Raw genomic sequence first — 112100 nt, 5'->3', positions numbered from 1 at the left:
GCCGCTTCGAGGACTATTCGGGCATGCCCGGCACGGAGCTTGCCGGCAGAGGCTGGCGGCGCCTGGTTCATCCCGACGACCTCGAGGTTGTGCTCGAGGAGTATGACCGCGCCGTTGCGAGCAGCGGAGCGTTCGAATGCACGATGCGGTTGCGGGCGGCTGACGGCAGCTTTCGCAGCTTCCTCGCTCGCGCCGAACCCGACCGTGATGCGTCGGGACGGGCGGTGCGCTGGTTTGGTACGAGCACTGACATATCCGGTCCGATCGCCGCCCGGGTCGATGGGGCGGGGTCGCTTCGCACGGGGGTCGCTCAAGAGGGAGAAGCCGAGGAAGCGCGCCGCGAAGCGGAAGAGCGCTTCGCCATCATCTTCAACTCGGCCGCGGTCGGCATCGGGCGCGTGTCGCCCGACGGACGGTTCCTCGAGATCAACGATCGCTATTGCGAGATTCTCGGGCGTTCACGAAACGAGCTTCTCGGGGACGCGTGGCGGAACATCACGCACCCCGACGATCTCGCCGACGATCAGGCGTTCGTCGATCAGATCATTGCCGGGGATCTTGATCATTACTCGATGGAGAAACGCTACCTCGCGCCCGACGGAAGCGACATCTGGGTCAACTTGTCGGTTTCGGCCGAGCGAAATCCGGACGGCAGCGTCAAATATCTCATCCCGGTCGTCGAGGACATCGGAGAGCGCAAGCAGGCCGAGCAGCGACTGCGGGCGAGCGAAGAGCGTTACCGCACCCTATTTACCTCGATGGAACAGGGCTTCTGCATCATCCAGGTCAGCTTCGACGACCAACAGCAGCCTTCCGATTATCGCTTTACCGAGATCAATCCAGCCTTCACGCGCCAGACGGGCCTTCCCGACACGGTGCTTCATCAGTCGGTCCGGGACGTCGTCCCCGACCTCGAGCGAAGCTGGTTCACCCGCTACGGCGAGGTTGCGCGGACTGGTAACCACATCCGCTTCATTGATCGGGCCGAGGCACTGGGCCGCTGGTTCGAAGTCTATGCCTTTCCCATCGGTGACCTCGAGGATCGGAATGTCGCGCTCCTGTTCAGCGACGTCACCGACCGGATCGAGAAGGAAGATGCGCTCCGGCTGAGCGAGCAGGACACGCGGATGCGGCTTAATGCCATTCCGCAGATGGTCTGGTCGACGCTCCCCGATGGCTACCACGACTTCTACAACGACCGCTGGTACGAGTTCACCGGAACGCCACTCGGTTCGACCGACGGTGAAGGGTGGAACGGGATGTTCCATCCGGACGATCAAGCGCGGGCGTTCGAGCATTGGCGGCAATGCCTCGAGAGCGGCGAACCCTACGAGATCGAATATCGGCTCCGCCATCATACGGGCGAATACCGCTGGGTGCTCGGACGCGCACTCCCGATCCGCGACGAAGGCGGGACGATCATCCGCTGGATGGGAACCTGCACCGACATCGACGATCGCATCGCCGCCGATCGCGCGCTTCGCGAATCCGAGGCAAGGTTGCGCGCCGTCATCGAAGGAATGCCGGTCGGTCTTGTCTTCGCCGATGCAGCGGGCCGTCTCAGTGGCAGCAATCGCATGCTTGTCGATCTCATCGCCCACGAAGTCATTCCGAGCGAACGGGTCGAGAATTATGCCGACGACTATGTCGCCTTCCACGAGGACGGGCGACAGGTCGAGAGCCACGAATATCCTCTCGCCCGTGCCCTCCGAGGCGAGAAGCGGCCAGAACTCGAATGCCTCGTCAACCGGGGCGACGGCTCGCAGCGCTGGCTGCGCTATGTCGCCTCACCCATTAGGGATGCGGATGGCGGCATCGCCGGGGCGGTCGTGGCGTCGATCGACATTGACCGCGAGAAACGGTTGACGGAGAGCCTCGAGCGCGAGGTCGAAAAGGTCGTCGCCGAGCGCGAGCTTGCGCAGGAAGCATTGCGGCAGAGCCAGAAGCTCGAATCGATGGGGCAGCTTACCGGTGGCGTCGCCCACGACTTCAACAATCTTCTGACGCCGATCATCGGAAGCCTCGACCTGCTGCAGAGAAAGCAGGTGCTCGACGCCCGAACCAGCCGCCTCGTCGAGGGAGCGCTTGCGTCGGCGGAGAAGGCACGGGTGCTTGTCCAGCGCCTGCTGGCCTTCGCGAGGAGGCAGCCGCTGCGTCCGCAGGCAGTCGACCTGTCGCGGATCGTGGCGGAGATGAGCGAACTCGTCGACTCGACCTCGGGTCCGCGCGTCCGGGTCGACGTCGACATGCCCGGCGCGCTTCCACCCGCGCTCGCTGACGGCAATCAGCTCGAGATGGCGCTCCTCAACCTCGCGGTGAACGCCCGCGACGCCATGCCCGAAGGCGGCACGCTGACGATCGCTGTCCGCTCCGAGCAGGCGGGAGCGGGTTCGCGCCTCGGTCTCGGCTCGGATCCGTTTCTGGTGCTCGGCGTGAGCGACACCGGTGTCGGGATGGACGAGGTCACCCGGCGCCGCGCGATCGAGCCGTTCTTCTCGACCAAGGGGATCGGCAAGGGCACCGGTCTTGGCCTTTCCATGGTCCACGGGCTCGCGGCGCAGCTTGGTGGCGCCCTCGACATCCGAAGCGCTCCCAATGTCGGGACCACCATCGAGCTCTGGCTCCCGGTCGCGAGCAGCAAGCTCGTCGAGGATGTCGCGCAGCGCCCCGAGGCTTCGCGCCGTGGCGCCGGATTGGCGCTGCTCGTCGACGACGAGGAATTGGTTCGCGCCTCCACTGCCTCGATGCTTGTCGATCTCGGCTACGACGTCGTCGAGGCAAGCAGTGGCGAAGAGGCCGTCGCCCGAGTGCAGGACGGTGCCGTGCCCGACATTCTGGTCACCGACCAGCTGATGCCCGGGCTCAGCGGGACCGACCTTGCCGTTCGCCTGACCAGCGCCTTCCCGAGCATGCACGTGCTCGTCGTCTCGGGCTATGCCGACCTCGACAGCCTGTCGCCAAGCTTCCCGCACCTCAGCAAGCCCTTCCGCCAGGCCGAGCTTGCGGAAGCACTTGCAGCCCTGCGGAGCCCTGCCGCCTCATAGGTCGCGCCGTTCGGGCTTGGCAGGACTGGCGACGCAGGGCCTTTGGTGAATATAGGCGAGCCATGAGCAGCAATCAGATGTGGGGCGGCCGCTTCGCCGCCGGGCCGTCCGAGATCATGCAGACGATCAACGCCTCGCTCGGGGTCGATCGCCGCATGTGGCGCGAGGATCTCGCCGGGTCGCGCGCCCATGCGACGATGCTCCGCGACCAGGGCATCCTCAGCGCGGACGACGCGGCTGCGATCCTCGACGGTCTCGACGCCGTCGCTGATGAATTCGAGCGTGACGGGCCGCCGACCGACATCGCGCTCGAGGACATTCACATGGCGGTGGAAGCGCGCCTCGCCGAGCTGATCGGGCCCGTGGCCGGGCGCCTTCACACCGCTCGCTCGCGCAACGACCAGGTCGCGACCGATTTCAAGCTGTGGACGCGGGGTGCGTGCCGCCAGGTCGCTTCGGCGATCGTCTCGCTTCAGCAGGTGCTCGTTGCCCGAGCCGAGGAGCATGCGGCGACGATCATGCCGGGCTTCACCCACCTTCAGGTCGCGCAGCCAGTGACGCTCGGCCACCACCTCCTCGCTTATGTCGAGATGCTCCAGCGCGACGTGTCGCGGCTGTTCGACGCCGACGAACGGGCAGGTGAGTGTCCGCTCGGCGCTGCGGCGCTGGCTGGGACCGGTTTCCACACCGATCGCGAGGCAACCGCCCAGGCACTCGGCTTCTCAGAGCCGACGGCGAACAGCCTCGACAGCGTGTCCGACCGCGACTTCGCGCTCGATTATCTTGCCGCCGCGTCGCAATGCGCGCTGCACCTGTCACGGCTGGCCGAGGAGCTGATCCTGTGGGCCAGCCCGCCCTTTGGCTTCGTCAAGCTGTCGGACCAGTGGTCAACCGGTAGCTCGATCATGCCGCAGAAGCGCAATCCCGACGCGGCCGAGCTGGTTCGCGGTCACTCGGGACGGATCCTTGGCCTGTTCACCGGCCTGATGATCACGATGAAGGGGCTGCCGCTCGCCTATTCCAAGGACATGCAGGACGACAAGGCCCCGACCTTCGAAGCGCATGACCTGCTGATGCTGAGCCTGGCCGCGCTTGCCGGCACGGTCGAGAGCGCGACCTTCGTCCCCGAGAAGATGCGCGCTGCCGCTGCGTCGGGCTTCTCGACCGCGACCGATCTCGCTGACTGGCTGGTGCGCGAGGCGGACGTGCCGTTCCGCGAGGCGCACCACATCACCGGTCGCGCGGTGAAGGCCGCGGAAGAGGCAGGCTGCGACCTTCCCGACCTGCCCCTCGAGCGCCTGCAAACGATCGACGGGCGGATCGACGATCGCGTCTACGACGTGCTGAGCGTCGAGGCCTCAGTCGGCAGCCGCACGAGCTACGGTGGCACCGCGCCCGTCCGGGTGCGCGAACAGGTCGCGCGGTGGAAGGAGCGGCTAGCCTAGCTGCTCCCGCCTCAGCAGCGCGACTGTCAGGTCCGGATCTTCTTGGCGCGTTGTGCCGCGATCCGCAGGCGAAGCGCGTTGAGCCGGATGAAGCCGGCCGCGTCGCGCTGATCGTAACTGCCCGAGCCTTCCTCGAAGGTCACCAGATCCTCGTCGTAAAGGCTGTGCGCGCTGTCCCGGCCAATGACGGTGGCGTTCCCCTTGTAGAGCTTCATCCGGACGGTCCCGGTGACATGCTCCTGGCTCTTGTCGATCAAGGCCTGGAGCATTTCCCGTTCAGGCGCGAACCAGAAGCCGTTGTAGATGAGGCTCGCATAGCGCGGCATCAACGCGTCCTTGAGGTGCATCGCCCCGCCATCGAGGGTGATACTTTCGATCCCGCGATGCGCCGCCAGCAGGATGGTGCCGCCGGGCGTCTCGTACACCCCACGGCTCTTCATCCCGACGAAGCGATTCTCGACCAGATCGAGGCGACCGATGCCATTGTCATGGCCAAGGCTGTTGAGGCGGGTCAGCAGCATTGCGGGGCTAAGTGCCTCGCCATCAATGGAAACCGGGTCGCCGCGCTCGAAGCCGATGGTGATCTCGGTCGGCTTGTCGGGGGCGTCTTCCGGAGAAATCGTGCGCTGGTGGACATACTCCGGTGCTTCCTGGCTCGGATCCTCCAGCACTTTCCCTTCCGAGGAGGAATGGAGCAGGTTGGCGTCGATCGAGAAGGGCGCGTCGCCCCTCTTGTCCTTGGCGATAGGGATCTGGTTCTTCTCGGCGAAGTCGAGCAGCTGCTCGCGGCTGGCGAAGTCCCACTCACGCCACGGGGCGATCACCCGGATGTCGGGTTCGAGCGCGTAATAGCCGAGTTCGAAGCGGACCTGATCGTTGCCCTTGCCGGTCGCGCCGTGACAGACCGCATCGGCGCCGACGGCCCGCGCAATCTCGATCTGGCGCTTGGCGATCAGCGGACGGGCGATCGAGGTGCCGAGCAGATACTGGCCCTCGTAGACGGTGTTGGCGCGGAACATCGGGAAGACGAAGTCGCGGACAAACTCCTCCTGCACGTCCTCGATGAAGATGTTCTCGGGCTTGACCCCGAGCATCTCGGCCTTGCGCCGTGCCGGCTCGACCTCTTCGCCCTGGCCGAGGTCGGCGGTGAAAGTGACCACCTCCGCATCATATTCGGTCTGCAGCCACTTGAGGATGATCGAGGTGTCGAGACCGCCCGAGTAAGCGAGCACGACCTTGAGCTTAGCCATGGTTCTTCAGTCCTGTTGCAAAAGCCACATCAGCGCTCCGCGCGCCGAGTGCATGCGGTTCTCGGCCTGCCGCCAGACCGCCGAGCGGGGCCCGTCGATCACGCCGGCGGTGACTTCCTCTCCGCGGCGGGCGGGAAGGCAGTGAAGGAAGTGGGCATCGGGCGCCCGGGCCATCAGCGCTTCGTTCACCTGATAGGCGGCAAGGTCGGCCTGGCGCCGCTCGGCGTCATCGTCCTGGCCCATCGAGACCCAGACGTCGGTGTAGATCACGTCCGCACCGGCCACCGCATCAAGGTTCGCCGTCTGCACGCTCCCCGCTGGCGCGTCGGAAAGCTGATAGGCGTCGGGTGCGACGATGATGAGCTGCGCACCGAGCGTGGTGCAGGCCTGTGCGAGGCTGCGCGCGACATTGTTGTCGCCATCGCCGACATAGGCGATCCGGACACCTTCGATCCGGCCACACAGCTGGCGGACGGTGAGCATGTCGGCGAGCCCCTGCAGCGGATGGTCGCTTCCCGACAGCATGTTCAGCACCGGGACCGGGCTCGCGTCGGCAAGCGCCTCCAGCAAGCGGTGGTCGAATACCCGGGCGGCGATGACGCCGTGGTAGCAGGCGAGCGTGCGGGCGATGTCCTCGACGCTTTCGCGCGTGCCGATGCCGAGCTCGGCTGGCGTCAGATAGACGGGGTGCCCGCCGAGCTGGTGCACCGCCAGTTCCATCGAGTTGCGGGTCCGGGCGCTTGGCTTCTCGAAATAAAGCGCCGCACCTTTGCCGGTAAGCAATGGCGACGGCGGGACTTCCGACAAGGCGAGGATCGTCTCGATATCGGCTCGCGAAAGGCCGTCGAGGGTGAGGAGATGCTTCACCATGTCGGTTCCGCCTTGATCATGGTGCCAATCCCGTGCCGTGTCAGAAGTTCGATGAGCAGGGCATGCGGCACTCGCCCATCGATGATGTGCGCAAAGCCGACACCCTGCTCGACCGCGTCGGCGCAGGCGGTGAGCTTCGGGATCATCCCTCCGCCCACGCTCGCATGGCTGATCCGCTCGCGAAGCTCGGGCGCGGTCAGGCGATGGACAAGGGTGTTCTCGTCCTTGGGATCGTCGAGCAGGCCGGGCGCTGCGGTGAGGTAGACGATCTTCTCGGCCTTCATCGCGACCGCGATGGCGCGCGCGGCTTCGTCGGCATTGACGTTGTAGGGCTGTCCTGCGGCATCGGCGCCGACGGTCGAGACCACGGGCATCAGCCCGTCGTCGAGCAACCGGTGCAGCAGCTCGGCGCGGACCTGCACGACGTCGCCAACGAAGCCGAGCGACAGGTCGCGCGGCTCGACCACCAGCAGCCCGGCATCCTCGCCAGATACGCCGACCGCGGTCGGTTCGTCGCCCGCCTGACCGTTGATCGTCGCGACCAGTTCGCGGTTGATCTTGCCTACCAGCACCATGCGCACGATCTCGAGCGTCTCGGCGTCGGTAACGCGAAGCCCGTCGCGGAACTCGGGTTCCTTGCCGACCCGGCGCAGCATCGCGTCGACCTGCGGTCCGCCGCCGTGAACCAGCACGCAGCGCACGCCGACCGAGCGCAGCAGGAGCACGTCCTGGGCGAGGGCCAGGTCGAGGTCGCTGTCGCTGTCGTCGAGCGCGGCGCCCCCGAGCTTCACCACGATCGACTTGCCGGCGAAGGCCCGAATGTAGGGGAGGGCCTCGACGAGGATGTTGGCGGTATCCGCCGCCGTGAGGAGAGCCGTCATGACGTCACACTATTCTCTTTGATGTAGCCGGGTCCGAGGTCGATCCCGATGACCCGCGCCGACGCGCTACCCACGCCGAGCGCTACCTCGATGCTGAACTCCTCGCCGAGCATATGCTCGGTCAGTGCCTGGGCATCGTGCGGAATGCCGACGCCACCCTCGGCAACACGGATGCCGCCATAGCTAACGGCAGTCCGCTCCACGTCCATCGCGACCCCGGCCGAGCCCGCGGCAGCCAGCAGCCGGCCCCAATAGGGGTCGCTGCCGTACCAGCTGCACTTGACGAGGTTGTTCTCGGCAATCGCCTTTGCGGCAATCCGCGCCTCGCCCTCGCTGGCCGCGCCGATGACCGTCAGGTGAGCGATCTTGGTCATGCCCTCGGCATCCTTGGCCATCAGCATGGTGAGGTCGCGGCAGACCTGCTCCAGCGCACGGCCGAAGCCGTCGAGATCGCCTGGCGCACCCTTGCGGCCGCTGGCAAAGACCATGGCAGTGTCGTTGGTGCTGGTCGCACCATCGACGTTGAGCGTGTTGAAGGTGCGATCGCTTGCCGCCTTGAGCATCGCCTGCAGCGTCTCACGGGGAACGGCGGCGTCGGTCGTTAGGAAGGCGAGCATGGTCGCCATGTTGGGCGCGATCATGCCGCAGCCCTTGGCCATGCCGCCGAGGGTCCACCCGTCGCCGCGGATTACGGCTTCCTTTGGACGGTGATCGGTCGTGAGGATGCCCTGCGCCGCCGCCGCGCCGCCATCGCGGGACCGCTGGCTGGCAAGCGTCGGGATGGCGGGAAGAATGACGTCCATGGGCAGCGGCGTGCCGATAATCCCGGTCGAGCAGACCAGCACCTTACCGGCCGCGATGCCCATCGCGGCGGCCGCAGCCGCGCCCATCGCCTTCGCGTCGGCCAGGCCGGCTGCACCGGTCCCGGCATTGGCATTGCCGCTGTTGACGATCACCGCGGACGCCGTGCCGCCGCTTGCCGCAAGCAGTTCGCGGTCGAGCTGCACGGGTGGCGCACAGAAGAGATTCTGTGTGAAGACTGCTGCGCAAGTGACTCGTGCGCCGTCGTCTGTCGCAAGCAGCGCCATGTCGGGCCGCGACTTCTTGATGCCGGCATGAAGTCCGGAGGCGACGAAGCCCTCGGCGGCGGTAACGCTCATGGAAAAACTCCCGACGCGGCTAGGCCGGAGCTCTCGTCGAGGCCGAACATGAGATTGGCACACTGGATCATCTGCCCGGCGGCCCCCTTTCCGAGATTGTCGATCGCGCCGAGCGCTACGACGCGCCTCGTGCGCGGGTCGTAGCGAGCAGTGACGACGGCACCGTTGCTTCCGGCTACCCACTTGGTCGAGGGCGGCTCGTCGCTGACCCGGACGAAGGGCTCGTCGGCATAGGCCTGGCGAAGGACACGAAGCGGCTCGTCACCGTCCATCTCGCCGGCGGCGGCGGCGGCGTAGCAGGTGGCGAGGATGCCGCGGGTCATGGGGGCAAGGTGCGGCGTGAACAGCACCGTCGCGCCAAGCTCCTGCTCCATCTCGGCCGTGTGGCGATGCGTCAGCAGGCCATAGGCCGAGTAGCTTCCATCGACCGTGTTGAAGGCGGTGCCTTCCTTGACCGCGCGGCCGGCGCCGCTGACCCCGCTCGCCGCATCGACGATCAGGCTTGCGGGATCGATCAGGCCGGCATCGATCAGTGGCTTGCAGGCCAAGATCGCGCTGGTTGGATAGCAGCCAGCCGCCGCCACTGCCTGCGCTCCACGGATCGCGTCGCGGTGAAGCTCGGGAATTCCGAAGACGAACCGATCGAGCAGGGCAGGGGCCTGATGCTCCTCGCCGTACCAACGTGCATAATCTGCTGCGTCACGCAGCCGAAAGTCGGCGCCGAGATCGACCAGCCTGCAGCCGCGGTCGAGAATTCCCGCAGCGATCTTCTGGCTCTCGCCATGCGGCAGTGCGGCGAACACGAGATCGATGCCGTCGAGCGCCTCCGGACCGAAGCGCTCGACCTCAAGCGCAGCCACGGCGCCGCCAATCTGCGGGTGCACCGAGCCGAGCTTCTGCCCGGCCTTGCTGTCGCCGAACAGGCGCGTCGGCACCAGCGCCGGGTGACGCTCGAGAAGCCGGAGCAACTCCGCGCCAACATAGCCGGAGGCACCAAGGATGGCGGTTCGAATCATGAGAGGCGGCCTATGGTCCTGTTTGCATGTATATGCAAGTTCATGCATAAACCCTTCATGACCGATGCTCGTTCCCGTCGCCAGCGCGCGCTTTCCGACCTTCTTCGACGACGACGGCTCAGCCGGCAGGACGAACTCGTTAGCGAGCTTCGGACCCTTGGCTTCGAGGTCACACAGGCGACGATCAGCCGCGACCTCGATCAGCTCGGCGCCGTCAAGATCCGCCGCGCGGGCAGTACCAGCTACGCGCTTCCGGACGACGTCGGCAGCACTCCAACGCCCGAGACCCGGTTACGGAGCCTGTTCGCCGAGTGGGTCCGCTCGGTCCAGCCGGCCTCGAGCCTGGTCGTCCTCAGGACCCCGCCCGGTTCGGCGCATCTCGTCGGGGTCGCGCTCGATGCCGCCAACCTTCCCGAGATCGCCGGCACGATCTCGGGCGACGACACGTTGTTTGTTGCCACGGCGTCGCCGGGTGCCGCTGAAGCGCTCGCCGACGGCTGGCGCAACTGGATCGGAACCTGACGCCGCGCTGGCGACTTCAGATGCGCATGGGCTCGGGCATCGGCATTCTCACTTTCCATCGCTGCATCAACTACGGGTCCTACTGGCAGGCGCGCTGCCTGGTGGAAGGCCTCTCGGAGACGGGCGCGAAGGTCGAACTGCTCGACCACGATTGCCTCGAGGTGCGGCGCGCAGAGATGAGATGCGCGCTTCAACCAACCCTGCCCGAGCCATCGTCGGGTAAGCACCGCATTGCCTACAAGGCAAAGACCCGCCGGTTTGAGCAGGCGTTCGAAGATTTTCCACAATCGCGACGCTTCTCGCTTCACGATGGCTCTGCCCTCCCACGCTATGATGCCGTGGTGGTCGGCTCGGACGAGGTCTGGAACCTCGCCCATCCCTGGTACGGCCACAAGCCGCTCTTCTATGGAGAGGGTCTCAAGGCTGACCGTCTGCTGTCCTACGCGGCAAGCTTCGGCAACTATGATGCAGAGCGCGGACTGGACGATTACTGGCGCGACAAGCTCGCCCGCTTTTCCGCCATATCCGTCCGCGACAACAATAGTCGCATGCTGGTCGCCGAAGCCCTCGGGCAGGAACCTCCTCTCGTGCTCGATCCGTGCCTTCAGTTCGCAGACCACATTCCGCGTGAGCCCTCAACGGTCGAGAAGGGCTATGCGCTCGTCTACGGTCATGGCTTCCCAGACTGGCTTGGACCGGTCGCACGCGAGTGGGCTGTCTCGCGCGGGGTGAGGCTGATCAGCGTCGGCTATGCCTGCGACTTCGCCGACGAGGAGCGGATCGATGTCGGTCCACTCGACTTCCCTGGGTTCGTCGCAGGGGCCGAGGCGGTGATCACCAATTTCTTCCACGGCTGCGTCTTCGCTCTGGCCTTCGGCAAGCCCTTTGCAGCGACCGTGACACCTTACCGGCTGAACAAGGTCCGCGACCTGACCGCCAAGCTCGGCGCCGACAAGCACCTGCTGCGCGGGCCGACCGACCTCGAGAACTTCGCCGAACTGCTGGACCGACCACCGGCGCCGCAGGTCGAGCGACGCATTGAAGAGTTGCGGGGCACCAGTCAGGCCTATCTCGATGCCGCCCTCGCCTGAGCGGGCACTCTCCCCCAACGCGCTCGCCGGGTCCGACCTCTGCATCGGTTGCGGAGCCTGCACCCTGCTCGCCGAGGACAGTGCAATGGGCTGGGACCGCGACGGCTTCCGCAAGCCCGCTGGCGACTTTGCCGACCGGTCGAGCGAGGACGTCGCGTCGCGCTGTCCGATGAGCCCGTTCGCGCGCGACGAAGATCACATCGCCGACGCCCTCTTCGATGACGTGCCGCGTCACGCTCGCCTCGGTCGCGTCCGGGCCAGCTACGTCGGCCATGTCGCGGAGGAGGAGTGGCGGTCGAACGGAAGCTCGGGCGGCCTCACGAGCTGGGTTGCGGGAGAGTTGCTCAGGACCGGCAAGGTCGACGCCGTCGCCCATGTCCGTCCCGAGGATCCCTCGGTCGGTGGCCGCTTTTTCGGCTATACCCTCTCGAGCTCGCTCGAAGAACTCGGCCGAGGTGCCAAGTCCCGCTACTATCCGGTTGATCTCGCGGACATTCTCAGGACGATCCGGAGCACGCCCGGTCTCTATGCGATCGTCGGCCTTCCCTGCTTCATCAAGGCGGTGAACCTTGCCCGCCGCGCCGATCCCCTGCTTGAGGAGCGCATCACCCATACGCTCGGCCTTTTCTGCGGCCACCAGAAGAGTGCCCATCTGGTCGACAGCTTCGCGCTCCAGCTCGACACGGACATGATGCGGGTGAGGGCCGTGGACTATCGCCTCAAGGACCCGGGCCGCCCCGCCAATTGGTACCGCGCTGACCTTACCCTCGATGATGGAAGGCATCGATCGGAGGATTGGATGCACCTTGCGGACGGAGACTGGGGCGCGGGCTTCTGGCAAAACCCGGCCTGCAACTGGTGCGACGACGTTGCGGCCGAAACCGCCGACATCGCTTTTGGCGACGCCTGGGTGGAGCCCTACAGCAGCGACGGACGCGGTACCAATGTCGCGGTCGTTCGCTCGGCCGAGATTCACGAGATGATCGAGGCGGCGAGGGATGAGGGAAGGCTCGCGCTGGCAATCGTTGCGCCCGACTTCGTCGCCGACACGCAGGCGGCCGGGTTCCGCCACCGCCGCGAGGGTCTTGCCTATCGCCTGACCTGGGCCAAGCGCGGCATCCGCCCGAGGAAGCGGGTGGCGCCGAGCGCCGCTCTGCCATGGAGGCGCAAGGCGATCTATCGGCTGCGCAACGCCATCACCCGCGGAAGCCACATCGTCTTCCGCCTTGCGAACGCCAGCGCGAAGCCCGGCCTCTACACAGGCTGGGCCCGCCCGACGCTCAAGCTCTACCAGGCCCTCGCCTGGGGCGCAGGGCCGCTCGGCAAATGGCTCGACAAACTCGCCCCGCGGGCAAAAGCCTGATTTCAGAGGAAGAAGGTGGTGGACGCACTTGGGCTCGAACCAAGGACCCGCTGATTAAGAGTCAGCTGCTCTACCAACTGAGCTATGCGTCCATGCCTTAAGGCAGTGCGCTCGGCCGCTTGAAAGCGGGGCGCGGGGGAGCCTCTAGCGGGGCTCCGGCCCCCGCGCAACCCTGTAAATCAGCTCAGCGTCGAGCGGGTCCGCTGCTGGCGCTCGAAGCTCATCAGCAGTCCGAGGCAGATCATTACCGTCATCACCGCCGAGCCGCCGTAGCTGATCAGCGGCAGCGGAATTCCGACGACCGGAGCGAGCCCCATCACCATCAGGAGGTTGATCGCGAAATAGCTGAACAGCACCGCGGTCAGCCCCGCGCAGGAGAGGCGCGCAAAGCGCGTCGGGGCGTTGGCGGCGACCTTCAGGCACCAGCGGAGGACCAGGAGGTAGGCGAGGATGACGATCGTCCCGCCGAACATCCCCCATTCCTCCGCCAAGGTCGCGAAGGCGAAGTCGGTGTGGCCCTCGGGCAGATATTGGAGGTGGCTCTGGCTGCCCTGGAGATAGCCCTTGCCGAACAGCCCGCCCGACCCGATCGCGATCTTGCTCTGGGTAATATGATAGCCGGCACCCAGCGGATCGCTCTCGGGGTCGAGGAAGATGTCGACCCGGCGGCGCTGATAGTCGTGCATCAGGAAGGCGTAGATGGCCGGCACTGCGGCGGCGAGCAGGGTTCCGGGAATGAGGAACCAGCGCAGCGGCACGCCGGCGAGGAACATGACCGTGACCCCGGCGAAGCAGACCATCAGCCCGGTTCCGAGGTCGGGCTGGAGGATGACCAGCCCCGCTGGAACGCCGATCAGGGCGGCGGCAGGCCAGATCGCGCGGAAGCTGCGCATGTCGCCGGCGGGAAGCAGGTCGTAGAAGCGCGCAAGCATCAGTGCGATGGCCGGCTTCATGAACTCGGACGGCTGGAGCCGGATGAAGCCGAGATCGAGCCAGCGCTGCGCCCCCTTGCCGACGAAGCCGAGCAGATCGACCAGCACCAGCATGACGACGATGGCGAGATAGACCGGGATGGTCAGCTGCTTGATCGTCGCCTCGCGCACGCCCGAGATGATGATCGCCATCGTCAAGAACATGGCGAAAGCCATTCCCTGACGCATCGCCCAAGGCTGGATTGAGCCGCCCGCCGCCGAATAGAGGTTGATGAGGCCGAACAGGCCGATCCCGCTGATGAGGAAGATCAGCCGCCAGGGAAGGCGGGCGAGCGGCTGGGGAATGAGGGCGCTGCTGATCATCGGTCGTCCGGCGCGGGAGGCGGCGCGTTGACGCTGCTTGGAACGGGGGCAGGGGCGGCGATCGGCGGCGACTTGGCGGAAGCCGCCTGCTGCGCCGCCAGCTCGATCGCCTGATTTCGCCGTAAGGTCCGCTCGGCAAGCGTCCCGCCCCACTCGGCCTCGAGCTCGCCAAGCCGCTTGGCCGCGGCGGCGGGATCGAACAGGTGCATAAGCACGTCCTTGGCCACCGGAGCGGCGGCGCGGGCACCGCCCATGCCGTGCTCGATCACCACCGAGCCCGCGTAGCGCGGCTTGTCGAACGGCGCGAAGAAGACGAACAGCCCGTGGTCTCGGTAGCGCCAGTCGCCGCCCTGGCCGCGACTCGCGCTCGCCGACAGGCGCCGGACCTGCGCGGTGCCGGTCTTGCCCGCCATCTCGATCCCGGGAAGGGTAATGCGCGAGGCGCCGGCGGTGCCGTCTCCATTGACCACCTCCCACATGCCGCCGCGCACGGCCTCCAGATGTTCTGGCGGCACGTCGAGCGCGGGCGCGAGTTCCTTGTGGGCGCCGAGCAGCGCCGGCTGCACCAGTCGGCCGCCGGCAATCCGGCTGGCCATTACCGCCAGCTGGAGCGGATTGACGATGACGAACCCCTGTCCGATCGCGGCATTCAGCGTGTCCGAGCGGGTCCAGTCGGGTCGCTCGACCAGCCGCTTCGAACGCTCGTAGCGTTTGCGCTTCCATTCGCTGTCGGGGATCGTGCCGTAATTCTGGCTGACCAGCGGCAGGTCGAACTTCTCTCCCAGTCCGAGATAATGCGCCATCGGTGCAATCGCGTCGTAGCCGATGCGATTGCTCATCGAGTAGAAATAGGTGTTGCAGCTCTTGGCGATGGCACGGTGCATGTTGACCGTGCCGTGCCGTCCAAGACAGCGGAAGAAGCGGTTGCCAAGCTGGTAGCCGCCGCCACAGAACACCGTCTCCTTGGGGTCGATGCCGTGCTTCTGCAGCGCCAGCGCGACCATCGGCTTAAGCGTCGAACCCGGCGGGTAGAGCGCGTTCACCGTCTTGTTGAGCAGCGGCTTGCGCGGATCCTCGGAGAGCGTCTTCCACTCGGTGCGGCCGATCCCGTCGGAGAAGCTGTTGGGATCGTAGCTCGGCATCGAGGCCATGCAGAGGATGTCGCCGGTCTGGCAGTCGATGATCGTACAGCTGCCGCTTTCCTCGCCGAGGCGGCGGGCGGCATATTCCTGTAGCCCGGAGTCGATCGACAGCTTGACCGTGTTGCCGCTGTGATCGGGCTTTGGCGTCAATTCGCGGATCAGCTTGCCGCGCGCCGAGACTTCGACTCGCTGGCCGCCAGGGATGCCGCGCAGCCGTTGCTCGAGGATCGCTTCCAGGCCTTCCTTGCCGATCTTGAACCCCGGAGTGATCAGCAGCGGATTGCGCTCCCTCTCATATTCCTTGGCATTGGCGGCGCCGACATAGCCGACCAGCTGGCCCACCGCGGCACCCGATGGATAGAAGCGGGTAAAGCCCCGCGCCGGCTCGACCCCCGGAAGCTCGGGCAAGCGCACGGTGATCGCGGCGTAGCGCTCGTAGGGCACGTTCTCCGCGACCTGGACCGGCTGAAAGCCGCGGCTGTCGCGGATCTCGCGGCGGATCCGGTCGACCTGATCGGGACCAAGGGCGAGCAGCTGGGCCAAGAGGGACAACTCACGTTCGACGTCGTTCATCCGCTCGGGAATGAGATCGACCCGAAAATCGGAGCGATTGATGGCAATCGGCTTGTTGGAGCGGTCGACAATCCAGCCACGGCGGGGCGGGACGATGATCAGCTGGACCCGATTGTCCTCGGAGAGGAGATTATACTTGTCGTTCTCCTTGATCGCGAGCCAGCCCATCCGCCCGATCAGCGCGCTCGCCACGGCAATCTGCGCGCCGCCGACCACCAGCATCCGCCGCGAGAAGAGCAGGTCGGTCTGGCCGCTGGTGATCCGGCTCATCGGCCGAGCCTCCAGCGATCGATCGCACTCGCCGACCAGGCGGCGAGCGGGAAGGTGAGGATCGCGATCAGGGTCGGAGGGATCAGCGCGGCGAGCGGGTAGGGGGACCCCATGGCGGCATCGACCTGCGCGCGGGCGATCTCTGAAAGCGCGATCAGTGCTGCGGCCAGCAGCCACTCGATCCAATAGTCCCGCCACATGGTCCGGCGATCGAGCAGGTCGAGGAGGATCATCGCCGCAGTCCAGGTCGCGACCGACAGTCCGATCGGAAGTCCGAGCACCAGGTCGTTCCAGAGCCCGAGCGGGGCCGCCCACCAGGCGGGGATCACGTCCGAGCGAAGCAGTCGCCAGGCGAGCAGCAGCAACAGGCCAGTCGGCGGCAGCCAGCCGATGTCCGCGACGATCGGCAGCAAGGGCAACAGGGAGGCGATCGCGACCGACAGCGCCGGAATGGCCATGGCAATGCGCTTGGGCCGGCGGTCGAGGGCATTGGGTCGGCCGAGGGCGGAGCGGACCATCTAGCGGGCGGCCTCCGCGTCGTCGGCGGGTGCCGCCTCGGGCAACGCCGATTCCTCATAGGGCCGCTCGACGATGGCGAAGCTTGCGTCAGACGGATCGGCCATCGGCACGGCGATCGCGCCGTCGTCATCGAGACGGACGACCTTGGCTACCGGAACGCCCGGCGGGTAAAGTCCGCCCGTTCCTGACGTGACCACGATGTCGCCTCGGCGGAAGGGATTGCGCCCGACCTCGAGCGGACGAAGGTCGATGGTGCCATCTCCGCGCCCGGTAGCGATCACCGGCTGGCCGCCCCGGAGCAGCCGCGATGGCACGATATTGGCCCGATCGGACACCAGCAGGACTCTGGCCGCGGTCGCGCCGACGTCGATGATCCGCCCGATCAGTCCGTCGGCGGCGCGGACCGGCATTCCGCCCTGCACGCCATCACCGCTCCCGGCCGAGATGACCGCAAAGCGTCGCTCGCTTTCGAGGCTCGAGCCAACGATCCGACCGGTCGCGACCGACTGCACCGTCTTCTCGCGGAGCCCGATCGCCGCCTTGAGTTGCGCATTCTCCTGGAAGATGGCGCGCGCCTGGATCGCCTGGCGGCGGAGCGCCTGGTTCTCGGCCTTGAGCCGCCCATTCTGATTGGCCGCGTCCCAGTAATCGCCCGCGCCGCTGAACAACCCGCCGACGGTGCTGGTGACCGCCTCGAGGCTCCGGCTGACCGGGGCCGTTACGTCGAGGGCAGTGCCGCGCACCGTCGCATAGGCCGAAGGCGACACCAGGCTCAGCGCGAGCAGCCCAAGGCCGATCAGCAATCCGGCGATCGCCGCCAGGAAGCTGAAGAACACGCCATATTGCGCCCGCCTCGACCAGCCCGGGCGCGCACCTGGCCCTGGCGCCACGTCGACTTCCTTTCGCCGTTAAGCGGTCTGCAAGACGCCGCGGAACTGCTCTTCCTCGAGCGCACGGCCGGTGCCGAGCGCGACGCAGGTGAGCGGATCCTCGGCGACGGTGACCGGAAGGCCGGTTTCGTCGCGAAGCACCTCGTCGAGGCCCTGGAGCAGCGCGCCGCCGCCGGTCAGGACAATGCCCTGGTCGCAGATGTCGGCGGCGAGCTCGGGCGCGGTGTTCTCGAGCGCGATGCGAACGCCTTCGACGATCGTGCCCACGGGCTCGGACAGCGCTTCGGCGATCTGGCCCTGGTTGATCGAGATTTCCTTGGGCACGCCGTTGACGAGGTCGCGTCCCTTGATGTGGACGGTCTTGCCGATCCCGTCGACCGGGGGCTTCGCGATCCCGACTTCCTGCTTGATCCGCTCGGCGGTGGCTTCGCCGATCAGCAGATTGTGGTTGCGGCGGACGTAGGAGCTGATCGCCTCGTCCATCTTGTCGCCGCCGACGCGGACCGAAGTGGTGTAGGCAAGCCCTCGGAGCGACAGCACCGCGACCTCGGTGGTGCCGCCGCCGATGTCGACGACCATAGAGCCGACCGGCTCGGTCACCGGCATGTCGGCACCGATCGCAGCCGCCATCGGCTCCTCGATCAGGTAGACGGCCGATGCGCCGGCGTTGCTGGCGGCGTCGCGGATCGCGCGGCGCTCGACACTGGTCGAACCCGATGGAACGCAGATCACGATCTCGGGGAAGCGCAGCTTGCCGCCACCATGCACCTTGTGGATGAAGTGCTTGATCATCTGCTCGGCGACGTCGATGTCGGCGATGACCCCATCGCGAAGCGGGCGAATGGCCTCGATCTGATCAGGGGTCTTGCCCATCATCAGCTTGGCGTCTTCGCCGACGGCCTTGACCTTCTTGACCCCGTTGATCGTCTCGATCGCGACCACCGACGGCTCGTTCAGGACAATCCCCCGTCCACGCACGTAGACGAGCGTGTTCGCGGTCCCGAGATCGATCGCCATGTCATGGCTCATCCACTTGAACCAGCGCGTCCAGAACATGGCTTTCCACTTCTCTTGAAAAAGGGTTCATTACCAGTGGCGTAACGACCGATTACCAGTGTCCGGAAGCAGTCCCTCGCCCGCTAAGAGCGATTGGGCTAGGACCCCTGTCATGTCAATAAGAAGGCTGCCCTCGCATCTGGTAGATCGCATCGCCGCGGGCGAGGTGGTCGAGCGTCCGGCGAGCGCGCTTAAGGAACTGGTCGAGAACAGCCTCGATGCTGGCGCAACCACGGTCGAGATTCGCCTTTCGGGCGGCGGGCTCGACCTCGTCGAGGTGAGTGACGACGGCAGCGGCATGAGCCCCGCGGACATGGCGCTGGCGATCGAGCGGCACGCCACCTCCAAGCTCCCCGACGAGCGGATCGAAGCAGTCGCGAGCTTCGGCTTTCGCGGCGAGGCGCTGCCCTCGATTGCGAGCGTGGCGCGTTTCACGCTCGACAGCCGGTGCCGGGGACAGGATGGATGGCGGCTCGAGATCGATCATGGCATCCGGATCGGGGAGGGGCCCGCCGCCCTTCCTCCCGGCACCCGCGTCCGGGTCGAGCAGTTGTTCGGCAAGGTCCCGGCCCGCCGCAAGTTCCTGCGCTCGCCGCGCGCCGAATATGCCGCCTGCCTCGACGCGGTGCGCCGACTTGCGATGGCACGGCCCGACGTTGCCTTTACCCTCGAGCACGATGGTCGGCGGACCCTGTCGGTCCGTCCGGCGGGCTTGCCCCAGCGGGTGGCCGAACTGCTCGATCCCTCGCTCGCCGACCACGGCCTGCCGATCGATCTTGACCGCAACGGCGTTCGCCTAGGCGGCGTGGTCAGCCTGCCGACCTTCACCCGCGGCGCGGCCGATCAGCAGTTCCTTTTCGTCAACCGCCGCCCGGTGAAGGACAGGCTTCTCGTCGGGGCGCTGAGAGCTGCCTACCAGGACCTGATCGCGCGCGACCGCCATCCGATCGTCGCCTTGTTCCTCGAGGTGCCGGGCGCGGAACTCGACATCAACGTTCACCCCGCCAAGACCGAGGTCCGCTTCGCCGATCCGCAGGGGATCAGGGGATTGCTGGTCGGAGGGTTGCGCTCGGCGCTCGACCAGGCCGGGCATCGAAGCGCGGCACGCGCGCAGGCCGCAGCGCCCGTGCGCTGGACAAGCGAGCTCGAAGCCTATTCTCCTCCCCCGGGTGCCGGCGCTGGCTTCCCCGTCTACGACCCTGCGGCCACCGACTACAGGGAAGGGGTGGGGGTCAATGAAGCCCGCTCCTTGTTCACGGCGCCACCCTCGGCCAGGGCGGAGCCAGCCTCCGCCCCGGTTCTTGACCATCCGCTCGGGGTCGCGCGCGGACAGGTCGCGGCCACCTATATCGTTGCCGAGGCGCAGGATGGGCTGGTCATCGTCGATCAGCATGCGGCGCACGAACGGCTGGTGCTCGAGCGCCTCAAACGGGCCGCCGGAGACGGGGAGGTCATCGCCCAGGCGCTGCTGCTGCCGCTGGTAGTGGAACTCGACGAACCCGACGCCGACCGGCTCGAGGATGCCTCGGCGGAGCTTGCCGCCTATGGCCTCGAGCTGGAGCGCTTCGGCCCGGCCGCCGTGCTGGTGCGAGCAACGCCGGCGCCGCTCGGCACCTTCGACGTCGCGGCGCTGGTTCGTGATCTCGCCGCAGAGCTGGCGGAACTTGGCGGCGCGCAGGCGCTCAAGGCACGGCTCGAACTTCTGGCGGCGACCTTCGCCTGCCACCACAGCGTGCGAGCCGGACGGATACTGTCAGTGGCCGAGATGAATGCGCTTTTGCGCGAAATGGAAGTAACCCCCCACAGTGGCCACTGCAACCATGGGCGCCCGACCTGGGTCAAGCTCGCGCATGAGGACATAGAACGACTGTTCGGCCGCCGCTGAACCCAGCGACGGCCGTAACAGGGCCTCAAGGGGCTGAGGCGTTTAGCCTCAGTTGGGGCTGATCGGCGGGTTGTTGCCGTTGTTGCTGTCGTTGTCCTTGTTGGCCAACACCAGCGCAGCAAGACCGGCGATGACGCCAAGGCCGATCAGCAGCGGGATGATGTTGAAGCCCGACGAGGCCACCGGAGCCACGACGCCGCCGACCGGAGCCTGCTCGACCGGCGGGGCGACGGGAGCGTCGACCTGCGGAAGGACACATCCCGGAGCCGCACCCTGCGCAGCCGCGACACTCGCCACGGCAGCACCGCAAAGCGCAGCGCTGCTGCTCTGCGAGGCAAAGGCGGAGAGCGAAGCCCAGGGGCTATATTGAGGAGCAGCAGCCGCGCGGGCTGCCGCCGAGGCCGGGGCGGAGACCGCCATGGTCGTGCAGCAGAAAGCCGCAATCAGCTTGGAGCTTCGTCCGATCATTCGAGATAGTCCCCTAAACATACGCCATGCGTAACCGGGAGTTATAGAACTCCGATGACCGCCCAACGCAGTTCAATTGCTCTGGTTGCATCGCAGCAAAAATAATCTCGCTCCAGCGACATTCGTGCCACAGTGGCAGAATTCTGCCGTTTTCAAGCTGCTTGCTCTCCGTCTATGGGCAAGCCGGTGTCCTCTCCGATCCTTTTTGTCGCAAACAGCAGCTGGAATCTCGAGCACTTCAGGGGGCCGCTGATCACCGCGCTCCGCGCTGCCGGACACCGGGTCGTCGCGGCCGTGCCCAACGGTCAGGATGCTGTTGCGGGGCTGGATACCTGGCACTTCCCCCTCAAGCCCGAGGGCACCGCTCCGCTGGCCGAGTTGCGGACCGTCCTTGCCTTGCTGAGGATCTTCCGGGAGGCGCGGCCCGCGGCGGTGCTGAGCTTCACCCCCAAGGGCAACATCTATGCCGGGCTCGCCGCCCGAGCACTCAATATTCCTTTGCTTCCGAATATTTCCGGCCTCGGCACCGGCTTCATCCGAGGCGGGATGCTCCAGCGGATCCAGTCGGCCCTCTACCGCGAGGCGCTCCGGCCAAGCCCGACCGTCTTTTTCCAGAACGAGGATGATTCGGCGCTGTTTCAGCAGCTTGGACTGGTCCGTTCGGAACAGGTCGCAATGCTTCCCGGCTCAGGAGTCGACTGCCGTCGCTTTCGTCCGAGCCCGTTGCCATCGCGTGAGCCCGGTGCCGCGAAGCTCCTCTTTGTCGGGCGGCTCCTCGGCGACAAGGGCGTCCGCGAACTGGCCGAGGCGATGCGGCTGCTGCGACCGCGTTACCCGGCGCTGGAGCTGACCCTGGTCGGCGGCCTCGGTGCCGCCAATCGCACCGCCATCAGCGCTGCCGAGGTGCGCGGCTGGGAAGAGGAGGGACTGCTTCGTCACGTCGGCGCGACCGAGGATGTTCGCCCCTTTATCGCCGCCGCCGACGCTCTGGTCCTCCCTTCCTACAGAGAGGGCATGCCGCGAGCCCTGCTGGAAGGGGCAGCGATGGGTCGCCCCCTGCTCGCATCCGACGTGCCCGGCTGCCGGCAGCTCGTCGAGGATGGGGTCAACGGCCTGTTGTTCGAGTCTCGGTCTCCTCAAAGCCTCGCCAAGGCGATCGAGCGCTTGGTCGAAGTCGGCCCTGAGCGTCGCCAGTCCTGGGGCGACTCTGCCCGTTCCATGGCCACCAGCCGCTATGATGAGAAACTTGTCATCGAGGCTTACCTGTCGCGAGTCATCGCTTTGACAGGAAAAGCAGGCTAGGGGCCCCGCCCATGCTGTTCCGCCGCATGTTCCAGTCGACCTCTCCGCGTGCCCGCCGTGGGCCCGATGGCTGGCGCGCCTATGTCATCGGCGACGTGCATGGCTGCCTCGAGCTGCTCGACCGGTTGCTCGAGGATATCGCGTCCGATCACCGGCTGCGCGCGCCGGCCAAGGGACTTCTGGTCCTGCTCGGCGATCTCATCGACCGGGGTCCCGCGTCGGCCGAGGTGATCGAGCGGCTGCGCTCGCTCGACTGGCCGGACTTCCGGGTCATCGGAATTGCCGGCAACCATGAGGAAGTGCTGCTTCGGATTCTGGACGGCGAGTTCAAGCAGGTCTCGGGCTGGCTGAAGTTCGGCGGTAGCGAGACCCTCCAGAGCTATGGTGTCGATGCCGTCGAGATCGCCGCGCTTGCGCCCAGGGAAGCGGCCAAGCGTATCGCCTCGGCGATTCCGCAGGCGCATCGTCGGTTCCTTGAGGAACTCGCCGACAGCTTCCGCTTCGGCGACTATCTGTTCGTGCACGCCGGGGTGCGGCCCGGCATCGCTCTCGACCAGCAGAGCCTGACCGACTTGCGGTGGATCCGCGAACCCTTCCTGTCCGATCGCCGCGACCATGGAATGACCGTGGTGCATGGGCACACCGTCAGCGAGCGGGTCGAAGAGAGCGGTTCACGGATCGGCATCGATACCGGGGCCTACGCCACCGGTCGCCTCACTGCGCTTGCCATCGACGGCGGCGAGCGCTGGTTCCTCGATACGGTCGACGGCTATGTTCGACGGGAGAATAGTCTTGCTTGAAGCGCTGATCGACGGCCCCGCGCTGGCGCCGCACCGTGAGGCGCTTGTCCAGCGGCCTCGACGCTGGCTGGTGACGGGCGCCGCGGGCTTCATTGGGTCAAACCTCGTCGAGACCCTGCTGTCGCTCGACCAGCATGTGGTCGGGCTCGACAATTTCGCGACCGGCCACCAGCGCAACCTCGACGAAGTGGTGAAGGCGGTCGGGCCTGAGCGCGCGGGCCGCTTCCACTTCATCACTGGGGACATCCGCGACCTTCGGACCTGCGAGACGGCGGTCGCGGGCGCCGACGTCGTGCTCCATCAGGCGGCGTTGGGTTCGGTGCCGAGGTCGATCGCCGACCCGCTTACCAGCCACGACACCAACGTCACCGGCTTCCTCAACATGCTCGACGCCGCGCGCAGGGCAGGGGTCGGGCGCTTCGTCTATGCCGCTTCCTCGAGCACCTATGGCGACGAACCCAATCTTCCCAAGCGCGAGGAGCGGATCGGCAACCCGCTGTCGCCCTATGCGGTGACCAAGCTCGTCAACGAGCTTTACGCAGCGGTCTATGCGCGAAGCTACGGCTTCAAGGCGACCGGGCTGCGCTATTTCAACGTCTTCGGACCTCGGCAGGACCCGCACGGTCCCTATGCCGCGGTCATTCCAAAGTGGCTCGACGCGATGATTGCGGGCGAGCCGATCACCATCAACGGCGATGGCGAAACCAGCCGCGACTTCTGCTTCGTCCTCAATGCCGTGCAGGCGAATCTGCTGGCGGCGCTTGCGCCGGACGAGGCGCAGGGCGAGGTGTTCAACGTCGCGGTCGGCCATCGCACCAGCCTCAACCGGCTGTTCGGCCTGCTTCGCGATGGTCTCGGTGGGCATGGCTTCGACTATGCCGCCGATCCGGTCTATGCTCCGTTCCGAGCCGGCGATGTCCGGCACAGCGAGGCCGAGATCGCCAAGGCTGCATCGCTCATCGGCTATGCCCCGACTCACGACATTGAGGCGGGGCTGACCGCAGCGCTGCCTTGGTACCTGGGACAAGCCGCGCGGCAGGGTTGAACCTGTTGCGATGAGAGTCGTTACACTATCGTCATGGCAGGGGTGCGAAGGGAAAGTATGAACATGCGTCGAAGCGTCGTGCTGAAGGTGCCGGTCGTCGCGGCGGCCGTGCTGCTGGTGTCCGCCTGTGCCGACAAGCCGGGCGGGCCGATCCCCTATAACGTCGCGCTTCCGCCGCCCGATCAGCCCAAGCTGCTGACGCTCGAGCAGAACTATCGCATTGCGCCGCTCGACACGCTGACCGTCAACGTCTTCCGCCAGAAGGATCTTTCCGGCGAATATGAGGTGGATCTCACCGGCAAGATCAGCATGCCGCTGATCGGCGCGATCGATGCCGCCGAGCTGACGACCGCACAGCTCGACGAGCGCCTGACTCAGGCGCTCGGAGCGCGCTACTTCGTCAACCCGGACGTGGCTGTCGGGGTCAAGGCCTCGACCCGCCGCAGCGTCACGGTCGACGGCTCGGTCAAGCAGAGCGGTTCCTTCCCGGTCAACAGCGCCTTGACCCTGCTTCAGGCCGTTGCGCTGTCGGGTGGTCCGAGCGAGGACGCCAATCTTCGCCGCGTCGCGGTGTTCCGGACCGTTGGCGGACAGCGCCAGGCGGCGGCCTTCGACCTCCAGGCGATTCGCCGCGGCCAGGCTCAGGATCCTTCGGTTTTCCCGGGTGATATCATCGTCGTCGACGGTTCGAGCGTGAAGGCGACCCAGAAGAAGATCCTCAGCAATCTGCCGATCCTCTCGATTTTCCGACCGTTCTAGGTCATGGCCCCGGGCCGACTACCCCAAGGAATATTGACCTCGTGAATCGCGATCTCGCCTTCAGCCCCGACGGGCGCGTGCCGGCAAACCGCTCGGATCTGCCGGCCATCGCCGCGCCGAGGATGCCGAACAGCGGCCGCACTCCGCACCACATGCCGCAGCTCGATCTTGCGACCGTGCTCAAGATCCTGCGCGAATGGCGCTGGCTGATCCTTGCCGCCGCGGTGCTCGGCCTGGCGGGCGGGATCATCATCACGATGCTGACCACCCCGCTGTATCGCTCGTGGGTCACGCTCGAGGTCAATCCTCCCAAGTTCGAGGTCATCGGGCAGGACAAGGACGTGCAGGACCAAAGCCTGCAGTCGTGGGACTTCATCGCGACCCAGGTCGGGCTGCTGCAGAGCCGGGCGGTTGCCGAGCGCACCGCGCAGGACCTCAATCTCGCCAGCAACCCGGCGGTTGCCGGAAGCGCCGGGTCGATCGAGGATCGTCTCAAGGCGGCCACCTCGGTCGTTGCGGGCGGCCTTGCCGTCACGCCGCCCGAGGAAGGCACGCTGATCCGCTACAGCTATACGTCGGCCAATCCGCAGCTCGCGGCGACGATCGCGAACGGCGTCGCCGACAGCTTCATCAACGCCGGGCTCCAGCGCCGCTTCGAGAGCTCGGCCTATGCGCGACAGTTCCTCGAGCGGCAGATCAACAAGACCCGCACCGACCTCGAACGCAGCGAGCGCCAGCTTGCCCAATACGCGCAGGCCGAGGGCATCATCACGCTCAGCGGCGGCTCCGCCGGAGGAAGCAACTCGCCCGAAGCCGGCAACTCGCTCCAGGGCGAGACACTCGGCGCGCTCAACAGCGCGCTCGCCGAGGCCACCGCTCGCCGCGTCTCGGCCGAGGGTGCCTACCGCGCAGCCGCGGCGTCGGGCCCGACCGCCGACGTCAACACCTCGACGCAGGGGTTGCGCAACACGCGCGCCGCGCTCGAGGCCGAATATAGTGACAAGGCAACGACGCTGAAGCCGGATCATCCCGAGATGCTCAGCCTGCGCTCGCGCATCGGCGAGCTCAACCAGCAGATCGCCCGTGAAGCCTCGCAGGTCAGCGCTGGCCGCTCGAACACGCTCGCCCAGGAATATCGCGGTGCCGTCGCCGCCGAGCGCGCGCTCCAGAGTCGGGTCAACAGCCTCAAGGGGCAGGTCCTCGACCTGCGTGGCCGAAGCGTCCGCTACGCCATCCTCCAGCGCGACGTCGACACCAATCGCAGCCTCTACGACGCGCTTCTGCAGCGCTACAAGGAAATTGGCGTCGCTGGCGGCGTCGGCACTTCGCCGATCTCGATCGTCGACCGCGCCGAAGTGCCTGGCGCTCCGTTCAAGCCCAACCTCCCGATCAACCTCCTTGCCGGCCTCGCCGTCGGTCTGCTCGCTGGTCTTGGCGGCGCAGTCGGTCTCGAGCTGCTCCGCGACACGATCCGCACTCGCGACGACCTGCGCAACAAGCTCGGGCTTGCCTGCGTCGGCCAGATCCCGAAGCGGGTCACTAAGGGCGACTTCGTCGAGGATCTCAAGGATCCAAGCTCGGCGGTGTCCGAAGCGTACAGCGCCACCGCAGCGGCGCTTCGCTTCTCGACCGAGCATGGTGCTCCGCGCACCTTGATGGTCACGTCGACCGCACCGGCAGAAGGAAAGTCGTCGAGCGCGCTCGCGCTGTCGCAGAACTTTGCCCGTCGCGGCTATTCGGTGCTGCTGATCGATGCCGATCTCCGCAAGCCGAGCTTCCGTGCCGCCGACGAGCATATCGGCCTGACCAAGCTCCTCACCAACGACGAGGACGTGATGGCGCACACCGCGCCGACCCAGTTTGAGAACCTCTCGCTGCTGCCTTGCGGGCCGCTTCCGCCAAATCCGGCCGATCTCCTTTCGACCAGCCGCTTCGCGATGATCCTCGAGGAAGCTCTGCAGCACTATCAGATGGTGATCATCGACTCCCCGCCGGTGCTCGGCCTCGCCGACGCCCCGCTGATCGCGCACACCGTCAACAATGTGCTGTTCGTGGTGGAAAGCGGACGCACCCGGACCCGACAGGCCGCCGAGGCGCTCAACCGTCTCGAAGGCTCGGGCGCGCACCTGCTCGGTGGGCTCCTGACCAAGGCGGTCGAGAATGAAGGCAATTACGGTTATTACAACTATCGCTACGGCGCGATGAGCGACCGTCGCGAGAAGATTGCGATGATCCCGCACCATCAAGAGGCCTGATGTCTCTGGCGGGGGCTAGCGGGCGGTCGGTGTGGCATTGGGCGGGAGCGTTGCTCCTGCTCCTGCTCGCCGGCCAGGCGGTGCGGACGGCCATTGTCACGACGCAGGAAGAGCGCCGCCCGGCGCTCGCTCGCGCGGTGTGGCCATCCTATCCACCGCTGCTGTTCAACCAGGCCCTGGCCGGAATCGGCGCTGCCGCCCGCGAAGGCAGGGCGCCTGATCCGGGGCTTCTCGCGGACATCGAGCGCGGCTCGCTTGGTGCGCCGCTCGCGGTCGAGCCGCTTCTGGTGAAGGCCACTGCGCAGCTAGCTGCGGGGCAGAGCCAGCCCGCCGAAGCGCTGCTCAGGGCCGCTGTAAGGCAGGATCCCCGCGCGCCGGCTGCCCGCTTCCTCCTTGCCGACCTCTACATCCGCCAGGAGCGGCTGGGCGATGCCATGATCCAGCTGACGGCGCTCGATCGCCGCGTCGGCGGCATCTCCAACGGCTTCGCACCGGCGGTCGCGCGCTATCTCGGTCAACCCGGAGCCCTGCCCAAGGTCGCGCCGGTGCTTGCCTCCAATCCGCCGCTTCGTCGCGCGGTGCTCCAGGAGCTGAGCACCGATGCAAAGGCGGATCCCCTGCTGCTGGCACTCGCGCGCCGGGGCGACCTTGCCGAGGTTTGGCTTGCCCAGGCGTTCGAACGCCTTCTGGCAGCGGGCAACATACCCGCTGCTCGCGCCCTTTATGCCAAGGCTGGCGGCGCGCCGACCGGTGGGCTTACCCGCTGGAGCGGCTCCGACCAGGGCGGCCCGCTTACCTGGCGCTTCAATCCCTCGCCGAGCGGTGCGATCGAGAGCCAGGCCGGCGGCCCGATGCAGATCATCTATTACGGGCGCGAGGAAGCGACGCTTGCCGTCCACCTTCTCCTGCTCCCGCCCGGCAACTACGTGCTCGACCAGCGCGTCACTGGCGAGGTCCCCGCGGGGACCCTCGAGTGGCGGCTGGTCTGTGTCTCCGACAGCCGCTCGCTGGGTGTCGTTCCGGTCGCCAGCGGCGCTGGACGGGGAGCACTGACCATCCCGGCCAACTGCCCCGCCCAGCGTCTCCAGCTGTTCGGACGGCCTGGTGAGTTTCCGAAGACGATCAACGCCGCGATTTCGTCGGTGACCCTCCAGCAGGCGGGAGCCGCGCGATGATCCGCCGAAGCCTTCGCCAGTCTCTGGTGCCGCTGTTCGTGCTCGCCTGCCTGCTGCTTGGCGGGAGTCCGCAGGGCGTATGGCGCAACCTTGCGCTGCAGCTTGCCGCGATCGCGATGATCGCCTGGGCGCTGCTGTCGAGCCGGCGTACCGTGCCGACGCCCGGCGGTCGCTTCCTGCTGCTGCTCTCGGGACTGTGGTTCCTGCTGGTTCTGCTGCAATTGGTGCCGCTCCCACCCGGCCTGTGGAGCGCGCTTCCAGGCCGCGCCCCTGTGGCCGAGGCCTTCACGCTGCGCGGCCAGCCGCTGCCGTGGCTTCCGCTGAGCCTCGCGCCGGCGGCGACGGCCTCGATCCTCCCGATCATGGCCGTGCCGCTGGCGATCCTCGCGGCGATGCTGTGGCTTGGCGCCTACCGCTCACGCTGGTGCGTCTTCGCTCTCATGGTCGGCACGTTCGGCTCGGTGGTCCTTGGCGCGCTGCAACTGACCAGCGGCGGACCCTATCTCTACCCCATCTACAACACTGGAGCGGCAACCGGCCTCTTCGCCAACGCCAACCACCAGGGCAGCCTGTTGCTGGTGACCATGCCGTTCCTCGCGGCGATCATCGGCGGCGAGCAGAAGAAGCGCGGCCGGATCGGCACCGAGGCGCTGAGCCGCCTGCTGATCTCGGTCGGTGGCCTGGCCGTCGTCCTGCTCGGGCTTGCGCTCAATGGCTCGACCGCGGCGCTGCTGCTGGCCGTGCCGGTCGGCCTTGCCTGCTTCGCGGTCGCGGTACCGGGCGTGTGGCGCAAGCGCCGGCTGGTCGGCGCGGTTGCGGGACTCTTGCTGCTCGCCGGCGCGGCCGGGCTCGGCATCTTCGGCAAGGCCGGATCGGAATCGACCAGCGTCACCACGCGGGCCGACATTTACCAGAAAACCGCCGCCGCAATCGGCGACAGTTTCCCTGCCGGTACTGGGCTGGGCAGCTTTGAATCATACTACCGGATGTACGAGGACCCTGCCGCGGTCGATCGCTACTTCGTCAATCATGCGCACAGCGATCCTCTTGAGTGGGTGCTCGAGACGGGCCTGCCGGGAACGCTGCTGCTGGTCGCCTTCCTCCTCTGGTGGTTCCGCCGTTCGTGGAAGATCTGGCGGGCGGAGCAGAAGGACCTCATGGCGCTTGCCGGGACCATCGGCTCGGCCGCGCTGCTGGCCCACAGTCTTGTCGACTATCCGCTTCGCGACGCCGCGCTTCAGGCGCTGTTCGCGCTGTGTCTCGCCTTCATGTGCGATCCGCGGAGCCATGCGCAGGCGAAGAGCGAGCCCCGGCGCGGGCGCTCGGCCCGGCACCTGTCGCTTGAAGACGATGTCGCAGTCAGCGGATGAGCGCGGCGCCGAGCTGGCGCCAAAGTTCGCTCAGGAAGAAGTGGGATCCAGGTGCCATCAGCAGCTGCGCTCGGTGAATGCCAAGCGTCCCGAAGCGCCGCTCGGTCGGTTCGCGCGGATTCTCGATCTGCGCGAGGCTGAGCTTGACGATCTTTGCCGCGCCGCCGTCGACCCAGAGATTCTCCGGAACCCGCGTCCCGAACAGGCGGTGGGAGAGGGCGAGCGCGGCGGTGACGGTGCGTCCGGCTCCCAGCCGCGGCGCCTCGTCGGCGAGCGTGTCGAGCGCGGCCGGGGAGAGCTGGTGGACCAGCGCGGCGAACTCCGCCAGCCACTTCAGCCGGAACCAGGCGCTCGAGGTGCCATGCACCGCGAGGTAAGGCAGGCGCAGCCGGTCGGGCAGGGTCGGAAGGCTGATCGCGCCGACGATCGGGACCATGACCGGGCTCATCGTCGCGGCGACCTGCGGCAGAAGACCCGGATGGTCGGCGACGCGGCTGTGCAGGTCGAGCATGATCCCGTCGTCGTTCCGCCAGACGCTCTCCTTGTGGCTGCGATGCCAGTCGCTGGGATCGACCGACGGGTCGGGAAGTTCCTGAACGTAGCCGAGCCCCGCCAGAACCGTCGCGGCCTTGGCGATGCCCTGCGGCATGACCAGCAGGTCGATATCGATCTGCCGCTTGATCAGCGGGTCGCCCCAGGCCAGCCGACCGAGCGCCTGTCCCTTGAGGAACAGATGCGGCAGCGAGGCGCGGGCGAAGGCGGCGGTCAGGCGGCCGCTCTCCACCGCCATGCGAAGCCCGTCGGCAGCGATCTTCTGCGAGTCAGCGGCCAGCGGCGCGGTGCCCGGAAGCATGACGCTGCACGCCTTGAGCGCGCGCCACACCACGCCTTCGACCCGGTGGCGGCGCGCAAGCTCGCTCAGCCGTGCCCCGTCCGCATCCTTCAGCAAACGGCGCAGCCCGTCGCTTTCGCCGCCCTCGTAACCGAAGCGGCAGCAGGCGATCAGAAGGGTAAGGCTCGGCTCCATGCCCCTGTCCATAGAGGGGATGCGGCGACCTGCAACCTGAGGGCTCCGGCATGGGAGTGATCGCCGCGCTTCGCCGTCGCTCTTCCGCTGAGCGCCGCCTGCTTGCCGAAGCAGCCCTGCTCCTGCCGTTCGCGGCGGCCGCAATCCGCATGCGGCCATTCGCGCAGACCGTCGCCTTTGGCGCCGTGCCGCTCGGCGCACACAGGGCGGATGAGGTGCGCGACATCACCCGCGCGGTGGCCGCCGCGGCTCGCCACATGCCGTTTCGTTCGATGTGCTTCGAGCAGGGCCTCGCGGTGCAGCGGATGCTTCGCCGGCGCGGGCAGGACGCGCGTCTGCATTATGGGATCGCGCCTGGGGCCAAGCTCGAGGCGCATGTCTGGATCAGCCTCGGCGACCAGATCATCCATGGCGGCGAGACCGCACCGCGCTTTCGCGAGGTCGGCCAGTGGCCCTGACCCGAGCGCGCCTGTTCGGCCTGACGATCGAAAGCGACATGGCGCTTCCCGGGCTGCTTGCGGCTGACGCCCACGCCCCGACGGATGTCACCGTCCGTCGCGGCTCGATCGAGGGCGAGCCCGATCTTGTCACGGAGGGCGGAAACTTCCAGGTACGTGACGGCCGCGAGATCCTGATCGAGGCCGACTCGGCGATCCCCGAAAGCAATATTAGGCTCTACCTGCTGGGCAGCGCCATGGGCCTCATCCTCCATCAGCGCGGCATCTTCCCGCTCCATGCCAACAGCGTCGAGGTGGCGGGACGCGCAATCGCGGTCTCGGGCTGGTCTGGCGCGGGCAAATCGACCCTCGCGGCCTGGTTTCATGACCGCGGGCACCGGCTGATCGGCGACGACGTCTGCGTCCTCGTGCCGGGCGACGGATCGGTCATCGCCCATCCCGGCGTACCCCGCCTGCGACTGTGGGGCGAGGCGATCGATCTCACCGGACGCAGTCGCGAGGGCCTCGAACGCGCCTACGCCGGCGAGGAATGGGACAAGTGGGACGTACCGGTCGACTCAGGGGTCGTCGCCGAGGGTCTCGCGCTCGGAGCCATCTATGTGCTCGAGGACGCAGCCGAACTGGCGATTGAGCCGCTGACCGGGGCAGCGGCCGCCGAAGCGCTGTTCGCCAATACCTACCGCGGCGGCTATGTAGGCCAGGCCGGCGCCCCAGGACACTGGCGGACAGTCACCCGGTTGCTGGGACTGGTGCCGATGTTCCGCCTGCGGCGGCCGTTTGACCTTACTCTGCGGGATGCGCTCGGAGAGATGCTGCTCGCGCACGCGACCGCTGCAGTGGCTCGAACAGTCGGCTAGGCTCGGTCAGCAGGACCAGCGCCACGCCGAGGGCACCGCAAATGGCGAGTCCCCAAAGGAATGGCAGCTGCGTGCCGTTGAACGCCTGCCCGATCGCGAACCCGCCGATGGCGGCGAGAATGCTGCTGATTACGCCCTGAAGCGACGAGGCCATGCCGGCGACCGACGCCATCCGCTCCATCGCCAGCGTGTTCATGTTGGCGGCGCAGAAGGAGAAGCTCGCCAGCACGAGCGCCTGACCGACGATGAAGCCAATGAGGTTCTCGCCAACGAATGTCGCCACCAGGGCATGGCTGAGCGCCAGCAGCGCGAACACCGCAACACCGCTGTGCGCGACGAAGCGCAGTCCGAAGCGTCCGACGAGCTTGCTGTTGGTGAAGCTCGCCAGCGCCATCGGTGCGGCCACTGCGCCGAACACCAGCCCGATCAGTTCGGGTCGGCGGAAAACGTCGAACACGATTTGCTGAATCGACGAGATGTAGGCGATGAGGCCGGTGAAGAGGGCCGTCTGGGCAAGCGTGTAGCCGATCGACTGGCGATCGCTCAAGACCGCCCGGGCGCCCTCGGCAAGGTCGCTGAGGCCAAGAGTGCGCCGATTCGCGGGCGCAAGCGTCTCGGGCAGGCGGAAGAAGCTCCACAAGCCGATCATCAGTCCGTAGCCGCCGAGTGCCCAGAAGATCGTCTGCCAAGGGCCAACAGTGAGGATCAGTTGCCCGATGCTCGGTGCGACTACCGGGATGACCATGAAGACCATCGCGACGAGGCTCATTACCCGCGCCATCGCCTCGCCCTCGAACAGGTCGCGGACCATGGCCATGACCAGCACCCGCGAAGAGGCCGCGGCGGCGCCCTGCAATGCGCGCCCGACGATCAGCGCATCGAAGGTGGGGGCAAAGGAGCAGAAGAAGGACAAAGCGGTGTAGATCGCAATTCCGGCGCCAAGCACCGGCTTGCGCCCGAAGCGGTCGGCCAGGGGGCCCCAGAAGAGCTGTCCGAACCCGAAGCCCAGCGTGTAGGCGACGATGATCAGCTGGCGCTTGTTCTCCTCCGTCACCCCGAGGTGGCCGGCGATGTCAGCGAGCGCCGGGATCATCGCGTCGATGCCCACGGCATTGAGCGCCATCAGCCCGGCGAGGAGCGCGATGGTCTCACGCGCGCCGGGGCGCGGCCCGGAGCCGAGCGGGGAGGAGTGAAGTGATACCATGACGGGAAGGCTGCCTTACGCGCCGGCCCCGCCAGATGTTCCAAGGCCTTCGACGGTTCCGACCGGCCGCCAGTCACCTGGGAAGGCCGGTTCCTCGCCCGAGTGAATACCACCGGCGATGAACAGTCCGTCGATCCCGTAGGCCGCTGCCCCCGCCATGTCGGTCAGCAGACCGTCGCCGACTGCAAGCACGGACGCTCGGTCTGTCACTCCGGCGAGCGCCAGCGCATGGTCGTAGATTGCCGCATAGGGCTTGCCGTACCAGGCGGTCCGGCCGCCCAGTTCCTCATAGGCGTCGGCAAGCGCCCCGGCGCAGACCATCACCTCGCCCTGGTGATGGACGATGCGGTCGGGGTTGAGGCAGTGGAGCAGCACGTCGGCGGCGCGCCACTCGGCCAGCCGCGCGGCGTAGTCGGCGACCGTTTCCCCGCTTTCGAGACCGGCACAGGCGAGTTCGTCGAAGTCTCCCTCGGCGACGATCAGCCCGCGGGCGGTCAGGTCGCGGCGATCGTCGTCCGTGCCGCAGAAGCCGACCGGGCGTCCGCGCACCGCCGCAAGCCCGGCTTCGCCGGCAGTGACGATCCCGTCGTCGAGCGAGCGATCAAGCCCAAGCCGGTCGAGCTGGTCGCGGATCGCATCGGCGCTGCGCGGGGCATTGGTGACGAACAGCACCGTCCGGCCCTGCGCCTTCCAGGCGCCGAGAGTCTCCTCCACCCCGTCGAAGATGCGCCAGCCGTCATGGACGCAGCCCCACAGGTCGCAGAGGATCAGCCGGTAGCGCTCCGGCAGCGATCGGGGGTGCACCTCAGACGGTCGGCGGCGGCGGCGGCACGTGGCTGGGTGCCGGGGCATGCTCGATGATCGGCGATTCCTCTACGTCGAGCGGGCCTTCCCACTTGGCCACCAGCACGCTCGCGACCGCATTGCCGACGACATTGGTCGCCGAGCGGCCCATGTCGAGGAAGTGGTCGACCGCGAGGATGAGCAGCAGCCCGGCCTCGGGGATATTGAACATCGCCAGGCTGCCCGCGATCACCACCAGGCTGGCGCGCGGAACGCCGGCAATCCCCTTGCTGGTGATCATCAGGGTCAGCAGCAGCAGGATTTCCTGCCCGATGCTGAGGTCGATGCCATAGGCCTGCGCGATGAAGATCGTCGCGAAGGTCATGTACATCATCGAGCCGTCGAGATTGAACGAATAGCCCAGCGGAAGGACGAAGCTGGCGATCCGCGGCGGAACGCCGAACTTGTCGAGCGCCTCGAGGGTCCGCGGATAGGCCGCCTCGGACGAGGCGGTCGAGAAGGCGAGGACCAGCGGATCGCGGATGTAGCGGCCGAGATGCGTCACCCGGCTTCCAACCGCGAGGAAGGCGACGCCGAACAGCAGCAGCCAGAGGATGAGCAGGCCGAGATAGAAGCTTCCGATGAACTGGCCGAAGGTGATGATGACGCTCGGGCCGTTCTCGGCGATCGATGCGGCGACTGCGGCGAAGACCGCGATCGGCGCCAGCCGCATCACATAGCCGGTCACGACCAGCATCACCTCGACGAGGCCCTCGACGGCGCGGACCAGCGGCTTGGCCTTCTCGCCGACCGCAGTGATGGCGACGCCGATGAAGAGCGAGAAGATGACGATCTGCAGGATCTCGTTCTCGGCCATCGCCTGGATGCCCGAAGCCGGGACGACGTGGGTGACGAACTTGGCGAGGTCGAAGTTCGACGTGTCGACTCCGCTCGCAGCATTGACCGGCGGAAGCGGCAGGTTGAGCCCGACGCCCGGTTGGAGGGTGTTCACCAGGATCAGGCCCAATGTCAGCGAGATGAGGCTGGCGGTGATGAACCAAGCCATCGTCCGGGCACCGACGCGGCCGAGCGCCGCGGTGTCGCCCATGTGCGCGACGCCTGCGACCAAAGTGGCGAAGACCAGCGGGGCGATGATCATCTTGATCAGTCGGAGGAAGAGGGTGGTGACGATCCCGAAGTAGCCGGCGATCTCCTCGAGCTGGGCCTTGCCCTCAGGGGTGGCGTCACCGACTCCGGCGTTGATCGCCCAGCCGGTAAACAGGCCGAGGACGAGGGCCGCCAGGATGTACCAGGTCAGGCGTTTGGCCACGAAGCAATCTCCTCACGCGTCGTTGCGAGGCGCGTGAGCGCCGAAGCAATCCAGTTGGATGCTGGATTGCTTCGCTTCGGCCAGCATTACAAGTCCGACTGTCAGGCGTGCTCGACCTCGCGGCCTCTCACCACCTTCTCCGCCAGCGAGCCATTGAGCTCGGCCAGATGGTCGAACTCGGCCTCGTAGGTCGCCAGTCCCTGGCTCAAGGAGCGCAATTCGCCTTCCAGCCCGTGAAGCTCGGCCTCCGGAACCAGCGCCTCGACCCGATCCCAGCCCGCCCAGCCGTCCCGAGGCCCAAGGCCGAGCACTTGGCCACGGCGAGAGGCGAGCGCCGAGCTGACCTTGCTGGTCGCACCGGACGGCGTGACCACCGTCACCTTGTGGACGGGCTCGAGCAGATGGGGCGCGGCCTGCGACAGTGCTTCCTGCATTCCGATCCGCCCCGCGGTGCGGAAGGCGAGCTCGCTTGAATCGACGCTATGGTAGCTGCCGTCGCTGAGCGTCACCGCGACATCCACCACCGGGAAGCCGAGCGGCCCCTTGAGGCAGGCGTCCCGGACGCCCTGCTCAACCGCGGGGATATATTGCCGCGGGATGGCGCCGCCGTGGATGCTTTCGGTGAAGGCGATGCCCTGGCCGCGCGGCTGCGGCGAGACGTCGATCACCACGTCGCCGAACTGTCCGTGGCCGCCTGACTGCTTCTTGTGACGACCTCGAACCGTCACTCCGCGGCGGATTGATTCGCGATAGCCGACCTGCGGGCGGCTGGTGGTCACGGACACACCGTGGCGCCGCTTGAGCCTGGCGAGCGCAACGGTGAGCTGCTCCTCGTTGACCCCCGATAGCCGCAGCTCATGGCTCGCTTCGTCCTGTTCGACGAGGAGGGTCGGATCTTCCTCGGCCAGCTTATGGAGCGCACCCGAGAGCTTGACGTCGTCCCTGCGGTCGGTCGGTTGGATAGCCAGCCGCACATTGCGCGAGGGCAAGGCGAGGTCGGGCAGCGGCGGGAGCTTGCCCCGGCCGAACCACTCGCCAGCCCTCAGCGCGTCGGCCTTGGCGAGAGCTACCACCGCGCCTTCCGGCGCCGAGGAAAGCCGCTGGTTCTTGTCGCCCTGCAACGTGAACATGGCGCCGGGCTTGAAGGCGCGGCCCTCGCTTCCGGTCAGATCCTGCCCCTCGCTCAGCCCGCCGCCGAGCACCCGGCCGAACACCAGCCGCCCGAGCGCATGGCCGTGACTGACCTTGACGGTGAACAGCGCGGGCTCGCCGACGCCCAGCCGGCGGGCGGTTGATTCGGGGCCGGGTGCTTCGTGGCGCAGCGCCTTCATCAGCCGGCGCACTCCCCAACCGTTGGCGGCCGAGCCGAACAGCAGGGGCACGCCAAGATTCTCGCCGGTCTCGCGCGCGAGGTCGCCGAGGACGGTGTCGGCGTCGGGCGTCTCGTCCATCAACAGGGCCTCAAGTAGCGCGTCGTCATGGTCGGCGAGCTGCTCGAGCAAGCGGGTGCGGGCCTGCGCTTCGATGGCGTCGAGCTCGGCGGGCATCGGCACGCGCTCGGACGGCTTGCCCGAGCGATAGTGAAACGCCTGCTCCAGCGCGACGTCGACGAAGCCGGTGATCCTGTCGCCCTGCGTGATCGGGATCTGCCGGGCGATCAGCGGCGACACGCTCAGCGGCTGGAGCGCCGAGAGCAGCTCGCCGATCGAGCCGCGGGCGGAGTCGATGCGGTTGACGAAGATGAGGTGGGGGATGCCGAGTTCGTCGAGCATCCGCAGGTGCGGGGCGGCGAGGGGGGCTCGGCCGGGATCGGGATCGACCACGACGATTGCTAGGTCGGCGACGGCGAGGGCCCGGGCGCCGTCGGCCGCGAAGCCGTTTCCGCCGGGCAGGTCAAGCAGCACGAAGCGCTCGCCGAGCCATTCGAAATTCATGAGGTTGAGTTCGGTAGAGCCACCGCGCGCGCGTGCCTCGGGGCTGGAATCGCCGACGCTGGTACCCTGTCCAGTGTCCCCCTGCCGGTCGATCGTCCCGCTGGCGAACAGCATGGCCTCGGCAAGGCAGGTCTTGCCCGCGCCCGCAGGTCCCACCAGCGCGATGGCTCTGGTGCCGGATACAGCCTCATGCATATGTGACTCTCCTTCGTCCTGATGAAGGGCGGTGAGTCGCAGTGCCCGCGCCTCAGGGCCCGAGAGAGCTTCAGCGTCTGCCTCTTGCACGGGCTTGGCAAGGGGGAACGGCGCGGGTGCCGGGCGGTTGGGCGCAGCATGAACAGTAGCGCCTCCGTCACGCCCGCCGACCACGGCCGCTCCGCCGACAAGCCGAGCGAGATTCCGGGGCCGGGCTGGATCGAGATCGCCAAGCGGACATGGGCCGAAGTCGGCAAGGACAATGTCGGGATCGTCGCCGCTGGCGTCGCCTTCTACTTCTTCCTGGCACTGGTGCCGCTGCTCGGCGCGACGGTGCTGACCTACGGACTGTTCGCCTCGCCCGAAACCGTCGCCGAACAGGCAGCGAGCTTGACCAAGTTCGTTCCGGGCGAAGCGGCCAAGCTGATCGGCGACCAGCTGATGAGTGTTGTCGAGACTTCGGGCGGCAAGAAGGGCTTCGGACTGATCGCGGCGATCGCCGTCGCCTTCTGGGGCGCGCGCAATGCCGCCGGTGCGATCGTCACCGCCCTCAACATCGTCTACGAGGAAGAAGAGAAGCGCGGGATCGTCAAGACGACGCTGCTGGCACTGGCGATGACGCTCGGCGCGGTGGTGATGGCCGGAATGGTAGGGCTGGCGGTGACGGTGCTTGCGGGCATCGAGAAATTGCTGCCGACGGCCGGCGGGGCCGTGCAACTGCTGTTCAAGATCATCACGACGGTGGTCCTGGGGGGCATCGCCGCCGCCGCCGCGGCCACCCTCTACCGCTACGGGCCGAGCCGTGAGAAGGCGCGCTGGACATGGCTCACGCCGGGCTCGATCTTCTTCGCCGCGGTGTGGCTGCTGCTGACGCTGGCCTTCGGCTTCTACGTCAGCCAGTTCGGCAATTACGGTGCGACCTACGGGGCGCTGTCCTCGGTCGTGGTGCTGCTGACCTGGCTCTACCTGTCGGCCTACGTCCTCATCTTCGGAGCCGAGCTGAACAGCGAGATTGAGCACCAGACCGCCCGGGACACGACCGCCAAGGGAGGCGAGAAGCCGCTGGGGGCCCGCGGGGCCTGGAGCGCCGACCATGTCGCGGCAGGCAAGGACGGCGACCCCGACCCGCTCCCACGCGGCAAGCCGCAATCAGCTCCTGCACCTGTCCTTCCGGTCGGGGAGGCGAGGGAGCACATCTACCTGACCTCGCGGGTCACCAGCCGGGCAGGCTCGATGGCCGGTGCGCGCAGAATCTCGATGCTTTCGAGCGGTCTCGCGACGCTCGGGCTCGGCTTTCTCAAGACGCGTGGCAGGGAAAAGGCAGGCGCCGCCCTTCTAGTGACGGCCGCCGGCCTCGCCTTGCTCAAGCGGAGATAGTCTTCAAGACACCCTCCCCCTGCGTTCGCAGGACGACAGTGATCAGGCCGCGGGGAGCAGCCGTTGCTCGGTAGCCGACTTCATCAGCGCCGCCTGCAGCTTCTCGAAGGCGCGAACCTCGATCTGGCGAATTCGCTCGCGGCTGACGCCATAGACCTGCGACAACTCCTCGAGCGTCTTGGGCTCGTCGGACAGCCGGCGCTCGGTCAGGATGTGCTTCTCCCGGTCGTTGAGCGACTGCATGGCGCTGTTGAGCAGGGCATGGCGGACCTGCTTCTCTTCCTCGTCGGCAACCAGCTCGTCCTGAAGCGGACCGTTGTCGACGAGGAAGTCCTGCCACTGGCTCTCGGCCCCCTCGTCGCCCTTGAGCGGCGCGTTGAGGCTGGTGTCGCCGCCCATCGACATGCGGCGGTTCATCGAGATGACCTCGTCCTCGGTGACCCCGAGATCGGTCGCGATCTTGGTCACGTCAGCCGGCTTGAGGTCGCCCTCCTCGAAGGCGTCGATCTGATTCTTCATCCGGCGCAGGTTGAAGAACAGCTTCTTCTGCGCGGCGGTGGTGCCGATCTTCACCAAGCTCCACGAGCGCAGGATGAATTCCTGGATGCTCGCCCGGATCCACCACATGGCATAGGTGGCAAGGCGGAAGCCCCGGTCGGGCTCGAATTTCTTGACGCCCTGCATGAGGCCGATGTTGCCTTCGGAGATGAGCTCCGAGACGGGCAGGCCGTAGCCGCGGTAGCCCATAGCGATCTTGGCGACGAGGCGCAGGTGCGAGTTGACCAGCCGAGCCGCGGCATCGGTGTCGTTATGCTCGCGCCAGCGCTTCGCCAGCATGTATTCCTCTTCCGGCGCGAGGATCGGAAACTTCTTGATCTCAGCCAGATAGCGGTTGAGGCCGACTTCGCCGGCGCCCGCAGGAATGGAAAGTGCCTTTGCCTGTGCCATAGTCAGTTATCGCGTCCTATTCGGCCAAAGCGGTTTTCCCCACCGCCCTGACACATGTAACCCTATACCCCAAGCGCACTGAACAGTTCCTGCATATCCTGCGGAATGGCGCTTTCGAACGATAGACGGTCCTTTGTCACCGGATGCACGAAGCCCAGCCGGGCGGCATGGAGGGCCTGCCGCCGGAAGTTCAACCGGAGAAGCAATTCACGCAGCTTCTGCGCCGGAGCCCGGCCATAGACCGGGTCGCCGAGCAGCGGATGGCCGATGCTCGCCATGTGGACCCGGACCTGGTGGGTCCGCCCCGTCTCCAGCCGGCACTCGATCCGCGCTGCGGAATTGCTGATCCCAAGCACCTTATAGTGGGTCACCGCCCGCTTGCCGCGTCCTTCCTCGACAATCGCCATCTTCTTGCGGTCGTGCGAGGAGCGGGCGAGCGGCGCATCGACGCTGCCTTCCAGCTTGGCCGGGCGGCCACCGATTGCAGCGAGGTAGCGGCGCTCGATGCTGTGATCCTGGAACTGGCGGGCGAGACCCTCGTGGGCGACGTCGGTCTTGGCGACGACCAGCAGCCCGGACGTGTCCTTGTCGATCCGGTGGACGATCCCGGGCCTTGCGACCCCGCCGATCCCGCTCAGCCGGCCCGCGCAATGGTGGAGCAGGGCGTTGACCATGGTCCCGTCGAGATTGCCCGCGGCCGGGTGGACGACGAGGCCCGCCGGCTTGTCGACGACCAGCAGGTGGTCGTCCTCGAAGATGATCGCTAGAGGGATGTCCTGCGCTTCGGCGTCCGGCTCGGTCGCGAGCGGGACGGTCAGGCGAAACTGCTCGTCGCCGGAGACCTTGATCGCGGGATCGCGGACCAGCAGTCCCTCGCGCTCGAGCGAGCCGGCTCGGACGAGGCTTTTCAGTCGTTCGCGCGACATGGTCGGAAGTGCGTGGGCGAGAGCACGGTCGAGCCGCCAGCCCGCGTGTTCGGCGTCGAGCGCCACGTCGATGATGTCGGAGCCCCCGCTCATGCCCGACAGAGATGGGTCCGGGGCCAAATCGTTTCAAGGTCGCCCGTGCGACTCGCGCCGCGGGCCAAGGTCCAGACGTTCACCGGGTGAAGGTGTGGTGCGCGATCGATCTTGTGACCTGAAGGATCTTCGAACGAGGTCACGACGTCGACCCGGCGGAGCTACGCTCCTGTGACCGCGCGTCGGCGGGGAAGGATGCGGCAGAGGCGAAAGTCGGTCGCATCCCCGGCACTTGCCCACGCGAAATCCTACTAGGCAAGAGGCGGCGGGTTGCGCCGGGCGGCGGCATCCGCCACTTCACCGACCATGAACGCGATCGAACTTGCCAGCCTCTTGTGCTCGCGGCTCTGCCATGACCTGCTGTCGCCCGTCGGCGCGCTCAACAATGGCATCGAGCTGATGGCCGACGAGCAGGACCCCGAGATGCGCGAGCGCTGCCTCGAGCTGCTCGCCGAAAGCGCCCAGGCGAGTGCCGCCAAGCTGAAGTTCTTCCGCCTGGCGTTCGGAGCCGGCGGCGGCTTCGGCGAGGAGATCGACACCCGCGAGGCAAAGACCGCGCTCGAGGGGCTGTTCGGGGGCGAGAAGAAGATCACGCTCGGCTGGATGGTCAGCGCCGACAAGCTGCCCAAGGAAGCGATCAAGGTGCTGCTCAACCTTGCGCTGGTCGCGGGCGACGCGCTGGTCCGAGGCGGGCAGCTCGACGTCGGCGCCGAGCGCACCGGCAACGGCACCGAGATCGTGATCCGCGCCGAAGGCCCGCGTTTGCTGCTCGATCCCAACCTTCGCCAGGTGCTCGAGCGCGGCGCTACCGGCACGGTCGAGCCGCGTGCCGCCGGCGCCTGGCTCGCGCATGCGCTGATCCAGGAAGCGGGCGGCAAGCTCCAGCTGTCACCGGCGGACAGCCCGGTCCTGATGATCGGGGCGGCATTCTAAGTTTGTCGGCACTGTAGAAGTGCTGGCTCCTGCTTTCGCAGGGAAAAGCTAAGCCTCGCCTTCTTCCTCCATCTCGCGCTTCGTTTCACTTTCGGCGGGGACGACCGGCTGGCGGCGGAGGGGGCGTTTGGCGGCGAGGTCGTTGCGGATGGTGGTGGCGGCCTGGCCGCCTTCGCCCATCGCGTGGCTGATCTGGTCGAGCCCGTGGACGACGTCGCCGGCGGCGTAGAGGCCCTCGACGCTGGTCCGCATCTTGTCGTCACAGACGAGGCAGCAGTCCTCCGGGTTAATCTTCGCTCCCACCATCTCGGCCAGCGCCGTGTGGGTATCGCTCCCGAGTGCCGGATAGATGCTGTCAAAGCTCAACAGGCCCTGTGCGGTGTCGACCGTGATCCCGTTTTCAATGCAGCCGATCGCCTCGGCCGGACCGTCGACAAGGGTAACCCCAGCCTCCTCGAGCTTGCTTCGGTCCTCCTCGGGGAGGTCGAGCGAGGCATCGGGAGCAATCAACGTAATGTCGGCGGTGTAGGAGCGCAGGAAGATCGCTTCGCCGACCCCGCCCTTGCCCGAGCCGATGACGCCGACGCGCTTGTCGGTCACTTCATAGCCGTCGCAGATCGGACAATAGCGGATCAGGCCGCGGCTCATCGCCTCGTCGTGGAGTTCGGGGTCCATCGGCGGCTTGCGGTTGGTGAGACCGGTGGCGAGCAGAACCGCTCGGGCGCGCATCGCGCCGGCGCCGCAGTCGGCCGAGAACAGTCCGTCCTCGTCCTTGTCGAGGCGGTGGACCCGGCCGGTCTCGATCTTCGTGCCATATTTCTGCGCCTGGGTGCGCATCAGCTCGAGCAGTTCCTTGCCGTTGATCCCGTCGGGGTAGCCGGCATGGTTGTGGCTGCACGGGATCCAGCTCGCCCGGCTCTTGCCCTCGTCGACGACGACGATGTCGAGGTGGAAGCGGGCAAGGTAGATGGCGGCGGTCAGCCCGGCGGGGCCGCCGCCGATGATCAGGACGTCGTGGGGTTCTTGGGTGGCCATGGGGCCGCAATGAGCGGTGTGGCTTGGCGGTTCCCTCGGGCGCGCCTAGGGGAATCGCGGTGACCTTCCGCGCCTCCGTCCTGACCCTCTATCCCGACATGTTCCCGGGGCCGCTCGGGCTCAGCCTTTCCGGGCGGGCACTGTCCGAGGGCAAGTGGAGCCTCGAGGCGACCAACATCCGCGACTTCGCGATCGACAAGCACCGGACTGTTGACGACACGCCGGCGGGCGGCGGAGCCGGCATGGTGCTTCGCTGCGACGTTCTGGCGGCGGCGCTCGACAGCGTGGCCGACGGGCGGCCGATGCTTGCCATGAGCCCGCGCGGCAAGCCGCTGACGCAAGGCAAGGTGCGCGAACTGGTGGCGGGGGAGGGGGCGATCGTCCTTTGCGGCCGCTTCGAAGGCTTCGACGAGCGACTATTCGAGGCGCGTGCCGTCGAGCCGGTCAGCATCGGCGACTATGTGCTGTCGGGCGGCGAGCTTGGCGCGATGGTCCTGCTCGATGCTTGCGTTCGGCTGCTTCCCGGCGTAATGGGCGCCCCCGATAGCGGTGTGGACGAGAGCTTCGAAACGGGGCTGCTCGAACATCCGCATTATACCCGACCGCAAGAGTGGGAAGGGCGCACGATCCCCGAAGTGCTGCGATCGGGGGATCATGCGAAGATCGCTGCATGGCGCAAGTCACGGGCGATCGAGGATACACGGCTACGGCGGCCGGACCTGTACGAGCGCCATGGGGGCGTCTCGCAGGCGTCGCCCTCTGGTGCGCGGCAACGAGACGAAGGCAAGAACAAGTGAACCTGATTCAGACCCTCGAGCGCGAGCAGATCGACGAACTGACCGCGAAGCGCGCCATCCCCGAATTCCGCCCGGGCGATACGCTCCGTGTCGGCGTCCGCGTCGTCGAAGGCGAGCGCACCCGCGTCCAGAATTACGAGGGCGTCTGCATCGCCCGCTCGAACAAGGGCATCGGCTCCAACTTCACCGTTCGCAAGATCAGCTTCGGCGAAGGTGTCGAGCGCGTCTTCCCGCTTTACTCGCCGTCGATCGAAGAGATTGCCGTCGTCCGCCGCGGTGTCGTCCGCCGCGCCAAGCTCTATTACCTGCGTGGGCGCACCGGTAAGTCGGCGCGTATCGCCGAGCGCCGCGACCCGCGTCCGGCCAAGGCCGCCGCTGCGCCGCAGCAGCAGGACAGCGCCGAGGGCTAAGGCCCACCGGCATCGCCGAACGAACAAGGGGCTCGACCGCAAGGTCGGGCCCTTTTTCGTGTCAGAGCGTAAGGCGCTGCACCGTAAGCGTGGCATCAGGCAGATACTGCGGTCGGGCGTTCGCCGGGCGAGCGGCGCTCAGGGGGGCGGCCACGGGCGGGAGGGCCCAGCGGGTGCCGACCACCATCAATTCGAGCGGCTTCGCGCCGACCTGAAGCTCGACCACCTGGCCGGCGCAGCTGCGGCCGACGCAGGCGAGAGTGTAGGCGCCCGCACCATGACCCGGATCAAGCTGGTGGAGCTGGCCGGGAACTCCGAGTGCCATGACCGAGGCGGAGGCGGGGGCAATCAGCGCGACGCTGTCGGCACCGTTGGGATTGAGGCGAAGGCGGATACTGCGACCGCCCGGACGGGTCGCGACCTCGACCGGCAAGGCCTGTGCGGTGACGAGGCCGGCGAGTGGCGGGGCGGGCGCGAGCCAGCGCTGGCGGGTGCTGCGCAGCAGCGTGCCCGTGCGCCAGTCTCCGAAGCGGCGCCATTCGGGCGGAAGCGCCTTGCGGTCGTTGACCACCGACCACAGTGGCTGGCGCTCCCCGGAGTCGGCGACATATTGCAGCGTCCATTGCTGCTGCCGGTCGGCGCTGTAGGCGGGCGCCAGCGCAGCGGGGAGCCAGGCGAGCAGCCCGATCGCAAGCCCCACTCCGAGCAGCCGCCGGCGCGAGCGGGCTTCGACCAACGGACGGGCCTCGATCAGCCAGGGGAGGAGGACGAGACCGCCGAACAGGGCAAAGATCCACAGCGGACCGCCGTTCAGCAGGTCCTGAAGAAGGCCGAGGGTCGCGCCCACGGTGAGATATGTGATTAGCGCGGCAAGCAGGCTTGCGGCGAGTCCGAGCGAGGCCTTCGGCCGCAGTGTCGCCGCCAGGGCATAGAGCAGCGGCGGGACGATGAAGAAGATGAGCGCGCCGCTTGCGACGCTGGTGAGAGAAAGCCCGAGGACGACGAACAGCAGCCACCAGGCGGCACGGAGCTGGGGCAGGCGGAAGCGCGATGCGCCGATCAGCGCAAGCCCGGCTGCGACCACCCCAGCGTAGACGGCAAGCTCGCTGATCTTGGGGTGGGCGCGCCAGAACTGCCCTTCGCGCAGGAAGCCGACCAGCGACAGGCCGAGCCATGCGAGCCCGGTGCCGAGGGCGAGGACGAGCATCAGCAGGATGAGAGCGCCCCATGCCTTCTCGCGCCAGACGAGACGAAGGAGCAGGAGGCCGGCAACCAGCGCCAGGGTAAGCCCAAGCCAGAAGGGCAGGGTGACGAGGACGCTGGTGCCGACATTGGCGAAGAGCGTCTCGCCGTCGGCCTGCGCCGGCGTTCCAGCGGACAGCGCGCCCGCGGTCTGGAGCAGCTGGTCGCCCATGTGCTGGAGTGTCGCGAGGTCGATGGCCTGAAGGTCGTCGCCCGGCGAATGGTAGCGGGTCTCGTTGCCGATCGGCGCGAAGTTTAGGGTCAGCCAGCGCCGCTCTTCGGCGAAAGTGTTGACGTCGGTGTAGTTGGGGATGAGCCGATAGGCGCTGACCGCGAGGCTATTGGCGACGGGATTGCGGACGCTTTGCTTGTAGAGCGCAACCGCCGCAGTGTTGGGCAGCGAGGTCTCGAACATGTTGACCGGCCCGGTGGTGCCGCGTGCCTCGAGGTTGATCAGCGCATCGACGCGGCGCGAGAGCGGATCGGCCTCGACGAAGGCGCGGGCGCCGAGCAGGCCGAGTTCCTCGCCCTCGTTGAACAGGAAGGTGACCGGGCGGCCGAGCGGCCGGTCCTTCATCAGCGCGGCGGCCTCGAGCATCGAAGCCACCCCGAGCCCCGCATCCGACGCTCCTGGGCCGACCGGCACGCTGTCATAGTGGCTGTTGACGAGGAGGTGTGGGCGGCCGTTCTCGGGACCGATCGTCGCGACGATGTTGCGCACTCGCGCGCAGGTCACCCCGCGCTGCTTGAACAGCCCGTTGCAGGTGAAGCGCTCCTCGACCCGCGGAGTCAGGCCGATCGCCCGAAGTTCGCCGATGAGACGGGCGCGGACAGCCTCCGCGGCGAGGCTGTCGGCGGGATGGGGCGCCTCATTGCCGAGCACACGGGCGAGACGGTCCTTGGCCCGGACCGCGTCGAACTCTCCGGCTGCATTGGTGGCGCGAAGAACTGGCGGGCGAGTGAGCGAGCGGGTTGCGGCCATGGCAGCGAGCAGCCCCGCGACGATCAGCGCAACGATCAACCAGTTCCGGCGCATGACCTTTCCCCCGCGGCTTGGGTCCGCAGCTTAGCGGTCAACTGCTCTTTGCCAATCGCCTGTGGTCGCTCTACGCATGGGCCATGCTTCGATCGCTCCTCGCCGCCGCCGCCGTCATGGCCCTCGCCACCACCGCTACCAGCAGCTTCGCCCAGACAAGCCGTCAGCCGCTCACCCTCGAGCGGATCTTCGCAGCCCCAGCGCTGACCGGTCCGACCCCGCGGCTCGTCAAGCTGTCGCCCGACGGCCGGCTGGCGACGCTGCTCCGGGCTCGACCCGACGATGTCGAGCGCTACGATCTGTGGGCGATCGACCCGGCGACCGGGCAGGCCAGGATGCTGGTCGACAGCAAGAAGCTGTCCTCGGGCGCCGAGCTATCTGAGGCCGAGAAGATGCAGCGCGAGCGCGCGCGGATCGGCAACCTCAAGGGCATCGTCGCCTATGACTGGGCGGCCGACGGCAAGAGCATCCTCGTGCCCTTGGACGGCGACATCTACCTCGCCAGCCTCGACGGGCAGGTCCGCCGGCTGACCAGCACCAAGGACACCGAGCTCGACGCGACCGTCAGCAAGGGCGGGCAATATGTGTCCTTCGTCCGCGGCAACGAGCTGTACGTCGTCGATCTCGCCACGGGAACCGAGCGCAAGGTGACCAGCGGGGCGGGAGAGACCGTCAGCTGGGGCCTCGCCGAGTTCATCGCTCAGGAAGAGCTCGGCCGGAGCAAGGGCCACTGGTGGGCCCCCAACGACGCCCGCATCGCGGTCGCCAAGGTCGACGAACGCGGAGTCGAGGTGGCGACCCGCTCGTCAATCGGCGCCGACAAGACCACGGTGTTCCAGCAGCGCTACCCGCGCGCCGGCACCGCCAATGCGGTGGTCGACCTCTACCTGATGAACCCGGACGGGTCGGGGATGGTCAAGGCCGACCTCGGGACCAATCCCGACGTCTATCTGGCGCGCGTCAACTGGCTGCCCGATTCGAGCGCCGTCATCGTCCAGCGCCAGAGCCGCGACCAGAAAAGGCTCGACTTCCTCAAGGTCGATGCGCGGACCGGGACCTCGACCCTGCTCTTTTCCGACACGTCGGACATGTGGATCAACCTGTCGGACGACCTCAAGCCGCTGAAGGACGGAAGCCTGATCTTCTCCTCCGAGCGGAGCGGCTATCGCCAGCTCTACCGCTGGAACAAGGGCCGGATCACGCCGCTGACCCAAGGCCAGTGGGTGGTCAGCGAGGTTGCCGGAGTTGATGAAGCCGCGGGCCGGCTCTACTTCACCGCCAACCGCGAGAAGAGCATCGAGCGCCAGCTCTATGCGCTCGATTATCGCAAGGGGAAGGCGACGCCGCAGCAGCTGACGCCCAACGGCACGCAGAACGGTGTGACGATGGCGGACAGCGGCAAGCTCGCGCTCGTCTCGACGAGCTATCCAGGGCAGCCCAGCCAGGTCTGGCTCGCGGACGGGCAGGGCAAGCGTCTCGCCTGGATCGAGGAGAACAGGATCGCGGGCAACCACCCCTACGCGCCCTATTTCGATCCCTCGATCAAGCCGGTCTACGGGCGCCTGCCCGCGGCCGACGGCAAGACCATGCTCGACTATCGGCTGGTGATGCCGGCGAATGCCTCGGCCAAGCCGGCGCCAGTGATCGTCACCGTATACGGCGGGCCGCAGGCCCAAGACGTCACCAACGGCTTCATGGGCCCGATGGACCAGTATCTGGTGCAGAACGGCTATGCCTTGTTCCAAGTCGGCAATCGCGGGCAGGAAGGTCGCGGCACGGCCTTCCAAATGCCCGCTTACCGCGCGCTCGGCGGGGTCGAAGTCGCCGACCAGCTGGCTGGCCTCGCCTGGCTCAAGAAGCAGCCAGGTGTCGATCCGACCAAGGTGGCGGTCAGCGGCTGGTCCTATGGCGGCTACATGGTGCTCAAGCTGCTGCAAGCCGCGCCGGGTGCCTATGCCGCCGGCATGTCCGGCGCGCCGGTCACCCGCTGGGATCTCTACGATACCCATTACACCGAGCATTACATGGGCGATCCGCGCACCGACAAGGCGGCCTATGACAAGGCGAGCGCGCTAGCCGACAGCAACAAGATCAGCGATCCCTTGCTGCTGATGCACGGGTTGGCCGACGACAACGTCCTGTTCCAGAACTCGACCGAGCTGATGGCCAAGATGCAGGAAGAGAAGACGCCGTTCGAGGTGATGATCTTCCCCGGCAAGACCCACGCGGTCGCGGGGCCGAATATCTCGGTATTTCGGTGGAATGCGATGCTGAAGTTCCTCGAGCGCAACGGAGTGGCGCCCGCGAAGTAGGCGGAGGCTCGCGCTCCTGCTTTCGCTCGGGCGCGTGCGCACCTATATCGCCGCCATACCTTTCCGGAGAACATCATGGGTTATCGGGTCGTCGTCGTTGGTGCGACGGGCAATGTCGGTCGCGAGATGCTGCAGATCCTCAGCGAGCGGCAGTTCCCGCTCGACGAGGTGGCGGCCGTCGCCTCGTCGCGCAGCCAGGGCGACATCATCGACTTCGGCGACACGGGCGAGACTCTGAAGGTCTCCAACCTCGAACATTTCGACTTCTCCGGCTGGGATATGGCGTTGTTCGCCATCGGCTCGGAGGGCAGCAAGCTCCATGTGCCGCGGGCGGCGTCGGCGGGCTGCACGGTGATCGACAACAGCTCGCTCTACCGGATGGACCCGGACGTGCCGCTGATCGTGCCCGAGGTGAATGCCGAGGCGATTGCTGGCTACCGGGCCAAGAACATCATCGCCAATCCCAATTGCTCGACCGCGCAGATGGTGGTGGCCCTGAAGCCGCTGCACGACGCCGCCGGGATCAAGCGGGTGGTCGTATCGACCTACCAGTCGGTGTCGGGCGCGGGGAAGGGCGGGATGGACGAGCTGTTCAACCAGTCGCGCAACATCTTCGTCGGCGACAGTGCCGAGCCACAGCACTTCACCAAGCAGATCGCCTTCAACGTCATCCCGCACATCGACAGCTTCCTCGACGACGGCTCGACCAAGGAAGAATGGAAGATGGTGGTCGAAACCAAGAAGATCCTCGATCCCAAGATCAAGGTCACCGCGACCTGCGTCCGGGTGCCGGTGTTCGTCGGCCATAGCGAAAGCGTCAATGTCGAATTCGAGCGCGAGATTTCCGCCCAGGAAGCGCAGGACATCCTGCGCGAGTCGCCCGGCGTGATGCTCGTCGACAAGCGCGAGGACGGCGGATACGTCACGCCGGTCGAGTGCGTCGGCGACTATGCGACCTTCGTCAGCCGCGTGCGCGAGGATCCGACGGTCGAGAACGGCCTCAACCTGTGGGTGGTCAGCGACAACCTCCGCAAGGGCGCGGCGCTGAACGCGGTGCAGATCGCCGAGCTGCTTGGCCGCAAGCACCTGCAGAAGGAGTGATCGTCATCCTGTGATAGCGGGGCCCGGTTGTTCTTCGGGCAGTAAGAAGGCACTGAGCTCCCGCTTTCGCAGGAGAATGACGATGACCGAGATGACCGGTGGCTGCATGTGCGGGGCGAAGAGGTTCACGGTCGACCTGCCCGAGGGCAACAACGCCTATCTCTGCCACTGCCGGATGTGTCAGCAGGCGAGCGGCAACGTCAGCCTGGCGATGGTCGGGGTCGACCAGGCGGCGGTGCGGTGGGACGGCGAGCCCGACTGGTACCGGAGCTCGCCGATCGCCGAGCGGCCCTTCTGCGCGACATGCGGGACGAGCCTCGGCTTCCGCTTCCTCGAAGGCAGCGACAAGATGGACTTGACCGTCGCCGCCTTCGACGACCCATCGGGGTTCGTTCCCAAGTCGCATTTCGGCGCGGAGAGCATGCACCGCGCCTGGCTCAATACCGAAGGCCTGCCCGAGCAGCGGACCGACGAATATGCCGCTCTCCAGGAGCGCTGGGCGAAGGTCGGTGGAGCGCCGGCCTCCTAATCCGCGATGAGGCTCATGCAGGTGAGGCCGGCCTCGGCCTTCTCGAGCTCGCCGATGTCCACTTCGTCGACGGTGAACCCGAGGGTGCGCAGGCGCTCGGCGGTGCGGGGATAGGCCGACGGGTAGATCAGCCGCTCTCCGGCCTTGAGCGCGTTGGCGCCGAAATCCTCGCCAGGCGCGCTCGGCACCAGGAAGACGTCCTCGAACACGTTGGGGTCAATCCAGTCGGGATTGACCAGCACGACGTCGCGGCCCTGATCATCGACCCCGGCATAGGTTGCGCCGGTCTTGAGGTGGAGGCACTTGTCGTGCGGTACCTCGATCACCTCGTAGCCGAGGCGGCCGGCCACGCCGGCGAGGTTGACGATCCCGGCGCAGTTGGTGCGGCGCGACTGGCCGACATAGATCTTGCGGCCGATGGTGAGGACATCACCGCCGTCGAGCCGCCCGCGGGTCAGGCGGTGGACCTCGAAGCGGTCGGCAAGCGCGGCCGCGGTGCTGTCGGCCTCGGGCCGTCGCGAGGGCGCGCCCGGCCGGGTGATGACGGCATGATTGCCGAGCAGGACGGCGGTGTCCTCGACGAACACGCCGTCGGCATGGGTCGGAAGGTCGGGAAGCCGGACGACATCGAAGCCGGCGCGCTCCAGCGCCCGCTCATAGGCGACATGCTGGGCGGCGGCGCGATCAAGGTCGATCGGCTGTCGGCCGAGATGAGTGAGTTCGCAATCGGCAAAGGTCGGGCTCACGGCCCGGGTGAAGGCGGTCGGCATCGTCGCTCCTGATGGATTGCCTGATCAGACGAAGCGCGACGCGGGTGGTTCCTGAACGATCTGTCAGGCGCAAACGAAAAGGGCGCCCCGCGGTGACGGGACGCCCTGGTCGGCTTGAGGATGGAAGATTTTAGCGCTTCGAAAACTGGAAGCTGCGGCGGGCCTTCGCCTTGCCGTACTTCTTGCGCTCGACGACGCGCGGATCGCGGGTCAGGAAGCCGGCGCGCTTGACGGTGGTGCGGAGCACCGGCTCGTAGCGCGACAGCGCCTGGGCGATGCCGTGAAGCACCGCGCCGGCCTGGCCCGAAAGACCACCGCCCTTGACGGTGGCGATGATGTCATACTGGCCGACGCGATCGGTGATGCCGAAGGGCTGGTTGATGACGAGACGCAGCGTCGGACGGGCGAAATAGACTTCCTGATCGCGGCCGTTGACCACGATCTTGCCCGAGCCCGGCTTCAGCCAGACGCGTGCGACGGCGTCCTTGCGGCGGCCGGTCGCATAGGCGCGGCCGAACTTGTCGAGCTGCTGCTCACGCAGCGGGGCGTCCGACACGGCGGGAACGAACGGAGCGTTCTCTTCCGAGGCGGCTTCGGTCGCCGGAGCGGCGTCGTCGGCAGCGGCGGTCTCGGCCGGAGCGGCAGCCGCTTCCGGAGCCGGCGCCGGCTGGCTGGTCAGGGCGCCGAGATCGGCGAGGGACTTCTTGTCGGCCATCTTATGCGCCCACCTTGTTCTTGCGATTCATGCCCGCGACGTCGAGGACCTGCGGGTCCTGACCGGCGTGCGGATGCTCGGTGCCGTTGTAGAGATGAAGGGCGCGCATCTGGTCGCGACCCAGCGGTCCGCGCGGGATCATCCGCTCGACGGCCTTCTCGAGCACACGCTCGGGGAAGCGACCTTCGAGCACCTTGGCGGCAGTGGTTTCCTTCAGGCCACCGGCATAACCGGTGTGCTTGTAGTAGATCTTCTGCTGCGCCTTGCGGCCGGTGAAGCGCACCTTGTCGGCGTTGATCACGACGACGTGATCGCCGCAATCGACGTGCGGGGTGAAGCTCGGCTTGTGCTTGCCGCGCAGGATGTTGGCGATGAGCGTGGCGACACGGCCAACGACCAGCCCTTCGGCATCAATCAGATGCCACTTCTTCTCGACCTCCGCCGGCTTGGCCGACTTGGTGGTCTTCATCAGCGCCTTCATGGCTGAACAACCCTCGTATGAACAGGAAAACGCCACCCGGGAGGGCAGCGCCTGGAAGGGCTATTCGTTTCCGAGCTCCAGAAAGTCAAGCAAAACCGCCGCTTTCAGCGTGGGTAAAATGATACCGCTCAGTTCTGGATGAGGTGGAAAAGGCTGAAATCGGGGTCGATCAGGGCCGCCCGCCTGACTTCGGGTTCCTGGCGTGGCGGGTGGAGCCGCGGGGCGCCGACGGACTTCTCCGTGATCCCGGCCGCGAGGCAGACGCGGTAGAAGGCGTCGAGGTCGTCGAGGCGAAGGCAGGTGCCGTAGCCGCTGTTCTCGGGATCGAAGTCGGGATGGTGGAAATACTCGATCTGGAGCGTCCCGCGGCGGAGGATCATCCACCCGTCCGAGCGATAGCCGCGCGTGAAGCCGAGCCGCGCCATGAAGGCCTCGGTCACGTCGAAGTCGCGCGAGGGGAGGTTGGGGGTCTGCCAGTCGCTCATGCAATCGTCTCCTTGGCGCTGTTCGCAACGACCCAGTCGGCGAAGGCGGAAGGCGCGTGCTCGACCGGCCAGACGGCGATCGCCGGAATTTCGTAGCTGTGGAGCTGAACGATCCTGGCGATCAGGGCGTCGGTGCGGGACGCGTCGGTCTTGAGCAGTGCGGGCACCTCACTCGCATCCTCGATCCGTCCCTCCCAGCGGTAGATGCTGCGGCAGGGCGAGAGGATGTTGATGCAGGCGGCAAGCCGCTCCTCGACCACCAACCGGCCGATGCGCTCGGCCTCGTCAGCGTCGGCGAAGACGCAGTAGAGGCTGACGATGCTCATTCGGCCGCTACCGCCGAGCGAAGGTCGATCGAGGGATCGGCGGTGCGGCCCTGGCCGAGCGCCAGTCGGTGCGCGGCGGCGACGAAGGCGGCGACCACCAGAACGGCCATGGCCTGGTGGGTAACGGCGACATGGAGGTGGACCCCGCTCAGCAGGGTGGCGATGCCGAGCAGGATCTGCAGCCCGACGACGATGTGCAGGAAGAGGCTTTCACGCCGGCCGCCGTCCCGCCTGACCCGGACGGCGAGCAGGATCGCCATTGCCAGCACCCCGAAGGCGAGCCAGCGGTGGATGAACTGGACGGTGATCGGATTGTCGACGAAATTGCGCAGCAGCGGCTCGAGCCATGGCGCGGCGGAGGGGTAGAGCTCGTCGCCCATCAGCGGCCAGGTGTTGAAGGCATAGCCAGCGTCCAGGCCGGCGACATAGGCGCCGAACAGGAGTTGCAGGAACAGAACTGCAAAGGCCCAGATGGCGATGGTCGGCATGCGCCGGCGCTCGGCGCCCGGAGAACGCAGGTCTAGCGCGGTCCACAGACAGAAAGCGAAGATGAAGAGCGCGGTCAGCAGATGCACCGCGAGCCGCAGGTGGCTGACGTCGGTGCGCTGGGTGAGGCCGCTCGCCACCATCCACCAGCCGATCGCGCCCTGGATGCAGACAAGGACGAAGATGCTTGCGGTGCGAAGCCGGTAGCCGTCGGGGATGGCCTTGCGGAACCAGAACCATGCCAGCGGAAGCAGCGCGACGAGGCCAATCACCCGTCCGAGCTGGCGGTGAGCCCACTCCCAGAAGAAGATGTTCTTGAATTCGGCGAGGCTCATGCCGCGGTTGATCTGCTGATATTCGGGGATGCGCTTGTAGAGCTCGAACTCGCGCAGCCAATGGGCCTCGGTCAGCGGTGGGATGGCGCCGGTAATCGGCTTCCACTCGGTGATCGACAGGCCGCTTTCGGTCAGCCGAGTAATCCCACCGACGATCACCATCAAAAGGATCAGCCCGCATAGTGCCAGCAGCCAGTTGGCGACGGCAAGCGGGCGGGCGGTCGGCGGAGCGACAGTGGCGACAGCGGACATGGCCGCCATATGGTCCGGGCCGGCTGCCCGGGCAAGCCGACGAAAGGGCAGGAGAGATGTTGTAACGGGCCGCATGTTGCACTATAACATTGCCGACGCTCGCATGACCAAGACTCACGCCTCGACCCATCTGTGGGACCGGTTGGCCATCGGCCTGTCCGGCCTTTGCCTGGTCCATTGCGTCGGAACCACGGTCCTTCTCGCCTTCATGTCCGCCTTCGGCGGGCTGCTCGGCTCGCACTGGATCCACGAGATCGGGCTGAGCCTCGCCATGATTCTCGGCGCTTTTGCGCTCGGCCGCGGAATGCTCGAGCACGGCTTCATGATGCCGAGCTCGGTCGGCGGGCTCGGTCTGGGGGTGATGGCGGGTTCGCTGACCCTACCGCACAACGGGACCGAGGCGGCGGCGACGATGATCGGCGTTCTGATCCTCGCGCTCGGGCACGATCTCAACCGCCGCGGCACCGCCCATCCGTTCGGACGCCGAGGCTAGTCCTCGCCTTCGATCGTGGGCGCTTTGCTGAGGTAGCGCGGCGTCTCGGGGGCCTTGAGCTTGTAGAGCACGCCCATCCAGCTCATCGCGATTCCGACGGGCCACCAGAACCACACCACCACCGCCGCCAGCAGGTTCCATGCGGTCATCAGGCGGTAGCGGCGGGTCAGCCGGGCAAGATAAGCGGGGTCGAGCCGGGCATCGACATGGCCGTGGGCGTTGCCGACGGTCCACTTGAATAGCCACGCCAGCGAGGTCAGCGCGAGGCTGCAGGCGAGAAAGGCCGCAGTGTCGGGGATGGCCTCCTTGTGGGTCAAACTCTCGGTGAAGGCGCGGACCGGAAAGGCGATGTAGCCGATCATGGTCAGGAACAACACGGTAGCGAGCAGGAAGTAATGCCCGGTCGTTCGGTAGATCGCGCCCGAGAAATGATGGTGCACCCAGTAGAGGCCGATGACCATGCTCGCGAGGAGGTAGTTGAGGTTCTCCGGCCAGCCCTCGAGCAGCCGTTCGCCATAGCCCGCGGCGGGACCTTGGAGCGCCGGCAGGATGACGTTGAAGATCGGCAGGGTGAAGGCGATTGCGAAGACGCCGTCGGCGAAGGCCTCCATCCGGCCCGTTCCCCGCGTCGCGCCTTCGCCCTCGTGGCTGTCGCGTCGGACCTGGTCATGTTCGCTGGGGGTGGCATGGTCCATTGTCCGGGCGAACGCCCGCATGGGCCGGGCGGTTCACTTGCGGCGGGGCCTGCGGAGGCATATTGATATACTATGGCAAGACACGACCATCATGCGCACGGCGGAACGGCACTCAAGGAGGCAGCCCGCGAGCAGCTGACCGAGCAGGGCGAACAGTGGACCGGCATGCGCGAAGCGGTGTTCGACGCGCTTGCCGGCTTCGATCGCCCGGCCAGCGCCTATGACATCGCCGAGGCGGTCTCCAAGGTGCAGGGTCGGCGGGTCGCGGCCAACAGCGTCTACCGGATCCTCGACCTCTTCGTCGGCTCGAACCTCGCGCGGCGGGTGGAAAGCGCCAATGCCTATGTCGCGAACAACCATCCGGGCTGCCTGCACGACTGCATCTTCCTTATCTGCGACAGCTGCGGCCAGGCGAAGCACATCGACAATGACAGCATCGCCAAGGACGTCCGCCAGGCCGCCGAGAAGAGTGGGTTCGCCCCCAAGCGGCCCGTGATCGAAGTGCGCGGCACCTGCGAGGATTGCGCCTGAGCGTCGCTCGGGCTGCCAACCGCGACATTTGAACCCGATCGAGATCCTCGCGGCGGCGCTGGGCGTCGTCAACGTTGCGCTGGTGGTGCGTCGCAGCCTGTGGAACTACCCGTTCGGGCTGGCGATGGTCGCGCTTTACTTCTTCGTCTTCTTCGAGGCGAAGCTCTACTCGGACGCCCTGCTACAGATATTCTTCTTCGCCGTGCAGCTCTACGGCTGGTGGGCATGGGCGAGGGCCGACCGCGCCGAGGACGCCCACATCGTGGTCGAACGCATGGCCCTTAACCAGCGGCTCGCCTGGGCGACCGGGGTGCTGGCGCTGGCGCTCGTTTGGGGAAGCGCGATGGCGCGGCTCACCGATGCCGCGGCGCCGCATGTCGACGGCGCGATCGCCATCGCCAGCATCGCCGCCCAGCTTCTCCAGTCGCGTCGGCGGGTCGAATGCTGGTGGCTGTGGATCGCGGTCGATCTCGCTGCCATCCCCCTGTTCCTGTCGCGCGGCCTGACGGTCACGGCAGGGCTCTACGGAATTTTCCTGATCCTCGCGCTGCTCGGGCTTCGCGAATGGCAGCAGAAGGTGCGGATCTAAGGTGAAGCGTGGTTTCCTCCTCGGTAAGTTCCTGCCGCCCCATGCCGGTCATGTGACCCTGATCCGCTCGGCCGCTGCGCTGGTCGACGAGCTGACCGTGCTGGTCTGCGCGCTCCCGGATGATCCGATCCCCGGCGCGACCCGGCTCGAGTGGATGCGCCAGCTGTTTCCCGATTGCCGGATCCTGCTCCACGAGGACGCCGCTTCGCCGCAGCAGCCGGACGACCATCCGCGCTTCTGGCAGATCTGGACCGAGATCGTCCGAGCGCACCATCCCGAACCGGTCGACCTCCTGTTCGCCGGCGAGGCTTATGGGGCGGAGCTTGCCCGGCATCTCGCCGCCTTCTTCGTCCCGCTTGGCGGGCGCGTGCTCGGGGCCGACCAGCGCGGGCTCGGCGGCTTGTCGGGAAGTGCGGTGCGTGACGACTGGTGGGGACATTGGCAGTGGCTGCCCGAGCCGGTGCGGGCGCATTATTCGCTGTCGGTCGTGCTCCACGGGGTCGAGAGCGTCGGAAAGTCGACCCTCGCCGACCGGCTTGCGGACCATTATTCGACCGTGCTGGTGCCCGAATATGGCCGCGCCCACTGCGAGGCGCACGGGACCGACTGTCGCGAGGAGGATCTGACCCTCATCGGTCTCGCCCAGCAGGCCGAGATCGAGGCGGCGCGGCCCTGGTGCAACCGGTTGCTGATCGCTGACACCGACGCACTCATGACCGCCGCCTGGTCGCAGATGATGATCGGCTTCGTCCCTGATCAGCTGGTGTGCCATCGCAAGGCCGACCTTTACCTGATGCTCGCCGCCGACGTGCCCTTCGTCGATGATGGCACCCGGGTGTTCGGGGAGCCCAGAGCCCGGGCTCGCTTCGATGCAGTCGCCCGCGACGTGCTTCGCCTCACGAGGGCCCCTGTGGTGGTGATCGAGGGCGACTACGACGCCCGCTTCGAGTCTGCGGTGAACGCTATCGACGCGCTCGTCGCCGAGCGCCGCGGCCAAGGTGCGGCAACCGCCTAACGGCCTATTCGACTTGGCCGCTGCAACTGGTTAGAGACAGTGGGCTTATGACTCAGCGTCCCGACACCCCGCTACTCGATACCATCCATGTTCCGGCCGACATCCGGAAGCTCGACAAGGGCCAGCTACCCCAGCTCTGCAACGAGCTGCGCGACGAGGTCATCTCGGCGGTATCGGTGACCGGTGGCCATCTCGGGGCGGGGCTCGGCGTGGTCGAGCTCACTGTCGCCATCCATTACGTATTCGACACGCCGAGCGACAAGCTGGTGTGGGACGTCGGTCACCAATGCTATCCGCACAAGGTGGTGACCGGGCGTCGCGACCGGATCCGCAGCCTGCGCATGGGCGGGGGGCTGAGCGGCTTCACCAAGCGCAGCGAGAGCGAATATGACCCGTTCGGCGCGGCGCACAGCTCGACCAGCATCTCCGCCGCCCTGGGCTTCGCGATCGCCTCCAAGCTCGACGGCGCCGACCGCCGTGCGATTGCGGTGATCGGTGACGGAGCGGCGACCGCGGGCATGGCGTTCGAGGCGATGAACAATGCCGCCGACGCCGGAAGCCGGTTGGTAGTCATCCTCAACGACAACGACATGTCGATCGCGCCGCCGGTCGGCTCGCTTCGCAACGCGCTCGCCCGGCTGGTGTCGAGCGGCAAGTATCTGACCCCGCGCAAGTTCGCGGCCAAGCTCGCCTCCAAGATGCCGCGGCCGCTCGCCAACGCGGCCGAGCGCTTCGAGGAATATGCCCGCGGGATGGTGACCGGCGGGACCCTCTTCGAGGAGCTGGGCTTCTACTATGTCGGGCCGGTCGATGGGCATGACATCACCAGCCTGGTCGAGATCCTCGAGAATGTCCGCGACAGCGACCACGGCCCGATGCTGATTCACGCGGTGACGCAGAAGGGCAAGGGCTATGCCCCGGCCGAAAGCAGCGCCGACAAATATCATGGCGTGGTCAAGTTCGACGTCGTCACCGGCAAGCAGGACAAGGGTCCCGGCGGCGGGCCACCGGCCTATCAGAAGGTATTCGCCGACGCGCTGATCGCCGAGGCCAACCATGACGACAAGATCGTCGCCATTACGGCGGCGATGCCGGGCGGCACCGGGCTCGACCTGTTCGAGAAGGCGCATCCGACCCGCATGTTCGATGTCGGAATTGCCGAGCAGCATGCGGTGACCTTTGCCGCCGGCCTCGCCGCCGAGGGCTACCGGCCCTTCTGCGCCATCTATTCGACCTTCCTCCAGCGCGCCTACGACCAGGTCGTCCACGACGTCGCCATCCAGAACCTGCCGGTGCGCTTCGCGATGGACCGAGCCGGGCTGGTCGGGGCCGACGGAGCGACCCATGCCGGCTCGTTCGACCTCGCCTACCTGTGCACCCTGCCAAACTTCGTGGTGATGGCCGCGGCCGACGAGGTCGAGCTCACGCACATGGTCCACACCATGGCGCTACACGACAGCGGGCCAATCGCGGTCCGCTATCCGCGCGGGAACGGGCGCGGGTTGCCGATGCCGGTCGAGCCGCAGCGGCTCGAGATCGGCAAGGGGCGCGTCGTCCGCGAGGGCAAGACCGTCGCCATCCTTTCGCTCGGGACGCGGCTCGAGGAAGCTGAGAAGGCCGCCGAAATTCTTGAAGGCATGGGGCTCAGCACCACCGTCGCCGACCTCCGCTTCGCCAAGCCGCTCGACGAGGAGCTGATCCGCAAGCTGCTCACCACCCACGAGGTGGCCGTGACGGTCGAGGAGGCCGCGGTCGGCGGCTTCGGCGCGCATGTGCTAACGCTGGCGAGCGACGAGGGGCTGATCGACGCCGGGCTCAAGCTGCGCACCATGCGCCTGCCGGACAAGTTCCAGGACCAGGACAGCCCGCAGAAGCAATATGACGAAGCGGGCCTCAATGCGCCGCATATCGTCGACACGGTGTTGAAGGCGCTCCGCCGCAACAGCGTCGGGCTTGAGAATGGGGTGCGCGCCTGAAGCAGCGGGTCGACCAGGCGCTCGTCGATCGCGGACTCGTCGAGAGCCGCAGCCGGGCGCAGGCACTGATCATGGCGGGAGTGGTGTTCGCCGGCGAGCGCAAGGTCGCCAAGGCCGGCGAGACAATTGGCGCCGATGCCCCGCTTGAAGTGCGCGGCAAGGACCATCCCTGGGTGTCGCGCGGCGGGCTGAAGCTCGTCCATGGTCTCGACGAGTATGGCATCGATCCGACCGGCATGACCTGTCTCGATGTCGGCTCCTCGACGGGCGGCTTCACGGACGTGCTGCTGAGCCGTGGAGCGACAAAGGTCTTTGCGGTCGACGTCGGGACCAACCAGCTCGCCTGGAAGCTGAGGCAGGATGAGCGAGTCGTGGTGCATGAGCAGACCAACGCGCGACACCTGACGACCGAACAGATTCCCGAACCCATCGATCTGCTGGTGTGTGACGCGAGCTTCATCGCGCTCGCCAAGGTGCTCGACAAGGCGGTCGGGTTTGTCCGCCCTAGTGGTCATGCCGTGCTGCTGGTCAAGCCGCAATTCGAGGCAGGCCGGTCCGAGGTCGGCAAGGGCGGGGTGGTTCGCGACGAAGCCGTCCATGCCCGGGTGGTCGCCGAGGCCGAGCAATGGATCGCTTCGCGCGGGTGGAGCATTGTCGGCGCGACGCGTAGCCCGATCACCGGACCCGAGGGCAATGTCGAGTTCCTGCTGGCTGCACGGAAAGAGGATAACGATGGCGACCCTGGCTGACGATCTCGACCGACGTCCGCGACCCCGCCGCAACTGGTGGAAGATCGCGCTGGTCACCGTTCCCGCGATCGTCATCGCAGGGTCGGCGATCGGCTACCTCTCGAATAGCGGCTTCTCGAACGGCTGGTACGTGCCGCTCGAAAAGCCGAGCATCCAGCCGCCAGGCTGGGCTTTCGGCGTGGTCTGGACCACGCTCTACACCTTCATGGGCATCGCCTTGGCGCTGATCCTGGCGCTGCCGCGCTCGCCGCAGCGGCGGTTGGCGCTGACGCTGTTCGCGGTGCAGCTCGCGCTCAACTTCGCCTGGTCGCCGGTCTTTTTCGGTGCCGGCTACATCGACTGGGCGTTCCTGCTCATCCTCGGGATGGACGTGCTAGTGACCGCCACGATTATCGCCTTCTGGCCGCTGAATCGGGTGGCGGCGCTGCTTCTAGTGCCCTATCTGGCGTGGCTGTGCCTTGCCACCGTCCTCAACCATGAGACGGGCAAGCTCAACCCGGGCGCCGACCATGCGCCGCTGGGCATCACTGGGGGATAGTTTATGCAGTCGCAGAACCGCTTCTTCGAGGACTTCGTCAAGATCATGAACGGGGCGGCGGGAACCGTCGCCGGGATGACCCGCGAGGCGCAGGACAGCATGCGCGAGCGGGCCAAGGAGTGGGTCGCCGGCATGGACTTCGTCAGCCGTGACGAGTTCGAGGCGGTCAAGGCGATGGCCGCTACCGCGCGCGAGGAAGTCGAGGAGCTGAAGGTCCGGCTTGCGGCACTCGAGGGCGGCAAGTCGCGCAAGGCTGCCGGCGGCGAGGTCAAGCCGCCGCCCGCCGGAGTTACGGGGATCGAGACTCCCGAGGAGTGAGCGATCTGGCCCGCGAAGACGACAATGGCGAGGAGGAGCGTGACGATGGCGCTCCGATCGAGGTGCTCGAAGCCTATTTCGAAGCCCGTGGCTGGCCGTGCGAACGCTCTGGCGACGGCGAGATCGTCGGCTCGGCGCCAGGCAGCTGGGCGCAATATGAGCTTCGCGGCGTATGGCGCCCCGACGACGGAGTGCTCCAGTTCCTCGCCTTCCCCGACGTCAAGGTCGCGGCCGACAAGAAGGCCGCGATCTACGAGACGCTCGGGCTGGTCAACGAGCAGCTGTGGCTCGGTCATTTCGAGCTTTGGTCGAATAGCGGTCTCATCGTCTTCCGCTATGCGGCGCTGCTCGACGGCGGCGACGAGGGGCTGAGCTTCGAGCAGGCGGAGGCGATCGCCGAGGCCGCGCTCGAGGAATGCGAGCGCTTCTACCCGGTCTTCCAATTCGTGCTGTGGGGCGGCAAGAGTCCGAGCGAGGCGATCTCGGCGGCACTGATCGAGACCGCCGGCGAGGCCTGAGAACTTCATCGCTCCTCCCCTCGAGGGAAGGTGGCAGCGCGCAGCGCTGACGCAGGGGTTTGCGCTCATTCAAGACCCCCTCAGTCACTTCGTGACAGCTCCCCCAAGAGGGGAGCAGCTAGGAAAGATATGACCCACACCCTCTTCATCGGCTGCGGCAACATGGGTTCGGCAATGGTCGCCGGCTGGCTGATGGCAGGCGAGGATCCGGCCAATTTCACCGCGGTCCGCCCGAGTGGCACTCCGGTGGCCGGGATCCGGACCGTCCGTACCATCGGTGAGGCGAACATGATGCCCGAGCGGATCGTGCTCGGCTTCAAGCCGCAGCAATTGGCTGCGCTGGCGCCCGAGGTGGCGCGCTGGGTGACGTCGCGCACGACGGTAATCTCGATGCTGGCCGGTGCGGACACGGCGACGCTCTCCGGCCTGTTTCCGCGGGCTAGGGCGATCGTTCGGGTCATGCCCAACTTGCCGGTGGCGGTACGGCGCGGGGTGCTCCCGCTCTACACAATTGCGCACGAGGATCAGGCGCTGCAGTCCGAACTCCAGCCCTGGTTCTCGATGCTCGGCTTCGCGCCATGGTGCGCCAGCGAGGAGGAGTTCGGCGCGATCGGCTTCGTCGCCGGCTCGACCCCGGCCTATGTCGCGCGCTTCATCGCGGCCTTCGCGGCGGCGGGCGAGGGCAGGGGACTCGACCAAGGCCTGGCTCTGACCGCGGCGCGTGAGGCGGTGCTCGGCTCGGCCTGGCTGGCGGCCGCGACGGGCGAGCCGATGGAGGAGCTGGCGCGGCGGGTGACCAGCCCCAACGGCACGACCGAGGCAGGGCTCAAGGTGCTCGATCCCGAGCTTGGCGACCTGATCGACCGGACGCTGGCCGCGGCGACCCGCCGCTCGGCCGAACTCGCCGCCGAGATCAAGGGCTGAGACGCCACGGCAGGCCGAGTTGCGAAGGGGGCCAGCGCCGCCTAAGCGACTTCGTACTAGATAAGAGGATTGCCCGTGAGCTTCGACGATCGCGACGGTTTCATCTGGATGGACGGCAAGCTGGTGCCGTGGCGCGAGGCGAACGTCCATGTGCTCACCCACGCGCTTCATTATGCGTCGAGCGTGTTCGAGGGGCAGCGCGCCTATGGCGGCAAGATCTTCAAGCTTCGCGATCATAGCGAGCGACTGCGCCGCTCGGCCGAGCTGATCGGCTTCACCATTCCCTGGAGCGCGGAAGAGATCGACGCCGCCTGCGAGGAAGTGCTGCGCGCCAACAATTTGACCGACGCCTACATGCGCCCGGTGGCCTGGCGCGGGTCGGAGAGCATGGGCGTCAATCCGATCGGGACCAAGCCGCACCTCGCCATCGCGGCGTGGAACTGGGGCAAATATTACCCGCCCGAGAAGGCCGCCAAGGGCATCCGTCTCGACATCGCCGAGTGGCGCCGACCCGCACCTTATACCGCGCCGGTGCACAGCAAGGCCTCGGGCCTCTACATGATTGCCTCCATGTCCAAGGCGAAGGCCGACGCGGGCGGGTTCGATGACGCGCTCATGTTCGACTTTCGCGGGCAGGTGGCCGAGGCGACTGGTGCCAACGCCTTCTTCATTCGCGACGGCGTCATTCACACGCCGAAGCCTGAGTGCTTCCTCGACGGGATCACCCGCCGCACCCTGATCGACCTCGCGCGCCGCCGCGGGATTGAGGTGCAGGAGCGCGCGATCTGGCCGGAGGAGTTGGAAAGCTTCGAGAGCTTCTTCCTGACCGGTTCGGCGGCCGAGGTGACCTTCGTCCAGTCGGCCGGCCCGTGGCGCTTCGAGATCGGCGCTCTGCAGCAGCAGCTGGCGCAGGATTACGACGACCTGGTGAACGGGCGCCTCGCCTAGAGGACGCGCTGCTTTCCCCTCAGGGAGGGCATCTGCCAAAGGCAGCGGGAGGGGATGGCGTCACGTCTCGTCGTCGTGCTTGGCATGATCTTGCTCCCTGAAAGGGAGAGGCGGCTTGTGCGCTTGCCCTTGCAGACGCCCTCGCTAGAACCTCCTGTCGGGGAGGAACCATCACGAACATGGCTACGACTGCCATCAACGACGGCTATGTCGTCGACGCCAAGCGCGACCGGCTGGTCATCACCGCGAGCGCGCTCGGGACCGTGTTCGAGTGGTACGACTTCTTCCTCTACGGAATTCTTGCCGCGCTGCTCGGCAAGCTGTTCTTCCCCGCCGACAATCCCACCGCCGCAACGCTCGCCAGCCTTGCGGCGTTCGGGGCGGGTTTCGGGGTGCGGCCCTTGGGCGCGCTGCTGTTCGGCTGGTTCGGTGACCGCATCGGGCGCAAATACACGTTCCTCATCACCATCACGCTGATGGGCGGCGCCACCGCGGCGATCGGCATGCTTCCGACCTATGCCTCGGCGGGGCTGCTCGCGCCGGCGCTGCTGGTCGGCTTGCGGCTGCTCCAGGGACTGGCGCTCGGCGGTGAGTATGGCGGCGCGGCGATCTACGTCGCCGAACATGCTCCGCCGGGCAAGCGCGGGCAGTATACCAGCTGGATCCAGGTCAGCGTGGTCGGCGGCTTCCTCCTCTGCCTGGTGGTGGTGCTCGCCTGCCGCCACGCGCTGACGCAGGAGCAGTTCGATGCCTGGGGCTGGCGGGTGCCGTTCCTGATCAGCCTCGGGCTGCTCGCCATCTCGCTCTACATCCGCCTCAAGCTTTCCGAGAGCCCGGTGTTCAAGGCGATGAAGGAGGCGGGGCAGACCAGCCGCAACCCGTTCAAGGACAGCCTGACCTACCCCGGCAACCTCAAGCGCGTGTTCGTCGCCCTCTTCGGTGTCTCAGCGGGCCTCACCGTCATCTATTACACTAGCCAGTTCGGCACCCTCTACTTCCTCCAGGGCACCGCTCGGCTGCCCGAGGAAGAGGCGCTGCTCTACATGGCTGTAGGCGCGATGCTCGCGGCGCCGCTTTACGTCGCTTTCGGCGCGCTGTCGGACCGGGTTGGGCGCAAGAAGCTGCTGCTCGCCGGTTATGCGCTGACCCTGTTCCTGCTCTTCCCGCTCTTCCACCTGATGGCCGACGGCGCCAATCCGGCGCTTGCCAAGGCGACCGCCAGCGCTCCGGTCACGCTGACGCTCGATCCTTCCTGCGACTACAGCGTGTTCGCCCCCAAGCAGGCGCAGGACTGCGGCAAGGCGCAGGCGTTCCTGGCCAAGCGTGGGATCAGCTACGAGCGGAGCTATGGCGAAGCCGGGAGCGGCCGCGCGGCGCTCGGAGTTGGGCAGGACCGGATCGAAGGCTTTGACGAGAAGGGCTATGTCGCGGCGCTGTCCGCGGCCGGCTATCCCGACAGGGTCGATCCCGCGGACAAGCAGCGCTGGAAGATCATCCTCGCGGTGGCGGCGATGGTGGCCTTGTCGGCGATGACCTACGGCCAGGTTGCGGCGATCCTCGTCGAGCTCTTCCCGGCGCGAATACGCTACACTTCGATGAGCGTGCCCTATCACATCGGGACCGGCTACTTCGGTGGATTCCTGCCATTCATCAGCCAGTATATCGTGGTTAGCACGGGCAACGCCTTCGCCGGCCTGTGGTACACCATTGCAGTCGTCGCGATGGCTTTCGTGGTGACCGCCGTCTGGCTGCCCGAAACCTCTCGAAGGGCACTCGATTAATCCGAAGCGGACAAATGAGATTCGAAAGCGGATCAATTGTTTAAGGTTCGTTCGCTTCTTTTTCCCTACACCGCCGATCGTGGCTGAGGGGCAGGGACGAACGCCAGCAGGGCAGGGCAGCGCTCGCGAAGCGCCGATCGACCTTGCGACTCTGTGCTTCCTCAATCCACCGCAGAACCGGGTGCAGGAGCGGGTTCGCCAGGGCCAGATCGATGCGCTGGTCCGGATGATACCGATGACCATCCTGGTCAACGTCGCCGCCGCTATCGTCCTTGCGATCTCTCTGTGGTCGCACCTGCCGAATCTTCAGGTCCTGCTCTGGTCGGGGCTGATCACCGGAGTATCTGCCGCCCGGCTGATCCGGTTCGCGCGGCTGCGGCGGAACCCCGAATATGCCCGGGCCAAGCCGCCGACGATCCGCACCATCATGTGGCCGATCGGGGGGCTTACCCTACTGTGGATGCTGCCCGCGTTCCTCTGGTTCGACCATGTCTCGCCGGCCGCCCAGGTCGCCCTGATCCTGATCCTGTTCGGAATGGCGAGCGGGGCGAGTGTCACCATGTCGACCGTGCCGCCCGCCGCGCTGCTGTTCGTCGCCATGGTCGCGATATCCAGCCTGATCGCGATGCTGAAGCTGGAGCAGTCCTCGGCGCTCTTCCTGACGCCGATCTACACCGGGCTGCTGACCTACGCCATCTTGTGGAACGTCCGCCATTTCGCAGGGCATCTCGCCGCGACGCTCGAGCTCGAGGAGAAGGGCGAGCTCATAAACCTGCTTCGCGAATTTGACGCCTCGGGCAGCGAGTGGTTGTGGGAGCTGGCCCCCAATCTTACCGTCGCCCATCTGTCGGACGGGCTCGCCGCGGCGATCGGCGAACGGCCGCAGGACTTGATCGGGCGCCCGATCATCGACTTGCTCGACCCGGATCACAGCGTGTCCGCGGTTTCGGCCGGGATGAGGAACATCCTCGATTCCCTTCGCTCGAGCCGCTCGTTCCGCGACCTCGCCATCCCGGCGAAGGGCGGACGGGCCTGGTGGCTGCTGTCGGGCAAGCCACAGTTCGACGCAGCGGGGCGGCTGACCTGCTGGCGCGGGGTGGGGTCCGACATCACCCTCTCGAGGCTGACCGGTCACGACAGCATCACTGCGGCCCGCCACGACCCGATGACAGGTCTCGCCAATCGCTTGCTCGTGCGTGAACTGCTGGAGGAGGCGCTGATCCGCGGCCGGCCGATGGGCGGGGGCTGCGCGCTGATGCTGGTCGATCTTGACCGCTTCAAGCTGGTCAACGATACGCTCGGCCACGAGGTCGGCGACGAACTGCTGTGCGAGGTGGCCCGGCGCCTCGAACGGATCGCTCCGGCGCACCAGGTCGGCCGGCTCGGCGGTGACGAGTTCGCACTGGTGCTGACCGGCGCAACCGACCGGGAGACCCTGTCCAACCTCGCCGAAGCGGTGATCGTGGTCCTCTCCGCGCCGTATCGGATATCGGGCGCGGAACTCAATATCGGGGCGACCATCGGGATCGCCATCGCCCCTCTCGACGGCATCACGCAGGAAGGCCTTACCCGAAGCGCCGACCTTGCCCTCTACAGCGCCAAAAAGGCCGGCCGTGGCAGCTTCCTCTTCTTCGAGGGCGCAATGGCCGAGGAGGCGGCCGCCAACCGTGCGCTCGAAAGCGATCTTCGCTCGGCGCTCAAGCTCGGCGAACTGAGCCTGGCCTACCAGCCGATCGTCCACGCCCGCAGCCACGAGGTGATTGCCCGCGAGGCGCTGTTGCGCTGGACCCACCCGGTGCGCGGCGAGGTCGCACCCGACCTGTTCGTTCCGGTGATCGAGGACGCCGGGCTGATCGGCCAGGTGGGCAACTGGGTGCTTCGCGAAGCTTGTCGGGAAGCCGCAGGGTGGGTCGATGGCGCTCGTGTCGCGGTTAACGTCTCGAGCGCGCAGCTCGCCGCTGGGCCAGCGCTGGTTGGCCATGTCATCCATGCCCTCGCCGCAAGCGGGCTCGAGGCGCGGCGGCTCGAACTAGAAGTGACCGAAAGCATCTTCCTCGCCGGGGACGCGACCACCCGGACCACGCTCGACCAGCTTCGCGCGGTAGGGGTGCGGCTGGTGCTCGACGATTTCGGAATGGGCTATTCGAGCTACGCCTGCCTCACCAACGGTGAGTTCAACACGCTCAAGATCGACCGCAGCTTCACCGTCGCCGCCGCGGCCCCTGGACGTCCAGCCGAGAGGGCGATCGTCGAATCGATCCTGACGCTCGCCCGCGGGCTCGACCTTGATGTCACTGCCGAGGGCATCGAGACCGGGGAACAGGCTGCGCTGATGGTCGCACTCGGTTGCGGCCAGCTGCAGGGCTTCCTGTTCGGTCGGCCCGAGATCCCGTTTGACGCCCACACCGCTGTCGAACCGCCGTTCGGCACCATCCCCAAGCGCCGCCCGACGATCCGCGCGGCATGACCCTATACGAACGCGACGCGGCCGCTATAAGCCCGCCTCGCTCATGGGGCGTCGCCAAGCGGTAAGGCACCGGTTTTTGGTACCGGCATTCGCAGGTTCGAATCCTGCCGCCCCAGCCATCCTAGAACATCGACCAGGATCCCAAGCGCTCGCGGCGAGTAGCGGCGAGGCGAAAGCTTGGCTTTCTAAGCCTCCCCCGATCCGCATGGGATTGCGGCTGCTCGACTCTTAACCAGAATTAATTGACAAGGTTGTGGCGCGACTCGGTTGTGTTCGGCGCGTCGGAAGGAGTGGGGAGACGGGCGGCTTGCCCGGACAAGGGACGCGACCTTGCCAGGGACCGACATCTTCATTTCCTATGCGCGGACCGATCGCGCTGTGGCCAAGCACTTCGCGCAGTGCTTCGAGGCCGAGGGCCTGAGCGTATGGTGGGATGCCGCGCTCCATTCGGGCGAAACCTTCGACGAGGTGATCGAGCGCAACCTGCGCGCTGCTCGAACGGTGGTCGTCCTGTGGTCGCCAAGCAGCGTACGCTCGCGCTGGGTGCGGGCCGAGGCAACGCTCGCCGACCGCCTCGGCAAGATGGCGCCGATCATGATCGAGGAATGCGAGCTCCCGATCATCTTCCAGCTGACCCACACCACCGACCTGTCGGGCTGGTCGGGAGAAACCGACGATCCGGCATGGTGCCGGTTTGTCGATGACCTGAAGCAGGCCGCGGCGCGCGGGCACGGCATCGCCTTCGCCGGGTCAGAGTCGGGAGCGCCCGTCCGGCGTCGCTTCGATCCCGCGGCCTCCGCCGCCCGTCTCGAAGCCGCCGATGATCGAGCATCCCAGGGATCATGCGCCGTGCTCGAGCAGGAGCGAGACCATTCCGCCCGGGCGCGGGTCGAGCGCGACCCGCTCGGGGGGATGGCGGCCGACTTCCATGCGCTCGAATTGAGGGTGGGGGGACGGATCGAGAAACGCTTCGTGGTCACCGGCGCGGGGCTTAGGATCGGGCGGACCGCGCCATCGGACATCATCCTTGCCGAACCTGTCGTGTCGCGTGCGCACTGCCTGGTCGAACTCGCCGACGATCGGCTGCGGGTGACCGATTTGCGATCGACCAACGGGACTTTCGTCGACGGCAAGCGGATCAAGGGCGCGAGCTTCCTTGCGGTCGGGTCGGTGCTGAAGATCGGAAATGTCGAACTCGTCCACGCGAAGCGGAGCGGGAACGAGGGCTGAGAACGAGTGGCAAGGCAGGGGGAGGCGAGGAGAGGTTGAGCGAGGCACATCCACCACGGCCACGACTGACCCTCAACATCGGGATCACGGGACACCGCGCCTCGGTCCTGTCCCCTGACCTCGTCGCGCAGACCTCGCCGATCATCCGCCGCATCTTCGACCAGTTGCGAGACGTGACCGAGCAGCTCCACGATGACCATCCGGAGCTGTTCGCGGCAAGCACGCCCCAGCTTCGGCTGCATACGCCGCTTGCCACCGGCGCCGACCAGATGGCGGCGACGGTGGCTCAGGAGGCGGGCTTCCGGATCCGCGCGCTGCTTCCCTTTGCCGCAGACGAATATAGCGCCGACTTCAAGCGCGGGCGCGAGCGGCGCGAATTCGTCCAGCAGCTCGAGCTCGCCCACGAGGTGTTCGCGCTCCCCTCCGACCGTGCTGACGCCGAGGCGGCCTATGTTCAGGTCGGCAAGGCGGTGGTCGCCGCTTCCGACATCCTGATCGCGGTGTGGGATGGCGGCAACGGCAATGGGCCGGGCGGGACGGCGCACGTCGTCGACCTCGCCTTGACCAACGGAGTGCCGGTCATCCACGTCCCGATCGACCGCGCGCAGGGCGTCGCCGGCGAGCCGCTGCTGATCTTCGGACGCGACATCATCGATTACCAGCGAACGCCGATCTGCAGCGCGGAAGCGATCGTCACGCTGCTGACCGAAGTGCTGCTGCCCGAGCCCGCTGCCCGCGCCCAGGCCGAGCTTTATCTAAGCGAGGAAGCACGCACGACCAACCTGCGGATGGAGTATCCGCTCCTGCTGTGGCTCTTGCGGGTCAAGGGCCTGCCTCGCGTTCCCTGGCGTCAGCCGTCGATTGAGGAGGAGATCGCCAGCGATTGGCGGGAAGTGCGCGAGCCGGGCGCGGCTGGGATGCGCGAGGCGCTGTCGCAATCCTACGCCTGGGCGAACTTCCTCGCGATCCGCTACGCCCAGCTGTTCCGGAGCGGGCACATCACCAACTACGTGCTCTCCGCGCTGGCAGTGAACCTCGCCCTGTTCGGGCTCATCGTGCCCTCGATCAAGATCCTGCTGGTAGTCGCGGAACTCGGGGTGATCGGGCTGCTGTTCCTCAACACCAATGCCGGGACGCGCGGCGACTGGCACCGCAAGTGGCTGCAATATCGCTACCTCGCCGAGACGTTGCGGCCCTTTCTCTACCTCAAGCGCACTGGGATGGTCGGCCCGCCGTTCCGCACCGAGGGCGTCGCCCGCAACCGCCGCCAGGAGCGCGGCGGATCGGACTGGACCCGCTGGTACGCCGCCGCGGTGTGGCGGCAGATGGACTGGCCGGTAGGCGAGCTGACCGAGGAGGGCATACGACTTCTCGCCGGGGACGTCGTTCGCGAGCAGCTGCTCCCGCAGGCCGCCTATCACCGGGTCAACAGCGAGCGGATGCACAAGCTCGACCATCGCCTTCACGAGATCGGAAACTTCCTCATCGGCGCGGTTATCGCCGCCTGCTTCCTTTACATCGGCGGCTACTTCCTGGTGCACGAATGGACGACACGGCTGACCGGGCCCTTCATCTTCCTTACCGCCGGACTTCCAGCGATCGGCGCGGCGGTGTTCGGGATGCGCGGCCATGGCGAGCATCTGCTGGCTGCGAGCCGCTCGGCCCACAGCGCCGAGGCGCTGGCCGCCAACGCCGAGCGGCTCGGTCAGGTCGCCGATCTCGAGCAGCTCGCGCACGAGCTGGAGAATAGCGCGAGCATCATGCTTGCCGACCTCAACGAATGGACCGCGACCTACAGCGAACGTTCGCTCGAGATCCCGGCCTAGAGCTTGTGGGCGTCGCTGTTGGTGCGGGTCCAGAGACGCTCCATCGCGAGGTAGGTGAAGGAGGCGCTCCAGGCGACCATGACCAGCCCGGTCAGCGCTTCCATTCCGGCGACGATCCGGATCGGGCCGGCGGGAACGATGTCGCCGATGCCGAGCGTCGTGTAGGAGGCGATCGAGAAGTAGAAATGGTCCTCGAACCAGCCGGGGCCGCCCACGATCGCGCCTTCAAGACGCCCGTAGTCGGCCCAGTCGGGCGCCGACAGTGCGAAGGCGAACAGCACGACCTCGAAGACATGGGTCGCGAACAGCACAAGGATGATGAATAGCAACGGGTGACCCATCGGGCGGGGCGCGTCGACAACCCGCTTGAGCAGGCGAAGCACCACGAGATGGACGTAGCAGCAGGCGGCGGTCAACGCGGCGGCGACCAGCAGGGCGATCAGCACCGTTCACTCCCGCAATGCACGAGCTTGCTCACCGCCGCGATGCGTCGGTCGAACGCTTGACCAGGAACACCAGATAGGCCCGCGTCTGCCGCGCCTGCCTGATCAGCGGGTCGGCCTGGCGATCCGACCCGACGGAGCGGAATACGTCCTTGAGGCGGACGAGGCTCGCGTCATAGGTCCGTGCAAGCTGGGCGTTGGAGCGAAGCAGCTCGGCATCGGCCCGCTCCTGCGGCGACGAGCCGGCCTTGGCGCGGTCCCCCATTCGTATGACCTGCCGCGCCATGTCGCGGGCTTCGCCGACGAGTGCGTTGAACTGGCTGGTCGACGCTGGCGACAGGCTGTCGGAGGTTGTGGCTAAAGTCGGAGCGGCCGCGCTGCTGGTCGGGATGGGCGAGGCCGCGGACTTCACCGCGCTCGCAGCCGGACGCACGGCGGTCGGGGCGGGCAGGGTTCGTTCCTCCGCTGCCGCCAGCCGCGCGGCGGAACGCTGATCGGCGCTATCGAGGTTGGCGATTGCGGTCGAGGCCTCGGTGAAGGCGCGATAGTGGCCGAGCGCCTGCCGCGCGGCTTCCAGTGATTGGCGGGGGTCGGTCGCGGTGCGGGTGCGAAGCTCGGCCGAGCGAAGGTCCGCGAGGCTCCGTCGCGCGCCGACAAGAACGAGTTGTCGCTCGGGTGGAAGGCTGTTCGGGTCGGCCCTCGTCCAGGCGATCTGCTCCGCCATCTTCGTCGATTGGGCATCGACCGACTGGAGGAGGGTGGCGGCGAACTGGCCGTAGACGCTCCTGACGCGCTCGCCTGCCTGAGCGTCGTCGAGCCCGGCGGGCGGTGCCCCCAGCAGGGTCGTCAGCGAGGCCAGCGGCTCGACTGCATCGTCGGGCGCCGAGGCGGCCTTGGCTTCGGCAAGGAAGGCAGCGGCGCCGCTCGCAAGCGCAGTTCGCGGTACGACCACGGGGGCCGGTGTGTCGGGAACGACGATCTGCTCGCCCGCGGCGACGGGCGTGGGGGAGGGCCGGAGCAGCATCCAGCCGCCGGCGGTGGCGAGTACCAGCACCGCGGCCGCGCCGGCGATGAGCGGCTTCCTATTCGGGCGCGTCGCGGCGCCCGCGGGTTCGGGCTTCCCTGTCGACTGGCTGACCGGTGGGGCAGGTGGAGGCGTATCGGGCTTAGCGGCGGAGACGGCCACGCTCTCGGCGGGAGTGGGGTTCGCGGCCTTCTTCGCGCGCGGCTTGCGTGTGGCCTTCGTATGGCCGCTGCGTTTGAACTCGGCCTCGCTCGGCCGATCGGGCACTCCGGTCTTGAGCGACTGGCCTGGAACGAAGCCCGAGGGAGCTGGGGCGAGCGGAACGATCGCCTCGGACGAGGTGTCGAACGGCACGATGCGGGTCACGTCGAAGTCGGCCTCGGCCGGTTCGGGTTCGTCTTCGCCGCCGTCGAACATCGGCAGCCAGTCCGAGATGGAGCGCGGCCGATCGGTCGGCTTGATCGCCATCGCCGCGTCGACCGCGCGGAGAAAGCGCTTGCTGTAGCCGGGCCAGCTCCCCTCCGCGAGCGGCGTGCCCGCGCCGCCATGCATCCGCTCGAGCACCTCGGGCGGCTTGGCGCCGGTGACGCATTCGTAGAGCACCACGCCGAGCGCGTAGATGTCGGTCCACGGCCCCTGCTCGAAGGTCTTCACATATTGCTCGATCGCCGCATAGGGCGGGGTGTGGAATGTGACCTTGGTGCTGGTCGCCTCGGCTGCTTCGAAGCGGGCCGAGCCGAAGTCGATCAGCACTGGCCGGCCGCTGTCGTTGATGAGGATGTTGGGCGGCTTGATGTCGCGGTGGAGGACCCCGACGCGATGCGCCCGCTCGAGCCCGTCGGCGATCGGCTTGATCAGCGCGACGAGGCTCCGCTCGTTCCATTTCTGGCCCTGCTTGATCAGCCGGGAGAGCGAGACTCCGTCTTCGAAGTCCATCACCATGTAGGCGGTGCCGTGGATCTCGAAGAGGCTTCGGACACTGACGATGTTGGGGTGGCGCGAGGGCGTCGAGAGGTTCCACAGCAGCTTGGCTTCCTCGACGAACTTCTTGAGGCCGAGCGCGTGCACCTCGCTCACCTCGGAGTCGACTGGGACGACGGTGGCTTCTTCGTCGCGTTCGCTGATCGAGCTCGGGAAATACTCCTTAATGGCGACGAGCTCGTTGAAGTAGATTCCACGGCCCTTGTAGACGATGCCGAACCCGCCGACGCCGAGCACCTCCTCGAGGCGCCATTCCCGGAGAACGGTGCCGGGTGGCAGCGCCTTGGTGCTGTAAGCCTTGTTCACAGCCGGGCCCCTGAGTTAAGTGGTGCTTAACTTTTCGCATGATCCGGCGTTAATTGCTAGGGTTGCGAAACGGGCGCGAGGCTGCAGCCGATGAGGTTCGAAACCGTCAGCAGGACCCACGTCGGGCTCAAGCGCAAGATCAACGAGGACAATCTGCTGGTGCGATCCGCGGCCGGGCTGTTCGTGGTCGCCGACGGCATGGGCGGGCACGAGGCCGGCGAAGTGGCGAGCGCCCGGATCGTCGAAGCCCTTGGCGCGCTCGCCCGGGTCACTCCCGACGAGATCTCCGCCTGCCTTGGCCATGTGAACCGCGGCCTGCGCGATTTGGCCGAGGAGGGAGGGGAGAAGCGGACCATCGGAAGCACGGTGGTCGGACTGCTGATCGACGAGGCGCAGGCGCTCTGCTTCTGGGCGGGCGACAGTCGTGCCTATCGCTATCGCGACAGTCAGCTGGTCCCGCTCAGCCGTGACCACAGCCTGGTGAACGAACTGATCGAAGCCGGGATGATCGAAGCCGAGCGCGCCGACGAGCATCCCAACGGCAATGTCATCACCCGTGCGGTGGGGGCCTCGGACACGCTCCGGCTCGACATCGAAGCTGGGGAGGTGCGCCCCGGCGACGTCTATCTGCTCGCTTCGGACGGAGTCACCAGGATGGTCCCCGATCCGGAACTCCGCGCGGCGCTGGGCGGCGCCCAATCGCTCCACGAGGTCGCCGACGGGTTGGTCTGGTCGGTGCTCCAGCGGGGCGCTCCCGACAACCTCACGCTGGTCCTGATCCGGGTTGCCTGATGGCCTTGCCGTCCTGCTCTGCAAGGCGGGGTGCAAGCGGAGGGAACATCGAGACCGAATAAGGCATTAACCAAGTCGAAAGGGCAAGGGTCGAGAAAGAGCGGGATCGGCCGAAAGGACTCTCGCGTTGCTCTCGTTCGTCGCCCCATTGTTCGACACGGCCAGCCGCCGTCTCCATGCCCGCTCCAAGACCCTGCTGCTGCGTCTGGAAGGCGGACTTCCGACGTTGGTGGTCGTCTGGCTGGTGATCGCCGTGCTGGCGAGCGCGGCCAGGGTCTGGGTCAGCCCGCTTCCGAGCAGCGACGTTCGCCTTGCACCCTATCTTCTCCTGACCCTGGCACCGGTCGCGACATTCGGGCTGGCGCTCCGTTGGTTCGACAACGGCGAGGACCTGCCTCAGCCGCAATGGCGGCTCGCCCGGATCGGACGCTGGACAGCGCTGTCGCGAGAGGCGGCGGCGCGGCATCCACTCTATGGCACCAGCGGGATCATGGTCTCGCTGCTCATCGGCATGCTGATGAACGTGCCGGTGCGAACGGCCGAATATCTGGTCACCATGCCGGCCATTCCGCACCATGTCCCGGCATGGTTGTCGACATTGCACCTCGCGATGACGCTCGACACGGTCGTGCTGACCAGTCTCTACGTGGTCGCCTTCGTCATGGCGCTTCGCAAGGTCGCGCTCTTTCCGCGCTTTCTGCTGCTGGTTTGGCTGCTCGACATCCTCTCGCAGCTGCTGATCGGTCGAGCCGCGTCGGACGCGGGGTTGCCGGCGAATATCGCCGTCTCACTGTCCGGACTGCTCGACGCCAACATCAAGAAGGTGCTGATCAGCGTCGCCATCTGGCTACCCTATCTGCTGCTCTCGACCCGAGTGAACGTCACCTACCGTTTGCGCGAGCCGTCCTGACCGCCTGGCCGATTCGAAAATCGTTTCGGAACAGTAGCGAAACCGCACCTTTGTGCGTTCGTCGCGACACATTTGCCCAGCTTTGAGACACCTTCGCTATCCCGACCGGTCTAGATCGAACGGATTAACCTGATTTAAATATCGGCACGTCGCAACGACTTAGTCCCTACGGAACCAAGTCCAAGATACTGATGCAGGTTAGCAAGGCTGGTTGACTTCATTGAAATGTTAGCATTCTCTTAACCCAGCCGATTGACCTGGGTAATCGATCGGTGCGGCAGCGGAAGCCATCGGCATCCAACACGCACCGTCCAGATTGATGAGGGGGACAACCTCTTCCAGCCAAGCGGCTTAGCTCGGGGCAGCCCAGCGGGGGCCCATCAGGACGGAAGGGGATTATCCATGACCTTTTTCAAGATGATTCGTGACGAGTCCGGCGCTTCGGCGGCCGAATATGCGCTCATTCTCGCCATCGTCGGGTCGCTGATCGCGGCCGGTGCCGTCGCGCTCGGCGGCGACATCTCGCGCGCGCTGTTCGGCGCTGGCGACAAGATCTGCGAAGATCCCGATGGTGGCACCACCATCTGCACGGCGGAAGCGGCGCCCGCTCCGTAACAGTTGATCGGTGGGTCGCCGCTTCCTCTGGAGCGGCGACCCACTCAACTTCTTGTTCCAGGTCCGGCTGGGGACTGCCTGAGCGCAAGTTGCCGGACCGTGCGTGATCGTGAGTTCATCATCGCGGATAGGGGGCTGCTCGACCATGAAGCGCCAGTCGTTGTTCGCCGTCGGCATCGCCGTCTTTTTCGGCTTGATCGCCGTCTTCCTGGCCAACACCTACCTGTCCGCCGGACGCGCCAGCGCGGTTCCGCAGGACATGGTCCGGGTCGCCGTGGCAGCCGCGCCGCTCGACTTCGGAACGCCGCTCAAGCCCGAGCACGTCCGTTTCATCAACTATCCCAAGGACGCGCTTCCCGACGGCAGCTTCACCAGCGCCGCGGAGTTGCTCGCGCCCGACAAGAAGCGCGTCGCGCTGACCCCGATTGCGCTCAACGAGGTCATCCTCGCAAGCAAGATTACCGGTCCGGGCGCCGGCGCCTCGATTGCCGCGCTGCTGCCCGCCGGGCACCGGGCGGTGTCGGTCCGGATCAACGACGTGTCGGGCGTTGCCGGCTTCATCCAGCCGAGCGATACGGTCGACGTGCTGATTACCCGCCAGGTGGTCGGCGCTAATAGCAATTCGCAGCAGGTCACCGACGTCCTTCTCCAGGGCACGCGGGTGATCGCCATGGGCCAGCGCGCCAAGAGCGATGCGGGCAAGCCCGCCGTCGCCAAGACCGCGACGCTCGAAGTGACTCCGCTCGAAGCCCAGAAGCTCGCGCTCGGCCAGCAGGTCGGAGACCTCAGCCTGGTGCTGCGCAAGCCGGGCGAGGAGGACGATCTGCCGCCGGCGCAGACGGTCAGCCTGGCCGACCTCCGCTACGGGGTAGGGGGCATCTACCGGCCGCAGCTGGCTTCGACCGCCATGAACGCGCAGCAGCCGGCCCGCGTGCCCTACACGCGCCTTGCCGCGCCGCGTCCGCAGGTCCGCCGCGAGGCGCCGCGCACACCGCGACCGACCCCGGCCGCGGCACCGATACGCAACAGCGTCGAAGTGGTCAGGGGGACCGCGCCGACCAGTTATGAAGTGGGGGGCTTTGGGGGTGGTCGCTAATCGGAACATGCTTGCCGCGCTCGGCGGCGTCGCCCTGATGTCGCTTGGCGCAATGCCGGCCGCAGCGCAGGTCGCCTCGATCAGTCAGATGCAGGGCGTCCATGCCGGAGAGCTGACCGTGCCGGTCAATAAAAGCCAGGTGCTGCGCTCGGACCGGGCCTTCGCCAAGGCGCTTGTCGGCAATCCCGAGATCGCCGACGTGCTGCCGTTGACCGATCGCTCGCTCTACGTGCTCGGCAAGAAGCCCGGCACCACCAGCCTGACGCTCTACGATCGCAACAGCACGCTCATTGCGGTGATGGACGTGGCGGTGGGGCCCGACGTGATCGGGCTTCGACGACAGCTGGCCGAGCTGCTCCCGGCAAGCCAGGTCGGCGCACGCATGTCGAACGAGTCGATCGTGCTCGAAGGCGTGGTCCCGAGCGGACCTGCGGCCGAGCGCGCCATGCAACTCGCCGAGACCTATGCCCCGGGCAAGGTCGTCAATCTTCTGTCGGTGGGCGCCACCCAGCAGGTGATGCTCGAGGTCCGCTTCTCCGAGGTTAAGCGGAGCGCGCTGCAGCAGATCGGGGTCAGCACCTTCGTCGGCTCCGACGCGGGCAAGTTCCAGGGCGCGATCGGCGGCGGTGCCGGGCTTGTCGGATCGGGGCCGCCGACGCTCGGCGCGATCAGCGACAGCTTCGGGATCATCTCGCGCACCTTCCGGGCCTTCGGGACCAACTTCAACCTCACGCTCGACGCGCTGGAGCGCAAGGGCGCGATCACCACGCTCGCCGAGCCGACGCTGATCGCGCTGTCGGGACAGACCGCTAACTTCCTCGCAGGCGGCGAATTCCCGATCCCGACCGTCCAAGGAAATGGCGGAGGCACCTCCACCGGCACCTCGCAGGCGATCACGGTCGAGTTCAAGCCGTTTGGCGTCAGCCTCGCCTTCACTCCGACGGTGCTTGCCGACGGAGTGATCAACCTCGTCGTCGCGCCCGAGGTGAGCTCGATCGACCCGAGTGCGTCGGTGGTCATCAACGGGCTACGCGTGCCCGGCCTCCAGACCCGCCGGGCGAAGACCGTGGTCGAGCTTCGCGACGGCGAGAGCTTCGCCATGGCCGGGCTCCTCCGCCGGGATTTCCAGGATACGATCCGGCAGGTCCCGGTGCTCGGCTCGCTGCCGATCATCGGCACCCTGTTCCGCTCGTCGGGCTTCCAGAAGGAAGAGACCGAGCTGGTGATCATCGTCACTCCGCGGCTCGTCGCGCCGGTGCTCGCCGACCGGCTCAAGGCGCCGACCGACCGTGTCCAGCCGCCGGCCGACGCCGATCTCTTCCTGCTCGGGAGGACCGACACCGGGGTCGGCGCAGCGCCGACGGTCGGGGTCAAGAATCCGTCACCTCCGCCAAGCGGAGGCGGTGGAGCCGGGACCGCGCTCAACAAGGCACCGAAGGGTCCTGTCGGCCTCGCAGGGGATTATGGTCATGTGCTCTAGCCGCCGCATCATCGCTGCCGCAGCAGGCGCACTCGCGCTCGCCGGCTGCGCCCAGACGACGGACCGCCGCACCGGCTCGGTCGACCCGCAGTTCGGCGAGGCGGTGGCCTGGAACAAGGCGGTCCAGACCGTCGACCCCGCGCCCTCCTACGCCGCGACCGACACCAAGCCGGGAAGCGCGGGCGACAAGGCCGCCGCGGCCGCGCGCCGCTACCGCACCGATCAGGTCAAGGCGATCGAGCAGGTCCGGAGCACGCAGGGAAGCGGCGGCGGCGGCTCGGGACCACAATAGGGACCAATGACGTGCTCGGGCTATTCAGGAGACTAGGAAGGTCGGAGCGGGCGGCGGTGGCGCCGATCGTCGCCCTGTCGCTGACCGGACTCATCGCCGTCGGCGGGATCGCCTTCGATTATGCCCGGCTCGCCGCCATGGATACCGAGCTCCAGAATGCCGCCGACCAGGCCGCGCTCGCCGCCGCCACCCAGCTCGACCGGGTCGCCGAGGACGAGGACACGGGCGAACTTGGCGCTCGGGCCCGGGCCACCAATGCGGTCACCGACCCCACGATGGAAAATCGGCTGGCGCGCAACTTCACCCGTTTCGCCAACGACGATGACGATGACGGTGCCGACATCTCCGTCACCCTGACCTTCTGCTCGGATTTCGACGACAGCGAGGGAGCGCTCGACGATGCCTGCACCGAGGCCGAAGGGGATTCTGACGCGCGCTTCGTCGTTGTCACCACCTCGCTGCGCACCGCCAATTACGTCTTCACCCCGATCGTGGCGGCTTTCTCAGGGTCGTCGGCGGCCCAAGCGGTCGCGGGGGTGGAAGCCTCGATCTGCAACGTCGCCCCCTTGCTGGTGTGCACCGACAGCGATTTCCCAACCGACGACGATCGCGGGCGCGGGCTGCGGATGAAGGTCTTCAGCGGAGACAGCTGGGCCCCAGGCAATTACGGGCTCTTGGATTTTGGCAGCGGTAATACCGGCGTGGTCAACGCTTTGCTCGGCTTCGGGCTCAACGGCTGCCAGGCAACAGACGACAACGAAACCGAGCCGGGCAACAAGAACGTCACCGACGCGGTCAATACGCGGCTCGACGTTTATGCCGGCAGTCCGAGCACGAAGGATGCGTCGGCGTGCAAGGTGGCGACCGGCGAGGGTTGTCCCGCGCCAAATGCGCGCAAGGACATGATCATCGACATCAGTGCCAAGAAGACGACAAAGTTCGAGACGGCGACAGCGACGCCGACTGCGGAGGAGATTGCCTCGGCCACCTCGTCGGCGCCATCTTGCCCGAGCGACCCGAAGACGGACGGTTACGCCTTCCAGGAGGCGCCCTCACAAGCCACGGGCTTCGCGCGCGACACGTGCCATTACTCGGATAATTGTGCCGGCGGCAATTTCGGTGACAAGGCGTGGGATCGCGCCAGCTATCTTGCGGAGAATCATCCCGGCGTGACCGCCGCCGAGATCGCTGCGGCGCTCGACAACGGATCCACCGCGGCGACGCTTACCCGCTACGACATCTACCAGTGGGAGCTTGCCAACCCTGGCGCGCGAATGGCGACGAAGCGGTCGGTCAATCTCGTCGGCCCGCCCGACCCGCCTAAGGGCAAGAAGACGACCTACAGCTGGACGGTCAAGACGCAGTGCGCCTACCCGTCGGTCAAATACGGTTCTACCGCTTATCCCGAGCAGAAGGACCGCCGAATCCTTCCGATCGTCGCGGCAGACTGTTCCAAGCTGAAGGGCAAAGGCGCAGCCTACGAGGATTATACGATCCTCCGGGTGTTTGATGTCTTTCTAACCGAGCCTTCGCTGCAGCGCGGCCCGTCGTCGTCGCCAACTACGGACGAGAAGGAAATCTATGGTGAGGTGATCGGCCCCGCGACCACGTCGGAGAGCGGCAGCGGCTTCCAATATTATTCCCGCAGCAAGCCGTATCTGATCCGATGAGCGGCCCCAGCACCATCCTGCGCGACACGCGCGGCGCGGCGGCGGCGGAGATGGCGCTGGTGCTGCCATTCCTGATCGCCCTGCTGTTCGGGAGCATGGAGCTCGGCAACTACTTCTGGCAGGAACATGTCGTCATCAAGCAGGTGCGCGACGGCGCGCGCTTTGCCTCGCGCCTCCCGCTGAGCGCCGACTATGACTGCGCGGACGAGGTCTTCGCGGTCGATCCCGATGCTGATTACACGCCCGAGGAGCAGATCCTCAACGTGACGACCACCGGGCGAGTCGATGGAAGCGGTCCGCGGCGCTTTCCGAGCGACCGCGCGCCCTGCGGTTCGGCCACCCAGGCGGTCAGCATCGCCATGCGCTGCGTCGCCAAGGACGATTACCGCGGCATCTACACCGGTCTCGATGGCGACATTCCGGTGGTGAAGGTCTCGGCCGCTTTGACTTACGAACCGCTGTTCAACCTGCTCGGCTTCGATGCCACCGGCATGTGCCTGGTCGCCGAATCCGAAGTGGCGGTGGCCGGGCTGTGATGCGGCTTGCCCTTCGCCTCGCCCGGGCCGAGCGCGCAGCGATCGCCGCCGAGTTCGCGCTGGTGCTGCCGGTGCTGCTCTTCTTCCTGTTCGGCGTGGTCGACGTCGGCCGCTTCATGTGGGACCTGAACCAGGCCGAGAAGGCGACCCAGATTGGCGCCCGCATGGCCGCGGTCACCGACCCTGTCTCGTCCGGCCTGATCGCCGCCAATTTCGCGAGCACCGACCTCAAGCCCGGCGAGCTCATTCCTGCCGATGCAATGGCACCGGTGACCTGTACCCAGGAAGAATGCAGCTGCCCGGAGGACACGGGAGGGCCGCCCTGTCCGCTGGCAGAGGACGGAGGGGGTGTCGACAGCGCGGCCTTCAACAAGCTCGTTTCCCGCATGCAGGAGATCAAGCCCGACCTTACCGCCGACAACATCCGGGTGACCTACTCCGGCTCTGGCTTCGGCTTCGCCGGAAGCGCCGACACCGAGGTGATGGAAGTGTCGCCGCTGATTACCGTCAGCCTTGAGGGAGTGACCTTCTCGCCGACCACCGCCCTGCTGCTCGCCAACTTCCGCCTGCCGGTCACCTCCACCACGGTGGTGGCGGAAGATGTGTCAGGGGGCTTTTCCAATTGAGGTATCCAGCGTGCACGCAATGAACCAGCAGGACACGGCGCGGGTGTGGCGGCTGCAGGGTCGCGAGGCCGGAATCCACCTCTACCTCAGCGGGGTCGAGGGAGAGGCGGGAGCGCTGCTCGGGACGCGGGTCAACGGCCTTCCGCTGACGCTCAGCATCGTCCCCGTGACCGAATGGATCGACGCGTCCGACATGGCGTCCGCCGGCGCCGCGGTGATCCAGGTCGACGCCGACACGCCGGCCTCGATCAAGCGGTTCGAGCGTCTGGTCGCCAATGCAGGCGATATTCCGGTCATCGCCGCCGCCTACGAGCCGCCGCTGGCGCTGGTCCGCGCACTGCTCAAGATGGGCGCGCACGACGTCCTCCCGCTGCCACTGACCCTCGACGACCTCGAGACGTCGATCGCACCGCTCGCGCAGCAGATCGTCGAAAAGGATCAGCAGGCGCTGGCGCGCTCGTCGCGGCTGGTCAGCGCGGTCCGGGCGCGCGGTGGCTGCGGCGCGACCTCGATGCTCACCCAGCTGGCCTGCCGCTTCGCTCGCAACGAAGCCGATTTTGGGCGTGAGGCGTGCCTGATCGATCTCGACGTGCAATTCGGGGATGTCGCCTTCCAGCTCGGCCTCCAGCCCAAGCTGACCCTGACCGACCTTCTCGAGGCCGGTACCCGGCTCGACGGCGAGATGATCCGCTCGGTTGCCATCCCGCATGCGAGCGGGCTTGCGGTCATCGCCTCTCCGGCGGAGGTGCTCCCGCTCGAGGCGATTACCAGCGACCAGCTGCTCGCCGTCGTCGAGCAGGCCCAGCGCACTTACGGTACCGTGTTCGTCGACCTGCCCGCCAACTGGACCCACTGGTCTCTGTCGCTGGTGGCGCGGAGCGACATTGTCCTGCTGGTGACCGAACTCAGCGTCTCCGGGCTCCACCAGGCGCGCCGCCAGCTCGACCTGCTCCGCGACCAGGACCTCGGCGAGGTTCGGGTCGAGGTAGTGCTCAACCGGCTCGAAAAGTCGTTGTTCAAGCCCGTCCGACTGAGCGATGCCGAGACCGCGCTCGGGCGGCCTGCCTCCTACACCGTCGTCAGCGAGCCGGCAGTGATGGCCGCGGCGGTCGAGCGCGGCGTGCTGATCGACGAGATCAAGCGCAAGAGCGCGGTGGCCCGCGACCTCGACCTGCTCGAGAACGGCCTGGTCGCGGCACTCGGGCTGGAGCGCTGACCATGTGGCAGATCCGCAAGCCCGGACGCATCGCTCCGACGTTCGAGGAGGAGCGGATCGTGCCGCTGGAAGAGCGGCGGGTGATGAACGTCGGCGATGCCGGCGCCGAGGGAAGCCGCGACATCCATACCGACCTCAAGGTCGATCTCCATCAGCAGCTGCTCGACCTCATCAACCTGTCCAAGCTCGACACCATGTCGCGCGAGCAGATCGAGGAAGAGGTGGGCGAGATCCTCCAGGAAGAGATCGCCAAGCAGAACCATGCGCTCAACCTCGCCGAGCGGCGCCAGCTGGTCGGCGACGTACTCGACGAGTTGCTCGGGCTCGGGCCTCTAGAGCCTCTGCTCAAGGATGGCACCATCACCGACATTCTCGTCAACGGCCACAAGCGGGTATTCGTCGAGCGCTACGGCACCCTCGAGCTGAGCCACGCACGCTTCAAGGACGAGCGGCACCTGCTGCGAATCATCCAGAAGATCGTCTCGGCGGTCGGCCGCCGGGTCGACGAAAGCTCCCCGCTCGTCGACGCCCGCTTGGCCGACGGAAGCCGTATCAATGCGGTCGTGCCGCCGCTCGCGCTCGACGGGCCTCTGCTGTCGATCCGCAAGTTCGCCAAGGTGCCCATCTCGATGGACCGACTGGTCGAGATCGGCTCCCTCCCGACCGCCATTGCCGAGGTGCTGAAAGCGGTAGTGCAGTCGCGCCGCAACGTCCTCATTTCGGGAGGCACCGGGTCCGGAAAGACCACCATGCTCAACGCCATGTCGGCCTTCATCGACAATCGCGAGCGGGTCGTGACCATCGAGGACTCGGCCGAGCTCCAGCTCCAGCAGGATCATGTCGCCCGGCTCGAGACCCGTCCCGCGAACACCGAAGGAAAGGGCGAGATCGCTCAGCGCGACCTCGTCAAGAATGCGCTTCGCATGCGCCCCGACCGGATCATCGTCGGCGAGGTCCGCGCGGGTGAGGCCTTCGACATGCTCCAGGCCATGAACACCGGCCACGACGGGTCGATGACGACGGTCCACGCCAACACCGCGCGCGATGCGATCAGTCGGCTCGAGCAGATGATCGGCATGTCGGGGATCGAGATCTCCAGCCGCTCCGCCCGCGCGCAGATCGCTTCTGCGATCAACGTCGTTCTGCAGCTCGTCCGCCTGTCCGACGGCCGGCGTCGGCTGGTCAGCGTGTCGGAGATCACCGGCATGGAAGGCGACGTCGTCACCATGCAGGAAATCTTCCGCTTCCGGCAGACCGGGCGCTCGGCCGAAGGCGAGGTGCTCGGGCGCTTCGAGGCCACCGGCATCCGGCCACGCTTTCTCGAAGATGCCATCAGCCACGGGATCAGCCTTCCGGCCGACCTCTTCCGTCCCGAAGTGCGGTTCGACTGATGGCCGACAATCTCCTCCGCGTCCTGATCCTGGTGCTGGTGTTCGCCGCCGTCCTTATGGTCGTCGAAACGCTCATCAGGGGGATCGCGCAGAGCCGCGGCGCGACCCGGGCGATCAATACCCGGCTGAAGATGATCGGGCGCGGCTCGACCAGGGCGGAGACGCTCGGGGTGCTGCGCCGCCACAATCTCGACACGGCGGGCAAGATGCCTGGCCTGCTCCGGCCCGCGGTCCGCTCGATCGAGCGCACGCTGATGGCGACGGGGCTGCGCCTCCCGACCTCGCAGCTCCTTGCGATCCTCGTTGCGGCGCCGCTGGTCGTCATGGCCGTGATCGTCGTCCTGCTGCTTGCCGCGGGGATCCCGCTCGGCTTCGGTCCCGCATTGCTGATCGCCACCGTGTCGCTCGCGCTCGGTTTCTTCATCCCGCTGCTGATCCTCCGTGCCAAGGCGCAGAAGCGCATCCGCAAGATGCAGGAGCAGTTCCCGGTCGCACTCGACGTCTTCGTCCGCGGGCTTCGTGCCGGGCATCCGGTCGCCGCCGCGCTCGACCTGCTGACGGTCGAGATGCCCGACCCGATCGGAACCCAGTTCGGGATCGTCGTCGACGAGGTCACCTACGGTGCCGAGATGCGGGATTCGCTGTTCGACCTCGCCGAACGCTGGGATCTCGACGACATGCGCATGTTCGTCGTCTGCCTGTCGGTCCAGAACGAGTCGGGCGGCAACCTCGCCGAAATCCTCGAGAACTTGTCCAAGGTCATCCGCGACCGGGCAGCGATGCTGATGAAGGTGCGGGCCCTGTCGAGCGAGGGGAGGATGACCGCGGTCATCCTGTCGCTGCTCCCGGTGCTCACTTTCGGCGGCCTGTTCCTGCTCAATGCCCGCTTCTACCTCGAGGTCGCGCAGGACCCGGTCTTTGTGCCCGGGTTCATGGCGCTGATCGTCCTCTACTTCATCGGCTTTTTCACCATCCGCCGGATGGTCGACCTGAAGGTTTGATCCGCCATGCTCGATCTTCTCGCCGATAACATCGTCGCCAAGCTGAGCCTGCTCGTGCTGTTGTTCGTCGCGGTCGCGGGCGCAGCCTTCACCCTGGTCAACGTGGCTGCGGCTCGGAGCCGTGCTCGCCAGCGCCTCGGTGCTGCGGGAGGAATGCCGGTCGACACTTCGGTCCGCATCGGCACGCTGCGCACCGACATCAATCGGAGTGCCTGGGGGCGACTGGTCGACACGATCGAGCGGAGCGGACTCAGCCTTGCAGACACCAAGGACCAGCTCCTCCGGCAGCGCCTGCAGGCGGCGGGCTTCACCAGCCCGGCGGCGCCGCGCATCTACACGCTGGTGCGTCTTTCGCTGGTCGTGCTCCTCCCGGCCACGCTGCTGCTGCTGCACTGGCTCTCGTCGGATCCGCCCGGCATGTTCGCGCTCTATGTCCAGTCGATGGTCGCAGCGCTCGCGGGCCTGTACGTGCCGGCCCTCTTCGTGCGCGCGAAGGCCGACCGCCGCCAGCAGGCCCTGATAAATGGCTTTCCGGACGCTCTCGACCTCCTGCTGGTCTGCGTCGAGGCGGGTCTCGGGCTCGAGGCGGCCTTCGCCCGGGTCGGCCAGGAGATGGTCCATTCGCACCCGCTCATTGCCGAGCAGCTCGGCACGGTGGTGCTCGAGCTGCGGGCCGGACGGAGCCGCGAGGATGCGCTTCGGCGAATGGCCGACCGCGCCCAGGTGGACGAGATCCGCGCCTTCGCGACCCTCCTCATCCAGTCGACCAAATTGGGTTCGTCGGTCGGGCAGACGCTTCGCATCTACGCCTCCGAGATGCGCGAGAAGCGCCGCATGCGGGCCGAGGAGAAGGCGCACCGACTGCCGGTGCTGCTGTCGATCCCGCTGGTCGCCTGCATGCTCCCGGTGATGATCGGGGTGCTGATGCTCCCGGCGGCGATCAGGGTCATCCGGACCATCATTCCGGCAATGGCGGGGCAATGAGGATCATGGTGGCAAGACGTGCGCTGTTCGCTCTTCCGCTGCTCGCGGCGGCATCCTGCTCTGGCATCGGCGATGTGGAGATTCGCCCGCAGGCGACCGCGCTCGCGCCCGGCCAGAAGCCGGCAAGCTTCCGGGTCAGCGAGGCGCGTTCGCACTTTGCGCTCGGCAGCATCGCGCTTGCCGCCGAGGCATTTCGCCGGGCGCTGCGCGAGGATCCGCAGAGCGTCGATGCGCTGAACGGACTGGCTGCCTGCTACGACCGCATGGGCCGCTTCGACCTCGCACGCGACCATTACGAGCGGGCACTCGCCATCGCCCCCGATGATCTGAGGCTCTACGCCAACCTTGCAACGTCGCTTGCGCTCCAGGGACGGCAGGTCGAGGCTCGACGGGTTCGCGCCGAGCTGGCCAGCCGGCGCTCGGGCACGCAGGTCACGAGCGTCACGCTGGGCGCGCCGATCGCGGCCGGCCCGGCAGACAGCGACGGCGCATCCGCGGCCGCCTCGATCAGCGTTCCGCTTTCACCAGCGCAACGACGACCGGCTGCTCTGGCGGCAGCGGAAGGGGCGGCGGACGGGCCTGAATTGCAGCGGACCGGGATGGCCGAGGTCCTGCTGGTCACGCGGCCTCGCAGCGCCATCGCCACGCTGAAGCAGGCGGGAAGCGGCGCGGGAGGGACCCTCGCGGCACGGGGCGGGGTCACCCTGCTCAACGCTGCGCGGGTGTCGCGGCTCGCGGCGACCACCCGCACGCAGCTCCATGCGCTCGGCTGGCGCTCGGTCGTGATCGGCGACGCGCCGCGTACCCAGGCGACCTCCTCGATCAGCTATCCCTTGTCACGTCGCGCCGAAGCGCAGCGGCTCGCTCGGCAGCTCGGTCTGGTGCTCGAGCCGGACGGCGAGGCGAGTAGCGAGCGGATGGTGGTCCGGTTGGGGCTGGACGCCGCGCGGAGGCGCCTGCCGGCGTGATCCTGCTCCTTGCCGCTCTTGCCGCCGCGAGCGGACCCGGCGACTCGAGCCTCATCGAGGCCGAACGCGCCCTCCGGTCGGGGCGAACCGTACAGGCGCGCGAGATGATTGGGGCCGCGGTGGCGAGCGGGGGAGAAGGTCCCAAGGTCGAGCGGCTGCTCGCCGACCTTGCGCTGGCCGAGCATCGCTGGGCGGAAGCCTCGGCCCGCTACGCAGCTGTCATCGCTGGCGGGGATCCCAGTGCGACAGTGCTCGAGAAGGCCGGGATGGCGGCCCTCCAGGCGAATGACATCGCGCGGGCCGTCGACCTGCTTGATCGCGCGGTGCGCGCGGAGGGTGCCAGCTGGCGAGCGTGGAATGCGCGGGGGGTCGCGGCTGACCGTCAGTCGGACTGGCTCGCCGCCGACCGCGCCTACGACAATGGCCTCGCCGCCTCGCCCGGCAATCCGACCCTCCTCAACAACCTTGGCTGGTCGCTTCTCCTGCGCGGCCGGTGGGAGGAGGCCGTCGAAGCCCTCTCGCAGGCGGCCGCACTTGCCCCCGGCCAGCCGCGCATCGCTGCCAATCTGGACCTCGCCCGCGCCGCCGTCAGCGAACATCTTCCAAGGCGCCGCCCCGAGGAAGAGCCAGCTACCTACGCGGCGCGCCTCAACGATGCAGGGGTAGTCGCGCTTCGCCAGGGCAAGACGGTCAAGGCGGCGGGAGCCTTCGCCGAGGCGCTGGCCGAAAGTGACCGCTGGTTCGTCCGCGCCGCCAACAATCTCGCGCTCGCCGAAGGCAGCTGAGCGACGGCTAGTTGCCCGAGCTTCGGCCCGGTGCAGTCTCGCGCAGCCGGGCTGGCACGGTGACGAAGCGGAAATAGCTCGCCTCGGCACGGGTCTCGGCGATCTGGTCGGCGATCGAGCGCCGCCGCGACGAGGGCAGCGGCCCGCTCGCGAAGGCGAAGTGGCTGTGATCCCCCTCGTCGAGCGATTCGATGAGGTACAGCCCGTTGCGGCGAAGCTCGGCGGCGATCTCCGAATGCCGGACCGAGGGATGGCGGGCGATGTCGATCGCGCGGCCCTGGAGGTGCCAGCTGTTGGGGACGCCGCCGACCAGCCGGTTGCGGGAGGCGCTCCGCCAGGTGCTGGTGATACGGCCGAAGCGCGCGCCGATACGGCTCGCCGTGGCCAGGCTGAAGGGCGCCGCCGACGGCAGGGAAGGGGCTTGCGTCGAAGCTGATCTCGTCAGCACCGGCGAATGGCCGCCGACCACCCGCACGCCGAAATCGGTCGCGCTTTGAACCCCGGCAAGAAGAATGAGGCTGGCGAACACCGGCAGCTCCCCCGCATGGTAAGCATGATATTAACCCACGTTGCCTTGGCCTGTCGAGCGCAGGAACGTCTCGGAACGGAGCAGCGCCAAAATCGGGCTGCATCGCCGGCAGACGAGCTGCGCGTCGACTGCAAGTGCCTGTCGGCACTAGGCTTCGCCCTTGTCGCAGCGTCACCTGGAAGCCATATCGGTTGCGAAAGCTCTCCGGGGAACGCAACGCGTTAAGGCTTCGGAGAGTTTGTATCCGACAGACAAGCGGGCTAGGCTGCCCGTCCGGGCGCTTCGGCGGCCGGCGACACAAGGACGATTATGACCAAGCTTTCCGGTGGCGACGGCAAGAGCACCCTCTACTGCAGCTTCTGCGGCAAGTCGCAGCACGAAGTGCGCAAGCTCATCGCTGGCCCGACCGTCTTCATCTGCGACGAGTGCGTCGAGCTCTGCAACGACATCATTCGCGAAGAATCCAAGTCCGCGCTCGTCAAGACGCGCGACGGGGTTCCGACGCCGTCGGAGATCTGCAAGGTTCTCGACGACTATGTGATCGGGCAGAACCGCGCCAAGCGCGTCCTCTCGGTCGCGGTCCACAACCACTACAAGCGGCTGAACCACGGCGCCAAGAGCGGTGCCGAGGTTGAGCTCGCCAAGTCGAACATCCTGCTGATCGGCCCGACGGGTTGCGGCAAGACCCTGCTCGCGCAGACGCTTGCCCGGATCCTCGACGTGCCCTTCACCATGGCTGACGCGACCACGCTGACCGAGGCGGGCTATGTCGGCGAGGACGTCGAGAACATCATCCTCAAGCTGCTCCAGGCTTCCGACTACAACGTCGAGAAGGCGCAGCGCGGGATCGTCTACATCGACGAGATCGACAAGATCAGCCGCAAGTCGGACAATCCCTCGATCACCCGCGACGTGTCGGGCGAAGGTGTCCAGCAGGCGCTCTTGAAGCTGATGGAAGGCACCACCGCCTCCGTCCCGCCGCAGGGCGGGCGCAAGCATCCGCAGCAGGAGTTCCTGCAGGTCGACACGACCAACATCCTCTTCATCTGTGGCGGCGCCTTCGCCGGCCTCGAGAAGATCATCGGTGATCGCCTTCAGGGCAAGTCGATCGGCTTCGGCGCGCATGTCGCCGGGCCGGACGAGCGCAAGACCGGGCAGGTGCTCAAGAATTGCGAACCCGAGGATCTGCTGAAATTCGGCCTGATCCCCGAGTTCATCGGCCGTCTGCCGGTGATCGCGACGCTCGAGGACCTCGACGAGGCGGCGCTGGTCAAGATCCTGATCGAGCCGAAGAACGCGCTGGTGAAGCAGTACGCCAAGCTGTTCGACATGGAAGAGGTCGAGCTCGGCTTCTCCGACGACGCGCTGTCGGCAGTCGCGCGCAAGGCGATCGAGCGCAAGACCGGCGCTCGCGGGCTCCGCTCGATCCTCGAGGCGATCCTCCTCGACACGATGTTCGACCTTCCGGGCATGGACAATGTCGAGAAGGTGCATGTCGACAAGGACGTGGTCGACGGCCGCAAGGAGCCGGTCCGGGTCTACGCCAACCGCGAGCAGAAAGACGACGCAGCCGCCTAGCGGTTCGCCGTCGCCCCGGCGAAGGCCGGAGCTTCATGAGTGCAGGCGCCTGTTCTCCTGAGCTCCCGCTCCGCGCCGGGACGACGGTTGTCTTTCTGATGTCGCTGGGCTATCGGCCGCCGCGTCACCTGTGACAGACATCGATGAGCGCCTTTCGGGGTACGCTGGCCGGCGAGGTTTCGCCCGCCGGCGCGTTTCCGCTTTGCGCCCTTCGATCCGGAGTTTGAGTATGTTCGAGACCCTCAGCGACCGCCTTGGCGGCGTGTTCGACAAGCTTCGTGGACGTGGCGCCCTGACCGAGGCGGACGTGCGCGGCGCCATGCGCGAGGTGCGGGTCGCACTGCTCGAGGCCGATGTCGCGCTTCCGGTCGCGCGCGACTTCGTCGATCAGGTCACCGAGCGTGCGGTCGGACAGGAAGTGCTGCGCTCGGTCACGCCGGGCCAGCAGGTCGTCAAGATCGTCAACGACGCGCTGATCGAAATGCTCGGCGCCGACAGCGCCGACCTCGAACTTGCGGTCAGCCCGCCCGCGGTCATCATGATGGTTGGCCTTCAGGGCTCGGGTAAGACGACTTCGACCGCCAAGCTCGCCAAGCGCCTGACCGAGAAGGACCGCAAGAAGGTCCTGATGGCCAGCCTCGACGTTGCCCGACCGGCTGCGCAGGAGCAGCTCGCGGTGCTCGGCCGCCAGGCGAACGTCGACACGCTTCCGATCGTCGCCGGCCAGTCGCCGGTCGATATCGCCAGGCGCGCGCTCCAGTCAGCGAAGCTGCAGGGCTATGACGTCCTGCTGCTCGACACCGCCGGTCGCCTCCACGTCGACGACAGCCTGATGGGCGAGATGAAGGCGGTCGCCGAGACGAGCCGCCCGGCCGAGACCTTGCTGGTGGTCGACAGTCTGACCGGTCAGGACGCGGTCAACGTCGCCAAGGGCTTTGGGACCCAGATCGACCTGACCGGCGTGATCCTCACCCGGATGGATGGCGATGCCCGTGGCGGCGCAGCGCTGTCGATGCGTGCGGTTACCGGCAAGCCGATCAAGTTCGCCGGTACGGGCGAGGGCCTCGACGCGATCGAGCCCTTCCACCCGAGCCGCGTCGCCGGCCGCATTCTCGGCATGGGCGACGTCGTCAGCCTGGTCGAGCGCGCCGCCGAGACGATCAAGGTCGAGGAAGCCGAGCAGCTCGCGGCCAAGATGGCCAAGGGCAAGTTCGACCTCGACGACCTGCGCATGCAGCTTGCCCAGATGCAGCGGATGGGCGGTCTTGGTGCCCTGGCCGGGATGATGCCGGGCCTCAAGGGCATGAAGGGCGCGATGGACAAGGCCGCCGACGGCAAGGCGCTGGTCCACCTCGAGGCGATGCTGTCCTCGATGACCGCGACCGAGCGGGCCAAGCCCGGGCTGATCAACGCCAAGCGCAAGATCCGTATCGCCAAGGGTTCGGGCCGCACCGTGCAGGAGGTCAACAAGCTCCTCAAGATGCACCAGGAAATGGAAGGCGCGATGAAGCGCCTCAAGAAGATGGGCGGCCTCGGCAAGCTCGCCGCGATGTTCGGCAAGGGCGGTCTGGAAGGCGCCATGGGCGGCCTCATGCCTGGTGCCGGAGCGCCCGGCCTGCCGGGTCTGCCCGGCGGGTCCGCACCCTTTGGCCTGCCCCCGGGCGGGAACAAGTTCGGCAAGAAATAACAACGGTTTGAAGAGAAGGACTTAAAACATGGCAGTAGCAATTCGTCTGGCCCGTGGTGGCTCCAAGAAGCGCCCTTATTACCGCGTTGTCGTGACCGACAGCCGCAACTCGCGTGACGGCCGCTTCCTCGAGAAGGTCGGCACCTACAACCCGCTGCTGGCGAAGGATTCGCCCGAGCGCGTCAAGCTCGACGCCGACCGAATCAACCACTGGCTGAGCGTCGGCGCGCAGCCGACCGACCGTGTCGCCCGCTTCCTCGACGCCGCCGGCATCAAGGAGCGCGCCGTGCGCAACAACCCGAACAAGGCCAAGCCGGGCGAGAAGGCCACCGAGCGCGCCGAGGAGCGTGCGACCAAGGCCGCCGAGGCCGCCGAGGCCGCTGCCGCCGCCGCTGCCGCTCCGGCCGAGGAAGAGGCGCCCGCCGCCGAGACTCCGGCTGAGGACGTCAGCGCTCCGACCCAGCCCGAGCCGGCCGAAGGCTCGGACGATGCGGCTCCGGCCGAAGGCGCCGAGAAGGCCGAGTAATGGCGCGCCGCTCCCCGTCAGGGGAGCTGCCGGCGCCGTCGGCCGAGGGGTTCTCCGACAAGCGCGGGAACCCCTCCGGCCCGTCGTCACCGGGCGACCTTCCGCGTGGGGGAGGCTCCAGGGTCTCGCTCGCGGCGGTCGCCGGTGCGCACGGGGTGCGTGGCGAGGTGCGCCTCAAGCTCTTCGCCGACGGCCTCGACAGCCTGTCCGCGCACAAGCAGGTGCTGGTCGATGGCACCCCGCGCAGGCTGCTCGCCGTCGGCGGCACGCCCAAGAGCCCGACCGCGCGCCTTGAAGGCGTCTCCGACCGCAATGCCGCGGAGGCGCTCCGCGGGACGCTGATCGAGGTCGAGCGCGACGCCCTGCCGCCGCTCGACGATGGCGAATACTATCATGCCGATCTCGTCGGCCTGCCATGCACCGACGGACAGGGGGTCCTGCTCGGCTCCGTCCACTCGGTCGAGAATTACGGCGCCGGCGACCTCCTCGACGTCGAGCTGGCAAACGGCAAGCGCTCGCTCATCCCGTTCGCTCCCGGGATTGCCGACCTCACCGACGGGAATATCGTCCTCGACCCCGCCTTCCTCGCCTGACGCACTAACGCGCCCTTAACCCTCGGCCGCTACCGCCATGGCAAGCAAGGCTGAGTGAAGTGGGGCCATGGACGATCTGATTGCCGATTTCGTCTCCGAATGCCGGGACATGCTGGAGAACCTCGGCGGCGAGATCGTCGCGTGGGAAGCCAGTCCGCAGGATCGCGCCCGGCTCGACAGCATCTTCCGCTTCGTCCACACGGTAAAGGGCAACTGCGGCTTCTTCGACTTTCCGCGACTGGAACGGCTGAGCCACGCCGCCGAGGACGCGCTCGCCGACGTTCGCGCCGGTCGCCGCCAGCCCTATCCCAGGCTCGTCAGTGCCGTCCTCGCCGTGATCGACCGCATCGGCGAGCTGGTCGAGGTCATTGCCGCCGGCCAGCCGCTCCCCGAAGGCGATGACGCCGACCTCACCGAGGCCCTCAAGCCCGGCGCGAGCGAACCCGCCGCGGCGCCAGCCGCACCGCAGTCGAGCCCGGTGGCCGCAGCCTTCGGCACCGCCGCTCCTCGCACCATCCGCCTCTCGGTCGATCTGCTCGACCGGATGATGAGCGGGGTCTCGGACCTCGTCCTCGCCCGCAACGAGCTTGCTCGCCGCCTTCGCGATAGCACCACCGACGTCGCCATCGGCGGCGCCTTCGAGCGCCTTAGCGGGATCATCGCCGAGATGCGCGACGCGATCACCCGCACCCGCATGCAGCGGATCGAAAGCCTGTTCGTCGGCCTGCCGCGCATGGTCCGCGACCTCTCCGCCGAGCTCGGTCGCCAGGTGCTGGTCGACATCGATGGCGGCGACGTCGAACTCGACCGCGAGATGATCGAGATGATCCGCGACCCGCTCACCCACATCGTCCGCAACGCGGTCGATCACGGGATCGAGCTTCCCGCCGAACGGCTCAAGGCGGGCAAGCGCGAGATCGGCCTGCTCAGCGTGTCGGCGCGTCAGTCGGGCAACCAGATCCTGATCGACATCGTCGACGACGGTCGCGGGATCGATGGTCGCAAGCTCGTCGCCAAGGCGCTCGACGTCGGGCTGATCGAAAGCGGCGAGGCGGCCCGGCTGTCCCCGCGCGAGCAGCTCAACCTCATCTTCGAAGCCGGCCTCTCGACCGCCGGAGCGGTCACCAGCATCTCGGGCCGCGGTGTCGGCATGGATGTGGTGCGCTCCAACGTCGAGCGGATCGGCGGGATCGTCGAGGTCGAATCGAAGCCGGGGCAGGGCACCCGCATGACCCTTCGCGTGCCGCTCACGCTGACCATCATCCCCGCGCTGACCGTATCGATCGGCGCCCAGCATTTCGCCATCCCCCGTGCCGCGATCGAGGAGATCGTCCGGGCCGGCGGCGAGAGCGTCGAACTCAGCCGAGTCGGTGGGGCGGGGGTGGTCACCATCCGCGGACGCCGCGTGCCTGAGATCACGCTTGCCGACGTGCTCGGCCTGCCAAGCGGGATGAGCCAGGAAGAGCGTACGCTCATCGTGCTCAAGCCCGCTGGCGGCGACGTCTATGCCTTGTCGGTCGACAAGGTCCACGACCATGAGGAACTGGTGGTCAAGCCTGCCGCTCCGGCGGTCATGGCGACCGGCCTCTATGCCGGGACGACGCTTGCCGACGACGGTTCGCCGATCCTGCTGTTCGATCCCGCGGGACTCGCCCGGGTCGGCGGCGTTCGGGTCGAGGCGCAGGAGCGCAGCATGCGCCTGCTTGAAGAGACCAAGGTGGTCGCGGCGCGCGAGGACACGCCGGTGCTGCTGTTCCGCGACTGCGCCGGTGCGCGCCGGGCGATCCGCCTTGGCGTGGTCGACCGGATCGAGGAAGTGAAGGGAAGCGCGGTCTCGATGGGCGCCGGTCGCCTGCGCGTCCAGCTGGGCGAAGCGATCCTTCCGCTTGCCGGACTCGACCGCGTTCCCGAACCGACCGACAAGATCCGCCTGTTCCGCTTGTCCGACGGCGAAAGCCAGGTCGGGCTCGCCTTCAGCGAGGTCATGGACCTCGACGCCATCGCCGACGAGATCATCGCCGCCGATGCGCCCGGCCTCGTCGAGGGTGTGACTCTGGTCGCGGGCGAGCCCGCCGAGCTGGTCGACGCCTACTGGCTGTTCGCCTCCGAGGGCGCCCAGCGCGCATCCTCGTCCGAGCCGCCGGTGTGCCGGATCGATCTCTCCGACCCGTGGGTCCGCAACATGCTCCGTCCGATCGTCGAGGGCGCGGGCTACCGCGTCGTCGCGCTCGATGCCGAGGAGCCGGTCGACCTCACCATCGCCTGGGGGACCGACGCTTCCTCAGGCGCGAGCGACGGCCGCACCCTCTGGCTAAGCGCCAGCCCGGATGCCGCCAACGAGAACCAGATCTACCGCTACGATCGCACCGGCCTGCTCGTCGCCCTGCGCGACGCCGCCGCTGCCGGGAGAGCACGCAAGTGAACGAACTCCTGCTTGTCGTCCGCATCGCCGGACAGCGCGTCGCCATGCCGGCGGCGCGGATCGAGAGCGTGGTCGAGCTCGACACGCTCATTCCGGTACCCCGCGCGGCCGAGCATATCGCCGGCCTGTCGGCACTCCGCAGCCGGGTGCTGACGGTGATCTGCTGCCGCCGCTCGCTCGGCCTTCCGGTCCTCGAGCAGCAGCCCGAGACGCTCGAGGCCGCGGTCACCGAGCTCGACGGTCACCATTATGCGCTCATCGTCGACGGGGTCGAGGACGTGCTCGAGGCGATCGGCGACCCGGAGCCGGTGCGCGCGGCGATGGGCGAGGGCTGGGAGCGGGTCTCGCTCGGAATGGTCGAGACCGAGGAGGGCGCCCTCCTGCTCGTCGACGTCGCAGCACTGGTGACCGGCCCCGAAACCCTCCGCGTGGCGGCTTAACGGCTTCGTTACGCCTGCCCTCTAATCCCGTCCAACGACACGAACGTTCATCCGAAAGCGGACATCTCCATGAAGACCTGCCTGATCGTCGACGACTCTAAGGTCATCCGCAAGGTGGCCCGCCACATCCTCGAGACACTCGAGTTCACCGTGGACGAGGCCGGCGACGGCCGCGAGGCGCTCGACCGCTGCGAAGCGTCGATGCCCGACGTCGTGCTGCTCGACTGGAACATGCCGGTGATGAGCGGGATGGAGTTCCTCAAGCTGCTTCGCCAGCGCGGGCACGAGGACCAGCCCAAAGTCGTCTTCTGCACCACCGAGAACGACATGGCGCACATCCGCGCCGCGCTCGAGGCCGGGGCCGACGAATATGTCATGAAGCCGTTCGACCGCGAGACGCTGCACATCAAGCTCCAGCTCGTCGGAGTCGCCTGAGCCCGTCATGAGCGCGGCGCTCGCCTCGAGAAAAGCGGCGCCCGTCCAGCCGCCGCAACGGCCGATCCGGCTGATGATCGTCGACGACTCGATGGTCGCCCGGGCAGTGCTGAGCCGGATGGTCGAGGTCGGCGGCGGAATCGAGATCGCCGCGGTTGCCGGCACCGCCGAGGACGCGGTCGAGGCGCTTGCCCATGTCGTGGTCGACGTCATCCTGCTCGACCTCGAGATGCCCGGCGCGGGCGGACTCAAGAAGCTTCCCGAAATTCTCAAGGTCGCTCGCGGCGCGCGCGTCCTCATCGTCTCCAGCCTTGCCGAGGAAGGCGCGGCCGAGACCGTCACCGCACTCGCGCAGGGCGCGGCCGACACGCTGCTCAAGCCAGGCACCGGGCGGCTCCAGGGCCGCTTTGCCGACATATTGATGAGCAAGATTCGGGCGCTCGGCCAGCGCAACGACGAGCTCCAGCCGGCGATGCCGGCATTGTCGGCCTTCCGCGCCCCCCTCTGCGCAATGGCCACCGACAGCCTTTCGCTGCTTGCCATCGGCGCATCAACCGGTGGAATCCACGCGCTCGGTCGCTTTTTCGCCAACCTGCCGCAGCAGGTCGGGGCTCCGATCCTCGTCACCCAGCATCTGCCGGTTCCCTTCATGGACGTGTTCGCCCGCCAGCTCGCGACCGCGGCCAAGCGCCCCGCGAGGATCGTCGCCGACGGCGAACTGCTCTGCGACGACGTGATCCACATCGCGCCCGGCGACCGGCATCTCACCGTCGAGCAGCGCCGCAATGGTCTCTTCGTGCGCCTCACAGAGGGGCGGGTCTCCTCGGGCTGCCTGCCTAGCGTCGATCCGATGCTTTCCAGCATCGCCGCGCTGCGCCGCGCGGGAAGCGTCGCCGTGATCCTCAGCGGGATGGGCCGTGACGGCCTCGAGGGCGCCGAGCTCCTCGTCCGCGCGGGCGGCTCGGTGCTGGTCCAGGACGAGGAAAGCAGCGCCGTGTGGGGCATGCCCAAGGCGGTCGCCGATGCCGGCCTCGCTGCCGCCATCCTTCCACCGGAGAAACTTGCCCGCCGTGTTGCGTCGAGGATCGGTCAGACCCATGCCCATCAGTGACAGCTCGAGCCGGATTCTCGCGGGACTGCTGGAAGCCCGCACCGGCCAGCAACTGACCATGAGCCGCCGCTGGCGACTTGAGACGGCGCTGTCGCAGCTGCTGCGCGAGCGCGGCATCGCCAGCATCGACGAACTCATCACCATCCTCGTCATGGGCCGCGAGCCAAGCCTGTCGACCCGGGTCGTGGAGGCATTGTTGAACAACGAGACCTATTTCTTCCGCGATCGGGTGCCGTTCGACCTGCTCAACACCGCGGCGCTGCCCGAACTTGCCCGGCGGCGCGAGTCGAGCCGGACTCTGCGGGTGTGGTCGGCGGGCTGCTCGGCGGGGCAAGAGGTCTACAGCCTCGCCATGCTGTTCGCCGAGGATCCCGTACGCTGGTCGGGCTGGACCATCGACATTCTCGGGACTGACGTCAGCTCAAGCATCGTCGACCGTGCGCGCGACGGCACCTACAGCCAGTTCGAGGTTCAGCGCGGGCTCGGGATCCAGCAGATGATCCGCTGGTTCGAGGAGACCCCGAATGGCTGGCGCGCGGCAGAGGCCCTCCGCGGCAAGGTGCGGTTCCAGGTCCACAACATCCTCGAGGGCGCGCCGCATCCTGGCCGCTTCGACCTGGTGCTGTGCCGCAACGTCCTCCTCTACCTCGAGGACAAGACCCGCCGCGCCGCGTTCGAGCGGCTGTCGTCGGCGCTCGCCCCTGATGGCTGGCTGATGCTCGGCGCGGGCGAGACGGTCATCGGCCAGGCTCCCGCCCTCGAAGCCGACCGCGAGATGCGCGGCCTCTACCGCCACGTCGCTCCCGCCTCCAAGGCGGCCTGAACCCTCGAACAGGGAAGGGTTGACGTAACCCCTCCCACCATGTCCCATGCCGGACGTGAATCCGATCGCGCGCCCTTCGCCCAATCACGACGAGCGGCAGCTGCCGATCAGCATGATCGTGCTCCATTACACCGGAATGCCGACCTGCGAGGGCGCGCTCGACCGGCTCTGCTCGCCCGAAGCCAAGGTCTCGGCCCATTATTGCATCGACGAGGACGGCAGCGTCTTCCAGATGGTCGACGAAGGTCGCCGCGCTTGGCACGCCGGCAAGAGCTACTGGCGCGGCATTCGCGACATCAACAGCGCCTCGATCGGGATCGAGATCGTCAATCCCGGCCATGAGTTCGGCTACCGCGCCTTCCCCGACGAGCAGATCGCGGCGGTAATCCCGCTGGTCGCTCGATTGAAGGAACGTCACAACATCGGCCGCGGCAATGTCGTGGGCCACTCGGACATCGCCCCCACCCGCAAGGAGGACCCGGGCGAACTCTTCCCGTGGGAGGCGCTCGCCAAGCGCCGTCTCGCGCTCCCGAGCCCGACCCGCAACCTCATCGATCCCTATTGGTCGGACGCCGCCTTCCTGCTCGCGCTCGAGCGGTTCGGATATGACGTCGCCGACCCCTGGAAGGCCACCATCGCCTTCCAGCGCCGCTTCCGCCCCGAACGCATCGACGGGGTCATCGACGGCGAATGTCGCGCCAAGCTGCTCGCGCTGCTTCTGCCCCGGCCACAGGGGGAACCCTGAGGCCCCGCTAGGCAAAAGCCGCCGGACGAACTATCTGGCGGGCAACCTCTTCAAGCATCATCACAAGGATCCGCGACCCCATGGCCGCCCAATACGCCTACGTCATGAAGGGCCTGAACAAGACCTTCCCCGGCGCTCCCAAGCCGACGCTGAACAACATCAGCCTGCAATTCTACCAGGGTGCCAAGATCGGCATCGTCGGCCCGAACGGCGCCGGCAAGTCGACCCTCATGAAGATCATGGCGGGGATCGATACCGATTTCACCGGCGAGGCCTGGCCGGGCGAGAACATCACCGTCGGCTATCTCCCGCAGGAACCGCAGCTCGACGAGAGCAAGACGGTGCTCGAGAACGTCAAGGACGGCGCCCGCGACGTTGCCGACATGGTCGATCGCTTCAACGCCATCTCGACCGAGATGGGCGATCCCAAGGATGACACCGACTTCGACGCGCTCATGGCCGAGATGGGCGAGCTCCAGGAGAAGATCGACGCGGTCGACGGCTGGACGCTCGACAACCAGCTCGAGATCGCGATGGAAGCGCTGCGCTGCCCGCCGTCTGACTGGGCCGTGACCGACCTGTCGGGCGGTGAGAAGCGCCGCGTCGCGCTCACCCGCCTCCTCATCCAGAAGCCCTCGATCCTGCTCCTCGACGAGCCGACCAACCACCTCGACGCCGAGAGCGTCCAGTGGCTGGAGACTCACCTCAAGGAATATGCCGGCGCGGTGCTGATGATCACCCACGACCGCTACTTCCTCGACAATGTGGTGGAGTGGATCCTCGAGCTCGATCGCGGAAGCTATTATCCTTACGAAGGAAACTACTCCACCTACCTGGAAAAGAAGGCGAAACGCCTCGAACAGGAAAGCCGGGAGGAGAGCGGCAAGCAGAAGGCGCTGCAGCGCGAGCTCGAGTGGATCCGGCAGACGCCGGCCGCGCGCCAGTCCAAGTCTAAGGCGCGTATTCGCAAGTTCGAGCAGCTACAGGATGCGCAGGATGACCGCCGCATCGGCAAGGCGCAGATCGTCATCCAGGTGCCCGAGCGCCTCGGCGGCAAGGTCATCGAGGTCGAGGGGATCTCCAAGGCCTATGGAGACAAGTTGCTGTTCGAGGACCTCAGCTTCACCCTGCCGCCGGGCGGGATCGTCGGCGTGATCGGCCCCAACGGTGCCGGCAAGTCGACCCTGTTCCGGATCCTCACCGGCAAGGAGCAGCCCGACGCCGGCAAGGTCGACATGGGCGAGACCGTCCGTCTCGGCTACGTCGACCAGAGCCGCGACCATCTCGATCCCAAGAAGAACGTCTGGGAAGAGATCAGCGACGGTCTCGACTATATGAAGGTCAACGGCCAGGACGCCTCGACCCGCGCCTATGTCGGGGCCTTCAACTTCAAGGGCCAGGACCAGCAGAAGAACGTCGGCAAGCTGTCCGGCGGTGAGCGCAACCGCGTCCACATGGCCAAGATGCTCAAGCAGGGCGGCAACGTGCTGCTGCTCGACGAACCGACCAACGACCTCGACGTCGAAACGTTGGGCGCGCTTGAGGAAGCGATCGAGAACTTCGCCGGCTGCGCCGTGGTCATCAGCCACGACCGCTTCTTCCTCGACCGCCTCGCCACCCACATCCTCGCGTTCGAGGGCGACAGCCATGTCGAGTGGTTCGAGGGCAACTTCGAGGCCTACGAAGAAGACAAGCGCCGCCGCCTCGGTCCCGAAGCCGACCGCCCGACCCGGACCAGCTACAAGAAGATGACCCGCTAGGTTCGACGGATTGCCGGGTGGAGCAGCGCTCCACCCGCTTTCTGTCCGGCAATCGCTCCCCTACAGTCGTCCGCGATGAGCGATCACGAATCAGGATCCGACGAGCCCGGCCTCGGCCTCGACCTTCCGGCGCAGCCGCTGGAAAAGAGTGCGGCGGCGTCGCCCTATCGGGTGCTGGCGCGCAAGTACCGGCCTCAGAGCTTCGCCGAACTGATCGGGCAGGACGCGATGGTGCGGACGCTCGGCAACGCCATCGCCAGCGGGCGCATCGCCCACGCCTTCCTGCTGACCGGCGTGCGCGGGGTCGGCAAGACCTCGACCGCGCGACTGGTCGCCAAGGCGCTCAACTGCATCGGTCCTGACGGGCGTGGCGGTCCGACGATCGATCCGTGCGGCGTCTGCGAGCCGTGCGTCGCGATCGCCGAGGGGCGGCACATCGACGTCACCGAGATGGACGCCGCAAGCCACACCGGGGTCGACGACGTCCGCGAGATCATTGAGGCGGTGCGCTATTCGGCGGTCAGCGCGCGCTTCAAGATCTACATCATCGACGAAGTCCACATGCTGTCGAAGAACGCGTTCAACGCGCTCCTTAAGACGCTCGAGGAGCCGCCCGCGCATGTGAAGTTCCTGTTCGCCACGACCGAGGTGAATAAGGTGCCGGTGACGGTCCTGTCGCGCTGCCAGCGCTTCGACCTTCGCCGTATCCCGGCCGACGCGCTCGCCGCCCACTTCGCCCGCATCGCCGAAATCGAGCAGGTCGAGATCGAGCCGGAGGCGCTGGCGGTGATCGCGCGGGCCGCCGAGGGCTCGGCGCGTGACGGCCTGTCGCTGCTCGACCAGGCGATCGCCCACGGGTCGGGCGAGGTGACCGCGGTGGCGGTGCGCGAAATGCTCGGCCTTGCGGACCGCGGACGTATACGCCGCCTGCTCTCGGTGCTGCTGTCGGGCGACGGTGCGGCGACGCTTGCCGAGCTCGATGAGGCGCAGGCGCTCGGGGTCGAGCCCGCGACTCTCCTCCGCGGCCTCCTCGACCAGCTTCATTCGGCTTCGCGGACCAAGGCCGGCGCCGCGCGCGACATCATGGCCTCCGAGGAGGAGCGCGCGCTCAACGAACAGCTTGCCTCGACCCTCGGATGGAGCGCGCTCCACCGGCTTTGGCAGATGCTGCTCAAGGGGCTCAGCGACGTCGCGCTCGCGCCCGATCCGAACGAAGCGGCGGCGATGGTCCTGTTGCGGATCGTCCACGCCGCCGACCTGCCCGATCCCGCGGCCCTGCTGACCCGCCTGCAGTCGGGCGGGGAGGGGAGCGCGCCTGCCTCCGTCTCCACCCGTGCACCGTCTCCAACAGCCCCACCGCGGATGGAAGCGGCCTCGCCGCCGGCTGCTGCTCCGGCTCCGGCTCCGGAACCCGCCACCCCGTCGGCGCCAGCCGGCTTCGCCCAGCTCGTCGACCTGCTCGAGACCCGCGGCAAGGCGCTCCGTGCGGTTCAGCTCCGCAACCAGGTAGGACTGATCCGCTACGCGCCCGGCGAGCTTGCGCTGAAGCCGCTTCAGCCGCTCGGCGCAGGGTTCGCCCGCGAGCTCGAGGCCGACCTCAGGGGCGTGCTCGGCCAGCCGTGGCAGGTCGTGCTCGGCGACGGCTCGGCCGAACCTTCGCTCCAGCAGCAGGACAAGATGGCCGAGGAACGCGACCGCGAAGCGATCCTGAGGGAGCCAACTGTCGCCGCCGTGCTTTCCGCTTATCCCAACGCAACGCTTGAATCCGTTACCCGCAAGGACAGCAACCATGCCTAGCCTCGAAGAAATCATGCAGATGGCGCAGAATGCGCAGGCCGAACTCCAGAAGGCCCAGGACAATCTCGACAATGTCGAGGTCGAGGGGCAGTCCGGCGGCGGGCTGGTGCGGGTGCGCTGCTCGGCCAAGGGGCGGATCATCGCAGTGTCGATCGACGAGAGCCTGCTGGTCGCGTCCGAGAAGACGATGGTCGAGGACCTCGTCGCCGCCGCCTTCAACGATGCCCGTACCAAGGCCGACCAGGCCGCTGCGACCGAGATGCAGAAGATGACCGCCGGCCTGCCGCTTCCGCCGGGATTCCAGATGCCGTTCTGACGCGCTTGCCAGAGGGGTCGTCCGGCGTCACTCTCCCGTCAGGAGGGTCGACGACATGAACATCCTGGGCGCCATGCAACATCATCAGCTGCGGGTCATGCGGTTGGTCGACCACGCCGAGCGCGAGCATGGCGGTCGCGAGATCGTCAGTGCCTGGGCTGACGGCACAATCAGCCGGACCAACTGGCGCGGAGTGGCAAGCGACGCCCGCCGCATGGCCAAGGCGTTGACCCGCCTCGGAGTCCAGCGCGGCGACCGGGTGGCGACGCTGGCGATGAACCATGCCCATCACCTGATCAGCTGGTACGGCGCGATCGGGATGGGCGGGGTGCTCCACACCATCAACCCGCGGCTGTTCCCAGACCAGCTCACCTATATCGCCAACCATGCCGAGGACCGCGTGCTCCTCTACGACAAGGCGTTCGCGCCGCTGGTCGAGAAGCTGAAACCCTCCTGGACCACGATCCAGCACTATATCTGCATGGACGACGGCGAATTCCGCGCCTGGATCGACAAGGAAGACGAAGATTTCGCCTGGGTCGAGGGCGACGAGCGCGAGCCCTGTGGGCTCTGCTATACCAGCGGCACCACCGGCAATCCCAAGGGCGTCCTCTACGAGCATCGCTCGACCATGCTCCACACGCTGGTCGAGGTCGGCCCGGACGTGTTCGAGTTGTCGTGCCGCTCGGTCGTGCTTCCGATCGTGCCGATGTTCCACGCCAATGCCTGGGGCGTGCCCTGGTCGGCACCGATGGTCGGCGCCAAGCTGGTGCTGTCGGCCGACTATCGCCCGCAGCAGATGTGCGACCTGTTCCGCGACGAGGGCGTGACCCACTCCGCCGGCGTGCCGACCGTCTGGCTCGGCATGATCGATCATATCGAGCGCACCGGGGCTGATCTTGGTCCGCTCAAGAGCGTGACCATCGGCGGCTCGGCCGCGCCGCGCGCGATGGTTGAGTGGTTCCGCCGCAAGGGGCTGAACGTCGGCCACGCCTGGGGCATGACCGAGATGAGCCCGATCGGCACCTGCGGCACTCCCCCGGCCAATTGGGACGAGATGACCGACGAGGAGCAGATCGACTTCATCTGCCGCCAGGGACGTATCCCGTTCGGGGTCGAGCTCAGGATCGTCGACGACGAGGACAATGTCCTGCCGCGCGACGGGGTCGCAAGCGGGCGGCTGCAGACCCGCGGCCACTGGATCGTCCAGCGCTACTTCAAGGAGGAGCATGACGCGGTCGATGGCGACGGCTGGTTCGACACCGGCGACGTCGCCGCGCTCCATCCCGACGGCACCATGCAGATCACCGATCGCGCCAAGGACGTGATCAAGTCGGGCGGCGAATGGATCAGCTCGATCGAGCTCGAGAATGCCGCGGTCGGCGTGCCCGGAGTGGCCGAAGCCGCCGCGATCGGGATCGCGCACCCCAAGTGGGACGAGCGGCCGCTGCTCCTGATCGTCCGTCGCCCCGGCAGCGACGTCCACGAGGAGACAATCCGCGAGCATCTGGCGAAGCACATCGCGCGCTGGTGGATGCCCGACGCGATCGAGTTCGTCGAGGAACTGCCGCACACCGCTACCGGCAAGCTCAGCAAGAAGACGCTGCGCGACCAGTGGCGGAACTACAGCCTTCCAACCGCCGAGGCGATGGTCGGGCGCTAGCCGCCTCCAGACCGCAAAGGTGGTCGGGCGCCGGCACTTCTGCTAGGCCTGCTTCGCCAGAGGGCCGGGCGGCCGCGTCGAAGCTTGCTTCGCCGAGGAAAGTCCGGGCACCACGGGAAAACGGTGCCGGGTAACGCCCGGCGGTCCTTCGCTTTCGGGCGGGGGTCAGGGACAGTGCCACAGAAAGCATACCGCCGCTCTTCGGGGCGGTAAGGTCGAAAGGGTGCGGCAAGAGCGCACCGCGTCTCCGGCAACGGCAGGCGGCACGGTAAACCCCACCGGGTGCAAGACCGAATAGGGGCGGCACATGAGCGTTTCCGGCTCGCCGCCCGGGTTGGTTGCTGGAGCCGTCGCGCAAGCGCCGGCCGAGAGGAATGGCCGCACATCTGCCTTCGGGCAGAGGACAGAACCCGGCTTACAGGCCCTCTGGCACTTTCATTGGTGACGACTAGTTAGACAGGCAATGGCGCGTTCCACCCGATCCAACGACTGGGGCTTCCCCCGCTGGCGCTCCTATGCCGACAAGGGGCGGGACGCGGCGCGAATCCGCCTGTGCGACCGCGAGGGCTGCACCGAGCCCGGCGACCGGCCCGCGCCCAAGGCTCCCAACAGCCCCGAGCGCTGGCACTTCTGCGAAGCGCACGCCGCCGAATACAACAAGAACTGGGACTATTTCGCGAACCTGTCGGCCGCCGAGGCCGCCGCTCGCGAGGCCGACGAGCAGCGAGGGGCCAATGGCTTCAAGCAGAGCGCGCACTGGCAATGGGGCGGTCCCGGTGACGGCACCCGAAGTCGCGAGGAGATGCGCGCACTTTCGGTGCTCGAACTCGAATCCGACGCCAGCTTCGCCGATGTGAAGGCCGCCCACCGCCGCTTGGCCAAGGCCAGCCACCCTGACCTCAAGCCAGGTGACGAGGGAGCAGCGAAGACCTTCCAGGCCGTGCAGGCCGCCTACGATGTCCTGCGCAAGGCCGAGGAGCGGCGCGTGGAGAGCGGCGCCTAGTCAACCGTCATGAAGGTGGCGGCACTATGCGCGATCGCGCGCTCGGGGTCGCCGCCATGCGCCACCCCGCGGACGAACGCGATCTGCCTCGCCAGCTTGTAGCATTCGCATCGCGCGATCACCGTTTCGCCCTTGGCCGCCGGGCGCAGATAGTCGAGCCTGAGGTCCAGCGTCACCGCCGGGCGGAACCCGCCGAGCGCGGTCCAGATGGACGTGCCCGAGCAGGTGTCGATGAGGCTGACGATCGCGCCGGTCGCCATTGTGCCCGTGTCGCTCATGCTGACCAGCTCGGGTGCCCAGGGCAGCTCGAGCTCGACCCAATTGTCGCCATGCGCGCGATAGGTCAGGCCGAGCGCGCGGCCGTGCCCGACCGTCCGCGCGACCTTGAAGAAGGCCGCGACGTCGAACGGCGTGATCACATTGTCGCGAAAGTCGCTCATGCGTAGCGCTGCGCGGTCTCGTGGATCAGCGCGATCATGTTGGGGACGCCCTGCGTCCGGTTGGACGAGAGATGCTTGCCAAGCTCGAACGGGGCAAGGGCGGCGGCGATGTCGGTGCCGGCGACTTCCTCGGGGGCGCGGTCCTGGACCGCGCTCAGCACCAGCGCGACGATCCCCTTGGTGATCGCCGCATTGCTGTCGGCAAGGAAGTGCAGCCGGCCATTGTCGAGTGCGGTCGGATAGAGCCACACCGAGGCCGAGCAGCCGCGCACCTTGGTCGCGTCGGTCTTGAGCGCGTCGGGCATCTCCTCGAGCTCGCGGCCGAGATCGATCAGCAGCCGGTAACGCTCCTCGCCCTCGAGCAGCTCGTAATCGTCGAGGATGGCGGCGAGGGGAGGGAGGCTCATGGCGCGCAGATAGGCCAAGCTGCCTCCCTGCGAAAGCACGGCCTGATTGTTCTTTTGCCTGCGGACATGAAGGGAACCGCTTTCCCGCTTACGCGGGAGAAGGGGATCACCGGTTGCGCAGATCCTCGATCTCGCGGGCGAGGCTGTTCTCTTTCTCGACCGTGATCCGCTCGAGCACCTGGATCCGCTCCTTCAGCTGGCGGACTTCGTCGCGGAGCATGCGGCTCTCATCGGGATCATCGGCGAGCGGGAATATATCGTGGCTGCGACGTTCGTGGCGGAGGGTCGTCTTGTGCTTGATGAGCTGGAAGATGAGCACCATTCCGACCAGCAGGAGAAGCATCTCGAAGGGGTTCACTGCACCTTCTCCCGAGTCTCGAAGCTGACCGGCGTATCACGCAGCGCCTCGATCTGGGCGGCGGTCTGGACACCGCCGTCGGTGACGATCCGCTCGAGGACGCGCACCCTCTGCTCGAGTTCGGCAACCCGGCTGGCATATTGCGCGGCCTTCTCGGCGGTCTCGGAGCCGAACCGTTCGATCTGCTTTTCCTTCATGTCCATGGCGCGCAGAAGCACCTTGGCGAGGATGGCGATGATCGGGATCGAAATGCCGAGAATGGGGATCCACAAGGGGCTCATCGGTCGCTCTTTCTTGATAGCGGTGAGTTAACGCAGCTGCTCGATTTCGCGGGCGAGGCTGCGGTTGTTGGTCAGCACATAGCTTTCGACGTCGGCCAGTCGGCGGTCGATCGCCTTGAGATTGGCGCGAATTTCGCGCGCGGTGCGGGTCGGCGAGGCGCGGACCTGCTGCCAGAAGCGCTGGTCCTCGACCGTGTCGTAGGCAAGCTCGCGCGGCTTGTCCTCGGCGATCCAGCCCGCCACCAGGTAGAGCGGGATCATGACGCCGGTGAGGATCACGGCAAGCACCACCAGAATGCGGATGACGGACACGTCGACGCCCGAATAGTCGGCGATGCCGGCGCACACGCCCATCACCTTGCCGTTGCGCTTGTCCTTGTAGAACTTGGTGCGCGAGGCGGGTTGCAGGTTCATTTCAGCGGACCTCCCGAACCCGGCGACGCTCCGACAGCCGCGCAAGCTCGGCGTCGATGTCGAGGTCGATGTTCTCGTCGCGACCCGCAAGGGCCGGCTGCTCGGGCGCGCACTGCTGGCGCCAGTTGGGGTTCTCGGCGGTCATGATGCGCTCGATCGAGCACATCCGGTCGTCGAGCCGCCGGGTGAGATCGTGCAGTTCCTCGAGCAACTTCTCGTCACCCCCGGTCAGCGTCGCCGCCGTCTTCCAGCGCGTGACGTAGTGCATGATCAGCCACGGCAACCCGATGAACAGGGTGGCGACCACCAGGACGACGGAAATTTCTTCCACGGCTCAATTCCCCTTGTTGGCCAGGCGCGCTTTCAGCGCTTCCAGTTCCTTGTCGACCGACTCTTCGGCACGAAGATCGGCAATCTCTTCCTCGAGGCTCTTGGGCCCGCTCATGCCGAGCGCCTCGGCGCGCCCTTCGGCGAAGTCGGCGCGGCGCTCGAGCAGGTCGAACCGGCTGAACGCGTCCTCGGTGCGGTTGCCGTTGAGAAGCTCGCGCGCCTTGGCCCGGGTGACCGCGCTTTCGATGCGGGTGGCGATCGAGTTCTGGCGGGCACGGGCCTCGCGCAGCTTACCCTGCAGCTTGGCGATGTCGGCCTCGTAGGCCTTGAGGGTGCCGTCGATCACGGAAACTTCCTCGTCGAGGCTCTTGGCCATGTCGGCCGCCTTCTGACGCTCGATCAGCGCCGCCTTGGCGAGGTCCTCGCGGCCCTTCGACAATGCCAGCTCGGCCTTTTCAGTCCAACTGTCCATCAGCCCTTCGAGGCGCACCATCGCGCGGCGCATCTCCTTGCTGTCGGCGATCGACCGGGCGGCCGAAGCCCGGACCTCGACGAGGGTTTCCTCCATTTCGAGGATGATCATGCGGATCATCCGCGACGGGTCTTCCGCCCGGTCGAGGAGCTCGGTGAAATTGGCGGCCATGATGTCCCGCGTGCGGGAAAAGATGCTCATTCTATCCTACCTCACTTGAAGTGGGGCCCTGTACGGTTTGGGATATGCAGGAGCCGTGCCAAGTGCGGTTTTCCGCTGAACGAGCCGCCTGCATCGACCAAGGGTGGCAAAAGAACTTGCCAAGGCTTGGAAAATTGCACCAACTCGGGCCGTGGCGCGGACACAGAACTTCATCGGCCAGAGCCTGGCGTTCCTCGACGCGGTCGAGCGGGCCAGCCGCGCCGCGCCCCTCAACCGCCCGGTCCTGGTGATCGGCGAGCGGGGAACTGGCAAGGAGCTGATCGCCGAACGCCTCCACCATTTGTCGTCGCGCTGGGCGGGGCCGTTGGTGACGATGAACTGCGCCGCGCTGCCCGAAAATCTGATCGAGGCCGAGCTGTTCGGCCATGAAGCCGGAGCCTTCACCGGCGCGGCCAAGACCCGCAAGGGACGCTTCGAGGAGGCTGACGGGGGGACCCTCTTCCTCGACGAACTGGCGACCCTGAGCTCGCCCGCGCAGGACCGGCTTCTTCGCGCGGTCGAATATGGCGAGATCACCCGGATCGGCGCCTCCAAGCCGGTCAAGGTCGACGTCCGCATCGTCGCCGCCACCAACGAACATCTTCCCCGGCTGGTCGACGATGGTCGCTTCCGCGCCGACCTCCTCGACCGGCTGTCGTTCGAAGTCGTCACCCTCCCGCCGCTGCGGCTCCGGCAGGGCGACATTCCGATCCTCGCCGAGCATTTCGGACGGAGGATGGCGGCCGAGCTCGAATGGGGCGGATGGCCGGGGTTCACCGCCGCCGCCGCCCGGCAGCTCGAGAGCTACGGCTGGCCCGGCAACGTCCGCGAACTTCGCAACGTCATCGAGCGCGCGGTCTACCGCTGGGACGATTCCGAGGCGCCGATCGCGGCGATCCAGTTCGATCCCTTCGCCTCGCCCTGGTCGCTCGGGGACGCGGCAACGGCCCCGGCCGCATCGTCCGAAGCCGAGAGCGAGCAGGAGTGGGAAGCCGAAAAGCAGGAAGCGGTCGCCACTGTCGGGACCCAGCAATTCGGCGCGCCGGTGGTCACCAGCGACTTCCGGGCCGCGGTCACCGCCTACGAGCGCTCCATCCTCGAGCTGGCGCTCAAGGCCAACCGCTACAACCAGCGCGCCACTGCCTCCGCGCTGTCGCTGAGCTACGACCAGCTCCGCCACGCCCTCAAGCGGCACAAGCTGATGGACAGCGAACCCGCCTGACGTCCGCTGCGTTGACTAACGCCGGCCCGCTGACCACATGGCCGGTACGTTCATACCAGCCCAGGAGTTTGTCATGGCCTTCGAAGTCGCCCCGCTGCCCTACGATTATGCGGCGCTCGAGCCGACCATCGATGCGCAGACGATGAAGCTGCACCACGACAAGCATCATCAGACCTACGTCGACAACCTCAACAAGGCGATCGAAGGCGATCCCTCGCTCGCCGGCAAGAGCCTCGAGGAGCTGGTCGCATCGGCAGGAAGCGGCTCCAAGGTCGTCCGCAACAATGGCGGCGGTCATTGGAACCACAGCTTCTTCTGGGAAATCATGGCGCCCGCCGGCGGGCAGGGCCCCTCGGGCGAACTCGCCCAGGCGATCGACAGCGCCTTCGGCTCGCTCGACGGCCTCAAGGATAAGTTCAACGCCGCCGGCGCGGGCCAGTTCGGCTCGGGCTGGGCATGGCTGGTCGCGGTGCCGGGGCAGGGCCTGGTGGTCAGCTCGACCCCCAATCAGGACAACCCGCTCATGGACGTGGCCGAAGTGAAGGGCACGCCGATCCTCGGCAACGACGTCTGGGAGCACGCCTATTACCTCACCTACAACAACCGCCGCGCCGATTACCTCAAGGCGTGGTGGGACGTGGTAAACTGGGACAAGGCGAGCGAGCGGTTCAGCCAGGCTCGCTGATTTAGAGGTGCTTCGACTTCGCTCAGCACGAACGACACCCTCTCGTTCGTCCTGAGCGAAGCGCGGAGCGCGTAGTCGCTAGGCCTTGAGCCGGTAGCCCGTGCGGAAGATCCACCAGATGCCGGCGAGGCACAGGCCGGCGAAGGCCAGCGTCGCCGCCAGCGCCACCCCGAAGCTCACGTCCGCGGTTCCGAAGAAGGTCCAGCGGAAGCCGTTGATCAGATAGACGACGGGGTTGAACAGGGTCACCGTCCGCCACGGCTCGGGCAGCATGTCGATCGAGTAGAAGGCCCCGCCGAGGAAGGTCAACGGGGTGACCACCAGCAGCGGAATGACCTGAAGCTGCTCGAACCCCTTGGCCCAGACTCCGATGATGAAACCGAACAGGCAGAAGGTCACCGCTACCAGGATCAGGAAGGCGAGGGCGAGCAGCGGATGCTCGACCTTCAGCGGCACGAACAGGTGCGCGGTGGCGAAGATCACCAGCGCGACAATGGTCGCCTTGCTCGCCGCCGCCCCGACATAGCCGATCACCGTCTCGACCGCCGACAGCGGCGCCGAGAGGATCTCGTAGATGGTCCCGGTGAAGCGCGGCATGTGGATGCCGAAGCTCGCGTTGAAGATGCTCTCGGTGAACAGCGACAGCATCATCAGCCCGGGCACGATGAACGCACCATAGGGGATTCCGCCGACCTCGCTCATCCGGCTCCCGATCGCCGAGCCGAACACGATGAAATAAAGGGTGGTGGTGATTACCGGTACCGCCAGCCCCGTCCACAGGGTGCGGCGGAAGCGGTGCATCTCGAACTTGTAGATGGCGAGAATGCCGCGGATGTTCATGCGCGTGTCTCCGCATTGCCGTCGCGGATGAGCCCGACGAAGATGTCCTCGAGGCTCGACTGCTTGGTATCGAGGTCCTTGAACGCGATTCCCGCGTCTCGCATCGCCGACAGCAGCGAGGGGATGCCGGTGCGCTCGGCGTGGCGGTCGAATTCATAGGTGAGGGTCAGGCCGTCGTCCGACAGGCTCGGCGCCCAGTCGGCCAGCGCCGACGGGACCGAGTCCAGTGGCTCGGCCAGCGACAGGTGAAGGATCTTCCGTCCAAGCTTCTTCATCAGCTCGGCCTTCTCTTCGACGAGGATGAGCTCGCCCCTGTTGATGACGCCGACCCGGTCGGCCATTTCCTCGGCTTCCTCGATATAATGGGTGGTAAGGATGATGGTGGTGCCGCGCTCGCGCAGCTTGCGGACCATCTCCCACATCTCCTTCCGCAGCTCGACATCGACACCCGCGGTCGGTTCATCGAGGAACAGGATGGCGGGCTCGTGCGCCAGCGCCTTGGCGATCATCACCCTGCGCTTCATGCCTCCCGACAGTTCCTTGAGGATGGCCTTGCGCTTGTCCCACAAGGTCAAGTCCTTGAGCACCTGCTCGAGGTAGGCGTCGTTGCGCGGCAGCCCGAACAGTTCGCGGCTGAAGGCGACCGTGTTCCAGACCGGCTCGAACACGTCGATGTTCATTTCCTGCGGGACCAGCCCGATCTGCCGCCGGGCCACCTTGTAGCGGTCGCGCCAGTGCACTCCGTCGACCAGCACCTCGCCGCCGGTCGCCATCACTAGACCGCAGACGATCGAGATCAGCGTCGTTTTGCCCGCCCCGTTGGGGCCGAGCAGCGCGAAGATCTCGCCGTGGCGGATGTCGAGGTCGACGCTCTTCAGCGCCTCGGTCCCGCTCGCATAGGCCTTGCGAAGCCCGCGGATGGAGAGCGCGTTCTCGCTCATTCGACGGGTCCCGGCTCGAGCGGCTTGGGGTCTTCGGTGTTCAGCCCATGGCGCAGCAGCATCGGTACGTTCGCTCCGGCGAAGAGGAGGGTGAGGGGGATCGCGCCCCACAGCTTGAACCCGACCCAGAAGTCGGTGCTGCTGTTGCGCCAGACCAGCTCGTTGAGCACGGCCATGAACAGGAAGAAGAGCGCCCAATTTCGGGTCAGCTTGCGCCAGCCATCGTCGCTGAGGCCCGGGTAGGCCGTTCCAAGCACCATCTTGAGCAAAGGCTTGTCGCGCCACAGGCCGAAGCCGAGCAGGGCCGCGACGAAGACATAATAAATGGTCGGCTTGAGCTTGATGAAGGTCTCGTCGTGGAGCCACAGCGTCAGGCCGCCGAGGATCACCACCATCGCGCCGCTGAACCACAGGAGCGGCGAGACGTGACGGAAGCGGATCGCCGAATAGACCACCGCCACCACCATCGCGACCATGAAGGCGCCGGTGGCGAAGAAGATCTTGGCGATGCCCGGTACCGGCGCGAGGAAGTTGACGAGGAAGA

At 67.1% G+C, this 112100-nt stretch carries 109 protein-coding genes, 2 tRNA genes and 1 other RNA gene (2 of these 112 cut by a window edge); 71 read left to right on the top strand and 41 right to left on the bottom strand.

The window, feature by feature from the left end:
- Positions 1 to 3044: the 3' portion of a PAS domain S-box protein gene (locus ABD727_RS08310; RefSeq protein ID WP_344706914.1), read on the top strand. Its footprint begins 124 nt before the window's first position; only the last 3044 of its 3168 coding nucleotides appear in the window; the start codon falls outside the window, past its left edge; its stop codon occupies positions 3042 to 3044.
- Positions 3045 to 3121: 77 nt separating this feature from the next.
- Positions 3122 to 4489, top strand: coding sequence for an argininosuccinate lyase (gene argH / locus ABD727_RS08305; RefSeq protein WP_344708050.1), 1368 nt, complete (start codon positions 3122 to 3124; stop codon positions 4487 to 4489).
- Between the two features lie 26 nt (positions 4490 to 4515).
- On the opposite strand, the gene ABD727_RS08300 is transcribed toward argH, so the two are convergent.
- Genes ABD727_RS08300 through argC form a run of 5 tightly spaced genes read right to left on the bottom strand, consistent with a single transcriptional unit; the run spans position 4516 to position 9666 of the window.
- The gene (locus ABD727_RS08300) at positions 4516 to 5739 is read right to left on the bottom strand and encodes an argininosuccinate synthase (RefSeq protein WP_344706913.1); all 1224 of its coding nucleotides are present in this window, start codon (positions 5737 to 5739) and stop codon (positions 4516 to 4518) included.
- Positions 5740 to 5745: 6 nt separating this feature from the next.
- Complete coding sequence (locus ABD727_RS08295) at positions 5746 to 6609, bottom strand: ornithine carbamoyltransferase (RefSeq protein WP_344706912.1); 864 nt, start codon at positions 6607 to 6609, stop codon at positions 5746 to 5748.
- Positions 6603 to 7490 (bottom strand): acetylglutamate kinase, encoded by an 888-nt coding sequence (argB, locus tag ABD727_RS08290; protein ID WP_344706911.1) that lies wholly within the window; start codon positions 7488 to 7490, stop codon positions 6603 to 6605. Before argB ends, ABD727_RS08295 begins: the two co-directional genes overlap by 7 nt.
- A complete protein-coding gene (gene argJ / locus ABD727_RS08285) occupies positions 7487 to 8650 on the bottom strand; it encodes a bifunctional glutamate N-acetyltransferase/amino-acid acetyltransferase ArgJ (RefSeq protein ID WP_344706910.1) in 1164 nt (387 codons plus the stop codon). The genes argB and argJ overlap by 4 nt, the downstream gene beginning before the upstream one ends.
- Positions 8647 to 9666 (bottom strand): N-acetyl-gamma-glutamyl-phosphate reductase, encoded by a 1020-nt coding sequence (argC, locus tag ABD727_RS08280; protein WP_344706909.1) that lies wholly within the window; start codon positions 9664 to 9666, stop codon positions 8647 to 8649. Before argC ends, argJ begins: the two co-directional genes overlap by 4 nt.
- A gap of 57 nt (positions 9667 to 9723) precedes the next feature.
- Here argC and argR point away from each other — a divergent pair, with 57 nt between their 5' ends.
- From argR to ABD727_RS08265, 3 genes are read left to right on the top strand one after another with little or no spacing between them, the layout of a single operon-like run.
- A complete protein-coding gene (argR, locus tag ABD727_RS08275; protein WP_344706908.1) occupies positions 9724 to 10188 on the top strand; it encodes an arginine repressor in 465 nt (154 codons plus the stop codon).
- Between the two features lie 26 nt (positions 10189 to 10214).
- Complete coding sequence (locus ABD727_RS08270; RefSeq protein ID WP_344706907.1) at positions 10215 to 11279, top strand: polysaccharide pyruvyl transferase family protein; 1065 nt, start codon at positions 10215 to 10217, stop codon at positions 11277 to 11279.
- A complete protein-coding gene (locus tag ABD727_RS08265) occupies positions 11263 to 12642 on the top strand; it encodes a Coenzyme F420 hydrogenase/dehydrogenase, beta subunit C-terminal domain (protein WP_344706906.1) in 1380 nt (459 codons plus the stop codon). The genes ABD727_RS08270 and ABD727_RS08265 overlap by 17 nt, the downstream gene beginning before the upstream one ends.
- A 16-nt stretch (positions 12643 to 12658) precedes the next feature.
- Here the strand turns inward: ABD727_RS08265 and ABD727_RS08260 are convergent.
- The 6 genes from ABD727_RS08260 to ABD727_RS08235 form a co-directional block, all read right to left on the bottom strand.
- A tRNA-Lys gene (locus ABD727_RS08260) sits at positions 12659 to 12734 on the bottom strand.
- An 87-nt stretch (positions 12735 to 12821) separates the two neighbouring features.
- Positions 12822 to 13937: a rod shape-determining protein RodA gene (gene rodA, locus ABD727_RS08255; protein ID WP_344706905.1), complete on the bottom strand. Its 1116-nt coding sequence runs from the start codon at positions 13935 to 13937 to the stop codon at positions 12822 to 12824.
- Positions 13934 to 15922: a penicillin-binding protein 2 gene (gene mrdA, locus ABD727_RS08250; RefSeq protein ID WP_344706904.1), complete on the bottom strand. Its 1989-nt coding sequence runs from the start codon at positions 15920 to 15922 to the stop codon at positions 13934 to 13936. The genes rodA and mrdA overlap by 4 nt, the downstream gene beginning before the upstream one ends.
- Positions 15919 to 16440, bottom strand: a complete 522-nt coding sequence (locus ABD727_RS08245) for a rod shape-determining protein MreD (protein ID WP_344706903.1) — start codon at positions 16438 to 16440, stop codon at positions 15919 to 15921. The genes mrdA and ABD727_RS08245 overlap by 4 nt, the downstream gene beginning before the upstream one ends.
- Positions 16441 to 17331, bottom strand: coding sequence for a rod shape-determining protein MreC (locus ABD727_RS08240; protein WP_344706902.1), 891 nt, complete (start codon positions 17329 to 17331; stop codon positions 16441 to 16443).
- 18 nt (positions 17332 to 17349) lie between these two features.
- A complete protein-coding gene (locus ABD727_RS08235) occupies positions 17350 to 18387 on the bottom strand; it encodes a rod shape-determining protein (RefSeq protein ID WP_344706901.1) in 1038 nt (345 codons plus the stop codon).
- Between the two features lie 112 nt (positions 18388 to 18499).
- On the opposite strand from ABD727_RS08235, the gene mutL reads away from it, so the two are divergent.
- Positions 18500 to 20272, top strand: a complete 1773-nt coding sequence (gene mutL / locus ABD727_RS08230) for a DNA mismatch repair endonuclease MutL (RefSeq protein ID WP_344706900.1) — start codon at positions 18500 to 18502, stop codon at positions 20270 to 20272.
- 48 nt (positions 20273 to 20320) lie between these two features.
- Here the strand turns inward: mutL and ABD727_RS08225 are convergent, their stop codons facing one another.
- Positions 20321 to 20740, bottom strand: coding sequence for a hypothetical protein (locus tag ABD727_RS08225; RefSeq protein ID WP_344706899.1), 420 nt, complete (start codon positions 20738 to 20740; stop codon positions 20321 to 20323).
- A gap of 186 nt (positions 20741 to 20926) precedes the next feature.
- Here ABD727_RS08225 and ABD727_RS08220 point away from each other — a divergent pair, with 186 nt between their 5' ends.
- From ABD727_RS08220 to ABD727_RS08190, 7 genes are all read left to right on the top strand, one after another.
- Complete coding sequence (locus ABD727_RS08220) at positions 20927 to 22042, top strand: glycosyltransferase family 4 protein (RefSeq protein WP_344706898.1); 1116 nt, start codon at positions 20927 to 20929, stop codon at positions 22040 to 22042.
- An 11-nt stretch (positions 22043 to 22053) separates the two neighbouring features.
- The gene (locus ABD727_RS08215) at positions 22054 to 22842 is read left to right on the top strand and encodes a metallophosphoesterase (RefSeq protein ID WP_344706897.1); all 789 of its coding nucleotides are present in this window, start codon (positions 22054 to 22056) and stop codon (positions 22840 to 22842) included.
- Positions 22835 to 23887 carry an SDR family oxidoreductase gene (locus tag ABD727_RS08210; protein ID WP_344706896.1) on the top strand — a complete coding sequence of 351 codons (1053 nt, stop codon included), beginning with the start codon at positions 22835 to 22837 and terminating at the stop codon, positions 23885 to 23887. The genes ABD727_RS08215 and ABD727_RS08210 overlap by 8 nt, the downstream gene beginning before the upstream one ends.
- A gap of 63 nt (positions 23888 to 23950) precedes the next feature.
- Entirely contained in the window at positions 23951 to 24646 is a 696-nt protein-coding gene (locus ABD727_RS08205) for a polysaccharide biosynthesis/export family protein (protein ID WP_344706895.1), read from the top strand.
- Between the two features lie 41 nt (positions 24647 to 24687).
- Positions 24688 to 26901 carry a GumC family protein gene (locus ABD727_RS08200; RefSeq protein WP_344706894.1) on the top strand — a complete coding sequence of 738 codons (2214 nt, stop codon included), beginning with the start codon at positions 24688 to 24690 and terminating at the stop codon, positions 26899 to 26901.
- A gap of 50 nt (positions 26902 to 26951) precedes the next feature.
- The gene (locus ABD727_RS08195) at positions 26952 to 28076 is read left to right on the top strand and encodes a tetratricopeptide repeat protein (RefSeq protein ID WP_344706893.1); all 1125 of its coding nucleotides are present in this window, start codon (positions 26952 to 26954) and stop codon (positions 28074 to 28076) included.
- Positions 28073 to 29446, top strand: coding sequence for an O-antigen ligase family protein (locus tag ABD727_RS08190; RefSeq protein WP_344706892.1), 1374 nt, complete (start codon positions 28073 to 28075; stop codon positions 29444 to 29446). The genes ABD727_RS08195 and ABD727_RS08190 overlap by 4 nt, the downstream gene beginning before the upstream one ends.
- On the opposite strand, the gene ABD727_RS08185 is transcribed toward ABD727_RS08190, so the two are convergent.
- On the bottom strand, positions 29436 to 30473 hold the full coding sequence (locus ABD727_RS08185; RefSeq protein WP_344706891.1) for a nucleotidyltransferase family protein: 1038 nt from the start codon (positions 30471 to 30473) through the stop codon (positions 29436 to 29438). The two genes, ABD727_RS08190 and ABD727_RS08185, sit on opposite strands and share 11 nt — an antisense overlap.
- 50 nt (positions 30474 to 30523) lie before the next feature.
- On the opposite strand from ABD727_RS08185, the gene ABD727_RS08180 reads away from it, so the two are divergent.
- The gene (locus tag ABD727_RS08180) at positions 30524 to 30931 is read left to right on the top strand and encodes a lasso peptide biosynthesis B2 protein (protein WP_344706890.1); all 408 of its coding nucleotides are present in this window, start codon (positions 30524 to 30526) and stop codon (positions 30929 to 30931) included.
- Entirely contained in the window at positions 30922 to 31788 is an 867-nt protein-coding gene (locus tag ABD727_RS08175; RefSeq protein ID WP_344706889.1) for a hypothetical protein, read from the top strand. The genes ABD727_RS08180 and ABD727_RS08175 overlap by 10 nt, the downstream gene beginning before the upstream one ends.
- Here ABD727_RS08175 and ABD727_RS08170 read toward each other — a convergent pair.
- The 4 genes from ABD727_RS08170 to ABD727_RS08155 form a co-directional block, all read right to left on the bottom strand.
- Positions 31715 to 32992, bottom strand: a complete 1278-nt coding sequence (locus tag ABD727_RS08170) for a multidrug effflux MFS transporter (RefSeq protein ID WP_344706888.1) — start codon at positions 32990 to 32992, stop codon at positions 31715 to 31717. The genes ABD727_RS08175 and ABD727_RS08170 overlap by 74 nt on opposite strands.
- A 15-nt stretch (positions 32993 to 33007) precedes the next feature.
- Positions 33008 to 33796, bottom strand: coding sequence for an HAD-IIA family hydrolase (locus ABD727_RS08165; RefSeq protein WP_344706887.1), 789 nt, complete (start codon positions 33794 to 33796; stop codon positions 33008 to 33010).
- Position 33797: 1 nt separating this feature from the next.
- Positions 33798 to 35105 (bottom strand): dicarboxylate/amino acid:cation symporter, encoded by a 1308-nt coding sequence (locus ABD727_RS08160; protein WP_344706886.1) that lies wholly within the window; start codon positions 35103 to 35105, stop codon positions 33798 to 33800.
- 101 nt (positions 35106 to 35206) lie between these two features.
- Positions 35207 to 37234, bottom strand: coding sequence for an elongation factor G (locus ABD727_RS08155; protein ID WP_344706885.1), 2028 nt, complete (start codon positions 37232 to 37234; stop codon positions 35207 to 35209).
- A gap of 138 nt (positions 37235 to 37372) precedes the next feature.
- Here ABD727_RS08155 and ABD727_RS08150 point away from each other — a divergent pair, with 138 nt between their 5' ends.
- Entirely contained in the window at positions 37373 to 38611 is a 1239-nt protein-coding gene (locus ABD727_RS08150; protein ID WP_344706883.1) for a YihY/virulence factor BrkB family protein, read from the top strand.
- Between the two features lie 42 nt (positions 38612 to 38653).
- Here ABD727_RS08150 and rpoH read toward each other — a convergent pair whose 3' ends face one another.
- Together rpoH and ABD727_RS08140 are read right to left on the bottom strand one after the other, a co-directional pair.
- Complete coding sequence (gene rpoH / locus ABD727_RS08145; protein WP_344706882.1) at positions 38654 to 39559, bottom strand: RNA polymerase sigma factor RpoH; 906 nt, start codon at positions 39557 to 39559, stop codon at positions 38654 to 38656.
- A 62-nt stretch (positions 39560 to 39621) separates the two neighbouring features.
- On the bottom strand, positions 39622 to 40578 hold the full coding sequence (locus tag ABD727_RS08140) for an RluA family pseudouridine synthase (protein WP_344706881.1): 957 nt from the start codon (positions 40576 to 40578) through the stop codon (positions 39622 to 39624).
- Between the two features lie 306 nt (positions 40579 to 40884).
- On the opposite strand from ABD727_RS08140, the gene ABD727_RS08135 reads away from it, so the two are divergent.
- Positions 40885 to 41511: a histidine phosphotransferase family protein gene (locus tag ABD727_RS08135; protein ID WP_344706880.1), complete on the top strand. Its 627-nt coding sequence runs from the start codon at positions 40885 to 40887 to the stop codon at positions 41509 to 41511.
- A 48-nt stretch (positions 41512 to 41559) separates the two neighbouring features.
- Here ABD727_RS08135 and ABD727_RS08130 read toward each other — a convergent pair whose 3' ends face one another.
- Positions 41560 to 42546, bottom strand: a complete 987-nt coding sequence (locus tag ABD727_RS08130) for an NAD(P)/FAD-dependent oxidoreductase (RefSeq protein ID WP_344706879.1) — start codon at positions 42544 to 42546, stop codon at positions 41560 to 41562.
- Between the two features lie 59 nt (positions 42547 to 42605).
- On the opposite strand from ABD727_RS08130, the gene trmD reads away from it, so the two are divergent.
- Both trmD and rplS read left to right on the top strand, forming a co-directional pair.
- Positions 42606 to 43343 carry a tRNA (guanosine(37)-N1)-methyltransferase TrmD gene (gene trmD, locus ABD727_RS08125; RefSeq protein WP_344706878.1) on the top strand — a complete coding sequence of 246 codons (738 nt, stop codon included), beginning with the start codon at positions 42606 to 42608 and terminating at the stop codon, positions 43341 to 43343.
- Positions 43340 to 43753: a 50S ribosomal protein L19 gene (gene rplS, locus ABD727_RS08120; protein ID WP_344706877.1), complete on the top strand. Its 414-nt coding sequence runs from the start codon at positions 43340 to 43342 to the stop codon at positions 43751 to 43753. Before trmD ends, rplS begins: the two co-directional genes overlap by 4 nt.
- 61 nt (positions 43754 to 43814) lie before the next feature.
- Here the strand turns inward: rplS and ABD727_RS08115 are convergent, their stop codons facing one another.
- Entirely contained in the window at positions 43815 to 46031 is a 2217-nt protein-coding gene (locus tag ABD727_RS08115) for a M20/M25/M40 family metallo-hydrolase (protein ID WP_344706876.1), read from the bottom strand.
- An 83-nt stretch (positions 46032 to 46114) separates the two neighbouring features.
- On the opposite strand from ABD727_RS08115, the gene ABD727_RS08110 reads away from it, so the two are divergent.
- The 3 genes from ABD727_RS08110 (at position 46115) to ABD727_RS08100 (ending at position 49973) form a co-directional block, all read left to right on the top strand.
- Complete coding sequence (locus ABD727_RS08110; protein ID WP_344706875.1) at positions 46115 to 48343, top strand: S9 family peptidase; 2229 nt, start codon at positions 46115 to 46117, stop codon at positions 48341 to 48343.
- Between the two features lie 75 nt (positions 48344 to 48418).
- Positions 48419 to 49444, top strand: coding sequence for an aspartate-semialdehyde dehydrogenase (locus tag ABD727_RS08105; RefSeq protein ID WP_344706874.1), 1026 nt, complete (start codon positions 48419 to 48421; stop codon positions 49442 to 49444).
- 82 nt (positions 49445 to 49526) lie between these two features.
- Positions 49527 to 49973: a GFA family protein gene (locus tag ABD727_RS08100; protein WP_344706872.1), complete on the top strand. Its 447-nt coding sequence runs from the start codon at positions 49527 to 49529 to the stop codon at positions 49971 to 49973.
- Here the strand turns inward: ABD727_RS08100 and ABD727_RS08095 are convergent.
- From ABD727_RS08095 to ABD727_RS08070, 6 genes are all read right to left on the bottom strand, one after another.
- On the bottom strand, positions 49970 to 50743 hold the full coding sequence (locus tag ABD727_RS08095; RefSeq protein WP_344706871.1) for a dimethylarginine dimethylaminohydrolase family protein: 774 nt from the start codon (positions 50741 to 50743) through the stop codon (positions 49970 to 49972). The two genes, ABD727_RS08100 and ABD727_RS08095, sit on opposite strands and share 4 nt — an antisense overlap.
- A gap of 130 nt (positions 50744 to 50873) precedes the next feature.
- Positions 50874 to 51458, bottom strand: a complete 585-nt coding sequence (rpsI, locus tag ABD727_RS08090; RefSeq protein WP_344706870.1) for a 30S ribosomal protein S9 — start codon at positions 51456 to 51458, stop codon at positions 50874 to 50876.
- A gap of 1 nt (position 51459) precedes the next feature.
- Positions 51460 to 51939: a 50S ribosomal protein L13 gene (gene rplM / locus ABD727_RS08085; protein WP_344706869.1), complete on the bottom strand. Its 480-nt coding sequence runs from the start codon at positions 51937 to 51939 to the stop codon at positions 51460 to 51462.
- Positions 51940 to 52067: 128 nt separating this feature from the next.
- Complete coding sequence (locus ABD727_RS08080) at positions 52068 to 52424, bottom strand: bleomycin resistance protein (protein ID WP_344706868.1); 357 nt, start codon at positions 52422 to 52424, stop codon at positions 52068 to 52070.
- Entirely contained in the window at positions 52421 to 52750 is a 330-nt protein-coding gene (cutA, locus tag ABD727_RS08075) for a divalent-cation tolerance protein CutA (protein WP_344706867.1), read from the bottom strand. Before cutA ends, ABD727_RS08080 begins: the two co-directional genes overlap by 4 nt.
- Positions 52747 to 53823, bottom strand: coding sequence for a COX15/CtaA family protein (locus tag ABD727_RS08070; protein ID WP_344706866.1), 1077 nt, complete (start codon positions 53821 to 53823; stop codon positions 52747 to 52749). Before ABD727_RS08070 ends, cutA begins: the two co-directional genes overlap by 4 nt.
- A gap of 103 nt (positions 53824 to 53926) precedes the next feature.
- Here ABD727_RS08070 and ABD727_RS08065 point away from each other — a divergent pair, with 103 nt between their 5' ends.
- The gene (locus ABD727_RS08065) at positions 53927 to 54316 is read left to right on the top strand and encodes a MerC domain-containing protein (RefSeq protein ID WP_344706865.1); all 390 of its coding nucleotides are present in this window, start codon (positions 53927 to 53929) and stop codon (positions 54314 to 54316) included.
- Here the strand turns inward: ABD727_RS08065 and ABD727_RS08060 are convergent.
- Positions 54313 to 55011 (bottom strand): TMEM175 family protein, encoded by a 699-nt coding sequence (locus ABD727_RS08060; RefSeq protein ID WP_344706864.1) that lies wholly within the window; start codon positions 55009 to 55011, stop codon positions 54313 to 54315. The genes ABD727_RS08065 and ABD727_RS08060 overlap by 4 nt on opposite strands.
- A gap of 72 nt (positions 55012 to 55083) precedes the next feature.
- Between ABD727_RS08060 and ABD727_RS08055 the strand changes: the two genes are divergently transcribed.
- The 15 genes from ABD727_RS08055 to ABD727_RS07985 all read left to right on the top strand — a co-directional run bounded on the left by ABD727_RS08055 (position 55084) and on the right by ABD727_RS07985 (position 70421).
- Positions 55084 to 55542, top strand: a complete 459-nt coding sequence (locus ABD727_RS08055; RefSeq protein ID WP_344706863.1) for a Fur family transcriptional regulator — start codon at positions 55084 to 55086, stop codon at positions 55540 to 55542.
- Between the two features lie 28 nt (positions 55543 to 55570).
- The gene (pnuC, locus tag ABD727_RS08050) at positions 55571 to 56131 is read left to right on the top strand and encodes a nicotinamide riboside transporter PnuC (protein WP_344706862.1); all 561 of its coding nucleotides are present in this window, start codon (positions 55571 to 55573) and stop codon (positions 56129 to 56131) included.
- 1 nt (position 56132) lies between these two features.
- Positions 56133 to 57146 carry an AAA family ATPase gene (locus tag ABD727_RS08045; RefSeq protein ID WP_344706861.1) on the top strand — a complete coding sequence of 338 codons (1014 nt, stop codon included), beginning with the start codon at positions 56133 to 56135 and terminating at the stop codon, positions 57144 to 57146.
- A 47-nt stretch (positions 57147 to 57193) separates the two neighbouring features.
- The gene (gene dxs / locus ABD727_RS08040) at positions 57194 to 59122 is read left to right on the top strand and encodes a 1-deoxy-D-xylulose-5-phosphate synthase (protein WP_344706860.1); all 1929 of its coding nucleotides are present in this window, start codon (positions 57194 to 57196) and stop codon (positions 59120 to 59122) included.
- Positions 59119 to 59871: a TlyA family RNA methyltransferase gene (locus ABD727_RS08035; RefSeq protein WP_344708049.1), complete on the top strand. Its 753-nt coding sequence runs from the start codon at positions 59119 to 59121 to the stop codon at positions 59869 to 59871. Before dxs ends, ABD727_RS08035 begins: the two co-directional genes overlap by 4 nt.
- Positions 59855 to 60409 (top strand): TspO/MBR family protein, encoded by a 555-nt coding sequence (locus ABD727_RS08030; protein ID WP_344706859.1) that lies wholly within the window; start codon positions 59855 to 59857, stop codon positions 60407 to 60409. Before ABD727_RS08035 ends, ABD727_RS08030 begins: the two co-directional genes overlap by 17 nt.
- 3 nt (positions 60410 to 60412) lie before the next feature.
- On the top strand, positions 60413 to 60727 hold the full coding sequence (locus tag ABD727_RS08025; RefSeq protein WP_344706858.1) for an accessory factor UbiK family protein: 315 nt from the start codon (positions 60413 to 60415) through the stop codon (positions 60725 to 60727).
- Positions 60724 to 61245 carry a type III secretion system chaperone family protein gene (locus ABD727_RS08020; protein ID WP_344706857.1) on the top strand — a complete coding sequence of 174 codons (522 nt, stop codon included), beginning with the start codon at positions 60724 to 60726 and terminating at the stop codon, positions 61243 to 61245. The genes ABD727_RS08025 and ABD727_RS08020 overlap by 4 nt, the downstream gene beginning before the upstream one ends.
- A 129-nt stretch (positions 61246 to 61374) precedes the next feature.
- Positions 61375 to 62169, top strand: a complete 795-nt coding sequence (locus ABD727_RS08015) for a pyrroline-5-carboxylate reductase family protein (RefSeq protein WP_344706856.1) — start codon at positions 61375 to 61377, stop codon at positions 62167 to 62169.
- Positions 62170 to 62244: 75 nt separating this feature from the next.
- The gene (locus ABD727_RS08010) at positions 62245 to 63117 is read left to right on the top strand and encodes a branched-chain amino acid aminotransferase (protein WP_344706855.1); all 873 of its coding nucleotides are present in this window, start codon (positions 62245 to 62247) and stop codon (positions 63115 to 63117) included.
- 179 nt (positions 63118 to 63296) lie between these two features.
- Complete coding sequence (locus ABD727_RS08005) at positions 63297 to 64898, top strand: MFS transporter (protein WP_344706854.1); 1602 nt, start codon at positions 63297 to 63299, stop codon at positions 64896 to 64898.
- Between the two features lie 79 nt (positions 64899 to 64977).
- Entirely contained in the window at positions 64978 to 67365 is a 2388-nt protein-coding gene (locus ABD727_RS08000) for a putative bifunctional diguanylate cyclase/phosphodiesterase (protein WP_344706853.1), read from the top strand.
- Between the two features lie 44 nt (positions 67366 to 67409).
- Positions 67410 to 67484: transfer RNA gene (locus ABD727_RS07995), tRNA-Gln, on the top strand.
- 211 nt (positions 67485 to 67695) lie between these two features.
- The gene (locus tag ABD727_RS07990; RefSeq protein ID WP_344706852.1) at positions 67696 to 68595 is read left to right on the top strand and encodes a TIR domain-containing protein; all 900 of its coding nucleotides are present in this window, start codon (positions 67696 to 67698) and stop codon (positions 68593 to 68595) included.
- A 35-nt stretch (positions 68596 to 68630) separates the two neighbouring features.
- Positions 68631 to 70421 carry a hypothetical protein gene (locus tag ABD727_RS07985; protein ID WP_344706851.1) on the top strand — a complete coding sequence of 597 codons (1791 nt, stop codon included), beginning with the start codon at positions 68631 to 68633 and terminating at the stop codon, positions 70419 to 70421.
- On the opposite strand, the gene ABD727_RS07980 is transcribed toward ABD727_RS07985, so the two are convergent.
- Together ABD727_RS07980 and ABD727_RS07975 are read right to left on the bottom strand one after the other, a co-directional pair.
- Complete coding sequence (locus ABD727_RS07980) at positions 70418 to 70867, bottom strand: ion channel (RefSeq protein WP_344706850.1); 450 nt, start codon at positions 70865 to 70867, stop codon at positions 70418 to 70420. The two genes, ABD727_RS07985 and ABD727_RS07980, sit on opposite strands and share 4 nt — an antisense overlap.
- Positions 70868 to 70895: 28 nt before the next feature.
- On the bottom strand, positions 70896 to 73175 hold the full coding sequence (locus tag ABD727_RS07975; RefSeq protein ID WP_344706849.1) for a serine/threonine protein kinase: 2280 nt from the start codon (positions 73173 to 73175) through the stop codon (positions 70896 to 70898).
- A 90-nt stretch (positions 73176 to 73265) separates the two neighbouring features.
- Between ABD727_RS07975 and ABD727_RS07970 the strand changes: the two genes are divergently transcribed.
- The 15 genes from ABD727_RS07970 (at position 73266) to ABD727_RS07900 (ending at position 87537) form a co-directional block, all read left to right on the top strand.
- Positions 73266 to 73967, top strand: coding sequence for a PP2C family protein-serine/threonine phosphatase (locus tag ABD727_RS07970; RefSeq protein ID WP_344706848.1), 702 nt, complete (start codon positions 73266 to 73268; stop codon positions 73965 to 73967).
- A gap of 127 nt (positions 73968 to 74094) precedes the next feature.
- Positions 74095 to 74877, top strand: a complete 783-nt coding sequence (locus ABD727_RS07965; protein ID WP_344706847.1) for a DUF2569 domain-containing protein — start codon at positions 74095 to 74097, stop codon at positions 74875 to 74877.
- 402 nt (positions 74878 to 75279) lie between these two features.
- The gene (locus ABD727_RS07960; RefSeq protein ID WP_344706846.1) at positions 75280 to 75492 is read left to right on the top strand and encodes a Flp family type IVb pilin; all 213 of its coding nucleotides are present in this window, start codon (positions 75280 to 75282) and stop codon (positions 75490 to 75492) included.
- Positions 75493 to 75637: 145 nt separating this feature from the next.
- On the top strand, positions 75638 to 76588 hold the full coding sequence (gene cpaB / locus ABD727_RS07955) for a Flp pilus assembly protein CpaB (RefSeq protein WP_344706845.1): 951 nt from the start codon (positions 75638 to 75640) through the stop codon (positions 76586 to 76588).
- On the top strand, positions 76578 to 78068 hold the full coding sequence (locus ABD727_RS07950) for a type II and III secretion system protein family protein (protein WP_344706844.1): 1491 nt from the start codon (positions 76578 to 76580) through the stop codon (positions 78066 to 78068). The genes cpaB and ABD727_RS07950 overlap by 11 nt, the downstream gene beginning before the upstream one ends.
- A complete protein-coding gene (locus tag ABD727_RS07945; RefSeq protein WP_344706843.1) occupies positions 78058 to 78360 on the top strand; it encodes a hypothetical protein in 303 nt (100 codons plus the stop codon). Before ABD727_RS07950 ends, ABD727_RS07945 begins: the two co-directional genes overlap by 11 nt.
- 56 nt (positions 78361 to 78416) lie before the next feature.
- Entirely contained in the window at positions 78417 to 80030 is a 1614-nt protein-coding gene (locus ABD727_RS07940; RefSeq protein ID WP_344706842.1) for a pilus assembly protein TadG-related protein, read from the top strand.
- Positions 80027 to 80566, top strand: coding sequence for a TadE/TadG family type IV pilus assembly protein (locus tag ABD727_RS07935; protein WP_344706841.1), 540 nt, complete (start codon positions 80027 to 80029; stop codon positions 80564 to 80566). The genes ABD727_RS07940 and ABD727_RS07935 overlap by 4 nt, the downstream gene beginning before the upstream one ends.
- The gene (locus tag ABD727_RS07930; RefSeq protein ID WP_344706840.1) at positions 80566 to 81192 is read left to right on the top strand and encodes a TadE/TadG family type IV pilus assembly protein; all 627 of its coding nucleotides are present in this window, start codon (positions 80566 to 80568) and stop codon (positions 81190 to 81192) included. Before ABD727_RS07935 ends, ABD727_RS07930 begins: the two co-directional genes overlap by 1 nt.
- A gap of 19 nt (positions 81193 to 81211) precedes the next feature.
- On the top strand, positions 81212 to 82408 hold the full coding sequence (locus ABD727_RS07925; protein ID WP_344706839.1) for a CpaE/TadZ family protein: 1197 nt from the start codon (positions 81212 to 81214) through the stop codon (positions 82406 to 82408).
- A gap of 83 nt (positions 82409 to 82491) precedes the next feature.
- On the top strand, positions 82492 to 83799 hold the full coding sequence (locus ABD727_RS07920; RefSeq protein ID WP_344708048.1) for a TadA family conjugal transfer-associated ATPase: 1308 nt from the start codon (positions 82492 to 82494) through the stop codon (positions 83797 to 83799).
- Complete coding sequence (locus ABD727_RS07915) at positions 83799 to 84800, top strand: type II secretion system F family protein (protein WP_344706838.1); 1002 nt, start codon at positions 83799 to 83801, stop codon at positions 84798 to 84800. Before ABD727_RS07920 ends, ABD727_RS07915 begins: the two co-directional genes overlap by 1 nt.
- A 6-nt stretch (positions 84801 to 84806) precedes the next feature.
- The gene (locus ABD727_RS07910; RefSeq protein ID WP_344706837.1) at positions 84807 to 85784 is read left to right on the top strand and encodes a type II secretion system F family protein; all 978 of its coding nucleotides are present in this window, start codon (positions 84807 to 84809) and stop codon (positions 85782 to 85784) included.
- An 8-nt stretch (positions 85785 to 85792) separates the two neighbouring features.
- Entirely contained in the window at positions 85793 to 86752 is a 960-nt protein-coding gene (locus ABD727_RS07905) for a LytR C-terminal domain-containing protein (protein ID WP_344706836.1), read from the top strand.
- Positions 86749 to 87537, top strand: a complete 789-nt coding sequence (locus ABD727_RS07900; RefSeq protein WP_344706835.1) for a tetratricopeptide repeat protein — start codon at positions 86749 to 86751, stop codon at positions 87535 to 87537. The genes ABD727_RS07905 and ABD727_RS07900 overlap by 4 nt, the downstream gene beginning before the upstream one ends.
- A gap of 7 nt (positions 87538 to 87544) precedes the next feature.
- On the opposite strand, the gene ABD727_RS07895 is transcribed toward ABD727_RS07900, so the two are convergent.
- Complete coding sequence (locus tag ABD727_RS07895; protein WP_344706834.1) at positions 87545 to 88066, bottom strand: D-Ala-D-Ala carboxypeptidase family metallohydrolase; 522 nt, start codon at positions 88064 to 88066, stop codon at positions 87545 to 87547.
- Between the two features lie 309 nt (positions 88067 to 88375).
- On the opposite strand from ABD727_RS07895, the gene clpX reads away from it, so the two are divergent.
- The 16 genes from clpX (at position 88376) to ABD727_RS07815 (ending at position 104965) form a co-directional block, all read left to right on the top strand.
- Positions 88376 to 89644 (top strand): ATP-dependent Clp protease ATP-binding subunit ClpX, encoded by a 1269-nt coding sequence (clpX, locus tag ABD727_RS07890; RefSeq protein ID WP_344706833.1) that lies wholly within the window; start codon positions 88376 to 88378, stop codon positions 89642 to 89644.
- A 229-nt stretch (positions 89645 to 89873) separates the two neighbouring features.
- On the top strand, positions 89874 to 91331 hold the full coding sequence (gene ffh / locus ABD727_RS07885) for a signal recognition particle protein (protein WP_344706832.1): 1458 nt from the start codon (positions 89874 to 89876) through the stop codon (positions 91329 to 91331).
- 28 nt (positions 91332 to 91359) lie between these two features.
- The gene (gene rpsP, locus ABD727_RS07880) at positions 91360 to 91857 is read left to right on the top strand and encodes a 30S ribosomal protein S16 (RefSeq protein ID WP_344706830.1); all 498 of its coding nucleotides are present in this window, start codon (positions 91360 to 91362) and stop codon (positions 91855 to 91857) included.
- Positions 91857 to 92450, top strand: coding sequence for a ribosome maturation factor RimM (rimM, locus tag ABD727_RS07875; RefSeq protein WP_344706829.1), 594 nt, complete (start codon positions 91857 to 91859; stop codon positions 92448 to 92450). The genes rpsP and rimM overlap by 1 nt, the downstream gene beginning before the upstream one ends.
- Positions 92451 to 92517: 67 nt before the next feature.
- Positions 92518 to 94872, top strand: coding sequence for a chemotaxis protein CheA (locus ABD727_RS07870; protein WP_344706828.1), 2355 nt, complete (start codon positions 92518 to 92520; stop codon positions 94870 to 94872).
- Positions 94869 to 95312, top strand: coding sequence for a chemotaxis protein CheW (locus ABD727_RS07865; RefSeq protein ID WP_344706827.1), 444 nt, complete (start codon positions 94869 to 94871; stop codon positions 95310 to 95312). Before ABD727_RS07870 ends, ABD727_RS07865 begins: the two co-directional genes overlap by 4 nt.
- 69 nt (positions 95313 to 95381) lie before the next feature.
- Complete coding sequence (locus tag ABD727_RS07860; RefSeq protein WP_344706826.1) at positions 95382 to 95747, top strand: response regulator; 366 nt, start codon at positions 95382 to 95384, stop codon at positions 95745 to 95747.
- Positions 95748 to 95754: 7 nt separating this feature from the next.
- Complete coding sequence (gene cheB, locus ABD727_RS07855; protein WP_344706825.1) at positions 95755 to 96858, top strand: chemotaxis-specific protein-glutamate methyltransferase CheB; 1104 nt, start codon at positions 95755 to 95757, stop codon at positions 96856 to 96858.
- Positions 96845 to 97681 carry a CheR family methyltransferase gene (locus ABD727_RS07850; protein ID WP_344706824.1) on the top strand — a complete coding sequence of 279 codons (837 nt, stop codon included), beginning with the start codon at positions 96845 to 96847 and terminating at the stop codon, positions 97679 to 97681. The genes cheB and ABD727_RS07850 overlap by 14 nt, the downstream gene beginning before the upstream one ends.
- A gap of 46 nt (positions 97682 to 97727) precedes the next feature.
- The gene (locus ABD727_RS07845) at positions 97728 to 98426 is read left to right on the top strand and encodes an N-acetylmuramoyl-L-alanine amidase (RefSeq protein WP_344706823.1); all 699 of its coding nucleotides are present in this window, start codon (positions 97728 to 97730) and stop codon (positions 98424 to 98426) included.
- Between the two features lie 80 nt (positions 98427 to 98506).
- Complete coding sequence (gene ettA, locus ABD727_RS07840) at positions 98507 to 100186, top strand: energy-dependent translational throttle protein EttA (protein WP_344706822.1); 1680 nt, start codon at positions 98507 to 98509, stop codon at positions 100184 to 100186.
- 75 nt (positions 100187 to 100261) lie between these two features.
- Positions 100262 to 101983: a DNA polymerase III subunit gamma/tau gene (locus ABD727_RS07835; RefSeq protein WP_344706821.1), complete on the top strand. Its 1722-nt coding sequence runs from the start codon at positions 100262 to 100264 to the stop codon at positions 101981 to 101983.
- Positions 101976 to 102299: a YbaB/EbfC family nucleoid-associated protein gene (locus ABD727_RS07830; RefSeq protein ID WP_344706820.1), complete on the top strand. Its 324-nt coding sequence runs from the start codon at positions 101976 to 101978 to the stop codon at positions 102297 to 102299. Before ABD727_RS07835 ends, ABD727_RS07830 begins: the two co-directional genes overlap by 8 nt.
- Before the next feature lie 55 nt (positions 102300 to 102354).
- On the top strand, positions 102355 to 103962 hold the full coding sequence (locus ABD727_RS07825) for a long-chain fatty acid--CoA ligase (protein ID WP_344706819.1): 1608 nt from the start codon (positions 102355 to 102357) through the stop codon (positions 103960 to 103962).
- Between the two features lie 56 nt (positions 103963 to 104018).
- Positions 104019 to 104396: RNase P RNA component class A (gene rnpB, locus ABD727_RS07820), an RNA gene on the top strand.
- A 29-nt stretch (positions 104397 to 104425) separates the two neighbouring features.
- Positions 104426 to 104965, top strand: a complete 540-nt coding sequence (locus tag ABD727_RS07815) for a J domain-containing protein (protein WP_344706818.1) — start codon at positions 104426 to 104428, stop codon at positions 104963 to 104965.
- Here the strand turns inward: ABD727_RS07815 and ABD727_RS07810 are convergent.
- The 7 genes from ABD727_RS07810 to pspA form a co-directional block, all read right to left on the bottom strand.
- Complete coding sequence (locus ABD727_RS07810; protein ID WP_344706817.1) at positions 104962 to 105405, bottom strand: PaaI family thioesterase; 444 nt, start codon at positions 105403 to 105405, stop codon at positions 104962 to 104964. The two genes, ABD727_RS07815 and ABD727_RS07810, sit on opposite strands and share 4 nt — an antisense overlap.
- Positions 105402 to 105812, bottom strand: coding sequence for a SufE family protein (locus ABD727_RS07805; RefSeq protein WP_344706816.1), 411 nt, complete (start codon positions 105810 to 105812; stop codon positions 105402 to 105404). Before ABD727_RS07805 ends, ABD727_RS07810 begins: the two co-directional genes overlap by 4 nt.
- Positions 105813 to 105918: 106 nt before the next feature.
- On the bottom strand, positions 105919 to 106170 hold the full coding sequence (locus ABD727_RS07800) for a hypothetical protein (RefSeq protein ID WP_344706815.1): 252 nt from the start codon (positions 106168 to 106170) through the stop codon (positions 105919 to 105921).
- Positions 106167 to 106451, bottom strand: a complete 285-nt coding sequence (locus ABD727_RS07795) for a hypothetical protein (protein WP_344706814.1) — start codon at positions 106449 to 106451, stop codon at positions 106167 to 106169. The genes ABD727_RS07800 and ABD727_RS07795 overlap by 4 nt, the downstream gene beginning before the upstream one ends.
- Before the next feature lie 27 nt (positions 106452 to 106478).
- Positions 106479 to 106865 (bottom strand): envelope stress response membrane protein PspC, encoded by a 387-nt coding sequence (gene pspC, locus ABD727_RS07790; protein ID WP_344706813.1) that lies wholly within the window; start codon positions 106863 to 106865, stop codon positions 106479 to 106481.
- 1 nt (position 106866) lies between these two features.
- Positions 106867 to 107196, bottom strand: coding sequence for an envelope stress response membrane protein PspB (gene pspB / locus ABD727_RS07785; RefSeq protein WP_344706812.1), 330 nt, complete (start codon positions 107194 to 107196; stop codon positions 106867 to 106869).
- 3 nt (positions 107197 to 107199) lie between these two features.
- Positions 107200 to 107868, bottom strand: coding sequence for a phage shock protein PspA (gene pspA, locus ABD727_RS07780; protein WP_344706811.1), 669 nt, complete (start codon positions 107866 to 107868; stop codon positions 107200 to 107202).
- Between the two features lie 151 nt (positions 107869 to 108019).
- Here pspA and pspF point away from each other — a divergent pair, with 151 nt between their 5' ends.
- Together pspF and ABD727_RS07770 are read left to right on the top strand one after the other, a co-directional pair.
- Complete coding sequence (gene pspF / locus ABD727_RS07775; protein ID WP_344706810.1) at positions 108020 to 109090, top strand: phage shock protein operon transcriptional activator; 1071 nt, start codon at positions 108020 to 108022, stop codon at positions 109088 to 109090.
- A gap of 73 nt (positions 109091 to 109163) precedes the next feature.
- Entirely contained in the window at positions 109164 to 109775 is a 612-nt protein-coding gene (locus ABD727_RS07770; protein WP_344706809.1) for a superoxide dismutase, read from the top strand.
- A 78-nt stretch (positions 109776 to 109853) separates the two neighbouring features.
- Here the strand turns inward: ABD727_RS07770 and ABD727_RS07765 are convergent, their stop codons facing one another.
- The 3 genes in view from ABD727_RS07765 to ABD727_RS07755 are tightly spaced (each overlapping or abutting the next) and all read right to left on the bottom strand, a layout consistent with a single transcriptional unit that may run on beyond the window.
- Positions 109854 to 110615: an ABC transporter permease gene (locus ABD727_RS07765; protein ID WP_344706808.1), complete on the bottom strand. Its 762-nt coding sequence runs from the start codon at positions 110613 to 110615 to the stop codon at positions 109854 to 109856.
- Positions 110612 to 111556, bottom strand: coding sequence for an ABC transporter ATP-binding protein (locus ABD727_RS07760; protein WP_344706807.1), 945 nt, complete (start codon positions 111554 to 111556; stop codon positions 110612 to 110614). Before ABD727_RS07760 ends, ABD727_RS07765 begins: the two co-directional genes overlap by 4 nt.
- On the bottom strand, positions 111553 to 112100 hold the 3' portion of the coding sequence (locus ABD727_RS07755; protein ID WP_344706806.1) for a septation protein A. Its footprint extends 67 nt past the window's final position; 548 of the gene's 615 nt are visible here — the last part of the coding sequence; the start codon falls outside the window, past its right edge — the gene reads right to left on this strand; it ends in the stop codon at positions 111553 to 111555. Before ABD727_RS07755 ends, ABD727_RS07760 begins: the two co-directional genes overlap by 4 nt.

The sequence above is a fragment of the Sphingomonas swuensis genome (assembly GCF_039538045.1).
Taxonomy (GTDB): domain Bacteria; phylum Pseudomonadota; class Alphaproteobacteria; order Sphingomonadales; family Sphingomonadaceae; genus Sphingomicrobium; species Sphingomicrobium swuense.
Note: the sequence above shows the minus strand (reverse complement) of the source record. Positions and strands in the feature narration are given on the sequence as shown.

What these genes read in the sequence shown, in the direction of transcription:
- ABD727_RS08105 (WP_344706874.1), top strand. Translation starts at nt 48,419, where the DNA reads ATGGGTTATCGGGTCGTCGTCGTTGGTGCGACGGGCAATGTCGGTCGC.
- cutA (WP_344706867.1), bottom strand. Translation starts at nt 52,750, where the DNA reads ATGAGCATCGTCAGCCTCTACTGCGTCTTCGCCGACGCTGACGAGGCC.
- argB (WP_344706911.1), bottom strand. Translation starts at nt 7,490, where the DNA reads ATGACGGCTCTCCTCACGGCGGCGGATACCGCCAACATCCTCGTCGAG.
- pspA (WP_344706811.1), bottom strand. Translation starts at nt 107,868, where the DNA reads ATGAGCATCTTTTCCCGCACGCGGGACATCATGGCCGCCAATTTCACC.
- ABD727_RS07970 (WP_344706848.1), top strand. Translation starts at nt 73,266, where the DNA reads ATGAGGTTCGAAACCGTCAGCAGGACCCACGTCGGGCTCAAGCGCAAG.
- ABD727_RS08150 (WP_344706883.1), top strand. Translation starts at nt 37,373, where the DNA reads ATGAACAGTAGCGCCTCCGTCACGCCCGCCGACCACGGCCGCTCCGCC.
- rplM (WP_344706869.1), bottom strand. Translation starts at nt 51,939, where the DNA reads ATGAAGGCGCTGATGAAGACCACCAAGTCGGCCAAGCCGGCGGAGGTC.
- cheB (WP_344706825.1), top strand. Translation starts at nt 95,755, where the DNA reads ATGAGCGCGGCGCTCGCCTCGAGAAAAGCGGCGCCCGTCCAGCCGCCG.
- ABD727_RS07860 (WP_344706826.1), top strand. Translation starts at nt 95,382, where the DNA reads ATGAAGACCTGCCTGATCGTCGACGACTCTAAGGTCATCCGCAAGGTG.
- ABD727_RS08295 (WP_344706912.1), bottom strand. Translation starts at nt 6,609, where the DNA reads ATGGTGAAGCATCTCCTCACCCTCGACGGCCTTTCGCGAGCCGATATC.
- argR (WP_344706908.1), top strand. Translation starts at nt 9,724, where the DNA reads ATGACCGATGCTCGTTCCCGTCGCCAGCGCGCGCTTTCCGACCTTCTT.
- ABD727_RS07765 (WP_344706808.1), bottom strand. Translation starts at nt 110,615, where the DNA reads ATGAACATCCGCGGCATTCTCGCCATCTACAAGTTCGAGATGCACCGC.
- ABD727_RS08070 (WP_344706866.1), bottom strand. Translation starts at nt 53,823, where the DNA reads ATGTCCGCTGTCGCCACTGTCGCTCCGCCGACCGCCCGCCCGCTTGCC.
- ABD727_RS08060 (WP_344706864.1), bottom strand. Translation starts at nt 55,011, where the DNA reads ATGGACCATGCCACCCCCAGCGAACATGACCAGGTCCGACGCGACAGC.
- ABD727_RS07945 (WP_344706843.1), top strand. Translation starts at nt 78,058, where the DNA reads ATGTGCTCTAGCCGCCGCATCATCGCTGCCGCAGCAGGCGCACTCGCG.
- ABD727_RS08155 (WP_344706885.1), bottom strand. Translation starts at nt 37,234, where the DNA reads ATGCATGAGGCTGTATCCGGCACCAGAGCCATCGCGCTGGTGGGACCT.
- ABD727_RS08030 (WP_344706859.1), top strand. Translation starts at nt 59,855, where the DNA reads ATGGCGACCCTGGCTGACGATCTCGACCGACGTCCGCGACCCCGCCGC.
- ABD727_RS07910 (WP_344706837.1), top strand. Translation starts at nt 84,807, where the DNA reads ATGCTCGATCTTCTCGCCGATAACATCGTCGCCAAGCTGAGCCTGCTC.
- ABD727_RS08185 (WP_344706891.1), bottom strand. Translation starts at nt 30,473, where the DNA reads ATGGAGCCGAGCCTTACCCTTCTGATCGCCTGCTGCCGCTTCGGTTAC.
- ABD727_RS07960 (WP_344706846.1), top strand. Translation starts at nt 75,280, where the DNA reads ATGACCTTTTTCAAGATGATTCGTGACGAGTCCGGCGCTTCGGCGGCC.
- rodA (WP_344706905.1), bottom strand. Translation starts at nt 13,937, where the DNA reads ATGATCAGCAGCGCCCTCATTCCCCAGCCGCTCGCCCGCCTTCCCTGG.
- ABD727_RS07935 (WP_344706841.1), top strand. Translation starts at nt 80,027, where the DNA reads ATGAGCGGCCCCAGCACCATCCTGCGCGACACGCGCGGCGCGGCGGCG.
- ABD727_RS07845 (WP_344706823.1), top strand. Translation starts at nt 97,728, where the DNA reads ATGCCGGACGTGAATCCGATCGCGCGCCCTTCGCCCAATCACGACGAG.
- ABD727_RS08300 (WP_344706913.1), bottom strand. Translation starts at nt 5,739, where the DNA reads ATGGCTAAGCTCAAGGTCGTGCTCGCTTACTCGGGCGGTCTCGACACC.
- ABD727_RS07760 (WP_344706807.1), bottom strand. Translation starts at nt 111,556, where the DNA reads ATGAGCGAGAACGCGCTCTCCATCCGCGGGCTTCGCAAGGCCTATGCG.
- ABD727_RS07805 (WP_344706816.1), bottom strand. Translation starts at nt 105,812, where the DNA reads ATGAGCCTCCCTCCCCTCGCCGCCATCCTCGACGATTACGAGCTGCTC.
- ABD727_RS08080 (WP_344706868.1), bottom strand. Translation starts at nt 52,424, where the DNA reads ATGAGCGACTGGCAGACCCCCAACCTCCCCTCGCGCGACTTCGACGTG.
- ABD727_RS08025 (WP_344706858.1), top strand. Translation starts at nt 60,413, where the DNA reads ATGCAGTCGCAGAACCGCTTCTTCGAGGACTTCGTCAAGATCATGAAC.
- ABD727_RS08065 (WP_344706865.1), top strand. Translation starts at nt 53,927, where the DNA reads ATGACCAAGACTCACGCCTCGACCCATCTGTGGGACCGGTTGGCCATC.
- ABD727_RS07850 (WP_344706824.1), top strand. Translation starts at nt 96,845, where the DNA reads ATGCCCATCAGTGACAGCTCGAGCCGGATTCTCGCGGGACTGCTGGAA.
- ABD727_RS08205 (WP_344706895.1), top strand. Translation starts at nt 23,951, where the DNA reads ATGCGTCGAAGCGTCGTGCTGAAGGTGCCGGTCGTCGCGGCGGCCGTG.
- ABD727_RS07870 (WP_344706828.1), top strand. Translation starts at nt 92,518, where the DNA reads ATGGACGATCTGATTGCCGATTTCGTCTCCGAATGCCGGGACATGCTG.
- argH (WP_344708050.1), top strand. Translation starts at nt 3,122, where the DNA reads ATGTGGGGCGGCCGCTTCGCCGCCGGGCCGTCCGAGATCATGCAGACG.
- mutL (WP_344706900.1), top strand. Translation starts at nt 18,500, where the DNA reads ATGTCAATAAGAAGGCTGCCCTCGCATCTGGTAGATCGCATCGCCGCG.
- rpsP (WP_344706830.1), top strand. Translation starts at nt 91,360, where the DNA reads ATGGCAGTAGCAATTCGTCTGGCCCGTGGTGGCTCCAAGAAGCGCCCT.
- rimM (WP_344706829.1), top strand. Translation starts at nt 91,857, where the DNA reads ATGGCGCGCCGCTCCCCGTCAGGGGAGCTGCCGGCGCCGTCGGCCGAG.
- ABD727_RS08215 (WP_344706897.1), top strand. Translation starts at nt 22,054, where the DNA reads ATGCTGTTCCGCCGCATGTTCCAGTCGACCTCTCCGCGTGCCCGCCGT.
- clpX (WP_344706833.1), top strand. Translation starts at nt 88,376, where the DNA reads ATGACCAAGCTTTCCGGTGGCGACGGCAAGAGCACCCTCTACTGCAGC.
- argC (WP_344706909.1), bottom strand. Translation starts at nt 9,666, where the DNA reads ATGATTCGAACCGCCATCCTTGGTGCCTCCGGCTATGTTGGCGCGGAG.
- ABD727_RS07835 (WP_344706821.1), top strand. Translation starts at nt 100,262, where the DNA reads ATGAGCGATCACGAATCAGGATCCGACGAGCCCGGCCTCGGCCTCGAC.
- ABD727_RS08005 (WP_344706854.1), top strand. Translation starts at nt 63,297, where the DNA reads ATGGCTACGACTGCCATCAACGACGGCTATGTCGTCGACGCCAAGCGC.
- ABD727_RS08170 (WP_344706888.1), bottom strand. Translation starts at nt 32,992, where the DNA reads ATGGTATCACTTCACTCCTCCCCGCTCGGCTCCGGGCCGCGCCCCGGC.
- ABD727_RS08265 (WP_344706906.1), top strand. Translation starts at nt 11,263, where the DNA reads ATGCCGCCCTCGCCTGAGCGGGCACTCTCCCCCAACGCGCTCGCCGGG.
- ABD727_RS07795 (WP_344706814.1), bottom strand. Translation starts at nt 106,451, where the DNA reads ATGAGCCCCTTGTGGATCCCCATTCTCGGCATTTCGATCCCGATCATC.
- ABD727_RS08055 (WP_344706863.1), top strand. Translation starts at nt 55,084, where the DNA reads ATGGCAAGACACGACCATCATGCGCACGGCGGAACGGCACTCAAGGAG.
- ABD727_RS08015 (WP_344706856.1), top strand. Translation starts at nt 61,375, where the DNA reads ATGACCCACACCCTCTTCATCGGCTGCGGCAACATGGGTTCGGCAATG.
- ABD727_RS08225 (WP_344706899.1), bottom strand. Translation starts at nt 20,740, where the DNA reads ATGATCGGACGAAGCTCCAAGCTGATTGCGGCTTTCTGCTGCACGACC.
- ABD727_RS08190 (WP_344706892.1), top strand. Translation starts at nt 28,073, where the DNA reads ATGATCCGCCGAAGCCTTCGCCAGTCTCTGGTGCCGCTGTTCGTGCTC.
- rpoH (WP_344706882.1), bottom strand. Translation starts at nt 39,559, where the DNA reads ATGGCACAGGCAAAGGCACTTTCCATTCCTGCGGGCGCCGGCGAAGTC.
- ettA (WP_344706822.1), top strand. Translation starts at nt 98,507, where the DNA reads ATGGCCGCCCAATACGCCTACGTCATGAAGGGCCTGAACAAGACCTTC.
- ABD727_RS07830 (WP_344706820.1), top strand. Translation starts at nt 101,976, where the DNA reads ATGCCTAGCCTCGAAGAAATCATGCAGATGGCGCAGAATGCGCAGGCC.
- argJ (WP_344706910.1), bottom strand. Translation starts at nt 8,650, where the DNA reads ATGAGCGTTACCGCCGCCGAGGGCTTCGTCGCCTCCGGACTTCATGCC.
- cpaB (WP_344706845.1), top strand. Translation starts at nt 75,638, where the DNA reads ATGAAGCGCCAGTCGTTGTTCGCCGTCGGCATCGCCGTCTTTTTCGGC.
- ABD727_RS08270 (WP_344706907.1), top strand. Translation starts at nt 10,215, where the DNA reads ATGGGCTCGGGCATCGGCATTCTCACTTTCCATCGCTGCATCAACTAC.
- ABD727_RS07825 (WP_344706819.1), top strand. Translation starts at nt 102,355, where the DNA reads ATGAACATCCTGGGCGCCATGCAACATCATCAGCTGCGGGTCATGCGG.
- ABD727_RS08100 (WP_344706872.1), top strand. Translation starts at nt 49,527, where the DNA reads ATGACCGAGATGACCGGTGGCTGCATGTGCGGGGCGAAGAGGTTCACG.
- ABD727_RS07815 (WP_344706818.1), top strand. Translation starts at nt 104,426, where the DNA reads ATGGCGCGTTCCACCCGATCCAACGACTGGGGCTTCCCCCGCTGGCGC.
- ABD727_RS08095 (WP_344706871.1), bottom strand. Translation starts at nt 50,743, where the DNA reads ATGCCGACCGCCTTCACCCGGGCCGTGAGCCCGACCTTTGCCGATTGC.
- rpsI (WP_344706870.1), bottom strand. Translation starts at nt 51,458, where the DNA reads ATGGCCGACAAGAAGTCCCTCGCCGATCTCGGCGCCCTGACCAGCCAG.
- ABD727_RS08130 (WP_344706879.1), bottom strand. Translation starts at nt 42,546, where the DNA reads ATGGCCACCCAAGAACCCCACGACGTCCTGATCATCGGCGGCGGCCCC.
- ABD727_RS07915 (WP_344706838.1), top strand. Translation starts at nt 83,799, where the DNA reads ATGGCCGACAATCTCCTCCGCGTCCTGATCCTGGTGCTGGTGTTCGCC.
- ABD727_RS08110 (WP_344706875.1), top strand. Translation starts at nt 46,115, where the DNA reads ATGCTTCGATCGCTCCTCGCCGCCGCCGCCGTCATGGCCCTCGCCACC.
- ABD727_RS07810 (WP_344706817.1), bottom strand. Translation starts at nt 105,405, where the DNA reads ATGAGCGACTTTCGCGACAATGTGATCACGCCGTTCGACGTCGCGGCC.
- ABD727_RS08180 (WP_344706890.1), top strand. Translation starts at nt 30,524, where the DNA reads ATGGGAGTGATCGCCGCGCTTCGCCGTCGCTCTTCCGCTGAGCGCCGC.
- ABD727_RS07770 (WP_344706809.1), top strand. Translation starts at nt 109,164, where the DNA reads ATGGCCTTCGAAGTCGCCCCGCTGCCCTACGATTATGCGGCGCTCGAG.
- ABD727_RS07920 (WP_344708048.1), top strand. Translation starts at nt 82,492, where the DNA reads ATGAACGTCGGCGATGCCGGCGCCGAGGGAAGCCGCGACATCCATACC.
- pspC (WP_344706813.1), bottom strand. Translation starts at nt 106,865, where the DNA reads ATGAACCTGCAACCCGCCTCGCGCACCAAGTTCTACAAGGACAAGCGC.
- dxs (WP_344706860.1), top strand. Translation starts at nt 57,194, where the DNA reads ATGACTCAGCGTCCCGACACCCCGCTACTCGATACCATCCATGTTCCG.
- mrdA (WP_344706904.1), bottom strand. Translation starts at nt 15,922, where the DNA reads ATGAGCCGGATCACCAGCGGCCAGACCGACCTGCTCTTCTCGCGGCGG.
- ABD727_RS07925 (WP_344706839.1), top strand. Translation starts at nt 81,212, where the DNA reads ATGAACCAGCAGGACACGGCGCGGGTGTGGCGGCTGCAGGGTCGCGAG.
- ABD727_RS08115 (WP_344706876.1), bottom strand. Translation starts at nt 46,031, where the DNA reads ATGCGCCGGAACTGGTTGATCGTTGCGCTGATCGTCGCGGGGCTGCTC.
- ABD727_RS08135 (WP_344706880.1), top strand. Translation starts at nt 40,885, where the DNA reads ATGAACGCGATCGAACTTGCCAGCCTCTTGTGCTCGCGGCTCTGCCAT.
- ABD727_RS08235 (WP_344706901.1), bottom strand. Translation starts at nt 18,387, where the DNA reads ATGTTCTGGACGCGCTGGTTCAAGTGGATGAGCCATGACATGGCGATC.
- ffh (WP_344706832.1), top strand. Translation starts at nt 89,874, where the DNA reads ATGTTCGAGACCCTCAGCGACCGCCTTGGCGGCGTGTTCGACAAGCTT.
- ABD727_RS08140 (WP_344706881.1), bottom strand. Translation starts at nt 40,578, where the DNA reads ATGAGCGGGGGCTCCGACATCATCGACGTGGCGCTCGACGCCGAACAC.
- ABD727_RS08245 (WP_344706903.1), bottom strand. Translation starts at nt 16,440, where the DNA reads ATGGTCCGCTCCGCCCTCGGCCGACCCAATGCCCTCGACCGCCGGCCC.
- ABD727_RS07930 (WP_344706840.1), top strand. Translation starts at nt 80,566, where the DNA reads ATGCGGCTTGCCCTTCGCCTCGCCCGGGCCGAGCGCGCAGCGATCGCC.